Below are 91,809 nucleotides of genomic sequence, written 5' to 3' on the forward strand. Positions count from 1 at the left end.
TGTATATCGTAACGGTTTACAACAGGTTAAATTGGCTGTCAGTATAGAAACTACGGTGCTTAATAATAACCCGCAACGGCCTTCAAGTTTAGAATTGCAATCACTGCGATTAGTGACTTCCGGGGGGGCGCAGGTTAATCCATTGCCGCCAGGACAGGTGGGGATCTCACCAGGTGTTGGCGCATGGGCAACCACGACTATTGCCAACGCCTATCATCTTTTTCCGGGGGCTGGAGTTCCAGCGCTGGGTTTAGCCTCAGCGGAGCCCCTGAGCGAACAAAGTACTGCCAATTTTGAATTGTATGTACAAACGACAATGCCGGCAAAGGAAAATGGTACATTCCATCTCTCATTTGTTGGCGGGAATAATGAGGAAACGTTTTATTCAAATACCTCCGATGCCATCAACGGTCAAGTCAATCTCACGCCTGTAGATCCCCCTCGGTTGATAGTCAATAAAGACTACACATTCGATAAAATAATGATTTCTGATGGTACGCTTAAAACTGGAATAACCAAGGCAATAAATCAACACGAGCAGCTTGAGCCGGAACCCGGTGATTATTATGATTTCCACTTGAATACGATTGATTATTACGAGTTAAAGTTTTTCAATTGCAAGATGGCGCGCTTGAGTTTCCTTCCAACAGCTACAGGTTTTGGACACAAATCGACGGTACGCTGGGAATCAAGACTGTTAGAAGAAACTATGTTTAGTTTCTCCGGATACGCCTGGAATCCCGCTAAATTGACTGATGTAGAATCAGGTGAAGAAAAAAGCAGTAATATATATGTCGACCCTTGGATGAAAAATATCATGTTGACACAAACTGTGCCGACTTTCCCTCTTGAGAAGGCTATAGCTGAAGGGGATTTTATTGTTAGTATGCATCGAACTGACGATGTGCGATATGGTGCTTTAGTTGCACAAGAGGATATTGTGGCCCGCGATAGACTTTATAGCGATATCAATATTGCATTTGTTGATCAACACGGTAATACCTATAAGTGTGTAGTAGGGTTTCCTGCTGAGTCGATTCATGACCGACAAAATATGGAGTTAAAATTCCTGTGAGGTTGGTCGTGTGTTTTATATATTTGATTCTTAACAAGAGGCAATTATAATGAATGTCCCATCTAAAATTGTAATAGTTGTTGCTTTCTTGGCAGCGTTTTTCGGTGCTGGTCTCACGCTCGCTGAGGGTTCCGCGAAGGTTCCGGAGGTTACTGCTGAGGACGGAACTATTGAGTTTTTCGATAAAGACCAAAAAAGTAAATGTGTTATACCCTTCGTAACGGGTGCTTATGGTTTTACGAATGAGTCAACCAATAAGTGCCCCAACGATAATATTTACTTTTTTAAGCTTCATCATGTTCCTTCGGCAGCTACCATTTTAATGACCGATGATGCAAATTGTGGAAGGGATCAAGAGAATTTTGACTTCCTGTTCAAAACTATCAAATTCGAAACGACTACAGATTTTGTATCTATAAGTAATACCATTACCTTTGATGATAAGGCAGTGATTGTGCCAGGCCTTAGGCTAGAGAAGAAACGGTATAAAAATGGTGCGCAGATAGATGGTAAACTATCATGTGTGCAAATCGTGCGCTCTCTCTAATTGGTTTTTGATGGTTAGCTATTAAAGTGTCCTCGGGCACTTTATTTATCAGTGCGTCATAGCATTCATTGGTATCAATGTTTTGGTGTGCTGGAATATATATACAACTTTTGTGTAATTTCTATTGCTTGGAGAGTCGTATGGCTACGAACACAGCAGTGCATTCTAACGCATTTAACTTTCTTAGTTTTTTGAACAGTGGAGTAGATCCCCGTACTGGCCTGTACACCGTTGCCATCAACTTACCCACGGTGTTGGCTAACAATTTGGCAGGCCCTGCCCCCTCTATAGGATTAGCATTTAATCCGCTCAGTAGCCAAGACGTTGGCTGGGGCTTGGGCTGGAGTCTGCAACGTTCTGAGTTTGATCCTAAACGTTCGATTGTGTCGTTGGGGGCAGGCGAAACCTTTAAAGTCACTTCAGTCACTGATGGACTCTGCAAAATGGAGGAGCAAAAACTCCTCAGTTTCAAATTGTACGATGATGGTGGTGAGCGTTATCGAATTGTACATAAATCCGGAAATATCGAAGAGTTGCTAGTCTTTGGTCGCGCAGAGTCACGCATTGCTTTGCCAGTACGGTTGTATTCAGTTGAGGGTCGTAGTGTCTCGTTTTATTATGAAGACACTGCTTATCCACTGATGTTGACGCGTATTGAGGATGAGCTGGGAAATACAGTGTTCAGTGCCAAGCGCAACGCCAATGCGAATATTGAAGTGTTGTTATATCCTTTCGCCGGTGAGCAAGGCGCGGCGCTCGCAAAGTACGAATTGGAGCTCGGCGCCAACGGTGTCGTTGATTCTATTGTGCTGCCGACCCCTGAGCGTGCCAGATGGAGGTTCACTTACAAGCAAGATATCAATACAGCGCTGATGTTTATCACCGAGGCCTTCTCGCCTGTGGGTGGCAGTGAGTTCATTACTTATGAATGGGGTGGGCATCAGTTACCTGTGGGTGCTTCGCCCTCAACGTTGCCTCGTGTCTCTAGTTACACTGTTGTTCCTGGATTTGGTCAGGCGACGGTAGAGACTCATTACACCTATTCAGCCAAGAACTTTTTAGGTGCGGGCGACAGTGCTGTGACTTGGAATGACTCCGGGGTTGATAATCTGTATCAAGCAGCATCGGATTATGTTTATGAAACGGTCGAGCTGTTGATGGTTGAGGGTAGCGCCGTGCGCACCATCAAGCGCAGTTTTAACTGTTTTCACTTGTTGATCAGTGAATCCACCACGCAGGGTAATAACATTCAGGAAGTTTTCACCGTTTATTACGTTGATCCCGATGTACCTTTCAGTCAGCAATTACCTTATTGCCAATTGCCAAAAAATGTCAGCACCACTTGGCGTTTGAGTACTGAGTCATTGATGCGTACTGAAACTGAGTACAGCGAATATGATAACCAAGGCAATGTAACACTGCACAGGCAGGCCAATGGTGTAACCGAGGAGTCTGTTTACTATCCGGTCGAGGGGGAAGTGGACGCGTGCCCGCCTGACCAAGCTGGCTTTGTACGGCATCTAAAAATGAAAGTTATCATTCCAGCACCCGCATCTGCTGCTCATGCGCCGACGCTCAGTACTACCTATCGACATAAAACTCTAGCGGCGGTTAGTGACGCAATTTATCCCTGGCATGTGCTGGATACAGAGTTGCTGCAAGAAGATCTAAACGGTGCTTCAACGACCTTGCAGACCACTCAGTATCACTATGTTGACGCTGTCACCGATAGTTTGCGCCACGGCAAGGTCTCCTCTGAGGTACTAACACTAAATGGTCATTCACTGACTACTTCGTATCAGTATAACTTAGGCCCTGTACCTGCTCCCGGCGAGAGTGAGGCATTTACTGTTTTAACCACGGTGGTGCAACAGCACTCAGATTTGGATGTGTTCACTAAGGCGGTGACCAATGAAACCTCCTTGTTTTCCGGTCAAGAATTACTGACCCGGGATGATAATGGTGTAGAAATTCTTTATGTGTACGATGCTTTGCAACGGGTACTTAGTGAAACTGTTGCACCAGGTAAAGATGCCGAAGCGACACGTCAGTATAGTTACACCTTGTGTGCCAAGGCTGGGGATCAGGCAACTCAGACCGCTATCAACGTTAAAAACGTCAAGACGGTGACGTATATGGATGGGCTCAACCGGCCTGTCAGAGAACTACGTATTAATGCTGATAGTAAATTGAAGGCTGATTTATTAAGGCCGATTTACACTGCCCTGTATAACGCACAGAACCAATTGATTGAAGAAACTGTGGTCGATTGGGAGGGCGATATTGACAGGCCAATGACCACAAGTTTTCGCTATGATGATTGGGGGCAGCAATTCTGTACTGTGGGGCCGGATAAAGTTGAAGTCTATGAAGTGACTGAGCCGCGTGGGACAGCCGATTGGCAAGATGGGGTCGTTACTACCAGTTGGCGGCAGTTTACCGACAGCGCGGGTGAAGTGATCAAGGCAACGGGTAAGTCTGTCACGCTAGTCAATAAGTTTGAAAAACCCGTGCAGGAGCAACGATGGAATTTGGCTGCGGCATTGGTCAGCACTCATTTTTATGAATATGACGGCCTTGGACGTACAGCGAAAGAGACTGATGCTTTATCTAACGTCACCCTCTATACCTATGATGCTTATGCGCGGGTAGTACAAACGGATTTACCTGGTGGGGCTGTGGTCGTACGCAGTTATGCGTCGCACAGTACTCAAGATCTGCCTGTCTCTATCAGCGTTAATACTATCGAGTTGGGGGCTCAAACTTTTGATGGTCTTGGGCGCATGTGTTCATCGGTTACCGGAGGCCGCTGCCAAGCTTATGAGTATCTACCTGGGCAGACCCAACCTTCTAAGGTTACCAAGGCTGGGGGGCAAGTGGTTGAGTATCGCTACAATCCCCTATTGGGTGAAGAGCCGGAGAAAAGATTCGCTAATGGAGAGGAGGCAACCTATACCTATGATCTTAAAAATGCGCGGCTTGACTCTTGTTCAGAGGCTGGACTGAGTTTGACCCGTAAATACTTCAGCACTGGAGATATACAGTCCGAAACTCAGGGCGTGCATTCGATGGTTTATAACTACAGCTTGCAAGGATTGATCTTGGGTTATACCGATGTGCTGGGTAATACTCAGAGTTACCACTATGATTTTGAACGCGGAGGGCGAATTGTATCAACCAAGCTAGGGCTCACAGAATCGATTTTCTCGTACGACGAGTTGGGTCAAACGACTACCATAACCACCACAGACACAACTGACTCAGCAAATTCGCTGGCGGTTAGCATTAACTTGCACTATGACGAGTATGGACGTGAAACAGAGCGCGTTTTTGATCTGAACGGCGTCAAGCAGAAATTGGTTCAGCGTTATAATGCCGTTGATAACCTAGTACAACGTGAACTCACTGCCCTTGATATAGATGGTAATGTACTCGAAGTTCTACGTGATGAAGCCTATGAGTACGATGCACGAGCTCGGTTAACCAAGTACACCTGCCTGGGTAGCCAGAAACCCGTAGACCCCTATGGCAATCTTATCGATGAGCAGATTTTTCGATTTGATCACTTGGATAATATCACTCGCGTCAGAACCTCGTTTGGCCTTGAGTCAAATACAGCCGCTTACTACTATGAGAATGACGACGATCCTGTTCAACTGAGTCGTGTTACAAATACCCACGCATCAGCAGTTCCTCGTGAATTGATTCTGGACTACGATGCGAATGGGAATCTCATTATCGATGAGTGTGGAAGAGTTCTTAAATATGATGACTTAAGTCGCTTGATATCTGTAAGTAGTGCTGCGCCTTAATTGCTAAGCGTTTGGATTTAAGCCTGTACTCTTTGTGTTACGGCGCCATTAATTGTTAATGGCGCCTTTTTTATAGAGTAGACTTTAGGGTGTTCGGGTTTTAAAAGCTTTGGCCAAATGCTGCGAGTTGGCTGTTGCTTTGGATGTCCAACTTATTCATGGCGCTACGTTTCTGTCGGCTGATCGTTTTTTCGCTGCGGTTCAAGCGTCTTGCAATTTCACGTCCTGAAAGGTCCTGAGCAAATAGGCGCACAACCTCCAACTCTTTGATCGACAGTCTGCTATTTATGATTTCGCCTTTTTTAGGGCTTCTCAATACCAGGCCAAAGCTCGGGCTCAGGTGACACCGACCTTGAATTGCCGCCCGCACTGCAGTTTTAAATTCTTCAGCGGGGGAGTGCTTGTCAAGCAGGCAGGTGACGCCCAATTTGAGCAATTGCCTTAGAATCATTGGATTCTTCATCATGGTCATGACCAGCAACTTTACGTGAGGAAAGTTCCGGCGAATGTAGCTAATCAGCGCTAATCCATCTGGAAAGTTTTCTGAAGGCATAAAGAAGTCGGTAACAACCAGGTCACAGGGCTCCTGCTCTAATAGCTGAATAAGTGTCTCAGGGGTGGATGCCTCGTGGGTGATGCAGGTAGTCGGGTTGATTAATGTGCTTAGGGAAATGCGTGTGCCAATCAATACGACAGGGTGATCATCGGCAATAATCACTCGGGTTGGCTCATGATAAAGCTTATTGAGGAGAGTGGATGATGGCACGTTCTCATTCGTTCCTTGATAAGGTGAGCGCGTGCACTCTAACAAACTTGTAGGAAGGACTATGTAAGATATTTCTTCAAGAAATTGAGAATGTGCTGTAAGGCTGTGTTTATTTCGGATAAATATATGTGGGAATTACTCGGACAATTCTGTAGGAAGGCTGGCAGGATTGAAATATTAGTATTCGCACCTACCCGCCTGCCTTTTGCTTTACGGCTTATTCAGTAATCTGCAACTTTCTAGCTTCCGTGTAGATGTAACGCAATTTGTCATATTCAAATGGCGAGTCGAATTGCCCGTAACGGAAGCTGGTGTTGTAGCGTTTATCGATGGCTTGCAGCAGCCAGATTTCCGGGTGGCGCGAGCTTTCGCGCGGTACGTTGAGGAAGTTGATTTCTCGATTGGCGCCGTAGTCGACCACCAGCCCCGTGGTGTCGCGCAGGTTTGATGGGCCCAGGATCGGCAGCATCAAATAGGGGCCGTCCGGTACACCATAAAAGCCCAGGGTTTGCCCGAAGTCTTCGCTCTGGCGCGGCAGGCCCATGGCGGTAGCAGGATCCCACAGCCCGCCAACCCCCAGCGTAGTGTTAAACAGCAAGCGTGCCGTGGTTTTCAAGGAGCGGTCGCCCTTGAGCTGCAGCATGCTATTAAACAGGTTGGGTACATCGCCCAGGTTATTAAAAAAGTTGGTGACACCAGTGCGCACAAAACTGGGCGTTACGTACCGGTAGCCATCGACCACTGGCAGGAATACCCACTGATCGAAGCGGTAGTTGAAGTGGTAAATGCGCCGGTTAATCGACTCCAGCGGGTCGTACACATTGAGCGCGCCCATGGTGGCGCGCTCAAATTCACGCTGATCGAGGCCTGGATTGAACTTCAACAGTTTTAGGGGTTGTGTAAAGCCATCAACGTCGTGTGTAGGTTCGATGTTGGCTTTGCTGTCGTCTGCCTGGGCGTAGCCGACACTGAGTAGGGCGGCGAGAAGCACGAGATGTTTAGCCACGGAAGAACTCCAGCATGTCTTTGGTGTTAACGCGGTAGTTGAGATTGCCGCAGTGGCCACCATACGGGTAGACAGTCAGGCGGTTGCCGAAGGTCTTGCGCAAGAAGCCCAAATCACCAGGGCCCAGGATGATGTCGTCGGCATTGTGCATAACGGCAATTTTGGGGCTGTTTTTCAAATAGTCCTGCAAGGCATACAGGCTTACCTGGTCGATCAGTTGCAGCAAACTGCCGCCATCGGTGCGGGCGCGCCACATCGGTATGACTTGCTCGGTGAGGTAGCAATCGAAGTCGCACAGCAGTGAGCGCTTGAGGAATGGCGTCAGGCTAGTGCCTTCGGTAATGGGGTAGTTGGGAGGCGTGATCAGACCGCGACGGTTGATCAGGTCTGAAGTGAACACGATGTCGGCGGATGAAAACCGGAACATAGTGCCAATCAGCATTGCCATCTGTTCGTTGGTCAAACGCTCTTTGGAGTTTTGCAAGTCGTAGACCAGCGCGCCATTGAGATCGACGTAGCCTTTCTGCTTGAAGTACTCGGTGAGCTTGTTCAGTACCAACTCGTAGAACGTGGTGCTGCTATTGATGCCTTTAACTTCCGTTTGTACCAGCTTGTCGAGGTTGCTGATGGACGTATACAGGTTCACCGGCGGGTTAAGCATCAAGACTTTCTTGAAGTTGAAGCTTTTGCGGGTTTCGTCCAGGTGGCTGACGAAGGCCGCGTCCAGTGCGCCAAGGCTATAACCCGCGAGGTAGTACTCAGTCACCGGCACATTGGCTTGTTGGGCGCGAACCGCTTGCATGACGTGATACAAGTCTTCGGCATCGTATTGGCTGATACCGGGTGTGGCAAAGCGTGAAGCCGCGCTCATAAAGTCATAGCTGGTTGGCGACGACAATTGCACAACGTGGTAGCCGGCTTGATAGAACAGCTTTTTCAAAAACTCGTTGAGGCTGCTGTCGTAGGGCGCCCCTGTACCGGCGATCAGGAAGATCAGCGGGGCCGCGTGGTCTTGCTTGGCGATTCGGTAGGTGAGCTTTTTCACTGCCCAGAAGTTGGCCGGCAAGGTGAACTCGCGCTCTGGTCGCAGCTTGAGGGTGTAATCCGATTGGTTGATGTCATCTTCGCTGGGCAGCAGTGGGCGCATTTCCGGCGGGGTTGTAGCAATTGTGGCTTCGAAGGGGTTGGTCAGGGGGTAGCCATAAGTGGCGGGGTCGACATCGACCGCTTGTGCGGACGCACTCAAAATAAGGCCGCACAGCAAGGCGGCAAAGGGTAGAGAACGAAGCATGACGACTATCCCTAATAAAGTGCGGAAAATGATTCGCAGGCTATGACCACAGGGCTACAGTCGAAGTGCCATTGTCTGACACAAAATACATCCCCCGGGCAGAAGAAAGCAGGCAATGAACTACCAGAAGATACACGTTGAATGACTTTAGTGAACAGTTATCTGATTGCAAGGCTTGCATACCCCTAAAGGGCGATTAAGCTGGGCGCCGCTTTTGCCTATTGGAGTTTTGTATGCACCCTCGTTTGCCGTGGATCTTGCTGCTCATTGCCTTGCCATTGTGGCTGGCGGCCAGTTATGGCCTGCGTTACGGCTTGATGGAGGACCCGCAATGGGTGGGAACGTGCGTTGCTGAGGCCCGGCGTTGGGAATGCCAGTTGCGCTCAAACCTTGGCTGGTTGATTCACTTCAGGGCGTTGGGCTGGGCGGCGTTGGTGACGTCGGTGCTGGCTTTTTTTGTGCCGGGACGTGTTGGCAATGCACTGGCGGTGTTGGCGTTGCTGTTTGGCTTGCCGGCATTGGCGCTCTACAACGCCAGTTTGGCGGTCTTTGCCGTGGTGATTGCAGGTTTGCGGCTGGTTCGGGCAAAACCGCAAAAATAATCCAGTCCAGGAGCGAGCTTGCAATCTTTTTAAAGATCAAAAGATCGCGAGGCAAGCTCGCTCCTACAGATTTTTTAGGTTATTGACGGCGACTGCGCCACAGCGCGATGACCATCAATACACTGACCAAGGCCCATACCCAGGCTTGTTGGTTGTTCAGGCCTTCGCGGTACAGTTGCAGCGGGATGCCCGCGCCGATGATCAGCGCCAACAGGCTGAGTTCACGCCGTGGTCCGCTCGCCGGGCGCAGCAGGTAAACCAAAGCTGGCAGTACCAGAGCGGCACTCGGGAAGCTGCGATAGCGGGGTTCAAATACCAGGCCCAGCATCATGACTGCACCGGCAAACCCGGCGGCTGCGATCCAGCACCCTGCATGACGCTCGAGCACGTTGAACAGGCCCTTACGCCAGCCCTGTTGTTGCCCCAGCGCTAAAGCGCCGTGGGCGAGCACCACCAGATTGAGCACAATCAACAACCCGGCCCATGTCCATTCTTCGGCAAAGCGACTGGTGACTGATGCCAGTTCGGCCCATGCCACCAGGCTACAACCCGCCACGGCCCCCAAGGCCGGCAGTAACAGGGCCGAGCGCGTGCTGCGTACGCGTCCACCGATCAACAATGTGGCCGCAAACAGGGCGATGCCCAGCCCCAGCCAGGCTGGCCAATGGGGCAGGTTGGTTACGGGGCCTGCAAGTATGGCTTTGTCTTGGCGATCGGCATCAAATAGCCCCCAGTAACCGCCCACTGCACCTTCACTGGCACGCTTCCACGGTTGGTCGAAGGCTTCGATCAGGTTGTATTTCCAGCCGTTCTGTTCGGCCAGGGTGACAAAGCCACGAATGAATTTGGCTTCGTTGACGCGGCTCGGCAGGGCGGTTTCGCGCTGGCGGCCTTCGCTGGGCCAGCCGGTTTCGCCGATCAGGATGTCTTTATCGAATTTGCTGCCGAATTCCTGGCGCACCTGGGCAACGTGGTTGACGGCCTGGTCGATCCCGGCAGGGTCGTCTTCCCAATACGGCAGCAAGTGGATGGTCAGAAAGTCTACTGCCGGTGCAATCTCGGGGTGTTGCAACCAGAACTCCCACACATCGGCGTAGGTGACGGGTTGTTTGATCTGGCTTTTGACCTGCGTGATCAGCTTGACCAGTTGGGGTGCAGTGATTTCTTTGCGCAGCAAGGTTTCGTTGCCGACAATCACGGCGCTGATGACATCCGGGTTGGCATTGGCGTTGGCGATCAGTGCGTCGACCTCTTTTTGGGTCTCTACCGCGTTGCTGCTAACCCAGGCGCCACTCATCATCTTCAGCCCGTGCTTGCGGGCCAGTTGCGGGAGGGCTTCAAGCCCGGCCTGGGAGTACGTGCGGATACACTCAAAGCGTGTCGCCAACAATGCCAGGTCCGCGTCCATGCGTTCTACGCGGGGTACGAAAGGCTGGTCGAACGGGGACTGGTCTTTGTCGAACGGCGTGTAAGACGCACATTGCAGTTTGTGCGTAGGGGTGGCGGCATCGGGCAGGATGACGGGTTTGCCCAGGCCATACCAGAAACCGGCAATGGCACACACGCCCAGCAAGCAGGCAAGGAGGTAAGGCAATACAGGGGAGCGGGCAGTCGCGGACATGGTCAGGCCGTATGGGAGCAAAGCCGCGCATCTTACCTGCAATCAGCTGCGCCTAGAGCCTCCGTATAATTTTGTCATGCAAAGTTCAGGTGGGTGTCCGGGCAAAGTGCTTTGAGGCAGCGGCAGATGTCGTTGATGGTTGGCTGGGCGTCGTCGTCAGAGCAGGGCACTTGGCAGGCGAGGCCGATTATCAGGGGGGATGTTATGTCGGGGTGTTGATAAAGCCCTGGAACCTGATGTGGTCCGGCACTCGTCGGGCCCGGCACAGCGAGGAATCATAGATGAAGATGCGACGACTCTTGAGCGCGGGAGCTGCCTTGGTGCTGGCGATGAGTGCGGGGTTGGCGATTGCTCAGACCAAGCCCACCCTTAATATCGGTTATGTCGACGGTTGGTCCGACAGTGTGGCGACAACGTTCGTGGCCGCAGAGGTGATCAAGCAGAAGTTGGGTTACGACGTGAAATTGATGCCGGTAGCCACGGGCATCATGTGGCAGGGCGTGGCCACTGGCAAACTCGATGCGATGCTGTCTGCCTGGCTGCCAGTGACTCACGGCGAATACTGGGCCAAGAATAAAGACAAAGTGGTGGATTTTGGCCCCAACTTTAAAGAAGCAAAAATTGGTTTGATTGTGCCGGAGTACGTAGAGGCCAAATCGATTGCTGATCTGAAGGACGATAAAGGCTATAAAAACAAAATCGTAGGGATTGATGCAGGGTCGGGCGTGATGTTGAAAGCGGACGAAGCAATCAAGGACTACGGTTTGAATTATAAGTTGCAAGCCAGTTCGGGTGCGGCCATGACCTCTGAGCTTGGGCGTGCATACGCTAAAAATGAACCGATTGTAGTGACGGGCTGGGTACCGCACTGGATGTTCGCCAAGTGGAAGTTGCGCTTCCTGGACGATCCAAGGGGCGTCTTTGGCGCTGCAGAAACTGTCAATAGCGTCGGTAGCAAGGACCTGGAAAAGAAAGCACCCGAAGTTGAAGCGTTCTTGAAGAAGTTTTCGTGGAACTCCAAAGACGAAATTGGTGAGGTTATGTTGGCCATTCAAGAGGGGGCCAAGCCAGAAGCTGCCGCCAAAGATTGGGTTGCCAAACACCCTGAGCGTGTCGCTGAGTGGACGGCTAAATAACCGCGAAGTGTCTAGCTCGCAGCACACAGAACCGCCCGGTTTAATCGCCGGGCGGTTTTTCTATTTTGAGCACTGGCCAAATGATGTCGTTATTCGCGCAGCCTAGAGAATACGGGGCCTGTAGGGTATTTCGGTTCTACTACTAAAGTCGTCTGGCTTAGAGATCGAAGCCCCCTAATAGTGAAACCGTTACATCTCTTCTGTGCTGCGAGGACAAAAATAATGAACGACAGCATTTACCTCTCGATTCAAAACAGCCCGCGTTTCAAGGAGCTGGTCAAAAAAAGGGAGCGGTTCGCCTGGATTCTTTCAGCGATCATGCTCGGTTTATATGCCGCCTTTATTCTGTTGATTGCTTACGGGTCGCACATCATGGGGGCCAAGTTGTACCCCGGCTCCGCTATAACCTGGGGAATACCGATCGGGATCGGGCTGATTATTTCGGCCTTTGTTCTGACTGCTATTTATATTCACCGGGCCAATGGCGAGTTTGACGACCTGAACAATGCAATTCTGAAGGAGGCTGAGCAATGATCCGGCGTCTATTGGCAACACTGGGCATTGCTGCCTTGTCTCAAGGTGTCTGGGCGGCTGACGCCTTGACGGGGGAAGTTCAAAAACAACCGCTTAACGTCTCTGCAATTATTATGTTCCTCGCGTTTGTAGGCGCGACCCTGTGTATTACTTACTGGGCCTCCAAGCGTAATAAGTCAGCTGCGGACTACTATGCCGCAGGTGGCAAGATCACCGGCTTTCAAAATGGTCTGGCGATTGCGGGCGACTATATGTCTGCCGCATCGTTTTTGGGTATTTCCGCGCTGGTGTATACCTCTGGCTACGATGGCCTGATCTATTCGATTGGCTTTTTGGTGGGTTGGCCAATCATTCTGTTCCTGATTGCCGAGCGTCTGCGTAACTTGGGTAAATACACCTTTGCAGACGTGGCGTCGTACCGTCTGGGCCAAACCCAGATCCGTTCGCTGTCAGCGTGTGGTTCGCTGGTGGTTGTCGCGTTCTACCTGATTGCGCAAATGGTCGGTGCGGGCAAGCTGATTCAATTGCTGTTCGGTCTCGATTATCACGTTGCGGTAATTCTGGTCGGCATTCTGATGTGCCTGTATGTATTGTTCGGCGGCATGTTGGCGACTACATGGGTGCAGATCATCAAGGCGGTGTTGCTGTTGTCCGGTGCGACCTTCATGGCTGTGATGGTGATGAAGCACGTTAACTTTGACTTCAACTCGCTGTTCGCTGAAGCGGTCAAGATTAACCCCAAAGGCGAGGCCATCATGAGCCCGGGCGGCCTGGTGAAGGATCCGATTTCGGCCTTCTCGCTGGGTCTGGCGCTGATGTTTGGTACCGCAGGCCTGCCGCACATCCTGATGCGCTTCTTCACCGTGAGTGACGCTAAAGAAGCCCGCAAGAGCGTGCTGTACGCGACTGGCTTTATTGGTTACTTCTACATTCTGACCTTCATCATTGGTTTCGGCGCGATCATTCTGGTCAGCACCAACCCGGCTTTCAAAGATGCAGCGGGCGGTTTGTTGGGCGGTAACAACATGGCGGCGGTGCATTTGGCTGACGCGGTGGGCGGTAGCATCTTCCTGGGCTTTATCTCGGCCGTGGCCTTCGCGACGATTCTCGCGGTGGTTGCAGGGCTGACGCTGGCCGGTGCTTCGGCGGTGTCTCACGACCTGTACGCCAGTGTGTTCAAAAAGGGCAAAGCTAACGATAAAGATGAAATCCGCGTCTCCAAAATCACCACGGTGGCGTTGGGCGTGTTGGCGATTGGTTTGGGTATCTTGTTCGAAAGCCAAAACATCGCGTTTATGGTGGGCCTGGCGTTCTCTATCGCGGCGAGCTGTAACTTCCCGGTACTGCTGCTTTCGATGTACTGGAAAAACCTCACCACGCGCGGCGCCATGATCGGCGGTTGGCTGGGTCTGATCAGTGCGGTTGGCTTGATGGTCCTGGGCCCAACCATCTGGGTGCAGATACTGCATCATGAAAAAGCGATCTTCCCTTACGAATATCCAGCCTTGTTCTCCATGATCATTGCGTTCGTGGGTATCTGGTTCTTCTCCGTGACCGACAAATCCAAGTCGGCTGCGAAAGAGCGTGCGCTGTTCTTCCCGCAGTTTGTTCGTTCACAAACCGGGTTGGGGGCGAGCGGGGCGGTAGACCACTAAAGCAGCGGCAAGTTGTTAGCTGCAAGCTGCAAGCTGCAAGTTAGAAGCGGTCTGTTTAATGAGATCCCCCTGTCGTGAGGCAGGGGGGTTTTTATTTGGGGGGAGGGCGCGCCTTGTAGTCGCTGCCGAGGCACGAAGGCTGCGATAGGGGCTGCCTGCCTTGTGCACAGAGCTGCTTCAAATCCCATCGCAGCCTTCGTGCCTCGGCAGCGACTACGGTTTTTGTGGGCACAAAAAAATACGGCCTCTAACAAGTAGAGGCCGTATCGGCAGCAGCTAAGACGCTATCGTGGTATCAATGGTCTTATTTGCGGTCTTCAAGCTTGCTGAAGTCACGCGACTCGTAGCCGGTGTACAGCTGGCGCGGACGGCCAATCTTGTACGGGCTGGAGAGCATTTCTTTCCAGTGCGAGATCCAGCCGACAGTCCGCGACAGGGCGAAGATTACGGTGAACATGCTGGTAGGAATGCCGATTGCCTTGAGGATGATCCCCGAGTAGAAGTCGACGTTCGGGTACAGCGAGCGCTCGATGAAGTAAGGGTCGGTCAGAGCGATCTCTTCCAGGCGCATGGCCAGTTCGAGTTGTGGGTCATTTTTGATGCCCAGCTCTTTCAGTACTTCGTCGCAGGTCTTTTTCATCACGGTGGCGCGTGGGTCGCGGTTTTTGTAAACGCGGTGACCAAAGCCCATCAGTTTGAATGGATCGTTCTTGTCCTTGGCCTTGGCGATGAACTTGTCGATGTTAGACACATCGCCAATTTCGTCGAGCATGGTCAGAACAGCTTCGTTGGCGCCGCCGTGAGCCGGGCCCCACAGTGCTGCGATGCCTGCAGCGATACACGCGAACGGGTTGGCGCCCGAAGAGCCCGCCAAGCGTACGGTAGAGGTCGATGCGTTCTGTTCGTGGTCGGCGTGCAGGATAAAGATCTTATCCATGGCCTTGGCCAGTACCGGGCTGATCGGTTTGATCTCGCACGGTGTGTTGAACATCATGTGCAGGAAGTTCTCGGCGTAGCTCAGGTCGTTACGCGGGTACATCATGGGTTGACCCATGGAGTACTTGTAAACCATCGCTGCCAGCGTTGGCATCTTGGCAACCAGACGGATCGCGGAGATTTCGCGATGCTGCGGGTTATTGATGTCCAGAGAGTCGTGGTAGAAAGCCGACAGTGCGCCGACCACGCCGCACATGACGGCCATCGGGTGAGCGTCACGACGGAAGCCGTTGAAGAAGGTCTTCAACTGCTCGTGAACCATGGTGTGGTTCTTCACGTTGCTGACAAACTGAGCCTTCTGTTCTACCGTCGGCAGTTCGCCGTTCAGCAGCAGGTAAGCTGTTTCCAGGTAGTCAGAGTGTTCAGCCAGTTGTTCGATCGGGTAGCCGCGGTGCAGCAGGATACCGTTGTCACCATCAATATAGGTGATCTTCGACTCGCAGGATGCAGTCGACATGAAGCCTGGGTCGAATGTGAATCGGCCCGTGGCCGTGAGGCCGCGCACATCGATTACATCGGGACCAACGGTGCCAGTTAAAATGGGCAGCTCGACGGGGGCAGCGCCCTCGATGATCAACTGCGCTTTTTTGTCAGCCATGTGGCCTCCTATTTATGCTTGAAATCATCAGACAGACCCCCCACGCAGGGCCCGCACCACTATAGTTAGATAAATTTGAATGTCAATTTGCCTAAAGTCTTGCTGTACAAGGCTTTCAGGAGTCATTTTTCTCGAATATCCCCGCCGTTTACGCCGTTTACGCCTTTTATGCGAAGAGTGCAATGCTCTATTAGAGGGAGGTGATTGCGTTGTCATTAGTAACCTAACTGTCTATACTCGGCAGCCGACCGCCAGAGGCTTTTGGGCCTGTTTAGATGGGGGTCGTCACTCCCGGGTGGTGGGTACCTGACCAGTGCGCATCCCAACAAACTTGCCCTGATTGTTAGGGGCTCTTCAGTGTGAAAAAAGCCGTGAATAGCCAACGACCTGTAAACCTAGACCTAAGGACCATCAAACTCCCCATCACCGGCGTTACGTCGTTTCTGCACCGCGTATCGGGCATCATTCTTTTTCTCGGCCTGGGCTTCATGCTTTATGCATTGAGCAAATCCCTGGGTTCCGAAGAAGGTTTTGCCGAGGTGAAGGCATGCTTGACCAGCCCGCTGGCCAAATTCATTGCATGGGGCCTGCTATCTGCCTTGCTGTATCACTTGGTTGCCGGTGTGCGCCACTTGATCATGGATATGGGCATCGGTGAGACGCTGGAAGGCGGCAAGCTGGGCTCGAAAATCGTAATCGTCATTTCCGTAGTGATGATTGTTCTGGCAGGAGTTTGGATATGGTAACCAGCGTTACGAACCTATCGCGTTCGGGCCTCTATGACTGGATGGCACAACGTGTGTCTGCGGTCGTTCTAGCGGCTTATTTCATTTTCCTGATCGGATACCTCGTTGCGAACCCTGGCATTGGCTACGCCCAATGGCACGAACTGTTCGCAAGCAACTGGATGCGTATCTTCAGCCTGTTGGCCCTGGTTGCCCTTGGCGCTCACGCCTGGGTCGGCATGTGGACCATCGCGACTGACTACCTGACGCCAATGGCGCTGGGCAAGTCCGCGACAGCAGTACGTTTCCTCTTCCAGGCAGTATGCGGCGTTGCGATGTTCGCTTACTTCGTCTGGGGTGTGCAGATTCTTTGGGGTATCTGATTCATGGCTAACACAGTTAATACACTTTCCTTCGACGCCATCATTATTGGCGGCGGCGGTGCCGGTATGCGCGCTGCGTTGCAACTGGCTCAAGGCGGTCACAAGACTGCTGTAATCACCAAGGTTTTCCCGACTCGTTCCCACACCGTATCGGCTCAGGGTGGCATCACCTGCGCGATCGCGTCTGCGGATCCAAACGATGACTGGCGCTGGCACATGTACGATACCGTCAAGGGTTCCGACTACATCGGTGACCAGGACGCTATCGAATACATGTGTTCCGTAGGCCCGGAGGCCGTATTCGAACTCGAGCACATGGGTCTGCCGTTCTCCCGTACCGAGCAAGGCCGTATCTACCAGCGTCCTTTCGGCGGTCAGTCCAAGGACTTTGGTAAAGGTGGCCAGGCTGCCCGTACCTGCGCTGCTGCTGACCGTACCGGTCACGCACTGCTGCACACCCTGTACCAGGCCAACCTGAAAGCCGGCACTGTATTCCTGAACGAATACTACGGTGTCGACCTGGTTAAAAACGAAGCTGGCGATTTCGTCGGCATGATCGTTATCTGCATCGAAACTGGCGAAACGTCCTATGTTCGCGCCAACGCCACCGTACTGGCGACTGGCGGTGCAGGCCGTATCTACTCTTCGACGACCAACGCCCTGATCAACACAGGCGACGGTATCGGCATGGCCCTGCGTGCAGGCGTACCGGTACAGGACATCGAAATGTGGCAGTTCCACCCAACCGGTATTGCCGGCGCCGGTGTACTGGTTACCGAAGGTTGCCGTGGTGAAGGTGGATACCTGATCAACAAGCACGGCGAGCGTTTCATGGAGCGTTACGCTCCGAACGCCAAAGACCTTGCTGGTCGTGACGTAGTAGCACGCTCGATGGTTAAAGAAATCATCGCGGGCAACGGTTGCGGTCCAGATGGCGACCACGTAATGCTGAAGCTTGACCACCTCGGTGAAGAAGTTCTGCACAGCCGTCTGCCAGGTATCTGCGAACTGTCCAAGACTTTCGCCCACGTTGACCCGGTACTGGCTCCAGTTCCAGTGGTTCCAACTTGCCACTATATGATGGGCGGTGTTGCCACCAACATTCATGGCCAGGCGATCACCCAGGACGCCGACGGCAACGACCAGATCATCCCTGGCCTGTTCGCAGTAGGTGAAGTGGCGTGCGTATCGGTTCACGGTGCCAACCGTCTGGGCGGCAACTCGTTGCTCGACCTGGTGGTATTCGGTCGTGCTGCCGGCCTGTTCCTTGAGCAGACGCTTAAAGAAGGCGTTGATTACGCTCGTCCACGTCAGTCCGACATCGACGCTGCCCTGGCACGTCTGGACGGTCTGAACTCGCGCACTGATGGCGAAGACGTTGCGACCCTGCGCAAAGAACTGCAGAGCTGCATGCAGAACTACTTCGGCGTATTCCGTACCGGCGAATACATGCAGAAGGGTATTACCCAGCTGCAAGACCTGCGCAAGCGCATTGCCAACGTCAAGATCAACGATAAGAGCCAAGCGTTCAACACTGCTCGTATCGAAGCCCTTGAGCTGCAAAACCTGCTCGAAGTGGCTGAAGCCACTGCTATCGCTGCTGAAACCCGTAAGGAATCGCGCGGTGCTCACGCCCGTGAAGACTTCGAAGATCGTGACGACGTTAACTGGCTGTGCCACACCCTGTACTTCCCGGGTGAGAAACGCGTAGCCAAGCGTGCGGTGAACTTCTCGCCGAAAACCGTTCCGACCTTCCAGCCAATGGTTCGTACTTACTAAGGGTGGCCGATATGTTGAAAGTCAGTGTTTATCGCTACAACCCGGATCAGGACGCCGCGCCGTTCATGCAAGAATTCCAGGTCAATACCAACGGTAAAGACCTCATGGTGCTGGACGTACTGGCCCTGATCAAAGAGCAGGACGAAGGTTTCTCCTATCGTCGCTCTTGCCGTGAGGGCGTTTGCGGCTCCGACGGCATGAACATCAACGGTAAAAACGGCCTGGCGTGCGTAACGCCGCTGTCCTCCGTTGTAAAAGGTAACAAGTTGGTGATTCGTCCGCTGCCAGGTTTGCCGGTTATCCGTGACCTGGTCGTCGACATGAGCATCTTCTACAAGCAATACGAGAAGGTGAAGCCTTTCCTGCAGAACGATACTCCGGCTCCGGCCATCGAGCGTCTGCAATCGCCAGAAGAGCGTGAAAAGCTCGACGGTCTGTACGAGTGCATCCTGTGCGCCTGCTGCTCGACTTCGTGCCCGTCCTTCTGGTGGAACCCGGACAAGTTCCTGGGCCCTGCTGCACTGCTGCAAGCCTACCGCTTCCTGGCTGACAGCCGTGACACCAAGACCAACGAGCGTCTGGCTTCGCTGGATGACCCGTTCAGCGTATTCCGCTGCCGCGGGATCATGAACTGCGTAAACGTGTGTCCGAAGGGCCTGAACCCGACTAAGGCCATCGGTCACGTGCGTAGCATGCTGCTGCAAAGCGGCGTGTGATTCAAAGCTGCACTGCAACACCGTTGTAACCGTAGATGCTACGGCGCAGGCTTCAACCGGCGCCGTAGTTATAACCTGAGCAGCAGCTCACAAAGTTGCGGCTCTTATTTTGAAGAAATGAGACCAGCAGGGGCATCCGGGCTGGTACCCGGACTATCAGCGTGACTCTAGTGGCTTGTTTTAGTCGCTGTATTCGGACTTTCTCAAGTGCTGTGGTGTTTTCGCCGATGGTGTCCCCTAACCGAGGGTGACCAAGCATGCAAGAAAGCGTGATGCAGCGCATGTGGAACAGCGGCTATCTTTCAGGTGGTAACGCTGCCTATGTGGAAGAGCTCTACGAGCTCTACCTGCACGACCCTAACGCTGTGCCAGAAGAATGGCGCACCAAATTTCAGACGTTGCCTACTGAGGGCAACTCTGCCAACGATGTTTCGCACTCCACAATCCGCGATCATTTCGTGTTGCTGGCGAAGAACCAGCGCCGCGCCCAACCGGTATCTGCCGGAAGCGTGAGCAGCGAACACGAGAAGAAGCAGGTTGAAGTGCTGCGATTGATCCAGGCCTATCGGATGCGCGGCCACCAGGCAGCCCAGCTTGATCCGCTGGGGCTGTGGCAGCGTCCTGCACCTGCAGACCTGTCGATCAATCATTACGGCTTGACCAATGCCGATCTTGATACGACCTTCCGTGCCGGCGACCTGTATATCGGCAAAGAGGAAGCGAGCCTACGCGAAATTCTCGAAGCGTTGCAGCAGACATATTGCCGCACCATTGGCGCCGAGTTCACGCACATCGTCGATTCCGAGCAACGCCACTGGTTTGAACAGCGTCTCGAAAGCGTACGTGGCCGTCCGACCTATTCGGCTGATATCAAAAGCCACCTGCTTGAGCGCGTGACCGCAGCTGAAGGCCTGGAGAAGTACCTGGGCACCAAGTACCCGGGCACCAAGCGTTTCGGTCTGGAAGGCGGCGAGAGCCTGATTCCGTTGCTGGACGAGCTGATTCAGCGTTCGGGCAACTATGGCACCAAAGAAATCGTTATCGGCATGGCCCACCGTGGCCGTCTGAACGTGCTGGTCAACACCTTCGGCAAAAACCCGCGCGACCTGTTCGACGAGTTCGAAGGCAAGAAAAAAATCGAGCTGGGTTCCGGTGACGTTAAATACCACCAGGGCTTCTCCTCCAACGTGATGACCTCCGGTGGCGAAGTTCACCTGGCCATGGCGTTTAACCCTTCCCACCTGGAAATCGTTTCTCCAGTGGTTGAAGGTTCGGTACGTGCACGTCAAGACCGTCGTAACGACGCAACGGGCGAGAAAGTACTGCCTATTTCCATCCACGGTGACGCTGCATTCGCAGGTCAGGGCGTGGTCATGGAAACCTTCCAGATGTCGCAGACTCGCGGCTTCAAGACTGGCGGTACGGTTCACCTGGTGATCAACAACCAGGTTGGCTTCACCATCAGCAACCCTGAAGACTCGCGTTCGACCGAGTACTGCACTGACGTCGCGAAAATGATTCAGGCGCCGATCCTCCATGTTAATGGTGATGATCCGGAAGCCGTTCTGTTCGTGACCCAACTGGCAATCGACTACCGCATGCAGTTCAAGCGTGACGTCGTGATCGACCTGTTCTGCTACCGCCGTCGCGGTCACAACGAGGCCGACGAGCCAAACGGTACTCAGCCGTTGATGTATCAGCAAATCGCCAAGCAGCGCACCACGCGTGAACTGTATGCCGAGCGTCTGACTCAAGAGAAAGTGGTAGACGAAGAGCGCGTTCAGGCCAAGATCGACGAATACCGCAACGCGCTGGACAACGGTCTGCATGTTGTGAAAAGTCTGGTCAAAGAGCCGAACAAAGAGCTGTTCGTTGACTGGCGCCCGTACCTGGGCCACGCCTGGACTGCGCGTCACGACACACGCTTTGATCTGAAAACCCTGCAAGAACTGTCGGCCAAGCTGCTGGAAATTCCAGAAGGCTTCGTCATGCAGCGTCAGGTGTCGAAGATCTACGAAGACCGTCAAAAAATGCAAGCCGGCGGCCTGCCGATCAACTGGGGTTATGCCGAAACCATGGCGTACGCGACCCTGGCGTTCGAAGGTCACCCGATCCGCATGACCGGTCAGGACATCGGCCGCGGTACGTTCTCGCACCGTCACGCTGTGTTGCACAACCAAAAAGATGCCAGCACCTACATTCCTCTGCAGCACCTGTACGAAGGTCAGCCTCGCTTTGACCTGTACGACTCGCTGCTGTCGGAAGAAGCGGTATTGGCGTTCGAATACGGCTACTCGACTACCACGCCAAACGGCTTGGTGATCTGGGAAGCCCAATTCGGTGACTTCGCCAACGGTGCACAGGTTGTTATCGACCAGTTCATCACCAGCGGCGAGCACAAGTGGGGTCGCCTGTGCGGTCTGACCATGCTGTTGCCACACGGCTACGAAGGTCAGGGCCCAGAGCACTCCTCGGCACGTCTTGAGCGTTACCTGCAATTGTGCGCTGAGCACAACATTCAGGTGTGCGTACCAACCACTCCAGCGCAGATCTACCACCTGCTGCGCCGTCAGGTTATCCGTCCGCTGCGCAAGCCGCTGGTGGTACTGACACCGAAGTCGTTGCTGCGTCACAAATTGGCAATCTCGACACTGGAAGATCTGGCCGAAGGTTCGTTCCAGACCGTTATTCCAGAAATCGATGCACAAGATCCGGCGAACGTCGGTCGTATCGTGCTGTGTAGCGGCAAGGTCTACTACGACCTGTTGGAAAAACGCCGTGCCGAAGGTCGTGATGACATCGCTATCGTGCGTCTTGAGCAGCTGTATCCGTTCCCTGAGGACGACTTGATTGAAGTCCTGGCTCCGTACAAAAACGCCAAGCACATTGTCTGGTGTCAGGAAGAGCCAATGAACCAGGGCGCCTGGTACTGCAGCCAGCACCACATGCGTCGCATCATTGGCGGTCACGATAAATCTCTCGTACTTGAGTACGCGGGCCGTGACGCTTCTGCTGCACCTGCTTGTGGTTACGCATCGATGCACGCTGAGCAACAGGCCAAACTGTTGCAAGACGCGTTCACTGTTTAACGCCTTCGCGCACTGAAACCGAATTAAAGGAACCAAAGAACATGGCTATCGAGATCAAAGCCCCAACATTTCCGGAATCGGTTGCCGATGGCACCGTTGCCACCTGGCACAAGCAACCAGGCGACGCTGTAAAGCGTGACGACCTGATCGTTGACATCGAAACCGACAAAGTCGTACTGGAAGTATTGGCGACTGCTGACGGCGTTCTGGGCGCAATCGTGAAAAACGAAGGCGACACCGTTCTGTCTGACGAAGTACTGGGCTCCATCGTTGAAGGCGGTGCTGCTGCCGCTGCTCCAGCCGCCGCTGCTGCGCCGGCTGCCCAAGCTGCTGCTCCAGCCGCTGCTGACGGCGAAGACGATCCAGTGGCTGCTCCGGCTGCACGCAAGATCGCTGAAGAAAACGGCATCAACATCGCTTCCGTTGCCGGTACTGGCAAAGGCGGTCGTGTGACCAAAGAAGACGTTGTGGCTGCTGTTGCTGCCAAGAAAGCCGCTCCGGCTGCCGCACCTGCCAAAGCTGCTGCGCCTGCTGCCACTGCTCCGGTATTCGCTGCTGGCGACCGCGTAGAAAAACGCGTTCCAATGACCCGCGTTCGCGCTACCGTGGCCAAGCGTCTGGTAGAAGCTCAGTCGAACATGGCGATGCTGACCACGTTCAACGAAGTTGACATGACCGAAATCATGGCACTGCGTTCGAAGTACAAGGACCTGTTCGAGAAGTCCCACAACGGCGTACGCCTGGGCTTCATGTCGTTCTTCGTTAAAGCCGCTACCGAAGCCCTGAAACGCTTCCCGGCTGTCAACGCGTCGATCGACGGTTCGGACATCGTTTACCACGGCTACGCCGACATCGGTGTTGCAGTGTCCAGCGACCGTGGCCTGGTAGTTCCAGTACTGCGTAACGCTGAACTGATGAGCCTGGCTGAAATCGAAGGCGGCATCGCTGCTTACGGCAAAAAAGCCCGTGATGGCAAACTGTCGATCGACGAAATGACCGGCGGTACCTTCACCATCACCAACGGTGGTACTTTCGGTTCGATGATGTCGACCCCGATCGTTAACCCGCCGCAAGCCGCGATCCTGGGCATGCACAACATCCTTCAGCGTCCAATGGCAGTCAACGGTCAGGTTGTAATCCGTCCGATGATGTACCTGGCTCTGTCTTACGATCACCGCTTGATCGACGGCAAAGAAGCTGTAAGTTTCCTGGTGGCCATCAAAAACCTGCTGGAAGACCCAGCTCGTCTGCTGCTGGATATTTAATAGGAGCAGCTTCAAGTTGCGAGCTTCAAGCTGTCTGTAACGCAGCTTGGCTTGCAGCTTGAAGTTCCGAGCTTGAAGCTTGTAGCTAATAGAGGATCTATTCCCATGTCTCAGAAATTTGACGTTGTAGTGATTGGTGCGGGCCCTGGCGGCTACGTTGCCGCGATCAAGGCCGCGCAACTGGGCCTTTCGACTGCATGCATCGAAAAATACACCGACAAAGAAGGCAAACTGGCATTGGGCGGTACTTGCCTGAACGTTGGTTGCATTCCATCCAAGGCGCTGCTGGACAGCTCCTGGAAGTATCACGAAGCCAAGGATGCATTTGCTATCCACGGCATCACCACCGGTGAAGTGAACATGGACGTGCCAGCGATGGTTGGCCGTAAAGCCAACATCGTTAAAGGCCTGACCTCCGGCGTTGCGACCCTGTTCAAAGCCAACGGTGTGACCTCCCTGCAAGGCCACGGCAAACTGCTGGCCGGCAAGCGCGTTGAGCTGACCAAGCCAGACGGCAGCGTTGAAATCATCGAAGCCGAGAACGTGATTCTGGCTTCCGGTTCGCGTCCTATCGACATTCCGCCAGCTCCAGTTGATAACAACGTGATCGTTGATTCGACCGGCGCCCTGGAATTCCAGGCCGTACCTAAGCGTCTGGGCGTTATCGGCGCTGGCGTTATCGGTCTGGAACTGGGTTCGGTGTGGTCCCGTCTGGGCGCTCAGGTAACGGTTCTGGAAGCACTGGACACGTTCCTGATGGCTGCTGACGCTGCTGTGTCCAAAGAAGCCTACAAAACCCTGACCAAACAAGGTCTGGACATCAAGCTGGGCGCTCGCGTGACCGGTTCCAAGGTAAACGGCGACGAAGTCGTTGTGACCTACACCGACGCCAACGGCGAACAGACCATCACCTTTGACAAGCTGATCGTAGCGGTAGGTCGTCGCCCTGTGACTACCGAACTGCTGGCAGCTGACAGCGGCGTGACCATCGACGAGCGCGGTTTCGTGTTTGTTGACGATCATTGCGCGACCAGCGTACCGGGCGTTTACGCCATCGGTGACGTGGTTCGCGGCATGATGCTGGCACACAAGGCTTCTGAAGAAGGCATCATGGTGGTTGAGCGCATCAAAGGTCACAAGACCGAGATGAACTACGACCTGATTCCATCGGTTATTTACACTCACCCGGAGATCGCATGGGTAGGTAAAACCGAACAGGCCTTGAAAGCTGAAGGCGTTGAAGTTAACGTCGGCACCTTCCCGTTCGCAGCCAGTGGCCGTGCCATGGCAGCAAACGACACCGGTGGCTTTGTTAAAGTCATTGCTGATGCCAAAACTGACCGCGTACTGGGCGTCCACGTGATTGGCCCGAGCGCAGCAGAGCTGGTACAGCAGGGCGCAATCGGTATGGAATTCGGCACCAGTGCCGAGGATCTGGGCATGATGGTTTTCTCCCATCCAACCCTGTCCGAAGCGTTGCATGAAGCAGCGCTGGCAGTGAATGGCGGCGCCATCCACATTGCCAACCGTAAGAAACGTTAAGACCAGACAATAAGAAACCACGGCGGTTTGCCCGTCGTGAGCCTTGCTAGCAAGCCTCACCGCGGAACTTCCGCCGGACGCAGTCTTGTCTTGTTTTATCCAGGCCCGGCCTTTGCTCACGCAATGGCCGGGTTTGCTAAAGCAGCACAAGCAGCAGTCACAGGTGGTGCGGCACTAATAAAAGTGCAGCGCCGAATGCGCAGTACCTAACGAAGACGGTAAAAAGCATGAATCTTCACGAGTATCAGGGTAAGCAGCTGTTCGCTGAGTACGGCCTGCCAGTATCCAAGGGTTATGCAGTAGACACCCCGGAAGCAGCGGCTGAAGCTTGCGACAAAATTGGCGGAACCGAATGGGTTGTAAAAGCCCAGGTTCACGCAGGCGGTCGCGGCAAAGCGGGCGGCGTTAAGCTGGTTCGCAACAAAGAAGACGCTAAAGCATTTGCACAGCAGTGGCTGGGCAAGCGTCTGGTGACTTACCAAACTGACGCCAATGGTCAGCCGGTCACCAAAATCCTGGTTGAATCGTGCACTGATATCGCTAAAGAGCTGTACCTGGGCGCTGTCGTTGACCGTTCCAGCCGTCGTATCGTGTTCATGGCTTCCACCGAAGGTGGCGTGGACATCGAGAAGATCGCACACGACACTCCAGAAAAAATTCTCAAAGCAACCATCGATCCACTGGTTGGCGCTCAGCCATTCCAGGGTCGCGAGTTGGCATTCCAGCTGGGTCTGGAAGGCAAGCAAGTTGCTCAGTTCGCCAAGATCTTCGTAGGTCTGGCCAAACTGTTCAAGGATCACGATCTGGCCCTGCTGGAAGTGAACCCGCTGGTTATCAAGACTGACGGCGACCTGCACTGCCTCGATGCAAAAATCAACATCGACGCAAACGCCATGTACCGTCAGCCTAAGCTGAAAACTTTCCACGATCCGTCGCAAGACGATCCGCGCGAAGCGCACGCTGCCCAGTTCGAACTGAACTACGTAGCGCTGGAAGGCAACATCGGCTGCATGGTAAACGGTGCCGGTCTGGCCATGGGTACCATGGACATCGTTAACCTGCACGGCGGCAAGCCAGCCAACTTCCTCGACGTAGGTGGCGGCGCAACCAAAGAACGCGTAACTGAAGCGTTCAAAATCATTCTGTCCGACAGCAATGTCGCGGCAGTACTGGTTAACATTTTCGGCGGCATCGTTCGTTGCGACATGATTGCTGAAGGCATCATCGGCGCAGTGAAAGAAGTCGGCGTGAAAATCCCGGTGGTTGTGCGCCTTGAAGGCAACAACGCTGAACTGGGCGCTAAAGTACTGGCAGACAGCGGCCTGAACATCATCGCTGCTACCAGCTTGACCGACGCTGCTCAACAAGTTGTTAAAGCTGCGGAGGGCAAGTAATGAGCGTCCTGATCAATAAAGACACCAAAGTTATCTGCCAGGGCATCACTGGTTCGCAAGGTAGCTTCCACACCCAGCAAGCCATCGAGTACGGCACCAAGATGGTTGGCGGCGTAACTCCGGGTAAAGGCGGCACCGAGCACCTGGGTCTGCCAGTGTTCAACACCGTGAAAGACGCTGTAGCTGCCACTGGCGCCACCGCCAGCGTGATCTACGTTCCGGCTCCTTTCTGCAAGGACTCCATCCTTGAAGCAGCGTTCGGCGGCATCAAGCTGATCGTTTGCATCACCGAAGGCATTCCTACCCTGGACATGCTGGACGCTAAAGTTAAGTGCGACGAGCTGGGTGTTACCCTGATCGGCCCTAACTGCCCAGGCGTGATCACCCCGGGCGAGTGCAAGATCGGCATCATGCCAGGTCACATTCACTTGCCAGGCAAAGTAGGCATCGTGTCGCGTTCCGGCACCCTGACTTACGAAGCTGTGAAGCAAACCACTGACGCCGGTTTTGGTCAGTCGACGTGTGTAGGTATCGGTGGTGACCCGATCCCAGGCTCGAACTTCATCGACATCCTGAAACTGTTCCAGGAAGACCCGAAGACCGAAGCGATCGTCATGATCGGTGAGATCGGCGGTTCGGCTGAAGAAGAAGCGGCTGCCTACATCAAGGCACACGTGACCAAGCCAGTTGTTTCCTACATCGCTGGTGTGACTGCCCCTCCAGGCAAGCGCATGGGCCATGCTGGCGCAATCATCTCTGGCGGCAAGGGCACTGCAGACGAGAAGTTTGCTGCTCTGCAAGACGCAGGCGTAAAAACCGTGCGTTCGCTGGCAGACATCGGCAAGGCCTTGGCCGAGCTGACCGGTTGGGCTGTCAAGTAAGCCACGCGCTTAACTGATTGCTACACCAGGCAAAGGCCACCTTCGGGTGGCCTTTGTGCATTCTGGCTACTTAAATCCCTGTAGGAGCGAGCTTGCCTCGCGATCTTTTGACCTTAAAAAAGATCGCGAGACAAGCTCGCTCCTACAGCGATGTGGGAATACCAATGTAGGAAAATCACACCAGTTTAAATTTCGATGTCATCCAGGCGACAACTGCGTTCGTTCATCGGACAGAATGCCCTGCAACAGTGCGTTCATCTTAAAAACTCGGTAATCTTGCCGCCATTCTGCTTTTCTGCGTGTGCGTCCCACAAGGAAGCCACGCGCTAGACGGGTCGGTCTTATTCAGACTGACAACATTTCCCATATCCGCACGGGAAATTCCCCTCTAAATCCCGATTTACTAGTGTGGTACTTCCGTAATGAAAGTTTTGAAAGGCCAGGACATTCTGGCACTTGGGTTTATGACCTTTGCCCTGTTCGTTGGGGCTGGCAATATCATTTTCCCGCCAATCGTTGGTTTGCAATCCGGGCCTAATGTCTGGATCGCCGCGCTGGGCTTTTTGATTACGGCTGTGGGTTTGCCGGTTGTCACTGTTGTCGCCCTGGCCAAAGTTGGCGGCGGCATGGATGCACTGAGCAGCCCGATTGGCAAAATCGCCGGTGGCTTGCTCGCGGCTGCGGCCTACCTGGCTGTGGGCCCGCTGTTCGCCACACCGCGTACGGCAACCGTGTCGTTCGAAGTGGGTCTGGCGCCCCTGACCGGTGAAAGCCCGTTGGCGCTGTTCCTGTACAGCTCCGTGTACTTCTTGATCGTGTTCTTCGTTTCGCTGTATCCAGGTCGTTTGCTGGACACGGTAGGGCGCTTCCTGGCTCCGCTCAAAATCATCGCCCTGGCCATTCTCGGTATCGCCGCGTTTGCCTTGCCTGCCGGTGATATCGGTAGCGCGACCCCGGTCTATGAGGCTGCGCCGTTCTCTCAAGGGTTTATTCAGGGTTACCTGACCATGGACACCTTGGGCGCACTGGTTTTCGGCATCGTGATCGTTAACGCGATCCGTTCCCGCGGTGTCGAGTCGCCGAAACTAATCACCCGCTACGCGATCATTGCTGGCCTGGTGGCGGGCGTTGGTCTGACACTGGTGTACATCAGCCTCTTCCGCCTGGGTTCCGGCAGCCATGAAGTGGCTATCGGCGCAACCAACGGGGCTGCGGTATTGCACGCCTATGTTCAGCACACCTTCGGCTCGCTCGGCAGTGGTTTCCTGGCTGTGCTGATTGCCCTGGCGTGTCTGGTTACAGCGGTAGGCCTGACCTGTGCCTGTGCAGAATACTTCAGCAAGATCTTGCCTCTGTCCTACAAGGCCTTGGTGATTATCCTTGCCGTGTTCTCGCTGGTGGTGTCCAACCTGGGCCTGACCAAGTTAATCGCCTTCTCCGTGCCGGTGCTGACCGCCATTTACCCGCCATGTATCGTGCTGGTGGCCTTGAGCTTCTGCAAAGGCTTCTGGCATGAGCAGACTCGTATCGTCGGCCCGGTGATGCTGGTGTCGTTTATCTTCGGCGTGGTCGATGCCCTTAAAGGCGCAGGCCTGGCGGATGGCTTGCCGAACTGGCTGACTCACATGCCCTTCAGCGAGCAAGGCTTGGCCTGGCTGGTGCCGTCGCTGATCGTTCTGGTAGGTGCGTTCATTTACGACCGCCTGCTGGGCAAGTCACAAGAAGCCATTGCCTGACGACACTGCCCGCCAAAAGCGCGCCCACGGTGTCAATAAAAAAGCCCTGTATCGATGAGATACAGGGCTTTTTTTATGGCGCTTGCCTGTAAGAGCGAGCTTGCCTCGCGATCTTTTAAAAGATCCAAAGATCGCGAGGCAAGCTCGCTCCTACAAGGTCAGCTACAGCGAATTACTTGCTTTCAGCCGCTGGAGCATCCTGAGCGGCTTCTTTTGCTGCTGCTTCATTGGATTCAGCTTGGGCTTTAGCCGCCTCAGCGTTCTCTTTAGCAGCGTCGTTTACCTTGTCTTGCGCTTCAGACATTTTTTGTTGAGCTTGTTCTGCGTGCTGATTAGCGTCCTGGGCTTTGTCTTCGGATTTTTTATCGCAAGCAGCAAGGCCCAGGGAAGCGGCCAGCATCAAGGCAACAGCAACGGTATTACGCATGGGATGTTTCTCCTTGTGAGTAGTTCTACGGGGCGTTTGAGCCAGCCCGCGGTACTTAAGTTCCATCGCCCTGCAGATATATAAGTAGTGCCGATTGCACAGAATCTATTGGTAAAAAGTATCAGGCCTTGAAATCCAGAGTTCAGGCCCCAACTTTCATCACATCCCGCCGCTAACCCTCTTGGGCGTGGCTCATGCCATCTAATCGGAGTTTGATAACAATGAGCGTGGAAACTCAAAAGGAAACCCTGGGCTTCCAGACCGAGGTCAAGCAACTGTTGCACCTCATGATCCATTCGCTGTATTCCAACAAGGAAATTTTCCTTCGCGAATTGATCTCGAACGCCTCTGATGCTGTCGACAAATTACGTTTTGAAGCGCTGTCCAAACCAGAACTGCTGGAAGGCGGCGACGAACTTAAAATCCGTGTGAGCTTCGACAAGGACGCTAAAACCGTCACCCTCGAAGACAACGGTATTGGCATGAACCGTGACGACGTGATCGCCCATCTGGGTACGATCGCCAAGTCCGGCACCGCCGATTTCATGAAAAACCTGTCGGGCGATCAAAAGAAAGACTCGAACCTCATCGGCCAGTTCGGTGTGGGCTTCTACTCGGCCTTTATCGTCGCTGACAAAGTTGACGTATATAGCCGCCGCGCCGGTACACCTGCCAGCGAAGGCGTGCACTGGTCTTCCAAAGGCGAAGGCGAGTTCGAAGTTGAGAACGTCGAAAAAGCCTCTCGCGGCACCAAGATCGTTCTGCACCTCAAGTCCGGCGACGAAGAGTTCGCTGATGGCTGGCGCCTGCGCAACATCATCAAAAAATACTCCGACCACATCGCCTTGCCGATCGAACTGCCTAAAGAGCAGGCCGCAGCCGAAGGTGAAGAAGCACCGGCACTGGAATGGGAAACCGTTAACCGCGCCAGCGCCCTGTGGACCCGTCCTCGCACTGAAGTGAAGGACGAGGAATACCAGGAGTTCTACAAGCACATTGCCCACGACTACGAGAACCCGCTGGCCTGGAGCCACAACAAGGTTGAAGGCAAGCTCGAATACAGCTCGCTGCTCTATGTCCCGGCCCGTGCACCGTTCGACCTGTACCAGCGTGAAGCGCCTAAAGGCCTGAAGCTGTATGTACAGCGCGTATTCGTGATGGATCAGGCTGAGTCGTTCCTGCCGCTGTACCTGCGCTTCATCAAAGGTGTGGTTGACTCCAACGACCTGTCGCTGAACGTGTCGCGTGAAATCCTGCAGAAAGATCCGATCATCGACTCCATGAAGTCGGCGCTGACCAAGCGTGTTCTGGACATGCTGGAAAAACTGGCGAAGAACGAGCCAGAGAAATATCAGGGCTTCTGGAAAAACTTCGGCCAGGTCATCAAAGAAGGCCCGGCAGAAGATTTCGCCAACAAAGAAAAAATCGCCGGTCTGCTGCGCTTTGCTTCGACCCATGGTGATGATGGCGAGCAAACGGTTTCTCTGGCCGAGTACCTGGCACGTGCCAAAGAAGGTCAGGACAAGATCTACTACCTGACCGGCGAAACTTACGCTCAGGTCAAAAACAGCCCGCACCTGGAAGTCTTCCGCAAGAAAGGCATCGAAGTGCTGCTGCTGACCGACCGTATCGACGAGTGGCTGATGAGCTACCTGACCGAGTTCGACGGCAAGAGCTTTGTTGACGTGGCGCGCGGTGACCTCGATCTGGGCAACCTGGACTCTGAAGAGGACAAAAAAGCCGCAGAAGAAGTGGCCAAGGCCAAAGAAGGTTTGGTTGAGCGCATCAAGACCGCGCTGGGTGAAAGCGTCAGCGAAGTGCGTGTTTCGCACCGTCTGACCGACTCGCCAGCCATTCTGGCAATTGGTGAACAAGACCTGGGCCTGCAAATGCGCCAGATCCTTGAAGCCAGCGGCCAGAAAGTGCCGGACTCCAAGCCGATCTTTGAATTCAACCCGGGTCACCCGCTGATCGAAAAACTGGATGCGGAGCAGAGCGAAGAGCGTTTTGACGACCTGTCGCACATCCTCTTCGACCAGGCTGCCCTGGCGGCTGGTGACAGCCTCAAAGATCCGGCGGCGTATGTCCGTCGCCTAAATAAGTTGTTAGTTGAGTTGTCCGTGTAACACGTCTATAAAAAACCCGCTTCGGCGGGTTTTTTTTGCTTTGAATTCGGGAGTTTTTAATGAAATCAATTACGGTCAGTTCTGTGGTCTATCAAATCGATGGCCAAGCTTACGAAAGCCGCCTGGCATATGACCCAAGCCGCGAAGAGTCGCTGCCGGGTTTGCTGATGGCACCGAACTGGATGGGCATCAGCGCAGGCGCCGAGGACATCGCCAAAAAGGTCGCTGAGCAAGGGTATGTGGTGCTGATTGCGGACCTGTACGGCCAAGGTGTTCGTCCCGCCAACGGAGATGAAGCCGGCGCTGCCATGATGCCGCTGAAAAATGACCGTGCCTTGCTGCGCAAGCGCATGCAGGCGGCCTACGCAGTGCTCAAAGAGCAAACTGAGGCCAAGGTCGATAGCCAGCAATTGGCGACCTTTGGTTTCTGCTTTGGTGGGTGCTGTTCGCTGGAACTGGCCCGTGATGGCGCTGCGCTAAAGGCTGCGGTGTCGTTCCATGGCTCGCTGGATACACCAAACCCGGCAGACGCCAACAACATCACTGGCTCTGTTTTGGTGTTGCACGGTGCGTCAGACCCATTGGTGCCCCATGAGCAATTGCCGGCTTTTGAAGCCGAGATGAATGCGGCCGAAGTGGACTGGCAGTTGACCAGCTATGGCAGCGCAGTGCATTCGTTCACCGACCCGCACGCCAACGTGCCCGGCAAAATGATGTACGACGCCAAGACCGCACACCGCGCCTTCACCGCCATGCACAACCTGCTGGATGAAGTGTTCAAGGGCTAAATAATCTGTAGTCGCTACCGCAGGCTGCGATCTTTTGATTTTTAAAAGATCGCAGCCTGCGCCAGCGACTACAGGTTTACAGCGCTCTCTCTAGGCTTTCGCTCACCGTCAAATCACGCATCAGCAGGGCATAGCTCAGGTCCACCTGTTCGGGGATCGGCAAGTAAACCGTGTGCCCATCCCCCGGCGCGACTTCGATCGGCAATCCTGCAGTGTTATGCAATTGGTCCAGGTCAAAGTGGTAATTGCCGCGTGGAGTCATCAACTCCAGGTGATCGCCCACGGCAAAACGGTTTTTGACTTTGACTTCCGCGAGACCTTTTCGTCGCTCGCCGGTCAATTCACCGACAAACTGCTGGCGGTGTGACAGAGAACTGCCGTGCAGATAATTCTGGTACTCGTCATGCACATGCCGACGCAAAAAGCCTTCGGTGTAGCCGCGCTGCGCCAGTGACTCCAGATCATTCATCAAGTTGCGGTCGAACTCACGGCCGGCCACCGCATCATCAATCGCCTTGCGGTAGACCTGCGTCGCCCGCGCACAGTAAAAGTGCGACTTGGTACGCCCCTCAATCTTCAGCGAATGCACGCCCATCTCCGTCAGGCGAGCCACGTGTTGCACCGCGCGCAGGTCTTTGGAGTTCATGATGTAGGTGCCGTGCTCGTCCTCGAATGCCGACATGGCTTCGTCCGGGCGGTTGCTTTCGTGCAGCACAAACACTTCGTCGGTCGGCGCGCCCAGACCGAGGGTCGGCTCAACCACCTTCACAACATTGCCCAGTTCGTTTTCTGTGGCGGGCTTGGCTTCGTACTTCCAGCGACACGCGTTGGTGCAACTGCCTTGATTGGCGTCGCGCTTGTTCATGTAGCCAGACAGCAGGCAACGGCCGGAGTAGGCCATGCACAACGCACCATGGACGAAAATCTCAAGCTCCATGTCCGGCACGTGCTCACGGATTTCTTCGATCTCTTCCAGTGACAGCTCGCGGGACAGGATGATCCGGCTCAAGCCTTGCTGGCGCCAGAACTCGACACTGGCCCAGTTTACTGTGTTGGCCTGCACCGACAAGTGAATTGGCATCTGCGCGAAGTGCTGGCGCACCAGCATGATCAGCCCGGGATCGGACATGATCAGCGCATCCGGGCCCATGGCAATTACCGGCTCCAGGTCTTTAAGGAAGGTGCGCAGCTTGGCGTTGTGCGGGGCGATGTTGACCACCACGTAAAAGCGTTTGCCTTGGGCCTGGGCCTCGCGAATGCCGATGGCCAGGTTGTCGTGGTCAAACTCGTTGTTGCGCACCCGCAAGCTGTAACGCGGCTGGCCAGCGTAAACCGCGTCCGCGCCATAGGCGAAGGCGTAGCGCATGTTTTTCAGGGTGCCCGCAGGGGCGAGGAGTTCGGGTGGAGCAAGGCGCATGGTCGGGTCTTTCGCAAAAAGGCGCGATGGTAGTCGAGCCTTTGGGCGCGCTTATTGATCTGGATCTAAAAACCCGTACCTGGCTTAACGCGCCGTGCGTTGCAAGGCCAGCATGACGATCCCGGCGACCACAATCAGCCCGCCGATTACCTGGCCATTGCTCAGCACCTGGTCCAGGATCAGCCAGCCAAACAGCAAACTCGCCACGGGCTCAACGTTCATCACCGGGGCGTTTTGCGCCATGTTCAAGCGCGTCATGCAGATAAACAGCAAGCAGAACCCGAAGCCATACAAGGTGACCAGGCAGGCGAGGGCGGTCCAGCCGGTGGACGAGCTGGGCAACGACACTCCACCGGGCAGCACGCCGCTGATCCCGGCCAGTGTGGCGGCGCTGAACACAATCAACATGGTCAGCATGCTGCGCACGGAGCCGCGCAGGCTCGACAATTTGTGATCGGTGATCCACAGCGCACAGGCGAACACCGAGGCGGCGCCAAAGCCAAACAGAATACCTTCCAGCCATTGCGCCTCGGTGCTGCCCTGATTGGCCAGACGCTCGGGCACGTCCAGCGCAAACACCAGGCCGCACATGATCAGGCCCATCAGCAGGGCTGCGCGGCGGGTAGGTGCAGCGCCGCCCAGCGCCCATGTCAGCAACACCAGCAGAATCGGCGCCATATTGCCGATCAACAACGCCAGCGCGACGGGAATGCGCGCCACCGCTGAATAGAGAAAAAAGCTTTGCGCCGCAATCAGCAGGCCGAGCAACAGTTGCCAGCGCCAGTTGGCAGCGGTTAAGCGAGGTCGTTCGCGTTGCCAGACCACCAAGGCCGTCAGCACCAGCAAGGTGACTCCGGCGCGGCACAGAATCGCCAGCAAGAGGCCGGTTTCGTGATCGAAAGCAATACGCGCAGCGATGTGGTTCCCGGCAAAGGCACAGGCCAGCAGCACCAGAATCAACACTGCAACATGACGGGGAAACAGAGCAGGAGCAGACATAAGCAACCAGCCTCCTTGGCTGGGTAAATACGCACTGTAGGAGCGAGCTTGCCTCGCGATCTTTTAAAGATCAAAAGATCGCGAGACAAGCTCGCTCCTACAGAGGGGAGGGTTACAACACCAGGCTTGGCAGCCACAGCGAGATGGCCGGTACGTAGGTCACCAGCATCAGCACGCCGAACAACGCCAGGTAGAACGGCAGCAGAGCTTTAACGGTGCTTTCAATCGTGACTTTGCCCACCGCCGCACCGACAAACAGCACGGCACCTACCGGCGGGGTAATCAGCCCGATGCCCAGGTTCACCAGCATGATCATGCCGAAGTGCACCGGATCAACGCCGATACCGATGATCACCGGCAGCAGAATCGGCGTCAGGATCAAAATCAGCGGCGCCATGTCCATCACCGTGCCCAGCAGCAGCAACATGACGTTGATGCACATCAGGATCACGTAACGGTTATCCGACAGGGTCAGGAACGCCGTGGTGATTTTCATCGGGATTTCCATCAGCGTCAGGATGTAACCGAAGCTGGCGGCAAAACCGATCAGGATCATCACGATGGAAATCGTCCGTACCGCCCGGTGCATCAACTTGGGCAGGTCGCGCCACTTGTAGTCGCGGTAGATAAACATGGTTACGAAGAATGACCACAACACCGCAATGGCCGCCGACTCGGTGGCCGTAAAAATGCCCGACAAAATACCGCCCAGGATGATGACCATGGCCATCAGCCCCCACAGCGCGTCACCGGCGATTTTCAGGGCCTTTTTCAGCGGGATCACTTCGCCCTTGGGGTAGTTGCGCTTGCGCGCAAAGATCATGCACAGGCCCATCATCACCGCACTGAGCAACAGCCCCGGCATGATCCCGGCCATAAACAGCGAAGCAATTGACACTGTGCCACCGGCCGCCAGCGAGTACAGCACCGAGTTGTGGCTCGGCGGGGTGAGCAGGGCCTGTACCGAGCCGCTGACCGTCACCGCCGTAGAGAACTCGCGAGGGTAGCCCGCACGCTCCATTTCCGGGATTAACACTGACCCCACCGAGGCGGTGTCGGCCACCGACGAGCCCGAGATGGCGCCAAAGAAGGTCGAGGCCACGATGTTGACCAGCGACAGGCCGCCGCGCACAAAGCCTACCAGCACCCCGGCGAAGGCGACCAGCCGGCGCGACATACCGCCTTCGGCCATGATCGCGCCCGCCAGAACGAAGAACGGGATCGCCAACAGCGAGAATTTATTCACGCCCCCGGCCACTTGGATCATCAGCGCGTCGAACGGAATTTCAATCCACCAGGCGCCGATCAACGCCGACAGGCCCAGCGCGTAAGCCACCGGCATGCCAATCAGAATCAGCGCAACAAAGCTGCCTAACAGTACCAAAGCGTCCATTTATACGGCCTCTTCGCTGGCTTCTACGATGTCGAACCGCACAACACGGCGGTGGCTCTGGTCGCCCAGGAAGAGCTTTTCCAGGACAAAGATCAGCGTGATCAAGCCGCCGATGGGGATGGGCAAGTACGAAATGCCGACCCGCATGGACGGCATTTCGCCGAGAAATTGGTTCCAGGTGGTGGCGCAGAGTTTGAAACCCTTGACCGCCATGAACAGGCAGACGATGACCATCAGGATTTGTACCAGCACCGCCACTGGTTTGCGCACGTGCAGCGGCATGCGCTCAACCGCCATGGCCACGGCCATGTGTGCGCCTGCGCGATAGCTGGCCGCCGCACCGAAGAAGGTAAACACCACCATCAACAAAATGGCGGTGGGTTCTGGCCAACTGGACCCTGAGCCCAGCACGTAACGGGCGAAGATGCCCCAAGGGATGATCAGGGTCATGGTCAACACCGACAACCCGGCGATCGCAATACAGACCCTGTACAGAAAGTCGTTAAAACGCAGCACGGCATTTTTCATGGAGGCTCACCCCTGTGGCGGTGAACGGGCTGGCGCCCGTCACCGCGGCGTTATCGGACAGGCTTACTGAACAGCTTCGATACGCGAGATCAGCTCTTTGTAGTTGGCGCCGTATTTGTCACGAACCGGTTGGGTGGCGTCGTAGAAGGCTTTTTTCTGGTCCGGGGTGAGGGTGATGAACTCCACACCGGCGGTTTTGAGTTTGGCTTCACTCTCGGCCGATTTTTTATCCCAGATCACGCGCTCTTCCATCTGCGCTTCGCGGGCCAGTTTCTGCACCAGTGCCTGTTGCTCAGGGTTGAGCTTGTTCCACGTGGTTTTGGCAATCACGATGGGTTCCGGCAGGATCAAATGGTCAGTCCAGGTGAAGTACTTGGCGTTCTGGTAGTGGTTGTGTTCAAGGAACGTCGGGGGGTTGTTTTCGGCGCCATCAATCACGCCCGTCTGCAAGGCGCTGAAGATCTCGCCGGTGGCCATGGCAATGCCGTTACCGCCCATGTCATTGATGGTGTCGATAAACACCGGGTTGCCTTGCACGCGGATCTTCATGCCTTTGAGGTCGGCTATCTCGCGCACGGGTTTTTTGGTGTAGAGGTTGCGGGTACCGCCGTCCATCCACGCCAGAGCGACCATGTTGAAGTCGGAGTTGGTGATTTTGTCGAGCATCTCCTGGCCGATTTCGCCGTCGATGATTTTGCGCATGTGCGCTTGATCGCGGAACACGAAAGGCAGGTTGAAGGCATTGGTTTCCGGCACCACCGGGCCCAGGATGCCGAGGCTGACACGGGTCATTTGCACGGCGCCAGACTGCAACTGTTCAACCACTTCTTTCTCGGAGCCGAGCACGCCACCGGCAAACATCTTGAACGAAATGTCGCCGTTGCTTTGCGCCGCCAGCTTTTTGCCCATCTCTTGTTCAGCCACTACCGGCGGATAGCCGACCGGGTGAACTTCAGCGAATTTGATCTTGATTTCGGCCTGGGCTACGCCCGACAGGCAGAAGGCAAGCGGCAATGCAGCGATGAGTAAGGTGCGTTTGAAATCCATGGGTCACTCCACATATTGTTTTTGTTATTTAAAGGTTCTGGATCAGCAGGATTAAACAGTCAGCTTGTGTACGCGGGCTCCGCCAGCCCTTTAACACCAGGGTTAAGGGCAAACACGCCGCCCGCCAAAGGTTGGTCACTGAGGTCGCCTGCGGGGCGAATCGAGGTGACGAACAGGGTGTCCAGATTCGCACCGCCAAAGGCGCACATCGCAGGCTTCTTGACCGGGACGGCCAGCGAGCGGTCAAGTGTGCCTTCGGGGGTAAACCGGTGAATCAACCCGGCATCGTTGCCGCAAATCCAGTAGCAGCCGTCGGCGTCGACAGCGGCGCCGTCAGGGCGGCCCGGATGTTGTGTCATGTCGACAAACAGGCGGCGGTTGTGTGGGGTGGCCGTGTCGATGTCGTAATCGAAGGCCCAGATCTTTTGCACGTCCGGGTGCGAGTCCGAGAGGTAAAGGGTCAGGCCGTCGGGGCTGAACGCCAGGCCGTTAGGCACGATAAACCCGGTCAACTGCGGTTTCAGAGGTTCGTGTTGCCCGGCTTCATAGCGATACATCGCACCGGCGGGCACCCCTGCGGCCATGTCCAGCAGCATGGTGCCGGCCCAGAAGCGGCCCTGGCGATCACAGCGACCATCATTGAAACGCATGCCCGCTTGGGCATGGTTCACGCTGCTTAACAGGCGGGTATTCAGGCGCCCATCGGTCTGGGGCGTGAGGGTGAAAACGCCGCTTTCCATTGCGCCAATCCAGTGGCCATCATGGCCTCTGGCGATACACGCAAGCATTTGCGGGGCTTCCCAGCTTTGGCTGAAGCCATCGGCGGCCTGCCAGCGGTGCAGACGCCGGGCCGGGATATCAACCCAGTACAGCGCTTGTTCGGCAACACTCCAGACCGGGCTTTCACCCGTGGCATTGCGTGCGTCTAGAATCAGTTCGGCAGTCATGCGGCTTGATCCCTGCGTTGTTGTTCTTATTCGTCGCCAAAAGGGCCGGCTGCCACAAAGGCACCGCCTTGATAAATTCTGCTGGGGTCACCGGCAGGCGGCATGGGTTGAGCTTCAACCTTGTCGCGGAAGATCTCTGAGTTGTCCTTGGGGGCGAAACCCAAGTGCGCCGCATAGCGGTTGTCCCACCACACGTTCAAATTGTTCGAGGCGCCATAGACCACGGTATGCCCGACATTCGGCGTGTAGAGCGCGCGTTCGAGCAACTGCGTGAGGTCGGCATAGCTCAGCCAGGTGTGCATCATTCGGCGGTTTTGTGGTTCGGGGAAGGAAGAGCCGATGCGGATGCTGACGGTTTCGATGCCATAACGGTCGAAATAAAAGGTCGCCATGTCTTCGCCATACGACTTTGACAGCCCGTAGTAACCGTCAGGGCGGCGAGGGGAGCGGGCATCGAGTGTCTGGTCTTGCTGGTAAAAGCCGATGACATGGTTAGAGCTGGCAAACACAACACGCTTGACCCCGTGTCGACGCGCCGCTTCGTAAATATGAAACACGCCGCTGATGTTGGGGCCGAGGATTTCTTCAAAGGGGCGTTCAACTGACACCCCGCCAAAATGCAGGATGGCGTCCACGCCTTCTACCAACTGGTGCACGGCCTGTTTGTCGGCGAGGTCACACACGATGGTTTCTTCATGGCTGTCGGCTGCGCAGGCCATTGGCGCAATATCAGACAGTCGCAGCACCTTGGCATAAGGCTTGAGGGTTTCGCGCAGCACCTTCCCCAAACCACCCGCGGCACCGGTGAGAAGAAGGCGATTGAAGGGAGTTTGGGCAGTACGAGTGTTAGTCATCAAGGACCCCTGCATTTCTTATTAATGTCATCTGTTGTCGTATGACTTGGTTCGGATTATTCACAGCCCTTGCCGGTGTTGTCAATGCGCGATTTTGCCAAGTGCCATCATTGCGCCCCAACCCTTTGCAGGCGCGAGCTTGCCTCGCGATCTTTAAACTGATCACGAGACAAGCGGGCGGATTACAGCAACGACAGCGGGTAGCTGATGAAGATGCGGTTCTCGTCAAACTCATGGGCGCTGTAGTCGCGACGGATGCTCGCGTTACGCCAGCGCACTGTCAGGTCCTTGAGAGTGCCGCTTTGCACGGTGTAGGCCAGTTCCGATTCGCGGCCCCACTCTTTGCCGTCAGTGGTGGTGGCGGTGTGGATGTTACTGCCGCTGATATAGCGGTTCATCATGGTCAGACCCGGGACCCCAAGTACGGCGAAGTCGAGGTCATGGCGCACTTGCCAGGAGCGTTCCTTGGCCAGGTCATAGCTGGAGTTGTAACTGTCGTTAGCCAGGGTGCCGCCGCTGGTGCCGTTGACGCGGAACCAGCCGTCGTCGCCGTACACTCTTTGCAGGCCGACATACAGGGTGTTGCCTTTGTATTTGGCCGAGAGCAGGGCCGATGCGGTTTTGTTGTCCAGTTCACCGGCACGTTTGCTGCCGTCTTCCTTGCCCCAGAAGTAACCGAGGTTCGCGCCCAGGGTGACATCGCCCACTGGCTGGCTGTGGATCAGGTTGAGGAATTGCTGCTGGTAGATGTTTTCCAGCTCGGCATACCAGGCGCCAACTTGTGTGCGTTTTTCATTGAAGGTGTAATCACCACCAGCAAAATTGAAGCGGTCTGATGTGAAGGCGCCTTTGCCGTTGAGCGACATGTCTTCCATGCTCGCGTCATTGCGTGGGCTGTTGGCGCGGAACTGCCCGCCGTAAAGGTTCAGGTTGGTGATTTCTTTAGAGGTGATCTGTGCACCGCGAAAGGTCTGAGGCAGCGAGCGACCGTCATCTGAACGCAAAATTGGCAGCACCGGCATCCACTCGCCGACTTTCAGTTCAGTGTTCGAGAACTTGGCTTTGGCGGCGACACCCAGGCGCCCGAAATTCTTGGCCGGTTCGCCATCACTGCCGGTCGGCAGCAACTGCGTGCCCGCCGTGCCTTTGCCGCCATCAAGTTTTTGCGAGTACATCCCCAGCACGTCCACCCCGAAACCGACGGTGCCTTGGGTAAAGCCGGATTTGACGTCAAGAATGAAGTTTTGCGTCCATTCTTCGGCCTTGCTTTGCGGGGCGCGGCTGTTGGGGTAGTCCGGGTTGGTGTAGTTGCGGTTGATGTACGCGTTACGCAGGGTAAGGGTCGCTTTGGTGTCGTCGATAAACCCTTCTGCCATGCCTGTCAGCGGCAGCGTAAACGACATGCTGCCCAGCCCCATAAGAATCAATGAACGGGTGTTGTGAGATCTCATTATTGTTGTGCTCCCATTTTTGACAAAGCCGTCCTCACGTGACCGACAGAAGCGGCCTGCAATGTGAAGGCGGTGTGTGTTGCCCTGGTGTCAGGGCGCTGACTCAAACCGTTGTGACGGCAGAGTCTTTTGCTGCAGACAGACGTTCAGCAAAAGCGGCAGGCAATCGGCCCGTGTTCAATCGGGCTCGACCGGGGTGTGCGAGGGGCGTAATGCGAGAGAGTGCGGTCATACGGAATTCCCTGATTATTATTGTTGTGTTATCCGTTGTCGTACAACTTTGGCGGATTATTTGCACCTTCGGAGGCCTTTGTCAATGCAGGGTCAAGCAAACAAATCAGGGTTTCATCGGGGCAGGGGGTGGTTGAACTCACTGGCGAAGGGTGATCGTACAACCGCCATGAGCTATCATGCGATAACTTGCAGTTCGCACTTAGACCCCGAGATAAATGTTGACCATGGAAAACCCCACTGACGTTCCACGCCTTCCTCGCAAACGCCGTAGCCTCGCGCAGGAATTGGTGACGGTGCTGTCCGAGCAAATTCGCGACGGCTTGCTCAAGCGCGGCGACAAGCTGCCCACCGAGTCCGCGATCATGGAAGCCCATGGCGTCAGCCGCACTGTGGTGCGCGAGGCAATCTCCCGTTTGCAGGCGGCAGGGCAAGTCGAGACGCGGCATGGCATCGGCACGTTCGTGCTGGACACGCCGAGCCCGAGCGGCTTTCGTATCGACCCGGCCACCGTGGTGACATTGCGCGACGTGCTGGCGATTCTGGAGTTGCGTATCAGCCTGGAGGTTGAGTCGGCCGGGTTGGCCGCGCAGCGTCGTAACCCGGAACAGTTGGCCGCCATGCGTGCCGCCCTGGATGCCCTTAACGAAAACACTGCCCGTAACGGCGATGCCGTGGCGTCGGATTTTCAATTCCACCTGCAGATTGCGCTGGCCACCGGCAACCGCTATTTCACCGACATCATGAACCACCTGGGCACCAGTATCATCCCGCGCACCCGCCTCAACTCGGCGAGCCTGGCCCATGATGATCAGGGGCAGTACATGAGCCGCCTGGGCCGTGAACACGAAGAAATCTACGCCGCCATTGCCCGCCAGGACTCCGACGCCGCCCGTGCGGCCATGCGTTTACACCTGACCAACAGCCGCGAACGCCTGCGCCATGCGCATGAAGAGGCAGAGGCGCAGGGCTAAAGAACTGCACTTGTAGTCGCTGCCGAAGGCTGCGATGGGCGGCGATGGGCTGCGCAACGGCCCTCACCGTTGAAGTCAACAGCGAAGGTCCTGCGGTCCTTATCGCAGCCTTCGGCAGCGACTACAGGTCTACTTAAGACATGGAAGGTGTATGAACGAAACAAGTCTGCAACGTAAAACCCTGCTCCTGCTTCTGGCCTTCGTCACCGTTGCCTTTATCTGGATTTTGCTACCGTTCTATGGGGCGATTTTTTGGGCGGTGGCGCTGGGTATTCTGTTCGCGCCCTTGCAGCGCAAGTTGCTCCTCAAATTCAAAGGTCGGCGTAACCTGGCCACCTTTGTCACGCTCACAGCCTGCACCCTGATCGCGATTCTGCCGGTGATTTTCACCACGATCCTGCTGGTGCAAGAAGTGGCCACCCTTTATAGCGATGTGCAAAGCGGCAAGATCAACGTCGCCGGCTACATCGCCCAACTGCAGAGCAGCTTGCCCCATCAGGTCACGGAATGGCTCGACCGCTTGGGCTTGAGAAGCATTGAAGGCGTCAGCGATAAAATCTCCAAGGGCGCGCTTGAAGGCAGCCAGTTCTTTGCCACCCAAGTGTTCAACTTTGGCCAGAGCACTTTTGAGCTGGTGGTGAGCTTTTTCATCATGCTCTACCTGTTGTATTTCTTTATTCGTGACGGTCAGGCCATGGTGCGTTTGATCCGCAATGCGGTGCCCATGGCTGAACAGCACAAGCGCCTGCTGCAAATCAAATTGCGTCGTGTGGTCAGGGCTTCAGTCAAAGGCAATTTGGCGGTGGCCGTTGTACAAGGTGCGCTGGGCGGGGTGATCTTCTGGATTCTGGGCATTCAGAGCTCGCTGTTTTGGGCGGTGCTGATGATGTTTCTGTCGTTGTTGCCTGCCGTCGGGGCGGGCATCGTCTGGGCGCCGGTGGCGATTTACTTCCTGACCACCGGGATGATCTGGCAAGGCGTGGTGCTGGCGCTGTTCGGCGTCTTCGTCATCGGTATGGTCGACAACGTATTACGCCCGATCCTGGTGGGCAAAGACACGAAAATGCCGGACTTCCTGATCCTGATTTCGACCTTGGGCGGCATGGCGATTTTCGGCCTCAATGGCTTTGTCATCGGGCCATTGATCGCCGCCCTGTTCCTGTCGAGCTGGGGATTGTTCAGCGGCACGCGGCGCAAGGTCCGTTTGCCCGCTGACAAAATCACGCTCGACTAACGAAAGCTGTACGAAACCCCGACGTAGGCGCCCCGGCCTTCGCCGGGGGTGGAGCGGGCGGCGTCCTGGCCTTTGTCGTCGTAGCCCGGCGTCACCGTGGCGGCGTAGCGCTCGCCTGTAAGGTTGCGCAGGTCGATCCAGGTCTGCCAGTCGCGCTTGGGGGAGGCGTAGCCCAGCGTCGCGCCCCACAGCATGTAAGAGGATGTGTAGTAGGTGTTGGCATAGTCCACCGCCATACGTGAAGCCACTTGGGTGTTGACCCCCGCGTAGAAGCCTTGCGGGTGCTCATAACGCACTTCAGCCTGGTAGTAGTGCTGTGGGATGCCCGGCAAACGGTTGTCACCAAAGCGCGAGTCATCGCGGTAATGGAAGTCGCTGAAGGTGTAGGCCTGACGCAGCGACACGCTGCCCACGCTATCGCGCTGCCACAAGCGGCTATTGAGCCCGGCTTCAATGCCTTGGTGCACGGTCGAGCTGGCGTTGGACTCGCCGACAATCGGTGCCAGGTCCGCCGTGGCAGCTTGCAGCTCAACCGTCAGCAGTTCATGGCGCACGGCCGAGTAGTACCAGGCCAGATCCCATTGGCCGATCCCCGAGTCGCCCCGCGTGCCCAGCTCAAGGGTGGTCGCGGTCTGGTTCTGCATGGCAATCGGGGTGCTTTGGCGCCCGGTGGCCGGGCCGCTGCCCACCGGGAATACGTACGGCGAACTCCAAATCATCGACCACGGGTGCGGCGGCTCAACCGAGCGACTGAGGTTGCCGTACACCTGCAAGTGCGGGTTGAACTCATAGCGCAAGCCCAGGCGCGGCGCGTAATCCCAATCATGGCGGCTGACTTTGCCGCCGCTTTCGGGGTAGCTCACTTCACTTTCGCGGCGGGTATAGATCAGCGCCATGCCGGTGGTCAGCCACAGATCGGGCATCAGCTCCAGATCATTGCTGGCGTGCAGCACGCTGTCCGAACCCTGATAACTGAAGTCGCGCATTTTGGTGCCCGGCGCATAGCTGGCGGTATTGCCGCGCGGGATGCGCACGTATTCCGATGCGCCGCTGTTGGGCAAATGCTTGCTGCTGCGCAGACCCACCGTGGTTTTGCTTTCAAGACCAAACAGGGTGTCGCGGCGCTTGTAGTTCAAGGTGCCGCTGACATCGGTGTAGGCCACCTTCAGCCGGTTAGGCCCTTCGCGCAGATCCATGGGGTAATCGTGGTAAACCAGCCCGACTTCCAGTTGCGAATCATCGTCCAGGTACAGCGTGGTTTTGTTGCCCAACCAGGTGCTGCCGGGTTGCGGGCGGGTGTAGTCGCCGCTCACATACGCCGGATTGGCAGCGCGTGGGTGATGCTTGATTTGCTCTTTGGTGACCCGGCCTGCGAGTTCGTTATCGGTTTCGCGATAACGCAGATAAAAGCGCGTTTCCAGTTGCGGGCTGAAACGATAGCCAATATTGGCCGCGAAGCCTTTGCTGTTGCCTGACGTGTGGTCTTGATAGCCGTTGGTCTCCGCGTCGTTGAGCGACACGTAGTAGTCCAGATCCCCCAACACTTGCCCGGAACTGATCTGGCGTTTCTGGTAGCCATAACTGCCTGTTTCATAGCGCACTTGCAGGGGCGAGGCGTCATAGCCGGTGTGGGTGACGTAATTGATCGAGCCGCCGAGGGCCAGTGCGCCGACATCAAAGCCATTGGCACCGCGCAACACCTCTGCGCGGCTCAGCCACAACGGCTCGAACAGCTCATAGGGCGTACCGCCGGGGCCGGTCAACGGCAGGCCATCAAACATCACATACAGGCCCGAGCCGTGGGCGCCCGGTGCGCGGTTGATGCCCGACCCGCGCACCGAGACCTTGGTGCCTTCATTGCCGCCTGATTGGGCATACACACCGGGTTGATACGCCAACACATCACTGTTGGTCGCGACGCGGCCTTGTTCGACCGCGTTCATGTCGATCACATTGCTGGCGCCGGGCACCTGCTTGAGCGCCTCCTGCGCGGCTTGCAGGTCGCTGCTTTCCTCACTGCGAACCTGAACCTCACCCAACTCCAGCGGGTCAGCATAAGCGGGCGCAGCGCAGGCAAGCGCCAAAGGCAGAAACGAAGACAAGGCAGATCGCATTAACAGGCATTCCAGGACGATGGGCGGGCGGCGCGCCAGCCTATACAAGCCCGTAATCACTCGCAACTGTCAGACAATCACAGCCCCACCTAACTGTAGGAGCGAGCTTGCCTCGCGATCTTTTAAAGATCAAAAGATCGCGAGGCAAGCTCGCTCCTACAGGGGCTGGCAGGAGCAAAAAAAATACCCCGTGAAGGCCGGGCCTTCACGAGGTATCGGGACAACCGTTTAACGCTTAACCGTGCAGGTACAGCGTTGCGTGTTGCACCAGTTCCAGCATCGGTTGTGGGTATACGCCCAGTACGAACACCAGAATCGAAACCGCCAGCAGCATCACGCCACCTGCTTTCTGCTCCCAGTTCAGCGGAGCATCGTGGCGATGCAGTTTCGGCTCGACCAGGTACAGGGTCACCATCACACGCAGGTAGTAGAACACGCCGATGGCGCTACCCAGGATCAGGGAACCGACCAGCCACCATTGGTGAGCTTCAACGCCGGTCGCAATGATGTAGAACTTGCCGATAAAGCCAGCGGTCAGCGGGATACCGGCCAGCGACAGCATCATTACGGTCAGTACGGCGGTCATGTACGGACGGCGCCAGAACAGGCCGCGGTACTCGTACAGTGCGTCTGCGTCACGGCCTTTGTACGGCGACGACATCATGGTGATGACGCCGAATGCACCGAGGCTGGTGAGCACGTAAGTGATCAGGTACACGCCGATCGCTTCAACGGCCATGCCTTTGCTCGCAATCAGGGCGATCAGCAGGTAGCCAAAGTGGGCGATGGACGAGAAACCCAGCAGACGCTTGAGGTTGTTTTGGGTCAGGGCCAGCAGGTTACCGAACAGGATCGAAGCAATCGCGATCACGGTCAGTACGTCGCTCATCACACCGGTAGTCGCGGCCGGGGAGATCTGGAACAAACGCACGATGACGGCAAACACGGCAACTTTCGAAGCGGTGGCCAGGAAAGCCGCCACGGGCGCCGGAGCACCTTCGTACACGTCTGGGGTCCAGAGGTGGAACGGTACCAGCGACAGTTTAAAGGCCAGACCCACCAGCATCATGCCCAGACCCAGCTGTGCGATGGCGCTTGGCGCGCCAGTCGACGCCAGGGCGTGGCCGATACCGCTGAAGCTCAGGCTGCCGGCTTCGGCGTACAGCAGGGCCATACCGAACAGCAGGAACGCAGAACCTGCAGCCGACAGCACCATGTACTTGATACCGGCTTCCAGCGAACGCTTGTTGAAGAAGGCGTAAGCCACCAGGCCGTAGACCGGAACCGAGAGCAACTCCAGGCCGATGAACAAGCCCGCCAGGTGTTGCGCGCTCACCAGCACGATACCGCCAGCCGCAGCCAGCAGGATCAGCAGGTAAAGCTCTTCGCGGTTGCCCGGATAGCCGGTGCCCCCTTCGCCCAGGTAAGCATGGGCGAGGGTGACGCAGGCCAAGGTCGAGACCAGGATCAGCCCGGTGTACAGATAGGCAAAGTTGTCCATCATCAACAGCGGGGTGACAGCCAGCGGTGCCACTTTTAATGCCGGGAAAATCGACAGCAGTGCCAGGTTAAGACCCGCCACCGAAAGCAGGAAGGTCTGTGAGTGATTGCGGCGCCACGCGATTGCCAGCATCACCACCACAACGGTGAGGCTGGTAATCAGCAGTGGAGCAAGCGCGATAAAGTGTTGGATCGTGAATTCCATAGCGCTCTTACCGGGCCGAAGCGAGTTGAGTGAAGGCGGTGCCGAGCCATTGCTGCACGCCATGCATGGTCGCAGCAGAGGTATCGAGGAACGGTTGCGGGTACACGCCGATGAAAATCAGCAGTACCGCCAGACCGAGCACCATGATCAGTTCACGAGCATCCATGCCGGCCAGTACCGCGTCCGATTTGGACGGGCCGAAGTAGGCGCGGTGAATCATGATCAGCGAGTACACCGAACCAAACACCAGACCGGTTGTTGCAATGGCCGTGACCCAAGGGAAGCTGGCGAATGAGCCCATCAGAATCAGGAACTCACCCACGAAGTTACCGGTGCCTGGCAAGCCCAGCGACGCGGCAGCAAAGAACAGGCTGATGGCCGGCAGGTAAGCGATCTTCGACCACAAACCACCCATTTCACGCATGTCACGGGTGTGCAGGCGCTCGTACAGTTGGCCGCTGAGGATAAACAGCGCCGCTGCCGAAACACCGTGCGCGAGCATCTGGATCACTGCACCTTGCAACGCCAGCAGGCTGCCGGAGTAGATGCCGATCAGAACGAAGCCCATGTGCGAAATGCTGGAGAACGCGATCAGACGCTTGATATCGGTTTGTGCGAAGGCCAGGAAAGCGCCGTAGAAAATCCCGATCAGACCCAGGGTCATGGCAATCGGCGCAAACTCGGCCGACGCATTCGGGAACAGCGGCAAGGCGAAACGCAGCAGACCATAAGCAGCGGTCTTGAGCAGGATACCGGCCAAGTCGACCGAACCTGCGGTAGGCGCCTGGGCGTGAGCGTCCGGCAACCAGGAGTGGAACGGTACAACCGGCAGTTTCACCGCAAACGCAATGAAGAAGCCAAGCATCAGGATGTACTCGGTGGTGAGCGACATCTTGGTTTTCAGCAACTCGGCGTAGCTGAAGGTCAGCACACCGGTTTCATTGTAGTTAACCAGCACCAGGCCCAGGATCGCCACCAACATGATCAAGCCGGAAGCCTGAGTGAAGATGAAGAACTTGGTCGCGGCGTAGATACGGGTTTTCTTGCCGTCGGACGAGCTGTGACCCCAGAGCGCGATGAGGAAGTACATCGGCACCAGCATCATTTCCCAGAAGAAGAAGAACATGAACAGGTCGATGGCGAGGAACACGCCAACTACGCCGCCCAGGATCCACATCAGGTTCAGGTGGAAGAAGCCCACGTGACGCTGAATTTCTTTCCAGGAACACAGTACCGACAACACGCCCAACAGGCCGGTCAGCAGGATCATCAGCAGCGACAGGCCGTCCAGCGCCAGGTGCACGCTGATGCCGAAGCGCTCGATCCAGGTGTGCTGGAACTCAAGCGCCCACGCCGGGGCAGCGCCCGGGTTCGGTGCCAGATGGTAGTCCCCGTGCGCCCACAGCCAAAGGCCGAGGGCAAGTTCGAGGGACATGGTCAGCAACGCAATCCAGCGTGGCAGGGTAGGGCCGAAGCGCTCACCCAGCCAGCACAGCAGGCCGCCGATAAAGGGGATCAGGATTAGCCAAGGCAGAATCATGACGGGCTCAATTCCTTTCGCAATGTCGAAGGTTCATATCAGACCGCTACCAGTACGATGGCGCCCATGACCAGTACAGCACCGGCGGCCATGGAAGCAGCGTACCAACGCAGTTGACCGGTTTCGCTGCGGCTCAGGGCGTTATGCCCGGCCTTGGCCATCTGCGGGATCAAACCAATGGTCTGGTCCAGCGGATCTTTGCGCAGCACGCGGCAGATCAACAGGTACGGTTTGACGAACAGTTTGTCGTACAGCCAATCGAAGCCCCAGGCAGCGAACCACCAGGCCGAGAGGAAGCGACCGATGCCGCTATTGGCAACAGCGGTAACGAAACGACGTTTGCCCAGGTACAGCAGGGCAGCGAGCAGGATACCGGCCAGGGCAATGGCACCCGAGGCGATTTCCAGGCTGTGTTTGGCTTCGCCGCCAGCATGGCCAACGCTTTGTGGCAGTACGCCAGCCAACGGAGGCGTGATCAGGGCACCGATGAAGGTCGACAGCACAATCAGGATGCTCAGTGGCAGCCAGTAGGTTACGCCGTGGCCTGCATGAGCTTCAGTCTTGGCTTCACCGTGGAAGGTGACGAAGATCAGACGGAAGGTGTACAGCGAGGTCATGAACGCACCCGCCAGACCGGCATACAGCAGACCGCTGTGACCGCTGGCGAAGGCTTCCCAAAGAATTTCGTCCTTGGAGTAGAAGCCTGCTGTCAGCAATGGCAAGGCCGACAAGGCCGCGCCGCCGACGATGAAGCTGGCGTAAGCCAGTGGCAGTTTTTTCCACAGTCCGCCCATCTTGAAGATGTTCTGCTCGTGGTGGCAGGCAACAATCACCGCACCCGATGCAAGGAACAGCAGGGCCTTGAAGAAGGCGTGGGTCATCAGGTGGAAAATCGCCCCGTCCCAGGCGCCAACGCCCAGCGCCAGGAACATGTAGCCGATCTGGCTCATGGTCGAGTAGGCGAGGATACGTTTGATGTCGGTTTGAACCAGCGCTGCGAAACCTGCCAGCACCAGTGTCACACCGCCGACGATGCCGACCAGGTGCAGCACTTCAGGGGCCAGGGTGAACAGACCGTGGGTTCGCGCGATCAGGTAAACACCGGCGGTTACCATGGTTGCGGCGTGGATCAGTGCCGAAACAGGTGTCGGGCCCGCCATCGCATCTGCCAACCAGGTTTGCAGGGGCAGTTGCGCCGATTTACCGACCGCACCGCCCAGCAGCATCAGGGTCGCAAGAACGATCCAGAAGTCGCCGGCCTGGAATTTCTGCGGCGCCAGCACCAGCAGTTCCTGAATGTTCAGCGTGCCCAACTGTTGGAACAGGATGAACAGGCCGATGGCCAGGAACACGTCACCGATACGGGTCACGATAAAGGCTTTGAGTGCGGCGTTACCGTTGTTGCGGTTGCTGTAGTAGAAACCGATCAACAGGTAAGAGCACAGGCCCACGCCTTCCCAGCCGAAGTACACGAACAGCAGGTTATCGGCCAGGATCAGGAACAGCATGCTGGCGATAAACAGGTTGGTGTAGGAGAAGAAGCGCGAGTAGCCGTCTTCACCGCGCATGTACCAGGAGGCAAATACGTGGATCAGGAAGCCCACACCGACAACAACGCCGAGCATGGTCACTGCCAGGCCGTCGAGGTACAGGGTGAAGCTAGGCTTGAAGTCGCCTACCGACATCCACTGCCACAGCACTTGGCTGTAGTGGCCGCCTTCAGGTGGCGCAACGTTGAATTGCCAGATCACGTACGCGGCAACGATGGCCGACAGGCCAATGGAGCCGACGCCGATCAGTGCCGAGAGGTTTTCGCTGAAGCGTCCACGGGAGAACGACAGCAGCAAAAAGCCGATCAGGGGGAATACGAAAGTCAGAAAGAGAAGGTTCATCCGCGCATCTCACTGGCAGCATCGATATCAAGCGTGTGGAAGCGGCGATACAGTTGCAGCAAGATCGCCAGGCCAATACTGGCCTCGGCAGCTGCCAGGGTGATCACCAGGATGAACATTACTTGTCCATCCGGCTGCGCCCAACGTGCACCGGCCACAATGAACGCCAGTGCAGCGGCGTTCATCATGATTTCCAGACTCATCAATACGAAGAGAATGTTACGGCGAACCATCAGTCCAACCAGACCGAGGCAGAACAGTACGCCTGCTACCGCAAGCCCGTGTTCCAAAGGTATTCCAGGCATCTTATTGCTCCTTCGCCTCAGTGCGGCCCAAGTGGAACGCCGTCACCGCTGCAGCCAGCAGCAGCATCGAGGCGAGTTCGACCACCAGCAGATACGGGCCGAACAGGCTGATGCCCACGGCTTTTGCATCAATGGTGGTTTGACCGATAGCCGCGCCGCTCTGGTGAGCGAACAGCACATACAGCAGTTCAGCCAGCAGCAAGGCCGACAGAATGCTCGGGCCAACCCATATGCCGGGCTTGAGCCAGTGGCGTTCTTGCGTCACCGAGGCCGGGCCCTGGTTGAGCATCATCACCACGAACACAAACAGCACCATGATGGCACCGGCGTAGGCGATCACTTCGAGCACACCGGCAAACGGTGCGCCGAGGCTGAAAAAGGTCATCGCCACGGCAATCAGCGAAATAATCAGGTAGAGCAGGGCATGCACAGGGTTGGTGTTGGTGATCACGCGTAGCGTGGACACGACAGCGACACCCGATGCGAAATAGAAAGCGAATTCCATCGTTCTTCCTTAAGGCAGCAAGCTCTTCACGTTGATCGGCTCGGCTTCGTTCTGGGCAGCGCCTTTCGGCTTGCCTTCTACGGCCATACCCGCAACACGATAGAAGTTGTAATCAGGGTTCTTGCCCGGGCCGGAGATCAGCAGATCTTCCTTCTCGTAGACCAGATCCTGACGTTTGAACTCGGCCATTTCGAAATCCGGTGTCAGCTGGATCGCGGTGGTCGGGCAGGCTTCCTCACACAGACCGCAGAAAATGCAGCGTGAGAAGTTGATGCGGAAGAACTCCGGGTACCAACGGCCATCTTCGGTTTCGGCTTTTTGCAGCGAGATGCAGCCCACCGGGCACGCTACGGCGCACAGGTTACAGGCTACACAACGCTCTTCGCCGTCCGGGTCGCGGGTCAGGACGATTCGGCCACGGTAACGCGGTGGCAGATAGACCGGTTCTTCCGGGTATTGCAGCGTGTCACGCTTGCGGAAGGCATGGCCAAACACCATCACCAAGCTGCGAAGCTGGGTGTAGGTGCCATGCACGATGTCAAACAGGTACTTGAACATGGGTCTCTATCCTCACTGAACCGCGACTGCAGGCGTGTTCATCAACACGATTGCAGCGGTTACCAGCAAATTGATCAGGGTCAGCGGCAGGCAGAACTTCCAGCTGAAATCCATCACTTGGTCATACCGTGGACGCGGAATAGAAGCGCGCAGCAGGATGAAGATCATGATGAAAAACGCGGTCTTCAGGGCGAACCAGATAAACGGGATCTGCGGCAGGATGCCGAAAGGCCCGTGCCAGCCACCGAAGAACAAAGTCACCAGCAACGCCGAGATCAACACGATCCCGATGTACTCACCGACGAAGAACATGCCCCATTTCATGCCGGCATATTCAATGTGGTAACCATCGGCCAGTTCCTGTTCTGCTTCCGGCTGGTCGAAGGGGTGACGGTGAGTCACGGCCACGCCAGCGATGAAGAAGGTCAGGAAACCGAAGATCTGCGGAATGATGAACCACAGGTTCTGCGCTTGGTATTCAACGATGTCGCGCATGTTGAACGAGCCAACCTGCACCACGATGCCCATCAGCGACAGGCCCATGAACACTTCGTACGAAACAGTCTGAGCCGAAGCACGCAAGCTGCCGAGCAGGGCGAACTTGTTGTTACTGGACCAGCCAGCGAACAACACCGCGTACACCGACAGACCGGCCATGGCGAAGAAGAACAGGATACCGATGTTCAGATCCGCCACGCCCCAGGTCGGGGTGATCGGGATAATCGCAAAGGCGATGAGCAAAGCGCTCATGGCCACAACCGGTGCCAGGGTGAAGATCATCTTGTCGGCAAACGGAGGGGTCCAGTCTTCCTTGAAGAACATCTTGATCATGTCGGCGGCGATCTGAAACGCGCCGAACGGGCCTACGCGGTTCGGGCCGTAACGGTCTTGCCAAAGGGCGAGCAAACGACGCTCGACCCAACTCAGCAGCGCGCCGCACACCACCACGGCGAGCAGGATCACGATGGCCTGCACCACCGTGATGATCACGTCGATCACTTCAGGCGTAAACCAGCTCATTGGGCTGCCTCCTGCAAACCGTCAACGGTAAGGCCAAAGATAGCGGGCGGAATACCTGGCAGACCGGCTGGCAATGCCACCAGACCTGCACCCAGCTCTTCATTGATACGCAGCGGCAGACGCAGGGTCAGGCCAGCCACGTTCAAGCTCAGCAGCGCGCCGTCGTTGACACCCAGACGGTCGGCTTCGGACTTGGCCAGGGCCACGTAAGCGGCAGGGATACGCTCTTGCACCGGCGCGGCTTTCGAAGAGTTCTCTTCGCTGCCCAGCAGGTGATAGAACGGCACCACTTGCCAGGTGCCACGTGCCGGGTTGAACGCGCCCGGAATGTTGGCGGACCAGCTCAGTGCATCACCTTTGCTTTCGATCAGGCGGGTGCCCGGGTCGCCAGCGCGGATATGACCACCGACTTCGTCCTGGAACTTGTTCCACGCTTGTGGCGAGTTCCAGCCCGGCGACCAGGCGAACGGCACTTGTTTACGCGGTTCTACCGAGCCCGAGTAGCCTTCCATCGAGAACGCGAACGCGGTGTCCGGGTCTTGTGGAATGCGTGGCTCGTGCACGCTGATGTTGGCGCGCATGGCCGTGCGGCCGCTGTAACGCAGCGGTTCACGGGCCAGCTTCAAACCTTTGATACGGAACGCAGCGGACGGCGCAGCATCAACGATCTGGGCCAGTTCCGGGGTGCTGGCGGCAGTGGCTTGAGTCACGTGGTCCAGCAGCGTCCAGTCAACCGGCTTGTTCAGCAGGGTGCTGCGCAGGGCGTGCAACCAGCGCCAGCCTTCGTGGATCAAAATGCTCGAATCCAGGTAGCGCGGCTCGTAGACCTGGAAGAAGCGCTGGGCGCGGCCTTCCTGGCTGACCAGGGTACCGTCGCCTTCGGCGAAGCTGGCGGCTGGCAGAACCAGGTCAGCGCGGTCTGTGGTCGCGGTCTTTTGATGATCGGCAACGATGACGACTTTGGCAGCGTCCAGTGCCGCATTGACCTTGATCGCGTCAACACGGGTGAACAGGTCGTTTTCCAGCACCACGATGGCATCGGCTTTGCCGTCGATAACGGCTTGCAGCGCCGCATCAACCGAATCACCGCCGAGCATGGCCAGGCCGAGGCTGTTGGCCTCTGGCACTACCAGGCTGATGGAGCCGGCTTTTTCACGCAGGTGCAGGGCCTTGGCGATGTTGCCTGCGGCTTCGATCAGGGCCTTGGAGCCCAGCGAAGTACCGGCCACGATCAGTGGGCGTTTGGCCGCGAGCAGGGCGTCAGCGATGCGCTGGGCCAGCTCAAGGGCTTCGGCGTCCAGGCCAGGTACGGCCGGAGCGCTGGCGTCAATGGCGTGAGCCACGGCGAAACCGATGCGCGCCAGGTCTTCAGGGGCAGCGTGTACACACTCTTCAGCCACGTCATCGAGCTTGGTTTCAGCCAGGCTGGCGATAAACAGCGGGTTCAACGCGTGCTGGCCGATGTTTTTCACCGCAGCGTCGAGCCAAGGCTGAACGCGCATGGCGTCGGCCATGTCTTCAGCTTTGCCCTTGACCGATTGACGCAGCGACAGCGCCATACGGGCGGCGGTCTGGGTCAGGTCTTCACCCAGCACGAAGACTGCGTCGTGATCTTCGATCTCGCGCAGGTTAGGCACTGGCAGCGGGCTGTCTTTGAGTACTTGCAGCACCAGGCGGATGCGCTCCAGCTCAGCGGCTTCGATGCCGGAGTAGAAGTGCTCGGCACCGACCAGCTCAAGCAACGCGTAGTTGCTTTCGAGGCTGGCACGTGGCGAACCGATGCCGACGATGTTGCGACCGCGCAGCAGTTCAGCCGCTTTGTCCAGCGCAGCGTCGAGGCCCAGCTTGGTGCCGTCGGCCAGCAGCGGCTGACGTGGACGGTCAGTGCGGTTGACGTAGCCATAACCGAAACGGCCACGGTCGCACAGGAAGTACTGGTTCACCGAGCCGTTGAAACGGTTTTCGATGCGGCGCAGCTCGCCATAACGTTCGCCCGGGCTGATGTTGCAGCCGCTGGAGCAACCGTGGCAGATGCTTGGCGCGAATTGCATGTCCCACTTACGGTTGTAGCGCTCGGAGTGAGTCTTGTCGGTGAACACACCGGTCGGGCAGACCTCGGTGAGGTTGCCGGAGAACTCGCTTTCGAGCACGCCGTCTTCAACGCGACCGAAGTACACGTTATCGTGAGCGCCGAACACACCCAGGTCGGTGCCGCCTGCGTAGTCTTTGTAGTAGCGCACGCAGCGATAGCAGGCGATGCAGCGGTTCATCTCGTGAGCGATGAACGGGCCGAGTTCCTGGTTCTGGTGGGTGCGCTTGGTGAAGCGATAACGGCGCTCGTTGTGGCCGGTCATCACGGTCATGTCTTGCAGGTGGCAGTGACCGCCTTCCTCGCACACAGGGCAGTCGTGCGGGTGGTTGGTCATCAGCCATTCGACGACGCTGGCGCGAAACACTTTCGCTTCTTCGTCTTCGATGGAAATCCAGCTTCCGTCAGTGGCCGGGGTCATGCAGGACATGACGATACGACCACGGGTGTCGTTCTCGTCGGTGTACTGCTTGACTGCGCACTGGCGGCAGGCGCCGACGCTGCCCAGGGCAGGGTGCCAGCAGAAATACGGAATATCGAGTCCTAGCGACAAACAGGCCTGTAACAGGTTGTCTGCCCCATCGACTTCGAGCTCTTTGCCGTCTACGTGGATAGTGGCCATGGTTCAAAGTTCTTCGTTGGCCCGGTGTCAGCGGGCGTGGCTAATGGAATCTTGTTATGCGTTCGAATCAACACAGCCTTTACGGCGTCATCGAACGATCAAAGGGTGGCACGGACCACCCTCAGTCAAAGCGTTACGCGCCGATTACAATCGGGCGAGCCAGCGGTACGGCGCCAGGTTTTGCTTGCGCAATACCGGCTTCGAACTCTGGACGGAAGTACTTGATCGCGCTGCCCAATGGCTCCACGGCGCCCGGTGCGTGAGCACAGAAGGTCTTGCCTGGGCCGAGGAAACCGACCAGACCCAGCAGGGTCTCGATATCGCCGGGCTGACCTTCGCCTTTCTCGAGTGCCATCAAGAGCTTGACGCTCCAGGGCAAACCATCACGGCAAGGGGTGCAGAAACCGCACGATTCACGGGCAAAGAACTGTTCCATGTTGCGCAACAGGGACACCATGTTGACGCTGTCGTCCACCGCCATCGCCAGGCCCGTACCCATACGGGTACCGACTTTGCCGATGCCGCCGGCGTACATTTGTGCGTCCAGGTGCTCTGGCAGCAGGAAGCCGGTACCGGCGCCGCCTGGCTGCCAGCACTTGAGCTTGAAGCCGTCGCGCATGCCACCGGCGTAGTCTTCGAACAGTTCGCGTGCGGTGACGCCGAACGGCAGTTCCCACAGGCCAGGGTTCTTCACTTTGCCGGAGAAGCCCATCAGCTTGGTGCCGTGGTCTTCGCTGCCTTCGCGGGCGAGGGATTTGTACCAGTCAACGCCGTTGCCAATGATGGCCGGTACGTTGCACAGGGTTTCTACGTTGTTCACGCAGGTCGGCTTGCCCCATACGCCCACAGCGGCCGGGAAGGGCGGCTTGGAACGCGGGTTGGCGCGACGGCCTTCGAGGGAGTTGATCAGTGCGGTTTCTTCGCCGCAGATGTAACGCCCGGCGCCGGTGTGCACGAACAGTTCGAAGTCAAAGCCCGAACCGAGGATGTTCTTGCCCAGCAGGCCGGCTGCCTTGGCTTCTTCGACCGCACGACGCAGGTGCACGGCGGCGGTGGTGTATTCACCGCGCAGGAAGATGTAGCCACGGTAGGTTTTGAGCGCGCGGGCACTGATCAGCATGCCTTCGATCAGCAGATGGGGCAGTTGCTCCATCAGCATGCGGTCTTTCCAGGTGTTGGGTTCCATTTCATCGGCGTTACACAGCAGGTAACGGATGTTCATGGATTCGTCTTTAGGCATCAGCCCCCACTTCACGCCCGTGGGGAAGCCCGCACCACCACGACCTTTGAGGCCCGCGTCTTTCACGGTCTGGACGATATCGTCCTGCGCCATGTCCGCGAACGCTTTGCGCGCCGCCGCGTAGCCGTCTTTGGCCTGGTACTCGTCGAGCCATACAGGCTCGCCGTCGTCACGCAGGCGCCAGGTCAGCGGATGGGTTTGTGCCGAACGCGCAATGCGGTTGGCAGGGCCGAAAGAAGTCAGGGTCATGGGTAGCCCTCCAACAACGTAGCGACGCCAGCAGGCTGCACGTCACCGAATGTGTCGTCGTCGATCATCAACGCCGGCGCCTTGTCGCAGTTGCCCAGGCAGCACACCGGTAGCAGCGTGAAGCGGCCGTCCGGGGTGGTCTGGCCCAGGCCGATGCCCAGCTTGCTCTGGATTTCGCCGACCACCGACTCGTGGCCACCGATGTAGCACACCATGCTGTCGCACACGCGAATGATGTGCCGGCCCACCGGCTGACGGAAGATCTGGCTGTAGAACGTGGCCACGCCTTCAACGTCGCTGGCAGGGATGCCCAGCAGTTCGCCGATGGCGTATACCGCGCCATCCGGCACCCAGCCGCGTTCTTTCTGAACGATCTTCAGGGCTTCGATCGACGCTGCGCGCGGATCTTCGTAGTGATGCATCTCGTGCTCGATGGCCGAGCGCTCGGTTTCGCTCAGGGCGAAACGGTCTGTCTGGATAAGCGTGCTGTTCATGCTTAGCGGTCCACGTCGGCCATAACGAAATCGATACTCCCCAGGTACGCAATCAAGTCTGCGACCATTTCGCCTTTGATCACCGAAGGGATCTGCTGCAAATGGGCGAAGCTTGGGGTGCGAATCCGGGTGCGGTAGCTCATGGTGCCGCCATCGCTCGTCAGGTAGTAACTGTTGATGCCCTTGGTCGCTTCGATCATCTGGAAGGATTCGTTGGCCGGCATGACCGGGCCCCACGAAACTTGCAGGAAGTGCGTGATCAAGGTCTCGATGTGCTGCAGCGTGCGCTCTTTAGGCGGCGGCGTGGTCAGCGGGTGATCCGCCTTGTACGGGCCGGCCGGCATGTTGCGCATGCACTGCTCGATGATTTTCAGGCTCTGACGCATTTCTTCGACGCGCACGATGCAGCGGTCGTAGGCATCGCCATTGGCTGCCAGCGGGACTTCGAATTCGAAGTTTTCGTAACCGGAGTACGGACGCGCTTTACGTACGTCGAAGTCGCAGCCGGTGGAACGCAGGCCAGCACCGGTGACGCCCCATTCCAGGGCCTCTTTGGTGTTGTACTGGGCGACGCCGATGGTTCGGCCACGCAGAATGCTGTTGTCCAGCGCGGCTTTTTGGTATTCGTCCAGACGCTTTGGCATCCACTCGACGAATTCCTTGACCAGACGCTCCCAGCCATTTGGCAGGTCGTGGGCAACGCCACCGATGCGATACCAGGCCGGGTGCAGACGGAAACCGGTGATGGCTTCGATCACTTTGTAAGCGCGCTGACGGTCGGTGAAGGTGAAGAACACCGGGGTCATGGCGCCCACGTCCTGGATGTAGGTACCCAGGAACAGCAGGTGGCTGGTGATACGGAAGAACTCCGCCATCATGATGCGGATGGTGTCGACCCGGTCCGGCACCTTGATCCCGGCGAGCTTCTCGACCGAGAGCACGTACGGCAGGTTGTTCATCACGCCGCCGAGGTAGTCGATACGGTCGGTGTACGGGATGAAGCTGTGCCAGGACTGGCGCTCGGCCATCTTCTCGGCACCACGGTGGTGGTAGCCGATGTCTGGCACGCAGTCGACGATCTCTTCGCCGTCCAGTTGCAGGATGATACGGAAGGCACCGTGAGCCGAAGGGTGGTTCGGGCCCAGGTTGAGGAACATGTAGTCCTCGTTTTCGCCGGAACGCTTCATGCCCCAGTCTTCAGGACGGAAGCGCGCAGCTTCTTCTTCCAGTTGCACTTTGGCCAGGGTCAGGCTGTACGGATCGAACTCGGTCGCACGCGCCGGGAAGTCCTTGCGCAGCGGGTGACCTTCCCAGGTCGGCGGCATCATGATGCGCGACAGGTGCGGGTGACCTTTAAAGTCGATACCGAACATGTCCCAGACTTCACGCTCATACCAGTTGGCGTTTGGCCAGATACCGGTGATGGTCGGCAGGCTGAGGTCGCTCTCGGACAAGGCAACCTTGATCATTACGTCACTATTACGCTCAAGCGACATCAGGTGGTAGAAGACCGTGAAGTCTGCACCCGATGGCAAGCCCTGACGCTTGGTGCGCAGACGTTCGTCCACACCGTGCAAGTCATAGAGCATGACGTAAGGTTTTGGCAGGTTGCGCAGGAAGGTCAGTACTTCAACCAGTTTTGCGCGGGTAACCCAAAGCACCGGCATGCCGGTGCGTGTGGCCTGTGCGGTGAACGCTTCAGGGCCAAAACGGGTATTGAGTTCGACAACCACATCCTGGTCGTCAGCCTTGTAAGGCGGGATGTACAGAGCGGAGCCTGTAGTCATGGTTTTTTTATCGCTTTCGTTCAACGTAAAGAATGAAGCCAGTGTTTCGTTCTATTTATAGAAACGGCGCTGGATCAGACTTCGTCGGGGCTGCGCAGGTTAGTGACCTGAATACGCTGTTCGCGGCGCTGTTCCTTTTGGGACGGCATCTCGGCGCGGTACACGCCTTGTTCACCGACAACCCAGGAAAGTGGGCGACGCTCCTGGCCAATCGACTCTTGCAAGAGCATCAAGCCTTGCAGGAAAGCCTCTGGGCGGGGTGGGCAGCCTGGCACGTAAACGTCCACGGGCAGGAACTTGTCGACCCCTTGAACCACGGAGTAGATGTCGTACATGCCACCGGAGTTGGCGCAAGAACCCATGGAGATAACCCACTTAGGCTCAAGCATTTGCTCATAGAGACGCTGAATGATCGGCGCCATCTTGATGAAGCAGGTACCGGCAATAACCATGAAATCCGCCTGACGCGGCGATGCTCGGATCACTTCGGCGCCAAAGCGCGCGATGTCGTGGGGCGCCGTGAAGGCGGTGGTCATTTCCACGTAGCAGCACGACAAGCCGAAGTTGTACGGCCACAAGGAGTTTTTACGCCCCCAGTTGACCGTGCCGTTCAGCACGTCTTCCAGCTTGCCCATGAAAATGTTTTTGTGGACTTGATCTTCTAACGGATCGGCAACGGTTTCCCGATTGCCGATCGGGTATTGCTCGTTAGGAGCATCCGGGTCGATCCTGGTGAGTTCGTATTGCATTGCCAAAGCCTCATTGTTTCAGCTTGGCCTGCCGCTTACGACGAGCTTCCGGTGCCCAATCAAGAGCACCCACCCGAAATAGGTAGACAAGGCCTGCCAACAGAATTGCTATGAAAACGAGAGCTTCGACGAATCCGGTCCAGCCGCTTTCGCGAACAGACACAGACCATGCAAAGAGAAAGAGGGCTTCGATATCGAAGATCACGAACAGCATCGCGACCAGATAGAATTTTGCAGAGAGCCGCAAGCGGGCGCCACCGGTAGGCAGCATGCCGGACTCGAACGGTTCGTTTTTGCTGCGGCCCCAGGCTTTTGACCCAAGGAGGCTGGAGACGCCGAGCATGAAGGCACAGAGGCCGACAACGCCGAGAAGGAAAATGGCAAAGCCCCAGTTGTGGGCTATGAGTCCTGTCGCTTCGGGCATGCTGGAAATCCTTAACAGAGAGCAAAGGTCTCTGAGCTTAAAAAGGTAATAAAGCAGTGACGATATGTCGCAGCGCTATTGATTGCCGGGATTTTATGGCTAAACACCCAGCAAGTAAATTTTCTAAGATGAATTAATTCAATCCTTTAGTGGTATAGCACTCCTCAAAGTCTACGCAGGCCTTGTGTTCCGTGGATTACAGCGTGTTTCAAGGATTATGTTTTACGACGCAGGTAATCAACAAAAGCAACTCTAAATGATAATTAATATCGTTTAAGCGCTGCGCTGTTGTGACGCAGTACGGTTAACCCGTTGAACTTGGCTTATATAGACGCACTTGGCAAGTTTTGAACTTGGCTTTGTAACCTGCTTCACGTTTCAGTTTATGGATCTGGGTCAGGGTTTTCGTCAATGCTCACCCCGCTGTAGGAGCGAGCTTGCCTCGCGATCTTTTAAAAGATCAAAAGATCGCGAGACAAGCTCGCTCCTACAGGGTTGTTCGGGCACACAAAAAAACGCCCCGAACCAGTCGGGGCGCCAATCACTGAGGAGTAGCTATCAGTGGAACTGTTCTTCTTCGGTTGAGCCGGTCAGGGCGGTTACCGATGAAGAGCCACCTTGAATAACGGTGGTCATGTCGTCGAAGTAGCCGGTGCCCACTTCTTGTTGGTGCGCCACGAAGGTGTAGCCTTTTTCTGCGTCAGCGAATTCCTGCTCTTGCAGTTTCACGTAGGCGGTCATGTCGTTGCGGGCGTAGTCGTGCGCCAGGTTGAACATGCTGTGCCACATGTTGTGAATGCCGGCCAGGGTGATGAACTGGTGCTTGTAGCCCATGGCTGACAATTCGCGCTGGAACTTGGCGATGGTCGCGTCGTCCAGGTTTTTCTTCCAGTTGAAGGAAGGCGAGCAGTTGTACGACAGCAGTTGGTCCGGGTATTCCTTTTTGATCGCTTCGGCAAAGCGGCGTGCTTCGTCCAGGTCCGGTTTGGCGGTTTCACACCAGATCAGATCGGCGTAAGGGGCGTAGGCCAGGCCGCGGGCAATGGCTTGGTCCAGGCCTGCACGTACTTTGTAGAAGCCTTCTTTGGTGCGTTCGCCAGACACGAACGGCTGGTCGTACGGGTCGCAGTCAGAAGTCAGCAGGTCTGCGGCGTTAGCGTCGGTACGGGCCAGGATGATGGTCGGTACGCCAGCCACGTCAGCAGCCAGACGCGCTGCAGTCAGCTTTTGTACGGCTTCCTGGGTAGGAACCAGTACTTTGCCGCCCATGTGGCCGCATTTTTTCACCGAGGCCAGTTGGTCTTCGAAGTGAACGCCGGCGGCGCCTGCTTCGATCATGTTCTTCATCAGTTCGTAAGCGTTCAGTACGCCGCCGAAACCGGCTTCAGCGTCTGCCACGATAGGAGCGAAGTAGTCGATGTAACCTGCGTCGCCCGGGTTTTTGCCGGCTTTCCACTGGATCTGGTCGGCACGACGGAACGAGTTGTTGATGCGCTTGACCACGGTTGGAACCGAGTCCACCGGGTACAGCGACTGATCGGGGTACATGGATTCAGCAGAGTTGTTGTCTGCTGCCACTTGCCAACCCGACAGGTAGATAGCCTGGATGCCGGCTTTAACCTGTTGAACTGCCTGGCCCCCGGTCAGGGCGCCCATGCAGTTGACGAAATCTTTCTCAGGACGGAAGGACGGGTGTGCGCCCTGTGTCACCAGTTTCCACAGCTTGTCAGCGCCCAATTTTGCAAAGGTGTGCTCGGGTTGAACCGAACCACGCAGGCGGACCACGTCAGCAGCGGAATAATCGCGTTTCACGCCTTTCCAGCGTGGGTTTTCGGCCCAGTCTTTTTCAAGGGCTGCAATTTGCTGTTCGCGTGTCAGTGCCATGGAGATAAACCTCGTCGCATAGGTCTGGGTTGAAAAATTTGCTCCGCCAGCACACAGCAATTGTGTTTGTGTAAGTGCGTGAATGGCTGCTCGCCAAGAGTCATCCAGGGCCCTTTTCCGGGGCTCTGATTGGCGGGAGCGGGGCCATCATGCCTTTGCATTTTTGTGTCGTCAAACACTTTGTAGTGCTTTTTTCACGGCACTACATATTTAGTCTAATACGACCCGTCAGTCAGTTTTGGGTCCTCTGGTCGAGAGTGTTGACTTTGACCCGTACCGTCATGTCGTTGCGCCCTTGAGTAGAGTACGTAAGGGTTGTAGCGTTATTTTGAGTCTGGCTCTGGTTGCTGCTGCCTGCCACGGTGATCCACTGGCCGAGGGGTCCGCTGATCTGTGTGTTGGCATTTTGCATGTTCACTACATCGGGACGCTCCTGGCTCATGCTGTCCAGATGCGTGCTGATCGCGAGGTGTACCGTTTCACCTGTGACGGTGGCAGTGACGAAAAAACCCTGGGTGACATCGCGGTATTCGGTCTGTGTGAGCAGTCGGCCATAGGCGTCTGTCTGGGTGCTGGTGAGGGGCACGCTCTGGCCGATCTGGATTTGCGCGGGCACACCTTCAGTGGCCTCGATTTGCTGAATGCCACCTTCACGGCTGGCGGTGCTGATCACGCGGGTGTCTGAATTGGATTCGGGCAGGCTGTTGTCGCGGGTGTCGACCGTAATCAGCAAGCGCTTGGCGGGGGTGTCGAGTTGCGCCAGCAGGTTTTCCAGATTTTGAATTTTTGAGGGGGCTGCTTCGACAATCAGTTGGTTGCCGTAGGCGCTGACTTTGCCGTTTTTACCTATAAAGTTCTGCGCAATCGGCAGTAGATCGGCGCTGGTGCGGTTTTGTAAGGTGATGACTTTGGTATCGGCCAGTGCGCTAATGCTGAAGGCCATGAGCAGGCTGGCGATGAAGGTGCGTAGGGACATGTCCGTTATCTCCGCAATACGTGAAAAGTATCCCCGGAGTGTGGCAGATAGCAAAACGCCCTGCGATCCGAAGATGGCAGGGCGTTTTGTTGTCACGCATGTGGGAGCGGGCTTGCTCGCGATGCAGACGACTCATTCTTTCTGCAAAGCAGCGTTATCCGTATCGCGAGCAAGCCCGCTCCCACAAAGGTGGGCGTAGTGGTTAGCTACCGCGTTCCATATCAACGTGCGGAATGCCTGCTTCGAGGAATTCCTCGCTGACGATTTTGAAACCCAGGCGTTCATAAAACGACGTGGCGTGCACTTGCGCGCTGAGCTGCTGCTTTTTGAGGCCGCGCTTTTCAGCTTCGTTGATCGCGGCCTGCATCAAAGCGTCGCCCACTTTGAGGCCACGCCAGTCTTTGAGGACAGACACCCGGCCAATGTGGCCGTCCGGCAACAGCCGGGCAGTGCCAATCGGAAAGTCGCCCTCATAAGCCAGAAAATGCACGGCATCTGCGTCGTCTGCGTCCCACTCAAGCTCTGGCGGGACTTGTTGTTCGGCAATAAACACTGCCTCACGAATGCGTCGAATATCGGAGTTGTCCTTTTTCCAGTCGGCGACACTTACGTGAGTCTTATTCATCAGCAAACCCCAGGCTTCCTTGTTTAACCAGCTCGAAGAGCAGGTTGCTTGCGTCTTCATCGGCCAGCCATGGGCCGAGGTTATCACTGTGCAGGGCATCGGCCGCGCAAATCATTTTCAGCAATTCGCGCAGTTTACCCGGCAACAGGCGGCTTTGGCCGCTGGCGAACAACAGCAGGTCTTCGTCCACTTCAGACCAGGCCAGGCGTGCGCTCGGATTGCGGATCAGGATAGCGCCCTGTTCCAGGCTGTCGATCAGCTCGGGCTCTTCGAGTTCCGGGCCGACCACGAGTTCCGGGTAGCGTGGCTCGGTCATGAACTGGCCGAACCAGGTCAGCAGCATGCGCTCGTCGCTCATGTGCTCTGTCAGCAGGTTCTTCAGGCGGCCCAGAGCGTCGTGCTGAATCTGGTGCGGATCGCTTACAGGTTGCGCGTCGGCGTCAGTGTAGCGGTCTTCGTCTGGCAGATACTGGCTCAGGAAGTCGGTGAAGTGAGTCAGCACTTCGGCTGCGCTCGGGGCACGGAAACCGACCGAGTAGGTCAGGCAGTCGTCCACGGCAACGCCGCAGTGGGCCAGGCGTGGCGGCAGGTAGAGCATGTCGCCGGGTTCCAGGGTCCACTCATCGGTGGCCTCGAACTCAGCCAGAATGCGCAGGTCGGCATGTTCCAGCAGCTTGCTGTCGGCGTCGCACATCTGGCCGATCTGCCAATGACGTTTGCCGTGGCCTTGCAGCAGGAACACGTCGTAATTGTCGAAGTGCGGGCCAACGCTGCCGCCCGGGGCTGCATAGCTGATCATTACGTCATCGATGCGCCAGCTTGGCAGGAAGCGGAAGTTTTCCAGCAGTTCACCGACTTCCGGTACGAACTGGTCAACGGCCTGAACCAGCAGGGTCCACTCGCGCTCTGGCAGTTTGCCGAATTCGTCTTCTGCGAACGGGCCGCGGCGCAGTTCCCATGGGCGCTCGCCGTGCTCGATGATCAGGCGCGATTCGACTTCTTCTTCCAGCGCCAGACCGGCCAGTTCGTCGGCATCGATAGGGCTTTCGAAGTCAGGAATTGCCTGGCGGATCAGCAGTGGTTTCTTCTGCCAGTAGTCGCGCATGAACTCGCGCGCCGTGATGCCGCCCAGAAGTTGAAGAGGAGTATCAGGATTCATGTGTAACCTATTGAAAAAATGCGCTTTGTAATCAGGAATAAAAACGCCCGGCACGGCCGGGCGTTAATAGGTCGTTGCAGCGATCAGATACGCTTGGCTTGCTCGACCGCGTTGCCAATGTAGTTGGCAGGCGTCAGCAGCTTCAGCTCGGCCTTGGCCGCTTCCGGCATTTCAAGACCGTCGATGAACGTTTGCAGTGCTTCAGGGCTGATGCCCTTGCCGCGCGTCAGCTCTTTGAGCTTCTCGTACGGGTTTTCAATGTTGTAGCGACGCATCACGGTCTGGATTGGCTCGGCCAATACTTCCCAGCACGCGTCCAGGTCAGCAGCGATTTTTTGAGCGTTCAGCTCAAGCTTGCTGATGCCTTTGAGGCTGGCTTCGTATGCGATCACGCTGTGGGCGAAGCCGACACCGAGGTTACGCAGTACGGTGGAGTCGGTCAGGTCGCGCTGCCAGCGGGAGATTGGCAGTTTGCTGGCCAGGTGCTGGAACAAGGCGTTGGCGATACCCAGGTTGCCTTCGGAGTTTTCGAAGTCGATCGGGTTGACCTTGTGCGGCATGGTCGACGAACCGATTTCGCCCGCGATGGTGCGCTGCTTGAAGTAGCCCAGGGAGATGTAGCCCCAGATATCACGGTCGAAGTCGATCAGGATGGTGTTGAAGCGCGCAATGGCGTCAAACAGCTCGGCAATGTAGTCGTGTGGTTCGATTTGCGTGGTGTACGGGTTGAAGCCCAGGCCCAGCTCGTCTTCGATGAAGGCGCGGGCGTTGGCTTCCCAGTCGATCTGCGGGTAGGCCGACAGGTGGGCGTTGTAGTTGCCGACAGCGCCGTTGATTTTGCCCAGCAGAGGTACTGCAGCGACTTGAGCGATTTGACGCTCCAGGCGGTACACCACGTTGGCCAGTTCTTTGCCCAGGGTGGTAGGCGAAGCCGGTTGGCCGTGGGTGCGCGACAGCATGGGCACGTCAGCGAAACGGATGGCCAGTTCGCGGATGGCTTGGGCGGTCTGGCGCATCAGCGGCAGCATCACGTCATCACGGCCTTCGCGCAGCATCAGGGCGTGGGACAGGTTGTTGATGTCCTCGCTGGTGCAGGCAAAGTGGATGAACTCACTGACGTTAGCCAGCTCAGGCAGCTTGGCGGCCTGTTCCTTGAGCAGGTACTCAATGGCTTTAACGTCGTGGTTGGTGGTGCGCTCGATCTCTTTGACGCGCTCGGCGTGCTCCAGAGAGAAGTTTTCGGCCAGTTCGTTCAGAACGGCGTTGGCTTCGGCGGAAAAGGCCGGGACTTCAGGGATGGCAGCGTGAGCGGCCAGGCGCTGGAGCCAGCGAACTTCAACCAGAACGCGGGCACGGATCAGGCCGTACTCGCTGAAAATTGGGCGCAGGGCCTGGGTTTTGCCGGCGTAGCGGCCGTCAACAGGGGAAACCGCAGTGAGCGAAGAGAGCTGCATGGGGTGTTCTCGGACAGTCGGGCAACGAAATGGGGCGCGTATCATACATGAAAAAAACAGCCGGTCCGCTGCCAACTGACCGGCGTCTTACGCGTAACGAGGTTGCAACGTGTTCGTACTGGCGTGTTTCAGTTGCCACGCAGCATCGGATAAAGCTCTTTGAGCAGCTTGCGGCGGCTGAAAACCAGCTGCCAGCGATGACCGCCCAATTGGCGCCACAGCCGCGCGGAACGAATACCGGCCAGCAATAGCGCGCGAATTTTTGCCGCATTGTTAGGTTGTTGCAGGTTGCGCATGTCGCCATGTACCTGGATGCGCTGACGCAGGGTGCTCAGGGTGTCCTGATACAGCCCGCCGCAGGCCGCCACCACGTTTTCGTGGGCGGGGCCGAAATGCTCAACCTGGGACTGGATTTGCGGCAGGCGCTTGCCAATCAGCTCAAGCATGTCATCGCGCTTGGCCAGTTGACGCTCAAGCCCGAGCATCGACAGGGCGTAGCGCAGCGGCTCGCGCTGCAGGGTGTTCGGGTCGCGCTCAAGGGCGCCAATCAGTGCCCGATAGCCTTCGCGCAGGTTGCTGTCGTCACCGCCATAGACCTCAAGGGTGTCCTTGGGGTCGCGTACCAGCAGGCTGCCCAGCATGCAGGCCAGGTCGGCTTCGCTGATCTGGCCGGTCTTGGCGATCTTGTCGACCAGCACCGCGGCAAAAAACACGCCGCCCAAGGCTACCAGTTGCTCCTGAATCGGGTTCATGCGCGGTGGCCCTTGCTGGTCCACGGCTCGGCCACTTCGATCACGCCGCCGCCCAGGCACACTTCACCGTCGTAAAACACCACGGACTGGCCGGGGGTGACCGCGCGTTGCGGGTCGTCGAAGGTGGCGCGATAGCCGGTAGCGGTTTTTTCAAGGGTGCACGGCTGGTCGCTCTGGCGATAGCGGACCTTGGCGGTCAGGCGCAGCGGGCTGCTCAGGTCGATCGGGTTGACCCAATAGATCTCTGAGGCGAGCAGGGCGCGGGAGAACAGCCACGGGTGGTCATTGCCCTGGCCAACGATCAGCTCGTTGTGCTCAAGGTCTTTGATCAGCACGTACCACGGCTCGTCACTGGCGTCTTTGAGGCCGCCGATGCCCAGGCCCTGGCGTTGGCCGATGGTGTGGTACATCAGGCCGTGGTGGCGGCCGATGACTTCACCTTCGGTGGTTTTGATTTCACCCGGCTGCGCGGGCAGGTACTGCTTGAGGAAGTCGCTGAAGCGGCGCTCGCCAATAAAGCAGATACCGGTGGAGTCTTTCTTTTTGGCGGTGGCCAGGCCGTGTTTCTCGGCAATGCGGCGCACTTCCGGTTTTTCCAGTTCGCCTACCGGGAACAAGGTCTTGGCAATCTGCTCACCACCGACGGCGTGCAGGAAATAGCTCTGGTCCTTGTTCGGGTCGAGGCCCTTGAGCAGCTCTGTGCGGCCGTCAATGTCACGACGGCGCACGTAGTGGCCGGTAGCGATCAGATCTGCGCCGAGCATCAGGGCATAGTCGAGGAACGCCTTGAACTTGATTTCGCGGTTGCACAGGATGTCCGGGTTGGGCGTGCGCCCGGCCTTGTATTCGGCCAGGAAGTGCTCAAACACGTTGTCCCAGTATTCGGCGGCAAAGTTGGCAGTGTGCAGCTTGATGCCAATTTTGTCGCACACGGCCTGGGCGTCTGCCAGGTCATCCATGGCGGTGCAGTAATCCGTTCCGTCGTCTTCCTCCCAGTTCTTCATGAACAGGCCTTCCACCTGATAGCCCTGCTCCATGAGCAGAACGGCGGAAACGGAAGAGTCTACACCGCCGGACATGCCGACGATGACGCGCTGTTGTTCGGGGGCGACTAAGGCTGGATCACGCATAGGGTTTCAATGAGTGCCTTGAAAAAGGACGCGATTCTATCAGGCCCGAGCGCTCAAGGCTAAACCGAAGGGCGGATTAACGTGAGGTCGAACAATTGGCCGCTCAGATAATCGTCGATGCACTGCAAGCTCAGCTCGCTGCGCCAGCGCTGGCGTTGCGCTATCAGCTCGTCGCGGGTCAGCCATTGCGGGCCGATGATGCCGGTGTCCAGGGTGTATTCGGGGTGATGTTTGACAGCTTTGCCGGCAAAGCATACGCGCTGATACGTCACGCCGTTGCTTGGGGCGGTGTACAAGTAAATGCCGATGATCCCGGTCAGCTCGACGTCGTAGCCGGTTTCTTCGAGGGTTTCGCGGATCGCTGCTTCAATCAGGGTTTCGTTCGGGTCCAGGTGCCCGGCGGGCTGGTTAAGAACGGCGCGCTCGCCGCTGTACTCCTCGACCATCAAAAAACGGCCATTGTCTTCAACGACCGTGGCGACGGTGATGTGGGGTTTCCATTCCATGTGAAGGTCTCGGTTTATTGGTGGATGCATATCCCCTGTGGGAGCGGGCTTGCTCGCGATGCAGGCGCTTCAGTCTGTGCTTTTTACGCGCTGATGCTATCGCGAGCAAGCCCGCTCCCACAGGGTTTGTATGGCCCGTAAAAACACAAACCCCGGCGTCGTGGGCCGGGGTCTGTGCTGTTGCCAGTTGCTCTTACACCAGAGAAGCGATGATCTCGTTCAGCGTGGCGCTAGGGCGCATTACGGTGCTCACCTTGTCGGCGTCGGCGTGGTAGTAACCACCGATGTCCACAGGCTTGCCCTGCACGGCGTTGAGTTCGGCAACGATTTTTGCCTCGTTCTCGGTCATGGCTTTTGCCACTGGGGCAAACAGGGCTTGCAGCTCTTTGTCTTCAGTTTGGGCCGCCAGGGCTTGAGCCCAGTACAGCGCCAGGTAGAAGTGGCTGCCGCGGTTGTCGATGTTGCCGACTTTGCGCGATGGCGATTTGTTGTTGTCGAGGAACTGGCCAGTGGCCTGGTCCAGGGTTTTGGCCAACACCAACGCTTTTGCGTTGTTGTAGGTGGTGCCCAGGTGCTCCAGGGAAGCAGCCAGTGCCAGGAACTCACCCAGCGAGTCCCAACGCAGGAAGTTTTCTTCCAGCAGTTGTTGCACGTGCTTGGGTGCCGAACCGCCTGCGCCAGTTTCGAACAGGCCGCCGCCATTCATCAGCGGGACGATCGAGAGCATTTTGGCGCTGGTTCCCAGTTCCATGATCGGGAACAGGTCAGTCAGGTAGTCGCGCAGTACGTTGCCGGTTACCGAGATGGTGTCCAGGCCGGCACGGGTGCGCTCCAGGGTGAACTTCATGGCGTCTACAGGCGACATGATGCGAATGTCCAGACCGCTGGTGTCGTGATCTTTCAGGTAGGTTTCAACCTTCTTGATCATTTCTGCGTCGTGGGCACGCTTAGGGTCCAGCCAGAATACAGCCGGGGTGTTGCTGGCGCGGGAGCGGTTAACGGCCAGTTTGACCCAGTCGCGGATCGGCGCGTCTTTGGCCTGGCACATGCGCCAGATGTCGCCTTCCTCAACCTTTTGCTCCATCAGCACGTTGCCGTTGCTGTCGGTTACCCGAACAACGCCAGGGGTTTTGATCTGGAAGGTTTTGTCGTGCGAGCCGTACTCTTCGGCTTTTTGCGCCATCAGGCCAACGTTTGGCACGCTGCCCATGGTGGTCGGATCGAAAGCGCCGTGCTTTTTGCAGTCTTCGATGGTGGCCTGGTAGATGGTTGCGTAGCAACGATCCGGGATGATGGCCTTGGTGTCTTGCAGTTGGCCTTCGGTGTTCCACATCTTGCCGGAATCACGAATCATCGCTGGCATCGAGGCGTCAACAATCACGTCGCTAGGTACGTGCAGGTTGGTGATGCCTTTGTCAGAGTTGACCATCGCCAGAGCAGGACGGTTGGCGTAGACAGCCTGGATGTCAGCTTCGATTTCAGCTTGCTTCTCGGCTGGCAGTGCCTTGATGCGGGCGTACAGGTCGCCGATACCGTTGTTCAGGTTGAAACCGATTTCTTTCAGGACGTCGGCGTGTTTGGCCAGCGCGTCCTTGTAGAACTCAGCCACGATCTGACCAAACATGATCGGGTCGGAAACCTTCATCATGGTGGCTTTCAAGTGAACCGAGAACAGCACGCCTTGTTTCTTGGCGTCTTCGATTTCGGCCGCTACGAACTTGCGCAGGGCATTTTTGCTCATGACGGAGCAATCGATGATCTCGCCGGCTTGTACGGCGGTTTTTTCCTTCAGGACGGTAGTGGTGCCGTCTTGAGCGATCAGTTCGATTTTAACGCTGTCCGGGGCTTCGATCAGGGCCGCTTTTTCGCTGCCATAGAAGTCGCCTTCGCTCATGTGAGCCACGTGGGACTTGGAGTCTGCAGCCCAGGCGCCCATTTTGTGCGGGTGCTTGCGAGCGTAGTTTTTAACCGACAGTGGTGCGCGGCGGTCCGAGTTGCCTTCGCGCAGTACCGGGTTTACGGCGCTGCCCATGACTTTGCTGTAACGCGCCTTGATGTCTTTCTCGGCGTCAGTCGTCGCGGTGTCCGGGTAGTCAGGGATGTTGAAGCCCTGTGCTTGCAGTTCCTTGATGGCAGCTTGCAGCTGAGGAACCGAGGCGCTGATGTTAGGCAGCTTGATGATGTTGGCTTCAGGGGTAACAGCCAGGGCGCCCAGTTCGGCGAGGTGGTCTGCTACGGCCTTGTCACCCAATTGCTCGGGGAAGCTGGCGAGGATGCGGCCTGCCAAAGAGATGTCGCGCGTCTCAACGTCAATATCAGCGCTGGCGGTGAAAGCCTCGATGATAGGCAGCAGTGAATAGGTGGCGAGCGCCGGAGCTTCGTCGGTGAAGGTGTAGATGATCTTCGAACGGTTGGGCATTTCGGATTAACTCTCTTCTTTGCTGAGCGTGCTCAGATACTCGAGATGCGCAGGGTAGGCGCTTTCGTACACAGTGAACAATGAGCCGAAAGTCGAGGTTCTTCGCTGTGATGTGAATGCATCAGTAGAGCGTCAAGCGGTCGAGCCGGGGTAACGGCTCAGCCTTTCTAGGCCTGAAAGACTCATTCCAGTAGGTGTTGCTGAGTGACTCCGTGGTCACCGGCGCAGTATACATAGGTCACTAAGGTTGCTGCGAGGGGGGTGGCCTAACACAAATCATCAATTGGTCTAAGAACCTGCGGCAAAATGCCCTTGGTTTTGGCCTGATGCGCCCGTGTTTACGGGGTTTTTCTGGGGTTTTGAAGGTGGGGTGTGCACGTGCATGGCGGCAAGTGCAATAAAAAAACGGCCGATTCGTGTGTGAGAATCGGCCGTTCTTCATGACGGGCTGTGCTCGCGGGCTCAGACCGACAGGCGGGTGGCCCCTGATGCAGTCACGGGTTGCGGCGTCAGCACCTTGGCGTCGGTGATTGCCACAGCGTGCAGGCCTTTGGGCCCTTGAATGATTTCAAAGCTGACAGGCTGGCCTGCTTTCAGCGTTTTGTAGCCGTCCATCTGAATGGCGGAAAAATGGGCGAAGAAGTCGATTGGATGTCCATGCTCGTCGATGCCTTCCTTGGCTTCCGTATTGATAAAGCCGAAGCCTTTGGCGTTGTTAAACCACTTGACCTTGCCTTGCATACTCATCTCCCTCTGCTGCAAACAACTCCATCACTGGAGTATCATCCAGTTCACTCGCGCAGAAACCACGAAATATGGTTGACTGCACGGACCTTTATTACCCACTGTGGGTTCTATTGGTTGTAACACCGTTTTACCGATAGTCAAGGTCACGCGGCGGCGCAGTTGAAATTTGCTACGTCTGCCTCCATCACTGTAATCGATCAAAGACGAACCTTTCTTTCCATGCATGCAATCAGCCAGATTCGACTAACATCCAATCATGATCAGCCCGATTATGATGACGAAGATTCCGCTGGCTTGGCTGTGCAAGAGGCTAAGCCTGCGCTTCAGGCGCCGCCGATGTACAAGGTGGTTTTGTTCAACGATGACTACACACCCATGGATTTCGTTGTCGAAGTGCTTGAGGTGTTTTTTAACTTGAATCGCGAATTGGCGACCAAGGTCATGCTGGCCGTTCATACAGAAGGACGGGCAGTGTGCGGCATCTTTACCCGCGACATCGCCGAGACCAAGGCGGCGCAGGTAAACCAGTACGCACGCGAAAGCCAGCATCCGCTACTCTGTGAAATCGAGAAGGACGGTTAACGCCGACCACTTGGGTATGAGGTGAAGCCATGTTAAATCGCGAGCTCGAAGTCACCCTCAATCTGGCCTTCAAGGAAGCACGCTCAAAGCGTCATGAGTTCATGACGGTCGAGCACCTCCTTCTAGCGCTTCTGGATAATGAGGCGGCCGCAACCGTTCTACGCGCCTGTGGCGCAAACCTCGACAAACTCAAGCATGACCTGCAAGAGTTTATTGATTCCACGACCCCCCTGATCCCTGTCCACGATGAAGACCGTGAAACTCAGCCAACCCTGGGTTTTCAACGCGTCTTGCAGCGCGCTGTGTTCCACGTACAAAGCTCCGGCAAACGTGAAGTTACCGGCGCTAATGTGCTGGTGGCGATTTTCAGTGAGCAAGAAAGCCAGGCGGTGTTCTTTCTCAAGCAGCAGAGCGTTGCCCGCATCGATGTGGTCAACTTCATCGCGCATGGTATTTCCAAAGTGCCGGGCCATGGCGATCACGCTGAAAACGAGAACGAAATGCAGGATGAAGAGGGCGGTGAGTCGTCGTCTTCAAGCAATCCTCTGGATGCTTACGCCAGCAACCTGAACGAGCTGGCTCGCCAGGGCCGGATTGATCCGCTGGTGGGGCGTGAAAACGAAGTTGAGCGCGTTGCGCAGATTCTGGCGCGTCGCCGTAAAAACAACCCGCTGCTGGTGGGCGAGGCGGGCGTGGGTAAAACCGCGATTGCCGAAGGCCTGGCCAAGCGCATCGTTGATAACCAGGTGCCGGACCTGCTGGCCAACAGCATCGTCTATTCGCTGGATCTGGGTGCCTTGCTGGCCGGCACCAAGTACCGCGGCGATTTCGAGAAGCGCTTCAAGGCGTTGCTCGGCGAGCTGAAAAAGCGTCCGCAGGCCATTTTGTTCATCGACGAGATCCACACCATTATTGGTGCGGGCGCGGCGTCCGGTGGCGTAATGGACGCTTCCAACCTGCTCAAGCCCCTGCTGTCCTCGGGTGAGATCCGTTGCATTGGTTCGACTACGTTCCAGGAATTTCGCGGGATCTTTGAAAAAGACCGTGCCCTGGCGCGGCGCTTCCAGAAAGTCGACGTGTCCGAACCTTCGGTTGAAGACACCATCGGTATTCTGCGTGGCCTTAAAGGGCGTTTCGAGCAGCATCACGGTATTGAATACACTGATGAGGCCCTGCGTGCGGCGGCCGAGCTGGCGTCACGCTACATCAATGACCGGCACATGCCGGACAAAGCCATTGACGTGATCGACGAGGCGGGGGCGTATCAGCGCCTGCAGCCGGTTGAAAAACGCGCTCTGCGTATCGATGTGCAACAGGTCGAAGACATCGTGGCGAAAATCGCCCGTATTCCGCCTAAGAGCGTCTCCAGCTCCGATAAAGAGCTGCTGCGTAACCTTGAGCGCGACCTCAAGCTGACGGTGTTTGGTCAGGATGCGGCGATTGATTCCTTGTCGACGGCCATCAAGCTGTCGCGTGCCGGGCTCAAGTCGCCAGACAAGCCTGTCGGTTCGTTCCTGTTCGCAGGCCCGACCGGTGTGGGTAAAACCGAAGCTGCGCGCCAGTTGTCCAAGGCGCTGGGCGTCGAGCTGATTCGCTTTGATATGTCCGAGTACATGGAGCGCCACACCGTATCGCGTCTGATCGGTGCGCCTCCAGGCTATGTCGGGTTTGATCAGGGCGGCCTGCTCACCGAAGCCATCACCAAGCAACCGCACTGCGTACTGCTGCTGGATGAAATCGAGAAGGCGCACCCTGAGGTCTTCAACCTGCTGCTGCAGGTCATGGACCACGGCACGCTGACCGATAACAACGGGCGCAAGGCTGACTTCCGTAACGTGATCATCATCATGACCACGAACGCGGGTGCAGAGACGGCTTCACGGGCCTCGATCGGCTTTACCTTGCAGGATCACGCCACCGATGCAATGGAAGTGATCAAGAAGAGCTTCACCCCTGAGTTCCGTAACCGCCTGGACACCATCATTCAATTTGGTCGCCTCAGCCATGAAGTGATCAAACACGTGGTGGACAAGTTCCTCACCGAGTTGCAAGTGCAGTTGGAAGACAAGCACGTGCAGTTGGTGGTGACCGATGCCGCGCGCGGCTGGTTGGCGGCTGGCGGCTACGACGTGACCATGGGCGCCCGCCCGATGGCGCGTCTGATTCAGGACAAAATCAAGCGCCCACTGGCTGAAGAGATTCTCTTTGGTGAGCTGGCTGATCACGGCGGTGTGGTTAACATCGACCTCAAAGACGGCGAGTTGGTCTTCGAGTTTGAAACAGACGTTGAAATGGCTTGATGTGACCGTGAAATAAAAAAAGCGCCGAAAGGCGCTTTTTTTATAGGTAAACCCTGTAGGAGCTGCCGCCTCGTCTTCGACGCCGCGCTGTCGCGTAGCAAGCAGGCCGGCGAGTATCTTCAGCATCCCCCAATCGGTTCCCTCTCCTGCGGGAGAGGGCTAGGGTGAGGGGGGCTTAGATCAAGAGATCGCGAGGCAAGCTCGCTCCTACAGTCAGGCCAGGCGTTCGTCATATCGCAGGCAAACAAAAGCGCCCGGCAGAGCCGGGCGTCTTGTATTGACTTGATTAACGAGCGCGGTAAGTGATGCGCCCTTTGCTCAAGTCATAGGGCGTCAGTTCGACGCGCACTTTGTCACCGGTAAGAATACGAATGTAGTTCTTGCGCATCTTGCCGGAAATATGCGCGGTTACGACGTGCCCATTTTCCAACTCCACACGAAACATGGTGTTGGGCAGGGTGTCGACGACAGTGCCTTCCATTTCGAAGCTGTCTTCTTTCGACATGCAGTAAAGCCCTCGGTGTCCAGTGAATGGCCCGGTGCAACTGCGCCAGGCAAAAGCGGCGTGCATTGTGCCCGAAAAGTAGGGTTTAAGCCAAGGGGTTCAGTAAAGAGTGCTCCATCTCTGATTAATCAGCAGCTCAATGGGCCGATATTCAGTCTTGTAATTCATCTTTTTGCAGTTCTTGATCCAGTACCCGAGGTACAGCGCATTCAGCCCCAGGCGGCGGGTTTCGGCAATTTGCCAGAGAATCCCGTAACGGCCCAGGCTGCGGCGCTCTTCGTCAGGCTCGTAGAAGGTATACACCGCCGACAAACCATTGGGCAGCACGTCAGTGACCGCCACGGCCAGTAACCGTCCGTCGAGACGAAACTCGTAAAACGTCGAGAACGGCAAGTCGCGCACCAAAAACGTCGAAAATTGCTCACGGCTTGGCGGGTACATGTCGCCGTCTGCATGCCGTAGTTCGATGTAGCGCTTGTAGAGGGCGAAGTACTCATCGCTAAAACTGGGCTTGGCGGCCTTGACCTGGAGGTCGGTATTGCGTTTGAAAATACGCTTTTGCTGGCGATTGGGGATAAACGTCTGTACCGGGATGCGCGCAGGTGTACACGCATCGCAATTCACGCAATGGGGTCGATAAAGGTGGTCGCCACTGCGACGAAAGCCCATTTCGGACAAGTCGGCATAGACCTGCACATCCATCGGCTGGCTGGGATCGAGGAACAGCGTGGTCGCCTGTTCATCGGGCAGGTAGCTGCAAACGTGAGGTTGAGTGGCATAAAACTTCAAGCGCGCCAGCTCGGTCATGATGGGCCCTCAGGGAAATCTTTGAATTAAGTGTAAGCCAGCCAGCAAAACTCGCCTATCAAACCCACTCTGCGTTTGTAGGTAGATCGAGATGTTTGTGTAGGTAATCGGCGAATTGTTGTCGTGGGATTGAGCGGGCGCCCAGGCTTTCGAGGTGATTGGTCGGCATCTGGCAGTCAATCAGCACAAAGCCCCAGGCCTTCAAGTGACTGACCAGCGTCGCAAACCCCACTTTTGAGGCGTTGTCTGCGCGGCTGAACATGGACTCGCCAAAAAACAATTGGCCCATCGCCAGGCCGTACAAGCCGCCAACCAGTTCGCCGTTGTCCCAGACTTCTACCGAGTGCGCGTGGCCGCGTGCGTGAAGCTCGATGTAGGCATCTTGCATTTTTTCGGTAATCCACGTGCCGTCGGCATAGCTTCGCGGTTCGGCGCAGGCTCGAATAACCCCTTCGAAGTCGCGGTCGAACGTCACGTGGTAACGTTGCTGGCGCAATAGTTTTGCCAGGCTGCGCGAGATATGCAGCTCTTGCGGAAATAACACCGTGCGCGGGTCTGGCGACCACCAGAGTATCGGCTGGCCTTCGGAAAACCACGGGAAGCAGCCATGGCGATAGGCCTGGATCAGCCGGTCAGGGGACAGATCGCCGCCGGCGGCGAGCAAGCCATTGGGTTCGCGCATGGCCGTTGTCAGTGGCGGGAATGTCAGGGTGTCGCGTTTTAACCAGGTCAGCATGGCAATCGGTCTTACAGAAGAGGGGAGGGGGGCTGCAACTCTGTCGCGTTGCCGCGGTCTGAGTCGAGCGGATCCGTGGCTGTCGCGACAGCGCTATAAGTCTTTGTCACACAAGGCAATGCATGCTCAAATTGGCGGCTCTCGGGCGGGCACATGATGATCGCGCCCGGCGCTGGCGTCAGCGTGGCATCCACGGCTTAAACCCGTACAATGGCCCGCCTGTTTGAGCTGTTCTAAACTGCACAACATTCGCCTCACTCCCTGGCGGGCTGGTCTTGGGGTGACGAGTCATATTACAAGGCTGTGTGCAAGGCTAGTCCAGTTTCATGTCTGAAATTGTCACCTGCTCGAATTGAGCAGTATTTTGCAGTCAATCAATTGTTGGGCGCGCCACAGGCGCAGGAAAAGACGCGTTTTGAAGAAATCCACAGCAGCACCTAAAACAGTTCCACTCTGGCGTCAGCAATTGCACTACCGGCTCAAGGAAGGTGCATTGCTCGCTATTGGCGCTCTATGCCTGTTCATGATGATGGCCTTGCTGACCTACGGTAAGGACGACCCCGGCTGGAGCCACAATAGCCGCGTGGTGGATGTGCAGAACTTTGGCGGGCCTGCGGGCGCCTACAGTGCGGACATCCTGTTCATGGTGCTCGGCTATTTTGCCTACATCTTCCCGCTGCTGCTGGCGATCAAGGCGTATCAGATTTTCCGCGAGCGGCATCAGCCGTGGCAGTGGAGCGGCCTGCTGTTTTCGTGGCGGCTGGTCGGCCTGATTTTTCTGGTGCTTTCAGGTGCCGCGCTGGCGCACATTCACTTCCATTCTGCCAGCGGCTTGCCCGCCGGTGCTGGTGGTGCGCTGGGCGAAAGCCTGGGTGATCTGGCGAAGAACGCGCTTAACATTCAAGGCAGTACCTTGCTGCTGATTGCCTTGTTCCTGTTCGGTTTGACTGTTTTTACCGATTTGTCGTGGTTCAAGGTCATGGACGTGACCGGCAAAATCACCCTTGATCTGTTCGAGTTGATCCAGGGCGCCGCGAATCGCTGGTGGTCTGACCGTAATGAGCGCAAGCAACTGGTTGCACAATTGCGTGAGGTCGACACCCGGGTTAACGAAGTGGTCGCTCCAAGCGTTCCCGACAAGCGTGAGCAGGCCAAGGCCAAAGAACGCCTGATCGAACGTGAACAGGCGCTGACCAAGCACATGACCGAGCGTGAAAAACACGTGCCGGCCGTGATTACCCCGGCACCGGCTAAAGCGCCGGAGCCGAGCAAGCGTGTGCAAAAAGAGAAACAAGTGCCGCTGTTTGTCGACAGCGCGGTTGAAGGCACCTTGCCTCCGATCTCGATTCTGGACCCGGCCGAGAAGAAACAGCTCAACTATTCCCCTGAATCCCTCGCGGCTGTTGGCCATTTGCTTGAGATCAAGCTCAAGGAATTCGGGGTCGAGGTGGCGGTGGACTCGATTCATCCGGGTCCGGTCATTACCCGTTATGAAATCCAGCCAGCGGCCGGGGTCAAGGTCAGCCGTATCGCCAACCTGGCCAAAGACCTGGCACGTTCGCTGGCCGTGACCAGCGTGCGGGTGGTTGAGGTGATTCCGGGTAAAACCACGGTGGGCATCGAGATCCCCAACGAAGATCGCCAGATCGTGCGCTTCTCCGAAGTGCTGTCGACCCCAGAGTTCGATGACGCCAAATCGCCAGTTACCTTGGCCTTGGGTCATGACATTGGCGGCAAGGCGGTGATCACCGACCTGGCAAAAATGCCGCACCTGTTGGTGGCCGGTACTACCGGTTCCGGTAAGTCGGTGGGCGTGAACGCGATGATCCTGTCGATCCTGTTCAAGTCCGGGCCGGAAGACGCCAAACTGATCATGATCGACCCGAAAATGCTTGAACTGTCGATCTACGAAGGCATTCCGCACTTGCTCTGCCCGGTTGTGACCGACATGAAAGACGCTGCCAACGCCCTGCGCTGGAGCGTTGCCGAGATGGAACGCCGCTACAAGCTGATGGCCAAGATGGGCGTGCGTAACCTGGCCGGTTTCAACCAGAAGATCAAAGATGCCGAAGCGGCGGGTGAGCCAATCAGCGACCCGCTGTACAAGCGCGAAAGCATCCATGATGAGGCGCCGCTGCTGACCAAACTGCCGACCATCGTGGTGGTGGTCGACGAATTTGCCGACATGATGATGATCGTCGGCAAAAAGGTCGAAGAACTGATTGCCCGTATTGCCCAGAAAGCGCGGGCTGCCGGGATCCACTTGATCCTCGCGACCCAGCGCCCATCGGTAGACGTGATCACCGGTCTGATCAAGGCCAACATCCCGACCCGTATGGCGTTCCAGGTATCGAGCAAGATTGACTCGCGTACCATCATCGACCAGGGCGGCGCCGAACAACTGCTGGGCCACGGTGACATGCTCTACATGCCGCCAGGTACCAGCTTGCCGATTCGGGTGCACGGTGCGTTCGTGTCTGACGAAGAAGTGCACCGTGTGGTTGAAGCCTGGAAACAGCGTGGTACACCGGACTATAACGATGACATTCTGGCGGGCGTCGAAGAGCCGGGTAGCGGCTTTGATGGCGGTAGCAGTGAAGGCGGCGATGACGCTGAAACCGACGCGCTGTACGACGAGGCTGTGCAGTTCGTGCTCGAAAGCCGTCGCGCTTCGATCTCTGCGGTTCAACGCAAACTGAAGATCGGCTACAACCGCGCGGCACGCATGATCGAGTCCATGGAAATGGCCGGGGTCGTGACCGCAATGAATACCAACGGCTCGCGCGAAGTGATAGCGCCGGCTCCAATGCGCGACTGATCTGCTCGCAGGTAAGCTGCAAGCAGGGTTTAACTAATCAATGAGGATTTCCATGCGTTTTGTCAGCATGTTGTTGCTACCGGTTTTGGCGTTGACTGCCTTTTCCGCCAGTGCCGCTCCGGCGGATGTACAGAGCCTGACCAACCTTCTGGAACGGTCGAAAACCTTGACGGCCAATTTTTCTCAGTTGACCCTCGATGGCAGCGGCACCCAGTTGCAAGACACCAAAGGGCAAATGGCCTTGCAGCGTCCGGGGTTGTTCTACTGGCACACTGATGCGCCGAACGAGCAGACCATGGTTTCCGATGGCCAGAAAGTTACTTTGTGGGACCCAGACCTGGAGCAGGTCACCATCAAGAAGCTTGATCAGCGCCTGACCCAGACCCCGGCCTTGCTGCTCTCGGGTGATGTCTCAAAAATCAGCGAAAGCTTTGATATCACCTCCAAACAATCGGGTGAAGTGATCGACTTCACGCTCAAGCCAAAAACCAAAGACACCCTGTTTGACTCGCTGAACCTGTCGTTTCGCAGTGGCCTGATCAACAACATGCGTCTGGTTGATAGCGTAGGTCAGCGCACTGATCTGCTGTTCACCGGGGTCAAGGCCAACGAGCCGATCCCGGCGTCCAAATTCAAGTTCGATATCCCGAAAGGGGCTGATGTCATCCAGGAATAAGCCCTGGACGAGGTTTCAAACGCCGCTATGGATCTGTTTCGAAGTGCACCGATTGCCCAGCCCTTGGCCGCCCGTCTACGGGCGACCAATCTGGATGAGTATGTCGGTCAACAACACCTGCTCGCCCGGGGCAAGCCCCTGCGTGAAGCGCTGGAGCAGGGCGCGCTGCACTCGATGATCTTCTGGGGGCCGCCCGGTGTGGGTAAAACCACGCTGGCGCGGCTGCTGGCTGAAGTCTCGGATGCTCATTTTGAAACGGTCTCGGCCGTCCTGGCCGGGGTCAAGGAGATCCGCCAGGCGGTGGAAATCGCCAAGCAGCAAGCCGGCCAGTACGGGCGGCGGACCATTCTGTTTGTCGACGAAGTGCACCGCTTCAACAAGTCGCAGCAAGATGCGTTCTTGCCCTACGTTGAAGACGGCACCCTGATTTTTATCGGTGCGACCACCGAAAACCCCTCCTTTGAGCTCAACAACGCCCTGTTGTCACGGGCGCGGGTCTACGTGCTCAAAAGCCTCGACGAGGCGGCGTTGCGCAAGTTGGTACACCGGGCGTTGACCGAAGACAAAGGCCTGGGCAAACGCGGCTTGACCTTGGGCGATGAGGGTTTCCAGACGTTGCTCAGGGCCGCTGATGGCGATGGCCGACGTTTGCTCAACCTGCTGGAAAACGCCTCTGACCTGGCCGAAGACCACAGTGAAATCGGCGTCGACCTGTTGCATGACTTGCTGGGCGATACCCAGCGGCGCTTCGACAAAGGCGGTGAAGCGTTTTACGACCAGATCTCGGCCTTGCACAAATCGGTGCGTGGCTCCAATCCGGACGGTGCGTTGTACTGGTTTGCGCGCATGATCGACGGCGGTTGTGACCCGCTGTACATCGCGCGCCGGGTGGTGCGCATGGCCAGTGAAGATATCGGCAACGCTGACCCGCGGGCCTTGAGCCTGTGCCTGTCAGCCTGGGACGTGCAAGAGCGTCTAGGCAGCCCCGAAGGCGAGCTGGCCGTGGCCCAGGCCATTACTTACCTGGCCTGTGCGCCGAAAAGCAACGCGGTGTACATGGGCTTCAAGGCCGCGCTGCGCAGCGCCGCCGAATACGGTTCGCTCGAAGTCCCGCTGCATTTGCGCAATGCCCCGACCAAGCTCATGAAGCGATTGGGTTATGGCGACGAATACCGTTACGCCCACGATGAGCCTGATGCCTATGCTGCCGGTGAAGACTACTTCCCGGATGAGCTGGAGCCGTTACCGTTGTATCAGCCCGTCCCGCGCGGGCTCGAATTGAAGATTGGCGAGAAGCTTAAACACCTGGCTGCACTTGATCGGGCCAGCCCTCTACAGCGGAGAAAACCTTGATTCCTTTGATCGCTGCGGTAACGGTGGGCGGTATTGCAGGTACATTGTTGCGTTTCGCCACGGGCAATTGGGTGAACGCCAATTGGCCAAAGCACTTCTATACCGCGACATTGGCCGTTAATATCGTGGGCTGCCTGCTGATTGGCATCCTTTACGGACTTTTTTTAATCCGCCCGGAAGTACCGATTGAAGTCCGCGCCGGATTAATGGTCGGTTTCCTGGGTGGTTTGACCACTTTTTCATCCTTTTCACTGGATACGGTGCGCCTGCTGGAAAGCGGGCAAGTGCCTTTGGCACTGGGCTATGCAGCCATCAGCGTATTCGGCGGGCTGCTTGCAACCTGGGCTGGCCTGTCCCTGACCAAACTTTGATAAACGAGAAACCGACATGCTCGATTCCAAACTGTTACGTACGAACCTGCAGGACGTAGCGGATCGCCTGGCATCCCGTGGCTTTAAGCTGGACGTGGCGCGCATCGACGCGCTGGAAGCCAAGCGTAAAGAAGTTCAAACCCTGACCGAGCGTCTGCAGGCTGAGCGCAATGCCATCTCCAAGAGCATTGGCCAGGCCAAGGCGCGCGGCGAAGACATCGCGCCACTGATGGCCAGTGTAGAAACCATGGGCAGCGATCTGGCCAACGGCAAGGTTGAACTGGATGCCATCCAGACCGAACTGGACTCGATTCTGTTGAGCCTGCCGAACCTGCCGGATGAATCGGTACCGGTGGGTGCGGACGAAGACGACAACGTCGAAGTTCGCCGCTGGGGCACGCCAAAAGCCTTTGATTTCGAGATCAAGGACCACGTCGCCCTGGGCGAGCAACACGGCTGGCTGGATTTTGAAACTGCCGCCAAATTGTCCGGCGCCCGTTTTGCCTTGCTGCGTGGGCCGATCGCTCGCCTGCACCGCGCCCTGGCGCAGTTCATGATCAACCTGCACATCAACGAACACGGCTACGAAGAGGCATACACGCCTTACCTGGTTCAGGCACCTGCGCTGCAGGGCACTGGCCAGTTGCCCAAGTTCGAAGAAGACCTGTTCAAGATCAGCCGCGAAGGCGAAGCCGATCTGTACTTGATCCCGACCGCTGAAGTGTCGCTGACCAACATCGTTGCGGGCGAGATCGTCGATCACAAATCGCTGCCGATCAAGTTTGTGGCGCACACGCCATGCTTCCGCAGTGAGGCCGGTGCTTCGGGCCGCGACACGCGCGGCATGATTCGCCAGCACCAGTTCGACAAGGTTGAAATGGTGCAGATCGTCGAGCCTTCGACGTCGATGGACGCGCTGGAAGGCCTGGTCGGCAACGCCGAAAAAGTTCTGCAACTGCTCGAACTGCCATACCGCACCTTGGCGCTGTGCACCGGCGACATGGGCTTCAGCGCAAGCAAGACCTACGATCTGGAAGTGTGGATCCCGAGCCAGGACAAGTACCGCGAGATCTCGTCGTGCTCCAACTGCGGCGATTTCCAGGCCCGTCGTATGCAGGCGCGTTTCCGTAACACCGAAACCGGCAAGCCTGAGCTGGTTCACACCCTCAACGGTTCCGGCCTGGCGGTCGGTCGTACGCTGGTGGCCGTGCTGGAAAACTACCAGCAGGCCGACGGCTCGATCCGTGTGCCAGAAGTGCTTAAGCCTTACATGGGCGGTATTGAGGTCATCGGCTAAATGGAGTTTCTGCCGCTGTTTCATAACCTGCGTGGCCGCCGTGTGCTGGTGGTCGGCGGTGGCGAGATTGCCTTGCGCAAATCTCGCCTGCTGGCCGATGCCGGTGCGGTGTTGCGGGTCGTTGCGCCCGCGATAGAGCCACAGTTGTGCGAGTTGGTAAACAGTAGCGGCGGTGAGCAGGTGTTGCGCGGTTATGTCGAGGCCGACCTTGACGGGTGCGGGCTGGTCATCGCCGCCACCGACGATGAGCCGCTCAACGCTCAAGTGTCCGCTGATGCCCATCGACGTTGCGTGCCGGTCAACGTGGTCGACGCGCCTGCGCTGTGCAGCGTGATTTTCCCTGCGATCGTTGATCGCTCGCCGTTAATTGTTGCCATTTCCAGTGGCGGCGATGCGCCGGTGCTGGCGCGATTGATTCGGGCCAAGATTGAAACCTGGATCCCCTCGACGTATGGGCAACTGGCGGGTCTGGCTGCGCGTTTTCGCAGTCAGGTAAAAACCCTGTTCCCGGATGTGCAACAGCGTCGCGGCTTCTGGGAAGACGTGTTTCAGGGCCCGATTGCCGACCGTCAACTGGCCGGGCAGGGCGCTGAGGCAGAACGTCTGCTTGAGGCCAAGATCAATGGCGAAGCGACGCTGACCACGGGTGAGGTTTACCTCGTGGGCGCCGGGCCGGGTGACCCGGATCTGCTGACATTTCGCGCCTTGCGCCTCATGCAACAGGCGGACGTAGTGCTCTACGACCGTCTGGTGGCACCGGCGATTCTGGAACTGTGCCGCCGTGATGCCGAGCGTATCTACGTAGGCAAGCGACGTGCTGATCACGCAGTGCCGCAAGACCAGATCAACCAGCAACTGGTGGACTTGGCCAAGCAAGGCAAGCGCGTGGTGCGGCTCAAAGGCGGTGATCCGTTCATCTTTGGCCGTGGTGGCGAAGAAATCGAAGAGCTGGCGGCCCACGGTATTCCCTTCCAGGTGGTACCGGGCATCACCGCCGCCAGCGGTTGCGCGGCCTATGCCGGTATTCCGTTGACCCATCGTGACTACGCGCAATCCGTGCGTTTCGTGACAGGCCACCTAAAGGACGGCACCAGCAACTTGCCATGGAACGATCTTGTCGCTCCGGCGCAAACCTTGGTGTTCTACATGGGCCTGATTGGCTTGCCGATTATCTGCGAGCAACTGATTGCCCATGGTCGCTCGGCGGACACCCCGGCTGCATTGATCCAGCAAGGCACCACCTCTAACCAGCGAGTGTTTACCGGCACGTTGAAAGACCTGCCGACCCTGGTCGCAGAGCACGAAGTGCATGCCCCGACCTTGGTGATCGTCGGCGAAGTGGTGTTGCTGCGTGAGAAGCTGGCGTGGTTCGAAGGCGCCCAGTCGCAGGTTTAACGGCGGTGCAAAACACTGTAGGAGCGAGCTCGTCTCGCGATCTTTTGAACCTTTAAAAGATCACGAGGCAAGTTAGCTCCTGCAAATTATTTTCAGCTCCTGTTTTCCCCCACCAGGCTGTCGACCGACGGCACGCGGGTATCGCTTTCCATCTGGGCATCATGCTCCAACTGATGACTAAAACGGTCCAGTGAGCCCTGCGCCGGTTGGGCGTCGCTGGCAAAGACCGGCGGGCTCAGCAGGTAAGCACTCAATAAGCGGCTCAACCCCGCCAGACTATCAATGTGCGTGCGCTCATAACCGTGGGTCGCGTCGCAACCAAATGCCAGCAAGGCACAGCGAATGTCGTGCCCCGCCGTGACGGCTGAATGCGCATCACTGAAGTAGTAACGGAACATATCGCGGCGTACCGGTATGTCGTTGTGGGTCGCCAATCCCAACAGGTGCCGTGACAAATGGTAGTCATACGGGCCGCCCGAATCCTGCATGGCCACGCTGACTGCATGTTCACTGGAGTGCTGGCCCTCGGCGACGGGCGCAATATCAATGCCGACAAATTCACTCACGTCCCACGGCAAGGCTGCCGCCGCGCCACTGCCGGTTTCTTCGGTGATGGTGAACAGCGGGTGGCAGTCGATCAGTGGTTGCTCGCCACTCTCGACGATGGCCTTGAGTGCGGCCAGCAAGGCCGCAACACCGGCTTTGTCGTCCAGGTGCCGGGCGCTGATATGGCCACTTTCGGTGAACTCGGGCAGCGGGTCAAAGGCGACAAAATCCCCAACATTGACCCCCAATGAATCGCAGTCGGCACGCGTCACGCAGTAGGCGTCCAGGCGCAACTCAATGTGGTCCCAGCTCACTGGTAATTCATCCACGGCGGTATTAAACGCATGGCCGGACGCCATTAACGGCAACACGCTGCCGCGAATCACGCCGTTGTCGGTGAACAGGCTGACCCGACTGCCTTCGGCAAAGCGGCTGGACCAGCAACCGACCGGGGCCAGCACCAGGCGGCCATTGTCTTTGATGGCCCGAACGCTGGCGCCAATAGTGTCCAGGTGGGCTGACACGGCGCGGTCCGGGCCGCTCTGCTGGCCTTTAATCGTGGCGCGCAAAGTGCCGCGTCGGGTCAATTCAAAGGGGATGCCCAATTCTTCAAGCCGCTCAGCGACGTAACGCACGATGGTGTCGGTAAACCCGGTCGGGCTGGGGATGGCAAGCATTTCCAGGAGAACCCGTTGCAGGTACTCAAGGTCCGGTTCTGGCAGGGCATGACTCATAAAAGCTCCTTTTGCGGGAGAGGCGGTACATAGGGGCTGTTGACGTTTCAATGCAGGCGCAAAGAAACGTCAACAGACCCCACCGTTCAGGGTGCGGGCTGGCTGTGCGGAAACAGCAAGTCGATAAAGCGTTCGGCGGTGGGCTGCGGTTCATGGTTGGCCAGTCCGGCGCGCTCGTTGGCTTCGATAAACACGTACTCGGGCTGGTCGGCGCCGGGCACCATCATGTCCAGCCCGACTACCGGGATATCCAGCGCCCGGGCGGCCCGCACGGCCGCATCGGCGAGCACCGGGTGAAGGATGGCCGTGACGTCTTCTAGGCAGCCACCGGTATGCAAGTTGGCCGTGCGGCGCACCGCCAACAACTGCCCAGCAGGCAAAATGCTGTCGTAGTCGTAACCTGCCGCTTGCACGGCACGCAGGGTTTCGGCGTCCAGCGGGATGCGGCTTTCGCCTTGGGTGGCGGCCTGGCGGCGACGGCTTTGGGCTTCGATCAGTTGGCGGACGTTGTGCTGGCCATCGCCGATAACCTGGGCCGGGCGCCGGATGGCGGCCGCGACCACTTCATAACCGATCACTACGATGCGCAGGTCATGGCCTTCGTGGAAGCTTTCGAGCAACACCCGGCTATCAAAGGCCTGCGCCGCCTTGATCGCATCCTGCACGTGTTCAATGGTTTGCAGATCGACCGCCACCCCATTGCCTTGCTCGCCATCCAGCGGTTTGACCACCACCCGCAGGTGTTCTTCGAGAAACGCGAGGTTGTCATCGGCATTGCCTGCGCGTTGTTGGGTTGGCACGTTCAAACCTGCGGCGCTGAGCACTTTGTGGGTCAGGCTCTTGTCCTGACACAGGCTCATGCTGATGGAGCTGGTCAGATCGGTCAGCGACTCGCGACAGCGAATACGCCGTCCGCCATGGCTGAGGGTGAACAGCCCGGCGTTGGCGTCATCGATGTGCACATCGATGCCGCGTTTGTAGGCTTCTTCGACCAGAATCTGCGCATACGGGTTAAGCCCTGCCTCCGGGCCAGGGCCGAGAAACAGCGGTTGGTTGATACCGTTTTTACGTTTGATGGCAAATGTCGACAGGGTACGAAAACCCAATTTGCGGTAGAGGTTCTTGGCTTGCTGGTTGTTGTGCAGCACCGACAGGTCGAGATAACTCAAACCGCGGCTCATAAAGTGTTCGACCAGATGCCGCACCAGCACTTCGCCAACACCGGGGCGCGAGCAAAGTGGGTCAACCGCCAGGCACCACAGGCTGCTGCCGTTTTCCGGGTCATGGAATGCTGTGTGGTGGTTCAGGCCCATGACGCTACCAATCACCGCGCCGCTGTCTTCGTCTTCGGCCAGCCAGTACACCGGGCCACCGTTGTGGCGCGCAGTCAGCAAGTCCGCGTCGACCGGCAGCATGTTGCGCGCCTGATACAACGCATTGACCGCGCTCCAGTCCGCTTCGCTGCGCACTCGACGAATGCGGAAACCGCGAAACACCCGGGTTGCCGGACGGTAATCGGTGAACCACAGGCGCAAGGTGTCCGAGGGGTCGAGAAACAGTTGTTGCGGTGACTGCGCCAAGACCTGTTGCGGCGCGGCCACATACAGGGCGATATCGCGTTCCCCGGCCTGTTCGTTCAGCAGTTCGTTGGCCAGGCGGGCCGGGTCAGGGAAGGTGTGCCCGATCAGCAAGCGGCCCCAGCCGCAATGCACGGCGACCGGTTGCGTATCCAGCGCGCTGCCGTCTTCGGCAAAGCGCGCCTGGAGTCGCTCGTAGGAGGGCGTTTGCCCGCGCAGTAAACGTTGGCTATAGGCGGTGGCAAGGGGTTTCATTGATCAAATTCCTTGTTCGCTCAGCCACAGATTCAGGGCTGCCAATTGCCACAGTTTGGAACCGTTCAGTGGCGTCAGTTGGCTTTGCGGATGGCTCAGCAAGCTATCCAGCATGGCCGGCTGAAACAGCCCGCGATCCTGGCTTGGGTCCAGCAATAGATCGCGTACCCAATTGCGCGTGTTGCCTTCCAGATGCTTGAGGCCGGGCACCGGAAAGTAGCCTTTCTTGCGGTCGATGACTTCGCTGGGGATCACCAGACGGGCGGCTTCCTTGAGCACATGCTTGCCGCCGTTGGGCAGCTTGAAGCGCGCCGGGATGCGCGCCGACAGTTCAGCCAGGCGGTAATCCAGAAACGGTGTGCGCGCCTCAAGGCCCCAGGCCATGGTCATGTTATCGACGCGTTTCACCGGGTCATCCACCAGCATGACTGTACTGTCCAGACGCAGCGCCTTGTCGACGCCCGCATCCGCGCCGGGCTGGGCAAAGTGCTCGCGCACAAAGTCACCGGCAGCATCGTTGGCGGTCAGCCATTGTGGCTGCACTGTGGCTTGGTACTCGGCATAGCTGCGATCAAAAAAGGCCTCGCGGTAGGCCGCGTAAGGATCGCTGGCGCCGTCAACTTGCGGGTACCAGTGGTAACCGGCAAACAGTTCATCAGCGCCCTGGCCGCTTTGCACCACCTTGCAATGTTTGGCGACTTCGCGCGACAGCAGGTAAAAGGCGATGCAGTCGTGACTGACCATCGGCTCGCTCATGGCCCTGAAGGCCGCCGGCAATTGCTCGATGATTTCGTTTTCGCCAATGCGTAACTGGTGATGACGGGTGCCGTAATGCTCGGCAATCAGATCCGAATACTCGAATTCATTCCCGCGCTCGCCGCCTGCGTCTGCAAAGCCAATGGAAAAGGTCGACAGGTCTTGTACGCCGACTTCCCGCAGCAAACCGACCAGCAGGCTGGAGTCGACACCGCCTGACAGCAGCACCCCGACATCGACCGCAGCGCGCTGGCGAATGGCGACGGCTTCACGGGTGCTGTCCAGTACGCGTTCGCGCCAGTCTTCAAACGTCAGATTGCTCTCATCAGCCTGTGGGCCGTAAGGCAGTGTCCACCAGGTTTTCTGCTCGGTGGTGCCGTCGGCGTCGATGCGCAGCCACGTGGCAGGCGGCAGTTTTTCAATGCCGGCAATCAGGGTGCGCGGTGCTGGGACCACGGCGTGGAAGTTCAGGTAGTGGTTCAGCGCGACCGGGTCGAGCATCGGGTTGATATCGCCGCCTTTGAGCAGCGCGGGCAGGGTGGAGGCAAAGCGCAGGCGTTCGCCGGTGCGTGACAGGTACAGCGGCTTCACGCCCAAGCGGTCGCGGGCAATGAACAAACGCTTGGCATCCCGCTCCCAAATGGCAAAAGCGAACATGCCATTGAGCTTGGGCAGCAAGGCTTCGCCCCAGGCGTGGTAGCCCTTGAGCAGGACCTCGGTGTCGCCGCCGGAGTAAAAGGCGTAGCCGAGTGATTCCAGTTCGGCGCGCAGTTCCGGGAAGTTGTAGATCGCCCCGTTGAACGCCAGCGACAGACCCAATTGGTTGTCGATCATGGGTTGCGCTGAACCGTCCGACAAATCCATGATTTTCAGACGACGGTGGCCCAGGGCTATCGGCCCCTGGCTATGAAAACCCCAGGCATCGGGGCCACGTGGAGCAAGGTGGTGGGTGATGCGTTCGATGGCCGCCAGGTCGGCAGGTTGATGATCAAAACGTAACTCGCCAGCTAATCCGCACATGGTGTGTAAATCCTTGGTATTTCGGCATGTGTGTCACTACCGCTTCAGTCGCCATCCCTAGGGGATGCGGGCAGCGGGGCACGGTTTAGAGAAGGCATAGCGGGTTGCCATGTCTTCAGCCCAAACGACGCACAGGCGGTAAAAATGCCGCGCGCCGCGATGAATGACCGTGTTTTATCGAGTGATCGTGGTCTGGATCGTTCAATAAAATTTACCAACGGTGCTTGTTCGCGGCGCGGATCGGGTCTACGCAGGGGGCGGTTGGCCCCGGCAGTGCGGGGGGCGCACTGCCGGGTTGAAGGCCGGTTTTAAAGCCTGCGCACCAAGGCGCGCACAGCAAAACGGTTGGGGTGGCAAGCTTCTGCGACCGGGCGGGGCAGTGGCAGGGGTTCGTCGTTGATCCAGGCGGCAAGCAGTTCGCCAGACAGCGGTGCGGTGATCAAACCGCGTGAGCCATGGCCGCTGTTGACGTACAAACCGTCAAGCCACGGGCATTCGGTATCGGGCACCTGCCGGGCGTCTGTGCTGAGCACTGCATAGGCTTGGCTGAATGCTTCGGCATCGGCCAGCGGCCCGACAATCGGCAAGTAGTCTGGGCTGGTGCAACGAAACGCGGCCCAGCCTTGCAAGGTCTGCGGGTTGAGGTTTGCTTCGCCCAGACGCTGTACCAGGTCAGGCGAAATTTCTTCCAGCAAATCCAGATTGCCCTGATGACCTTCTGGTGTGGTGGTCAGGTCTTCGTTATGAAAATCGAAGCTGGCGCCCACCGTGTGCTCGCCCAAACGCCCCGGCGCCACATAACCTTCGGCGCACACCACGGTGTTAAGCGCCGCGCTTTGCGGGGTTTCAAGCAGTTGGGTGATTTGCCCGCGAATGCGTTTGAGCGGCAAACCGCTGCTGGCCGGGAAGCGTTTGACCTCGGCCGCCCCTGCCAGAATCACCACAGGTGCGCTGGCCAGTACCTGTTCACCCTGGCAGGCCTGCCATTGGCCCTGCACTTTATTGAGTTGCAGCACGTCATGGTGGGTCAAGACGCTGACGTTGGGGTGCAGCGTCTGAAACTGGCACAACGCGGGTGGATGCACCCAGCCGCCTTCCGGATAAAAAAGCCCGCCATGGGCCAGGTCTATGCCTGCCAAGGCTTGTGCCTGGGACTGATCCAGCACATGCACCAGCGCGTGGGGGAAGGCCGCGGCCAGCTGCCCCTGACGCTCGGCCTCCTTGGCATTGAAGCCCAGTTGCAACACGCCGCAATCATCCCAGTCGCGCCCGCGCTGCAAGTGCTCAAGCACGCGGCGGGTGTAGCCAAAGCCACAGACGATCATTTGCGACAGTGCCGTGCCGTGGGCGGACAGCTTGAGGTACAACACCCCTTGCGGGTTGCCGGAGGCTTCTTTGGCCAAGCGTTCGTGACGCTCCAGCAGCAGCACCTTCCAGCCGCGCTTGGCCAGGCTGTTGGCGCTGGCGCAACCCGACAAACCACCGCCGATGACCAGCGCGGGCGAGCCTTGGGTGCGCTTAACGCGGCTTGCAGCCCTTCGAGTAAAATCTTGCCCACGGTCAGGCCGCGG

The 91,809-nt window shown here is 57.1% G+C and carries 74 protein-coding genes (1 of these 74 cut by a window edge); 29 read left to right on the forward strand and 45 right to left on the reverse strand.

Annotated elements, in window-relative coordinates:
* From GHO25_RS06800 to GHO25_RS06810, 3 genes are all read left to right on the forward strand, one after another.
* On the forward strand, positions 1 to 1,075 hold the end of the coding sequence (locus GHO25_RS06800; protein WP_153390254.1) for a hypothetical protein. 1,877 nt of this gene lie to the left of the window's left edge; 1,075 of the gene's 2,952 nt are visible here — the last part of the coding sequence; the start codon falls outside the window, past its left edge; its stop codon occupies positions 1,073 to 1,075.
* A 49-nt stretch (positions 1,076 to 1,124) separates the two neighbouring features.
* Entirely contained in the window at positions 1,125 to 1,622 is a 498-nt protein-coding gene (locus tag GHO25_RS06805) for a hypothetical protein (protein WP_048368588.1), read from the forward strand.
* Between the two features lie 140 nt (positions 1,623 to 1,762).
* Positions 1,763 to 5,434, forward strand: a complete 3,672-nt coding sequence (locus GHO25_RS06810; protein WP_178110014.1) for an RHS repeat protein — start codon at positions 1,763 to 1,765, stop codon at positions 5,432 to 5,434.
* Between the two features lie 100 nt (positions 5,435 to 5,534).
* On the opposite strand, the gene GHO25_RS06815 is transcribed toward GHO25_RS06810, so the two are convergent.
* The 3 genes from GHO25_RS06815 to GHO25_RS06825 form a co-directional block, all read right to left on the reverse strand.
* Positions 5,535 to 6,200 (reverse strand): response regulator transcription factor, encoded by a 666-nt coding sequence (locus GHO25_RS06815; RefSeq protein ID WP_178110015.1) that lies wholly within the window; start codon positions 6,198 to 6,200, stop codon positions 5,535 to 5,537.
* A 217-nt stretch (positions 6,201 to 6,417) separates the two neighbouring features.
* Complete coding sequence (locus GHO25_RS06820; RefSeq protein WP_178110016.1) at positions 6,418 to 7,206, reverse strand: VacJ family lipoprotein; 789 nt, start codon at positions 7,204 to 7,206, stop codon at positions 6,418 to 6,420.
* Positions 7,199 to 8,497 carry a serine/threonine protein kinase gene (locus GHO25_RS06825; protein WP_048368585.1) on the reverse strand — a complete coding sequence of 433 codons (1,299 nt, stop codon included), beginning with the start codon at positions 8,495 to 8,497 and terminating at the stop codon, positions 7,199 to 7,201. The genes GHO25_RS06820 and GHO25_RS06825 overlap by 8 nt, the downstream gene beginning before the upstream one ends.
* 233 nt (positions 8,498 to 8,730) lie before the next feature.
* On the opposite strand from GHO25_RS06825, the gene GHO25_RS06830 reads away from it, so the two are divergent.
* Positions 8,731 to 9,099 carry a hypothetical protein gene (locus GHO25_RS06830; protein WP_153390261.1) on the forward strand — a complete coding sequence of 123 codons (369 nt, stop codon included), beginning with the start codon at positions 8,731 to 8,733 and terminating at the stop codon, positions 9,097 to 9,099.
* 79 nt (positions 9,100 to 9,178) lie between these two features.
* Here the strand turns inward: GHO25_RS06830 and GHO25_RS06835 are convergent, their stop codons facing one another.
* Complete coding sequence (locus GHO25_RS06835; protein ID WP_178110017.1) at positions 9,179 to 10,720, reverse strand: glycosyl hydrolase family 17 protein; 1,542 nt, start codon at positions 10,718 to 10,720, stop codon at positions 9,179 to 9,181.
* A 281-nt stretch (positions 10,721 to 11,001) separates the two neighbouring features.
* Between GHO25_RS06835 and GHO25_RS06840 the strand changes: the two genes are divergently transcribed.
* The 3 genes from GHO25_RS06840 to GHO25_RS06850 all read left to right on the forward strand — a co-directional run bounded on the left by GHO25_RS06840 (position 11,002) and on the right by GHO25_RS06850 (position 14,045).
* Positions 11,002 to 11,856, forward strand: a complete 855-nt coding sequence (locus tag GHO25_RS06840) for a glycine betaine ABC transporter substrate-binding protein (RefSeq protein WP_153390262.1) — start codon at positions 11,002 to 11,004, stop codon at positions 11,854 to 11,856.
* Between the two features lie 222 nt (positions 11,857 to 12,078).
* A complete protein-coding gene (locus tag GHO25_RS06845) occupies positions 12,079 to 12,390 on the forward strand; it encodes a DUF485 domain-containing protein (protein ID WP_048368581.1) in 312 nt (103 codons plus the stop codon).
* A complete protein-coding gene (locus GHO25_RS06850) occupies positions 12,387 to 14,045 on the forward strand; it encodes a cation acetate symporter (protein ID WP_048368580.1) in 1,659 nt (552 codons plus the stop codon). Before GHO25_RS06845 ends, GHO25_RS06850 begins: the two co-directional genes overlap by 4 nt.
* 304 nt (positions 14,046 to 14,349) lie before the next feature.
* Here GHO25_RS06850 and gltA read toward each other — a convergent pair whose 3' ends face one another.
* Entirely contained in the window at positions 14,350 to 15,639 is a 1,290-nt protein-coding gene (gene gltA, locus GHO25_RS06855; RefSeq protein WP_048368579.1) for a citrate synthase, read from the reverse strand.
* 359 nt (positions 15,640 to 15,998) lie between these two features.
* On the opposite strand from gltA, the gene sdhC reads away from it, so the two are divergent.
* From sdhC to brnQ, 10 genes are all read left to right on the forward strand, one after another.
* Positions 15,999 to 16,385: a succinate dehydrogenase, cytochrome b556 subunit gene (gene sdhC / locus GHO25_RS06860; protein WP_019408939.1), complete on the forward strand. Its 387-nt coding sequence runs from the start codon at positions 15,999 to 16,001 to the stop codon at positions 16,383 to 16,385.
* Entirely contained in the window at positions 16,379 to 16,747 is a 369-nt protein-coding gene (gene sdhD, locus GHO25_RS06865) for a succinate dehydrogenase, hydrophobic membrane anchor protein (RefSeq protein WP_003446906.1), read from the forward strand. The genes sdhC and sdhD overlap by 7 nt, the downstream gene beginning before the upstream one ends.
* 3 nt (positions 16,748 to 16,750) lie before the next feature.
* Entirely contained in the window at positions 16,751 to 18,526 is a 1,776-nt protein-coding gene (sdhA, locus tag GHO25_RS06870; RefSeq protein WP_048368578.1) for a succinate dehydrogenase flavoprotein subunit, read from the forward strand.
* Positions 18,527 to 18,537: 11 nt separating this feature from the next.
* Positions 18,538 to 19,242, forward strand: coding sequence for a succinate dehydrogenase iron-sulfur subunit (locus tag GHO25_RS06875; RefSeq protein WP_153390264.1), 705 nt, complete (start codon positions 18,538 to 18,540; stop codon positions 19,240 to 19,242).
* 257 nt (positions 19,243 to 19,499) lie between these two features.
* Positions 19,500 to 22,331: a 2-oxoglutarate dehydrogenase E1 component gene (locus tag GHO25_RS06880; protein WP_048391336.1), complete on the forward strand. Its 2,832-nt coding sequence runs from the start codon at positions 19,500 to 19,502 to the stop codon at positions 22,329 to 22,331.
* 41 nt (positions 22,332 to 22,372) lie between these two features.
* Positions 22,373 to 23,596, forward strand: coding sequence for a 2-oxoglutarate dehydrogenase complex dihydrolipoyllysine-residue succinyltransferase (gene odhB, locus GHO25_RS06885; RefSeq protein ID WP_048368575.1), 1,224 nt, complete (start codon positions 22,373 to 22,375; stop codon positions 23,594 to 23,596).
* Positions 23,597 to 23,701: 105 nt separating this feature from the next.
* On the forward strand, positions 23,702 to 25,138 hold the full coding sequence (gene lpdA, locus GHO25_RS06890) for a dihydrolipoyl dehydrogenase (protein WP_048368574.1): 1,437 nt from the start codon (positions 23,702 to 23,704) through the stop codon (positions 25,136 to 25,138).
* Positions 25,139 to 25,365: 227 nt separating this feature from the next.
* Positions 25,366 to 26,532, forward strand: a complete 1,167-nt coding sequence (gene sucC / locus GHO25_RS06895; protein ID WP_048368573.1) for an ADP-forming succinate--CoA ligase subunit beta — start codon at positions 25,366 to 25,368, stop codon at positions 26,530 to 26,532.
* On the forward strand, positions 26,532 to 27,413 hold the full coding sequence (gene sucD / locus GHO25_RS06900; RefSeq protein WP_003223019.1) for a succinate--CoA ligase subunit alpha: 882 nt from the start codon (positions 26,532 to 26,534) through the stop codon (positions 27,411 to 27,413). Before sucC ends, sucD begins: the two co-directional genes overlap by 1 nt.
* 422 nt (positions 27,414 to 27,835) lie before the next feature.
* Positions 27,836 to 29,149 (forward strand): branched-chain amino acid transport system II carrier protein, encoded by a 1,314-nt coding sequence (gene brnQ, locus GHO25_RS06905; protein WP_048368572.1) that lies wholly within the window; start codon positions 27,836 to 27,838, stop codon positions 29,147 to 29,149.
* A 172-nt stretch (positions 29,150 to 29,321) separates the two neighbouring features.
* On the opposite strand, the gene GHO25_RS06910 is transcribed toward brnQ, so the two are convergent.
* A complete protein-coding gene (locus GHO25_RS06910; protein ID WP_048391680.1) occupies positions 29,322 to 29,576 on the reverse strand; it encodes a hypothetical protein in 255 nt (84 codons plus the stop codon).
* Between the two features lie 221 nt (positions 29,577 to 29,797).
* On the opposite strand from GHO25_RS06910, the gene htpG reads away from it, so the two are divergent.
* Both htpG and GHO25_RS06920 read left to right on the forward strand, forming a co-directional pair.
* Positions 29,798 to 31,702: a molecular chaperone HtpG gene (gene htpG, locus GHO25_RS06915; RefSeq protein ID WP_048368570.1), complete on the forward strand. Its 1,905-nt coding sequence runs from the start codon at positions 29,798 to 29,800 to the stop codon at positions 31,700 to 31,702.
* Positions 31,703 to 31,761: 59 nt separating this feature from the next.
* Positions 31,762 to 32,490, forward strand: a complete 729-nt coding sequence (locus tag GHO25_RS06920) for a dienelactone hydrolase family protein (RefSeq protein ID WP_153390265.1) — start codon at positions 31,762 to 31,764, stop codon at positions 32,488 to 32,490.
* A 76-nt stretch (positions 32,491 to 32,566) separates the two neighbouring features.
* Here GHO25_RS06920 and yegQ read toward each other — a convergent pair whose 3' ends face one another.
* The 8 genes from yegQ to GHO25_RS06960 all read right to left on the reverse strand — a co-directional run bounded on the left by yegQ (position 32,567) and on the right by GHO25_RS06960 (position 41,126).
* Positions 32,567 to 33,907 (reverse strand): tRNA 5-hydroxyuridine modification protein YegQ, encoded by a 1,341-nt coding sequence (yegQ, locus tag GHO25_RS06925; RefSeq protein ID WP_153390267.1) that lies wholly within the window; start codon positions 33,905 to 33,907, stop codon positions 32,567 to 32,569.
* Positions 33,908 to 33,991: 84 nt separating this feature from the next.
* Positions 33,992 to 34,906 carry a DMT family transporter gene (locus GHO25_RS06930; protein WP_153390269.1) on the reverse strand — a complete coding sequence of 305 codons (915 nt, stop codon included), beginning with the start codon at positions 34,904 to 34,906 and terminating at the stop codon, positions 33,992 to 33,994.
* Positions 34,907 to 35,018: 112 nt separating this feature from the next.
* The gene (locus GHO25_RS06935) at positions 35,019 to 36,299 is read right to left on the reverse strand and encodes a TRAP transporter large permease (protein ID WP_048368566.1); all 1,281 of its coding nucleotides are present in this window, start codon (positions 36,297 to 36,299) and stop codon (positions 35,019 to 35,021) included.
* A complete protein-coding gene (locus tag GHO25_RS06940; RefSeq protein WP_048387721.1) occupies positions 36,300 to 36,827 on the reverse strand; it encodes a TRAP transporter small permease in 528 nt (175 codons plus the stop codon).
* 63 nt (positions 36,828 to 36,890) lie between these two features.
* Positions 36,891 to 37,874 (reverse strand): TRAP transporter substrate-binding protein, encoded by a 984-nt coding sequence (locus tag GHO25_RS06945; RefSeq protein WP_048368564.1) that lies wholly within the window; start codon positions 37,872 to 37,874, stop codon positions 36,891 to 36,893.
* A gap of 59 nt (positions 37,875 to 37,933) precedes the next feature.
* Positions 37,934 to 38,821 carry an SMP-30/gluconolactonase/LRE family protein gene (locus GHO25_RS06950; RefSeq protein ID WP_048368563.1) on the reverse strand — a complete coding sequence of 296 codons (888 nt, stop codon included), beginning with the start codon at positions 38,819 to 38,821 and terminating at the stop codon, positions 37,934 to 37,936.
* A gap of 26 nt (positions 38,822 to 38,847) precedes the next feature.
* On the reverse strand, positions 38,848 to 39,675 hold the full coding sequence (locus GHO25_RS06955) for an NAD(P)-dependent oxidoreductase (RefSeq protein ID WP_153390271.1): 828 nt from the start codon (positions 39,673 to 39,675) through the stop codon (positions 38,848 to 38,850).
* A gap of 182 nt (positions 39,676 to 39,857) precedes the next feature.
* The gene (locus tag GHO25_RS06960; protein WP_153390273.1) at positions 39,858 to 41,126 is read right to left on the reverse strand and encodes an OprD family porin; all 1,269 of its coding nucleotides are present in this window, start codon (positions 41,124 to 41,126) and stop codon (positions 39,858 to 39,860) included.
* 458 nt (positions 41,127 to 41,584) lie between these two features.
* On the opposite strand from GHO25_RS06960, the gene GHO25_RS06965 reads away from it, so the two are divergent.
* Together GHO25_RS06965 and GHO25_RS06970 are read left to right on the forward strand one after the other, a co-directional pair.
* The gene (locus GHO25_RS06965) at positions 41,585 to 42,331 is read left to right on the forward strand and encodes a FadR/GntR family transcriptional regulator (protein WP_123750549.1); all 747 of its coding nucleotides are present in this window, start codon (positions 41,585 to 41,587) and stop codon (positions 42,329 to 42,331) included.
* Positions 42,332 to 42,482: 151 nt separating this feature from the next.
* Positions 42,483 to 43,565 carry an AI-2E family transporter gene (locus GHO25_RS06970; protein WP_123750405.1) on the forward strand — a complete coding sequence of 361 codons (1,083 nt, stop codon included), beginning with the start codon at positions 42,483 to 42,485 and terminating at the stop codon, positions 43,563 to 43,565.
* Here GHO25_RS06970 and GHO25_RS06975 read toward each other — a convergent pair.
* The 24 genes from GHO25_RS06975 to GHO25_RS07090 all read right to left on the reverse strand — a co-directional run bounded on the left by GHO25_RS06975 (position 43,562) and on the right by GHO25_RS07090 (position 72,504).
* Complete coding sequence (locus GHO25_RS06975; protein ID WP_153390275.1) at positions 43,562 to 45,679, reverse strand: TonB-dependent receptor domain-containing protein; 2,118 nt, start codon at positions 45,677 to 45,679, stop codon at positions 43,562 to 43,564. The genes GHO25_RS06970 and GHO25_RS06975 overlap by 4 nt on opposite strands.
* A 235-nt stretch (positions 45,680 to 45,914) precedes the next feature.
* Positions 45,915 to 47,384, reverse strand: coding sequence for an NADH-quinone oxidoreductase subunit NuoN (nuoN, locus tag GHO25_RS06980; protein WP_048368558.1), 1,470 nt, complete (start codon positions 47,382 to 47,384; stop codon positions 45,915 to 45,917).
* Positions 47,385 to 47,391: 7 nt separating this feature from the next.
* Positions 47,392 to 48,924 (reverse strand): NADH-quinone oxidoreductase subunit M, encoded by a 1,533-nt coding sequence (gene nuoM / locus GHO25_RS06985; RefSeq protein WP_153390277.1) that lies wholly within the window; start codon positions 48,922 to 48,924, stop codon positions 47,392 to 47,394.
* 38 nt (positions 48,925 to 48,962) lie between these two features.
* Positions 48,963 to 50,816 (reverse strand): NADH-quinone oxidoreductase subunit L, encoded by a 1,854-nt coding sequence (nuoL, locus tag GHO25_RS06990; RefSeq protein WP_048368556.1) that lies wholly within the window; start codon positions 50,814 to 50,816, stop codon positions 48,963 to 48,965.
* Entirely contained in the window at positions 50,813 to 51,121 is a 309-nt protein-coding gene (nuoK, locus tag GHO25_RS06995; RefSeq protein WP_003446970.1) for an NADH-quinone oxidoreductase subunit NuoK, read from the reverse strand. The genes nuoL and nuoK overlap by 4 nt, the downstream gene beginning before the upstream one ends.
* Before the next feature lies 1 nt (position 51,122).
* Positions 51,123 to 51,626, reverse strand: coding sequence for an NADH-quinone oxidoreductase subunit J (gene nuoJ / locus GHO25_RS07000; protein WP_048368555.1), 504 nt, complete (start codon positions 51,624 to 51,626; stop codon positions 51,123 to 51,125).
* 9 nt (positions 51,627 to 51,635) lie between these two features.
* On the reverse strand, positions 51,636 to 52,184 hold the full coding sequence (nuoI, locus tag GHO25_RS07005; protein WP_016780194.1) for an NADH-quinone oxidoreductase subunit NuoI: 549 nt from the start codon (positions 52,182 to 52,184) through the stop codon (positions 51,636 to 51,638).
* A gap of 12 nt (positions 52,185 to 52,196) precedes the next feature.
* Positions 52,197 to 53,204 (reverse strand): NADH-quinone oxidoreductase subunit NuoH, encoded by a 1,008-nt coding sequence (nuoH, locus tag GHO25_RS07010; RefSeq protein WP_048368554.1) that lies wholly within the window; start codon positions 53,202 to 53,204, stop codon positions 52,197 to 52,199.
* Positions 53,201 to 55,915 (reverse strand): NADH-quinone oxidoreductase subunit NuoG, encoded by a 2,715-nt coding sequence (nuoG, locus tag GHO25_RS07015; protein WP_048368553.1) that lies wholly within the window; start codon positions 55,913 to 55,915, stop codon positions 53,201 to 53,203. Before nuoG ends, nuoH begins: the two co-directional genes overlap by 4 nt.
* 133 nt (positions 55,916 to 56,048) lie before the next feature.
* Positions 56,049 to 57,404: an NADH-quinone oxidoreductase subunit NuoF gene (gene nuoF, locus GHO25_RS07020; protein WP_153390279.1), complete on the reverse strand. Its 1,356-nt coding sequence runs from the start codon at positions 57,402 to 57,404 to the stop codon at positions 56,049 to 56,051.
* A complete protein-coding gene (nuoE, locus tag GHO25_RS07025) occupies positions 57,401 to 57,898 on the reverse strand; it encodes an NADH-quinone oxidoreductase subunit NuoE (protein WP_048368551.1) in 498 nt (165 codons plus the stop codon). Before nuoE ends, nuoF begins: the two co-directional genes overlap by 4 nt.
* Positions 57,899 to 57,900: 2 nt before the next feature.
* The gene (gene nuoC / locus GHO25_RS07030; RefSeq protein WP_048368795.1) at positions 57,901 to 59,685 is read right to left on the reverse strand and encodes an NADH-quinone oxidoreductase subunit C/D; all 1,785 of its coding nucleotides are present in this window, start codon (positions 59,683 to 59,685) and stop codon (positions 57,901 to 57,903) included.
* Positions 59,686 to 59,759: 74 nt separating this feature from the next.
* Complete coding sequence (locus GHO25_RS07035; protein WP_048368550.1) at positions 59,760 to 60,434, reverse strand: NADH-quinone oxidoreductase subunit B family protein; 675 nt, start codon at positions 60,432 to 60,434, stop codon at positions 59,760 to 59,762.
* A gap of 10 nt (positions 60,435 to 60,444) precedes the next feature.
* A complete protein-coding gene (locus tag GHO25_RS07040) occupies positions 60,445 to 60,858 on the reverse strand; it encodes an NADH-quinone oxidoreductase subunit A (protein ID WP_003446990.1) in 414 nt (137 codons plus the stop codon).
* Between the two features lie 558 nt (positions 60,859 to 61,416).
* Complete coding sequence (gene aceA / locus GHO25_RS07045) at positions 61,417 to 62,742, reverse strand: isocitrate lyase (RefSeq protein ID WP_048387738.1); 1,326 nt, start codon at positions 62,740 to 62,742, stop codon at positions 61,417 to 61,419.
* A 232-nt stretch (positions 62,743 to 62,974) separates the two neighbouring features.
* Complete coding sequence (locus GHO25_RS07050; protein ID WP_153390281.1) at positions 62,975 to 63,718, reverse strand: secretin N-terminal domain-containing protein; 744 nt, start codon at positions 63,716 to 63,718, stop codon at positions 62,975 to 62,977.
* A 202-nt stretch (positions 63,719 to 63,920) separates the two neighbouring features.
* On the reverse strand, positions 63,921 to 64,343 hold the full coding sequence (locus GHO25_RS07055; protein WP_048368547.1) for a GNAT family N-acetyltransferase: 423 nt from the start codon (positions 64,341 to 64,343) through the stop codon (positions 63,921 to 63,923).
* Positions 64,336 to 65,502, reverse strand: a complete 1,167-nt coding sequence (locus GHO25_RS07060) for a cupin domain-containing protein (protein ID WP_048368546.1) — start codon at positions 65,500 to 65,502, stop codon at positions 64,336 to 64,338. The genes GHO25_RS07055 and GHO25_RS07060 overlap by 8 nt, the downstream gene beginning before the upstream one ends.
* Before the next feature lie 83 nt (positions 65,503 to 65,585).
* Positions 65,586 to 66,956 (reverse strand): adenylosuccinate lyase, encoded by a 1,371-nt coding sequence (gene purB / locus GHO25_RS07065; protein WP_048368545.1) that lies wholly within the window; start codon positions 66,954 to 66,956, stop codon positions 65,586 to 65,588.
* A gap of 128 nt (positions 66,957 to 67,084) precedes the next feature.
* The gene (hflD, locus tag GHO25_RS07070; protein ID WP_048368544.1) at positions 67,085 to 67,708 is read right to left on the reverse strand and encodes a high frequency lysogenization protein HflD; all 624 of its coding nucleotides are present in this window, start codon (positions 67,706 to 67,708) and stop codon (positions 67,085 to 67,087) included.
* The gene (mnmA, locus tag GHO25_RS07075) at positions 67,705 to 68,838 is read right to left on the reverse strand and encodes a tRNA 2-thiouridine(34) synthase MnmA (RefSeq protein WP_048368543.1); all 1,134 of its coding nucleotides are present in this window, start codon (positions 68,836 to 68,838) and stop codon (positions 67,705 to 67,707) included. The genes hflD and mnmA overlap by 4 nt, the downstream gene beginning before the upstream one ends.
* Before the next feature lie 59 nt (positions 68,839 to 68,897).
* Positions 68,898 to 69,344, reverse strand: coding sequence for an NUDIX hydrolase (locus tag GHO25_RS07080; protein WP_153390282.1), 447 nt, complete (start codon positions 69,342 to 69,344; stop codon positions 68,898 to 68,900).
* Between the two features lie 193 nt (positions 69,345 to 69,537).
* Positions 69,538 to 71,763: an NADP-dependent isocitrate dehydrogenase gene (locus tag GHO25_RS07085; protein WP_048368541.1), complete on the reverse strand. Its 2,226-nt coding sequence runs from the start codon at positions 71,761 to 71,763 to the stop codon at positions 69,538 to 69,540.
* 462 nt (positions 71,764 to 72,225) lie between these two features.
* Positions 72,226 to 72,504 carry a cold shock domain-containing protein gene (locus tag GHO25_RS07090; RefSeq protein WP_048368540.1) on the reverse strand — a complete coding sequence of 93 codons (279 nt, stop codon included), beginning with the start codon at positions 72,502 to 72,504 and terminating at the stop codon, positions 72,226 to 72,228.
* A gap of 225 nt (positions 72,505 to 72,729) precedes the next feature.
* Between GHO25_RS07090 and clpS the strand changes: the two genes are divergently transcribed.
* Positions 72,730 to 73,092: an ATP-dependent Clp protease adapter ClpS gene (clpS, locus tag GHO25_RS07095; protein ID WP_048368539.1), complete on the forward strand. Its 363-nt coding sequence runs from the start codon at positions 72,730 to 72,732 to the stop codon at positions 73,090 to 73,092.
* Between the two features lie 29 nt (positions 73,093 to 73,121).
* The gene (gene clpA, locus GHO25_RS07100) at positions 73,122 to 75,392 is read left to right on the forward strand and encodes an ATP-dependent Clp protease ATP-binding subunit ClpA (RefSeq protein ID WP_048368538.1); all 2,271 of its coding nucleotides are present in this window, start codon (positions 73,122 to 73,124) and stop codon (positions 75,390 to 75,392) included.
* 286 nt (positions 75,393 to 75,678) lie between these two features.
* Here clpA and infA read toward each other — a convergent pair whose 3' ends face one another.
* The 3 genes from infA to aat all read right to left on the reverse strand — a co-directional run bounded on the left by infA (position 75,679) and on the right by aat (position 77,440).
* Positions 75,679 to 75,897, reverse strand: coding sequence for a translation initiation factor IF-1 (infA, locus tag GHO25_RS07105; protein WP_002553999.1), 219 nt, complete (start codon positions 75,895 to 75,897; stop codon positions 75,679 to 75,681).
* A gap of 99 nt (positions 75,898 to 75,996) precedes the next feature.
* A complete protein-coding gene (locus tag GHO25_RS07110; protein ID WP_048368537.1) occupies positions 75,997 to 76,704 on the reverse strand; it encodes an arginyltransferase in 708 nt (235 codons plus the stop codon).
* A 58-nt stretch (positions 76,705 to 76,762) separates the two neighbouring features.
* Positions 76,763 to 77,440: a leucyl/phenylalanyl-tRNA--protein transferase gene (aat, locus tag GHO25_RS07115; RefSeq protein ID WP_048368536.1), complete on the reverse strand. Its 678-nt coding sequence runs from the start codon at positions 77,438 to 77,440 to the stop codon at positions 76,763 to 76,765.
* 373 nt (positions 77,441 to 77,813) lie between these two features.
* Between aat and GHO25_RS07120 the strand changes: the two genes are divergently transcribed.
* From GHO25_RS07120 to cysG, 6 genes are read left to right on the forward strand one after another with little or no spacing between them, the layout of a single operon-like run.
* Entirely contained in the window at positions 77,814 to 80,258 is a 2,445-nt protein-coding gene (locus GHO25_RS07120) for a DNA translocase FtsK (protein ID WP_371928870.1), read from the forward strand.
* Positions 80,259 to 80,310: 52 nt separating this feature from the next.
* Positions 80,311 to 80,934 carry an outer membrane lipoprotein chaperone LolA gene (gene lolA, locus GHO25_RS07125; protein WP_048368534.1) on the forward strand — a complete coding sequence of 208 codons (624 nt, stop codon included), beginning with the start codon at positions 80,311 to 80,313 and terminating at the stop codon, positions 80,932 to 80,934.
* Positions 80,935 to 80,961: 27 nt separating this feature from the next.
* Positions 80,962 to 82,287, forward strand: coding sequence for a replication-associated recombination protein A (locus tag GHO25_RS07130; protein WP_153390284.1), 1,326 nt, complete (start codon positions 80,962 to 80,964; stop codon positions 82,285 to 82,287).
* A complete protein-coding gene (gene crcB, locus GHO25_RS07135) occupies positions 82,284 to 82,658 on the forward strand; it encodes a fluoride efflux transporter CrcB (RefSeq protein ID WP_048368532.1) in 375 nt (124 codons plus the stop codon). The genes GHO25_RS07130 and crcB overlap by 4 nt, the downstream gene beginning before the upstream one ends.
* Positions 82,659 to 82,674: 16 nt before the next feature.
* The gene (gene serS, locus GHO25_RS07140; RefSeq protein WP_048368531.1) at positions 82,675 to 83,955 is read left to right on the forward strand and encodes a serine--tRNA ligase; all 1,281 of its coding nucleotides are present in this window, start codon (positions 82,675 to 82,677) and stop codon (positions 83,953 to 83,955) included.
* On the forward strand, positions 83,956 to 85,350 hold the full coding sequence (gene cysG / locus GHO25_RS07145; RefSeq protein ID WP_153390286.1) for a siroheme synthase CysG: 1,395 nt from the start codon (positions 83,956 to 83,958) through the stop codon (positions 85,348 to 85,350).
* Positions 85,351 to 85,442: 92 nt separating this feature from the next.
* Here the strand turns inward: cysG and GHO25_RS07150 are convergent, their stop codons facing one another.
* The 4 genes from GHO25_RS07150 to mnmC form a co-directional block, all read right to left on the reverse strand.
* Positions 85,443 to 86,630 carry an osmoprotectant NAGGN system M42 family peptidase gene (locus GHO25_RS07150; RefSeq protein ID WP_048368529.1) on the reverse strand — a complete coding sequence of 396 codons (1,188 nt, stop codon included), beginning with the start codon at positions 86,628 to 86,630 and terminating at the stop codon, positions 85,443 to 85,445.
* Between the two features lie 86 nt (positions 86,631 to 86,716).
* A complete protein-coding gene (gene ngg, locus GHO25_RS07155; RefSeq protein ID WP_153390288.1) occupies positions 86,717 to 88,462 on the reverse strand; it encodes an N-acetylglutaminylglutamine synthetase in 1,746 nt (581 codons plus the stop codon).
* Positions 88,463 to 88,465: 3 nt separating this feature from the next.
* Complete coding sequence (locus tag GHO25_RS07160) at positions 88,466 to 90,238, reverse strand: N-acetylglutaminylglutamine amidotransferase (protein ID WP_153390290.1); 1,773 nt, start codon at positions 90,236 to 90,238, stop codon at positions 88,466 to 88,468.
* Positions 90,239 to 90,546: 308 nt separating this feature from the next.
* A partial coding sequence (gene mnmC, locus GHO25_RS07165; protein ID WP_153390292.1) for a bifunctional tRNA (5-methylaminomethyl-2-thiouridine)(34)-methyltransferase MnmD/FAD-dependent 5-carboxymethylaminomethyl-2-thiouridine(34) oxidoreductase MnmC occupies positions 90,547 to 91,809 on the reverse strand: 1,263 nt, incomplete at its 5' end.

The sequence above is a fragment of the Pseudomonas sp. FSL R10-1350 genome (assembly GCF_009600525.1).
GTDB lineage: Bacteria > Pseudomonadota > Gammaproteobacteria > Pseudomonadales > Pseudomonadaceae > Aquipseudomonas > Aquipseudomonas helleri.

Coding starts and splice junctions, on each gene's coding strand:
- GHO25_RS06805 (WP_048368588.1), top strand. CDS start 1,125: ATGAATGTCCCATCTAAAATTGTAATAGTTGTTGCTTTCTTGGCAGCG.
- GHO25_RS06810 (WP_178110014.1), top strand. CDS start 1,763: ATGGCTACGAACACAGCAGTGCATTCTAACGCATTTAACTTTCTTAGT.
- GHO25_RS06825 (WP_048368585.1), bottom strand. CDS start 8,497: ATGCTTCGTTCTCTACCCTTTGCCGCCTTGCTGTGCGGCCTTATTTTG.
- GHO25_RS06830 (WP_153390261.1), top strand. CDS start 8,731: ATGCACCCTCGTTTGCCGTGGATCTTGCTGCTCATTGCCTTGCCATTG.
- GHO25_RS06835 (WP_178110017.1), bottom strand. CDS start 10,720: ATGTCCGCGACTGCCCGCTCCCCTGTATTGCCTTACCTCCTTGCCTGC.
- GHO25_RS06840 (WP_153390262.1), top strand. CDS start 11,002: ATGAAGATGCGACGACTCTTGAGCGCGGGAGCTGCCTTGGTGCTGGCG.
- GHO25_RS06845 (WP_048368581.1), top strand. CDS start 12,079: ATGAACGACAGCATTTACCTCTCGATTCAAAACAGCCCGCGTTTCAAG.
- GHO25_RS06850 (WP_048368580.1), top strand. CDS start 12,387: ATGATCCGGCGTCTATTGGCAACACTGGGCATTGCTGCCTTGTCTCAA.
- gltA (WP_048368579.1), bottom strand. CDS start 15,639: ATGGCTGACAAAAAAGCGCAGTTGATCATCGAGGGCGCTGCCCCCGTC.
- sdhD (WP_003446906.1), top strand. CDS start 16,379: ATGGTAACCAGCGTTACGAACCTATCGCGTTCGGGCCTCTATGACTGG.
- sdhA (WP_048368578.1), top strand. CDS start 16,751: ATGGCTAACACAGTTAATACACTTTCCTTCGACGCCATCATTATTGGC.
- GHO25_RS06875 (WP_153390264.1), top strand. CDS start 18,538: ATGTTGAAAGTCAGTGTTTATCGCTACAACCCGGATCAGGACGCCGCG.
- GHO25_RS06880 (WP_048391336.1), top strand. CDS start 19,500: ATGCAAGAAAGCGTGATGCAGCGCATGTGGAACAGCGGCTATCTTTCA.
- odhB (WP_048368575.1), top strand. CDS start 22,373: ATGGCTATCGAGATCAAAGCCCCAACATTTCCGGAATCGGTTGCCGAT.
- lpdA (WP_048368574.1), top strand. CDS start 23,702: ATGTCTCAGAAATTTGACGTTGTAGTGATTGGTGCGGGCCCTGGCGGC.
- sucC (WP_048368573.1), top strand. CDS start 25,366: ATGAATCTTCACGAGTATCAGGGTAAGCAGCTGTTCGCTGAGTACGGC.
- sucD (WP_003223019.1), top strand. CDS start 26,532: ATGAGCGTCCTGATCAATAAAGACACCAAAGTTATCTGCCAGGGCATC.
- brnQ (WP_048368572.1), top strand. CDS start 27,836: ATGAAAGTTTTGAAAGGCCAGGACATTCTGGCACTTGGGTTTATGACC.
- GHO25_RS06910 (WP_048391680.1), bottom strand. CDS start 29,576: ATGCGTAATACCGTTGCTGTTGCCTTGATGCTGGCCGCTTCCCTGGGC.
- htpG (WP_048368570.1), top strand. CDS start 29,798: ATGAGCGTGGAAACTCAAAAGGAAACCCTGGGCTTCCAGACCGAGGTC.
- GHO25_RS06920 (WP_153390265.1), top strand. CDS start 31,762: ATGAAATCAATTACGGTCAGTTCTGTGGTCTATCAAATCGATGGCCAA.
- yegQ (WP_153390267.1), bottom strand. CDS start 33,907: ATGCGCCTTGCTCCACCCGAACTCCTCGCCCCTGCGGGCACCCTGAAA.
- GHO25_RS06930 (WP_153390269.1), bottom strand. CDS start 34,906: ATGTCTGCTCCTGCTCTGTTTCCCCGTCATGTTGCAGTGTTGATTCTG.
- GHO25_RS06935 (WP_048368566.1), bottom strand. CDS start 36,299: ATGGACGCTTTGGTACTGTTAGGCAGCTTTGTTGCGCTGATTCTGATT.
- GHO25_RS06940 (WP_048387721.1), bottom strand. CDS start 36,827: ATGAAAAATGCCGTGCTGCGTTTTAACGACTTTCTGTACAGGGTCTGT.
- GHO25_RS06945 (WP_048368564.1), bottom strand. CDS start 37,874: ATGGATTTCAAACGCACCTTACTCATCGCTGCATTGCCGCTTGCCTTC.
- GHO25_RS06950 (WP_048368563.1), bottom strand. CDS start 38,821: ATGACTGCCGAACTGATTCTAGACGCACGCAATGCCACGGGTGAAAGC.
- GHO25_RS06955 (WP_153390271.1), bottom strand. CDS start 39,675: ATGACTAACACTCGTACTGCCCAAACTCCCTTCAATCGCCTTCTTCTC.
- GHO25_RS06960 (WP_153390273.1), bottom strand. CDS start 41,126: ATGAGATCTCACAACACCCGTTCATTGATTCTTATGGGGCTGGGCAGC.
- GHO25_RS06965 (WP_123750549.1), top strand. CDS start 41,585: ATGGAAAACCCCACTGACGTTCCACGCCTTCCTCGCAAACGCCGTAGC.
- GHO25_RS06970 (WP_123750405.1), top strand. CDS start 42,483: ATGAACGAAACAAGTCTGCAACGTAAAACCCTGCTCCTGCTTCTGGCC.
- GHO25_RS06975 (WP_153390275.1), bottom strand. CDS start 45,679: ATGCGATCTGCCTTGTCTTCGTTTCTGCCTTTGGCGCTTGCCTGCGCT.
- nuoN (WP_048368558.1), bottom strand. CDS start 47,384: ATGGAATTCACGATCCAACACTTTATCGCGCTTGCTCCACTGCTGATT.
- nuoM (WP_153390277.1), bottom strand. CDS start 48,924: ATGATTCTGCCTTGGCTAATCCTGATCCCCTTTATCGGCGGCCTGCTG.
- nuoL (WP_048368556.1), bottom strand. CDS start 50,816: ATGAACCTTCTCTTTCTGACTTTCGTATTCCCCCTGATCGGCTTTTTG.
- nuoK (WP_003446970.1), bottom strand. CDS start 51,121: ATGCCTGGAATACCTTTGGAACACGGGCTTGCGGTAGCAGGCGTACTG.
- nuoJ (WP_048368555.1), bottom strand. CDS start 51,626: ATGGAATTCGCTTTCTATTTCGCATCGGGTGTCGCTGTCGTGTCCACG.
- nuoI (WP_016780194.1), bottom strand. CDS start 52,184: ATGTTCAAGTACCTGTTTGACATCGTGCATGGCACCTACACCCAGCTT.
- nuoH (WP_048368554.1), bottom strand. CDS start 53,204: ATGAGCTGGTTTACGCCTGAAGTGATCGACGTGATCATCACGGTGGTG.
- nuoG (WP_048368553.1), bottom strand. CDS start 55,915: ATGGCCACTATCCACGTAGACGGCAAAGAGCTCGAAGTCGATGGGGCA.
- nuoF (WP_153390279.1), bottom strand. CDS start 57,404: ATGACCCTGACTTCTTTCGGCCCTGCCAACCGCATTGCGCGTTCGGCA.
- nuoE (WP_048368551.1), bottom strand. CDS start 57,898: ATGAACAGCACGCTTATCCAGACAGACCGTTTCGCCCTGAGCGAAACC.
- nuoC (WP_048368795.1), bottom strand. CDS start 59,685: ATGACTACAGGCTCCGCTCTGTACATCCCGCCTTACAAGGCTGACGAC.
- GHO25_RS07035 (WP_048368550.1), bottom strand. CDS start 60,434: ATGCAATACGAACTCACCAGGATCGACCCGGATGCTCCTAACGAGCAA.
- GHO25_RS07040 (WP_003446990.1), bottom strand. CDS start 60,858: ATGCCCGAAGCGACAGGACTCATAGCCCACAACTGGGGCTTTGCCATT.
- aceA (WP_048387738.1), bottom strand. CDS start 62,742: ATGGCACTGACACGCGAACAGCAAATTGCAGCCCTTGAAAAAGACTGG.
- GHO25_RS07050 (WP_153390281.1), bottom strand. CDS start 63,718: ATGTCCCTACGCACCTTCATCGCCAGCCTGCTCATGGCCTTCAGCATT.
- GHO25_RS07055 (WP_048368547.1), bottom strand. CDS start 64,343: ATGAATAAGACTCACGTAAGTGTCGCCGACTGGAAAAAGGACAACTCC.
- GHO25_RS07060 (WP_048368546.1), bottom strand. CDS start 65,502: ATGAATCCTGATACTCCTCTTCAACTTCTGGGCGGCATCACGGCGCGC.
- purB (WP_048368545.1), bottom strand. CDS start 66,956: ATGCAGCTCTCTTCGCTCACTGCGGTTTCCCCTGTTGACGGCCGCTAC.
- hflD (WP_048368544.1), bottom strand. CDS start 67,708: ATGAACCCGATTCAGGAGCAACTGGTAGCCTTGGGCGGCGTGTTTTTT.
- mnmA (WP_048368543.1), bottom strand. CDS start 68,838: ATGCGTGATCCAGCCTTAGTCGCCCCCGAACAACAGCGCGTCATCGTC.
- GHO25_RS07080 (WP_153390282.1), bottom strand. CDS start 69,344: ATGGAATGGAAACCCCACATCACCGTCGCCACGGTCGTTGAAGACAAT.
- GHO25_RS07085 (WP_048368541.1), bottom strand. CDS start 71,763: ATGCCCAACCGTTCGAAGATCATCTACACCTTCACCGACGAAGCTCCG.
- GHO25_RS07090 (WP_048368540.1), bottom strand. CDS start 72,504: ATGCAAGGCAAGGTCAAGTGGTTTAACAACGCCAAAGGCTTCGGCTTT.
- clpS (WP_048368539.1), top strand. CDS start 72,730: ATGCATGCAATCAGCCAGATTCGACTAACATCCAATCATGATCAGCCC.
- clpA (WP_048368538.1), top strand. CDS start 73,122: ATGTTAAATCGCGAGCTCGAAGTCACCCTCAATCTGGCCTTCAAGGAA.
- infA (WP_002553999.1), bottom strand. CDS start 75,897: ATGTCGAAAGAAGACAGCTTCGAAATGGAAGGCACTGTCGTCGACACC.
- GHO25_RS07110 (WP_048368537.1), bottom strand. CDS start 76,704: ATGACCGAGCTGGCGCGCTTGAAGTTTTATGCCACTCAACCTCACGTT.
- aat (WP_048368536.1), bottom strand. CDS start 77,440: ATGCTGACCTGGTTAAAACGCGACACCCTGACATTCCCGCCACTGACA.
- lolA (WP_048368534.1), top strand. CDS start 80,311: ATGCGTTTTGTCAGCATGTTGTTGCTACCGGTTTTGGCGTTGACTGCC.
- GHO25_RS07130 (WP_153390284.1), top strand. CDS start 80,962: ATGGATCTGTTTCGAAGTGCACCGATTGCCCAGCCCTTGGCCGCCCGT.
- serS (WP_048368531.1), top strand. CDS start 82,675: ATGCTCGATTCCAAACTGTTACGTACGAACCTGCAGGACGTAGCGGAT.
- cysG (WP_153390286.1), top strand. CDS start 83,956: ATGGAGTTTCTGCCGCTGTTTCATAACCTGCGTGGCCGCCGTGTGCTG.
- GHO25_RS07150 (WP_048368529.1), bottom strand. CDS start 86,630: ATGAGTCATGCCCTGCCAGAACCGGACCTTGAGTACCTGCAACGGGTT.
- ngg (WP_153390288.1), bottom strand. CDS start 88,462: ATGAAACCCCTTGCCACCGCCTATAGCCAACGTTTACTGCGCGGGCAA.
- GHO25_RS07160 (WP_153390290.1), bottom strand. CDS start 90,238: ATGTGCGGATTAGCTGGCGAGTTACGTTTTGATCATCAACCTGCCGAC.